Raw genomic sequence first — 107,317 nt, forward strand, 5'->3', positions numbered from 1 at the left:
CGGCGGCGCCGCCGTCACCGTGCACCGGCTGGAGTGTCCCGCGGTGGCGCGCATGGAGGCCGTCGGCCGGGCGCCCGTCGCGGTGAGCTGGGGCGACGAGCAGGCGTGCCGGGTGACTCTGGTCGCTGAATCGTTCGGCCGGCCCCGACTGCTCGCCGACCTCACCGAGGCGATCGCCGGCGCGGACGCCGCCGTCGTCTCCGCCACCGTGGAGCCCCCGAGCGAACAGCGCGTACGGCACACCTACACACTGCGGCTCCCGGACGCGGCCGGGCTGCCCGCCCTGATGCGCGCCATGCGCGAGGTACCCGGCGTCTACGACGTGAGCCGCGTCTGAGGGGCCGCCCGTACCGCGCTCCGCCCCGGACCCCGCGCCGTTCGGAAGCGATGACGGACGCTGCGGCCCTCGGAAGCGGCCGGGCGCCGCCTGCGGCGGTCTCACCCGGGGCCGTATACCGCGTTCTCGTTCGGGTGGCGCGGCGCGCGCCGCGTCCTTCGGGCGGGGCGGCGCTGATAGCCGTAGTCCATGCCGTTCCTCTTCCGCCGCTCCCGGGCCGCCCTGCTGGCCGCCGCGTCGGCCGCGCTCGTCGCAGCCACCCTGCCCGCCGCCCCGGTGCCTCTCGGCATCGGCGACCCGCTCTTCCCGCACCTCGGCAACCCCGGGTACGACGTACTGGCCTACGACATCGGCCTCACCTACCAGGGGCGCAACGACGAGCCGCTGGACGCCGTCACCACCATCGAGGCACGGACGACCGAGCCGCTGGACCGGATCAACCTGGACTTCACCCGCGGCACCGTCCGCTCCGTCGCCGTGAACGGGCTGCGCGCCGGATTCGAGACCGCGGGCGAGGATCTCGTCGTCCGGCCGGCGGGCCGCATCCCGGCAGGAATCCCCCTGCGCATCACCGTCCGGCACACCAGCGATCCCACCGGTGAGCAGGACAGCGGCGGCTGGGTACGCACCTCCGACGGGCTCGCCATGGCCAATCAGGCCGATGCCGGTCACCGGGTGTTCCCGAGCAACGACCACCCCGCCGACAAGGCGTACTTCACCTTCCGCGTCACCGCGCCGAACGACCTGACGGTGGTGGCCAACGGGCTGCCCGCCGGCCGCAGCCGGCACGGCGGCAGCACCACCTGGACCTACCGCACCGAGCACCCCATGGCCACCGAACTGGCCCAGGTCAGCATCGGCGGCTCGACCGTGGTGCGGCGCACCGGACCGCACGGACTTCCGGTGCGCGACGTCGTACCGACGGCCGACCGCGACCGGGTGGAGACCTGGCTGAAGAGGACCCCCGCCCAGCTGGAGTGGATGGAGCGGCAGGTCGGCCCGTACCCGTTCGAGAACTACGGAATCCTCGTCGCCGACACCGAGACCGGCTTCGAGCTGGAGACGCAGACCCTCTCCCTCTTCGAGCGGCGCCTGTTCACCGACACGCGCTTCCCCGCGTGGTACGTCGAGTCGGTCATGGTCCACGAGCTGGCCCACCAGTGGTTCGGCGACAGCGTCTCCCCGCGGACCTGGTCCGACCTCTGGCTGAACGAGGGGCACGCCAGCTGGTACGAGGCGCGGTACACCGAGGACCACATGGACGCACCGCTGGAGGCACGTATGCGGAACGCCTACATCCGGTCGGACACCTGGCGCGCCGCCGGAGGGCCGCCCGCCCGGCCCGCGGCACCGAAGCCCGGCCAGAAGATCAGCCTGTTCCGGCCCGTCGTCTACGACGGCAGCGCCCTCGTCCTGTACGCGCTGCGCCAGGAGATCGGACACGACGCCTTCGGCCGGCTGGAACGGCGCTGGGTCCACAAGCACCGCGACTCCAACGCGGGCACGGCCGACTTCGTCCGGCTCGCCTCGCAGGTGTCGGGCCGCGACCTGACCGCGTTCTTCGACGGCTGGCTGTACGGGGCGAAGACGCCGCCCATGCCGGGGCACCCCGACTGGCGCAGCACCGCGCCGACAGGCGCGTAAACCCGCGTGACGCCCCGCACGGACCGTGCCACTATCGACGGGTCGCCGCGGCGGCCGAGGCGGAGGGATTCCCGGACGGGAATCATCCGGACAGGTCACGCGTTGTGACTGTCAGAACGACTCCCATCGACGTAAGGATCCAATGACCTCCTCTTCTTCCCTTCCCCAGGACGCGCACGACGCGCGGAGTGCCACGGAGAACGCGACCGAGAGCCTCACCGAGGGCCTGCGGGCCGACGCCCTGATGGAAGAGGACGTCGCCTGGAGCCACGAGATCGACGGGGAGCGGGACGGCGAACAGCTGGACCGCTCGGACCGCGCCGCGCTGCGACGCGTGGCCGGACTCTCCACCGAGCTCGAGGACGTCACCGAGGTCGAGTACCGGCAGCTGCGCCTGGAGCGCGTGGTGCTCGTCGGTGTCTGGACCTCGGGCACCGTGCAGGACGCGGAGAATTCGCTCGCCGAGCTGGCGGCGCTCGCCGAGACGGCGGGCGCCGAGGTGCTCGACGCCGTCTTCCAGCGCCGCGACAAGCCCGACCCGGCCACGTACATCGGTTCCGGCAAGGCGCTGGAGCTGCGTGACCTCGTCGTCGAGTCGGGGGCCGACACCGTCGTCTGCGACGGTGAGCTGAGTCCCGGCCAGCTGATCCACCTCGAAGACGTCGTCAAGGTCAAGGTGGTCGACCGGACCGCCCTGATCCTCGACATCTTCGCCCAGCACGCCAAGTCCCGAGAGGGCAAGGCCCAGGTCTCGCTGGCGCAGATGCAGTACATGCTGCCGAGGCTGCGCGGCTGGGGTCAGTCGCTGTCCCGTCAGATGGGCGGTGGCGGTACCAGCGGCGGTGGCGGCATGGCGACCCGTGGTCCCGGTGAGACCAAGATCGAGACCGACCGGCGCCGCATCCGCGAGAAGATGGCGAAGATGCGCCGGGAGATCGCGGAGATGAAGACCGGCCGCGACCTCAAGCGCCAGGAGCGCCGGCGCAACAAGGTGCCGTCGGTCGCCATCGCCGGCTACACCAACGCCGGCAAGTCCTCGCTGCTCAACCGCCTCACCGGGGCGGGCGTGCTGGTGGAGAACGCCCTGTTCGCCACCCTCGACCCGACCGTGCGCCGGGCCGAGACGCCGAGCGGCCGGGTCTACACCCTCGCCGACACCGTCGGGTTCGTCCGGCACCTGCCGCACCACCTGGTCGAGGCGTTCCGCTCCACCATGGAGGAGGTCGGCGAGTCCGACCTCATCCTGCACGTGGTGGACGGCGCGCACCCGGTGCCGGAGGAGCAGCTCGCAGCGGTGCGCGAGGTGATCCGCGAGGTCGGGGCGACGGACGTCCCCGAGATCGTCGTGATCAACAAGGCGGACGCGGCGGACCCGCTTGTCCTCCAGCGCCTCCTGCGCAACGAGAAGCACGCCATCGCGGTCTCCGCGCGCACCGGCGCCGGTATCGACGAGCTGCTCGCGCTGATCGACAACGAGCTGCCCCGCCCGTCGGTCTCGATCGAGGCGCTCGTGCCGTACACCCAGGGCGGTCTCGTCTCCCGGGTGCACGCCGAGGGCGAGGTGGTCTCCGAGGAGCACACGTCGGAGGGCACCCTGATCAAGGCGCGGGTGAACGAGGAGCTGGCCTCGGAGCTGGCCGCGTTCGTCCCCGCGGTGCACTGAGCCGTACCGCACGGAAACAACCGGAGGCCCGTTCCCCCACCAGGGAACGGGCCTCCGGCCGTCGTGCCGACGGCGCCGTTACTGGGCGCCGTACTTCTCGCTCATCATGGTGAAGATCTGCTCCGCGCCCTCGCCGAGGTGCGGTCCGGCGAGCCAGCCCGACGTGACCGGGCCGATCGACGTGTTGGAGACCAGTGCCAGCTTGCCGTCACTGCCCTCGCTGAACCAGCCGCCGCCGGACGAACCGCCGGTCATCGAGCAGCCGATGCGGTACATCGTGGGCGTGGCGGGGCTGATCGAGAGCCGGCCGGGGCGGTCGATGCACTTGTGCATGATCAGACCGTCGTACGGCGGGGCCGCCGGGTAGCCCCATGCGCCCATCGCGCTGATCTGCGCGATCTCGGGAGCATCGAAGTTCACCGTCAGGGCGTTGCCGACGGTCTCCTCAAGGGACTTGGTGCCCTGCTCAGGCTTCACGTGCAGGACCGCGTAGTCGTACGGGGCGCCCTCGCCACCGGTCGGGCCGCCGTCCTTGATCCACTCGCCGGAGGTGCTGGCCCAGTCCGCCCAGTAGGCGCCGTACGGGGTGATCTCCTGCTGCTGCGCGTTCCCCAGCTGCGCGGCGCTCTTGCCCTTGTCGTTGTACGCGGGCACGAAGACGATGTTGCGGTACCAGCCGCCGGCGGCTCCGGCGTGGACGCAGTGTCCGGCGGTCCACACCAGGTTGGACTTGCCGGGGTTCTTCGGGTCCTTCACGACCGTGCCCGAGCAGACCATGTGGCCCTTGGGGGAGTCGAAGAAGACCTTCCCGACCGGGGCCGCGTAGTTGTGGTACGGAGTCTTCTCGCGCTCGGCGGTGACCGGCTTGGGCTCCGGGTCCGAGACGCCCTGGTCGCCGGAGAGGTCTCCTGCGGACATGGTCTTGGCCGGGTCCTTCGCCGACTTCATCCGGTCGGGCTTCCACAGCCCCTCGATGACCGGGTTGACGAAGTCCTTGGCCTCACGCAGCCACTTGTCCTTGTCCCAGTTCTTCCACTCGCCGTTCTTCCACTTGTCGGGGTCGACCCCGTGCTTCTTGAGCGTGTCGGCGAGGTCGGCGGGGATGCCGCCGTTCTTGCCGGTTCCCTCGGAAGCGGACGCCGAGGCGGACGGCTTGGCGGCGCCCTCGTCCTCGGTGGGGCCGCAGGCCGTGGCCGTCAGCGCGAGCGCGGCGACCAGACCGGTCGCGGCGAACAGCGGACGTATGGATCGCATGAAAAGAATTCCCCCTGAAATCTGCACATTCGATGTCTGTGCGCCAGGGGCCCCCGGAGCGGACCGCGCCGCTCCGAAGGCCCCTGGCCTCCGCACATCCGCGCCCGAACGGGCGCGGGTCCTGCCGTTACTTGTCCGCGTACTTCTTGCTGACCGCGTCGTAGACGCCCTTGGCCTCCTTGCCGAGCCGCGGTCCGGCGAGCCAGCCCGCCGTCACCGGGCCGATGGAGGTGTTCGAGACCAGCGCGGGCTTGCCGTCCTGGCCGGTGGCGACCCAGCCGCCGCCGGAGGAACCGCCGGTCATCGAGCAGCCGATGCGGTACATCGTCGGGTCGCCCTGGGCGAGCGAGAGACGGCCCGGCTTGTCCTGGCACTGGAACATCTTCTGGCCGTCGTACGGGGCCGCCGCCGGGAAGCCGGTGGCCGTCATACCGGAGATCTTGGGCACGGCCGGGGCGTTGAACTCGACCGGCAGAGCCGAACCGACCGTCTCCTCCAGGGACTTGCCGCCGGCGCCCTCCTCGGGCGTGACGTGCAGCACGGCGAAGTCGTACGGGGCGCCCAGGCCGCCGACCGACGCGCCCTGGTCGATCCACTGCTGCGAGGTCTGCGCCCAGGTGCCCCACCAGATGCCGTAGGGGGCGACCTTCTCCTTCGGCGGCTTGTTGCGCAGCTCGGCCGTCGACATCCCGCTGTTGTTGTACGAGGGGACGAAGGCGATGTTGCGGTACCAGCCGCCCTTCTTGCCCGCGTGCACACAGTGGCCGGCGGTCCACACCATGTTGGACTTGCCCGGGTGGGCCGGGTCCTTCACCACGGTTGCCGAGCAGACCATCGAGCCCTCGGGGCCGTCGAAGAACAGCTTGCCCGACTCCGCGGCGTTGTCGTGGTACTGCGTCTTCACGCCCACGGCCCGGACCGGCGCGGGCGTCGGGTCCGTCACACCCTCGTCGCCCGAGATGTCGTTCTCGACCGGCTTCTCGGGTGCCTTGTCGGCGTCCCGCATGCGGTCGGGGTCCCAGAGGCCCGCGATGATCGGGTTGATGTAGTCCTTGGCCTCACGCAGCCACTTGTCCTTGTCCCAGTTCTTCCACTCGCCGTTCTTCCACTTGTCGACGTCGATCCCGTGCTCCTTGAGCCGGTCCTTCAGATCGTCCGGGACGGCGATCTTGTCGTCCGACGAGGCACTGGCCGAGCTGCTGCTGCTCGGCTCGGTGCTCGCGTCGTCCTCGGTCGGCCCGCAGGCGGTTGCCGTGAGCGCGAGGACGGCGGCGAACGCGGCGGTGGCGAGCACGGGGGAGGAGGCGCGGCGCGCACTTCCCCCTCGGCGTGCGGATATTCCTGGTCGAACGAGACGCATCTGCTGATCCCCCTGGGACTTCGTAACTCAAAGCTTCTGTACTGCACTTGCGCGCGGCGCGCCGCGTGGTGCCCCGAACGGGCAGGGAGCGACGCGGGCTTCGGGTGTGCCCGAGCCCGGCGCGGTCCCCCACTATGCCGGTGCCGTCGTCGACGGTGTGCGGCAGGGTTGCGCTCCGCAAGGATCTTCGGATTTACCCGTGATCCTTTGCCCCCTCCGTCGTTGGTACGTGCGGGGGCACGGAGACAGCGTTCACCCTCGCAGACCGTCCTTACGGAATCGTACTGACGTGCAACGCAACTGTTACAGCGGGAGGATCAAGAGCCGTGGCCGTGACCGAACCAGCTCCGGCGCCACCCCTCGCCCCCCACGAGGGCATCCTGCGCCGCCAGTCCCTGCGTGAATCGGCCGCCCGCACCTACGCCAGGTCGCTGCCGATCGTGCCGGTGCGGGCCCGGGGTCTGACCATCGAGGGCGCGGACGGGCGGCGCTACCTCGACTGCCTTTCCGGGGCGGGGACGCTGGCGCTCGGCCACAACCACCCGGTCGTGCTGGAGGCGATCAAGAAGGTCATCGATTCGGGCGCCCCGCTGCACGTGCTGGACCTGGCCACACCGGTCAAGGACGCCTTCACCACGGAGCTGTTCGCCACGCTGCCGAGGCAGTTCGCCGACAACGCCCGCATCCAGTTCTGCGGACCCGCCGGCACGGACGCGGTCGAGGCGGCGTTCAAACTCGTCCGCGCCGCCACCGGCCGCAGCGGCCTGCTGGCCTTCACCGGTGCCTATCACGGGATGACGGCGGGCGCCCTCGCCGCTTCCGGCGGCGCCGAGGACGTACGGGTGACGAGGCTGCCCTTCCCGCAGAACTACCGCTGCCCCTTCGGCATCGGCGGCGAGGCCGGTGCGCGGACCGCCGCCCGCTGGACCGAGAACCTGCTGGACGACCCCAAGAGCGGCACACCCGCACCCGCCGGAATGATCCTCGAACCGGTCCAGGGCGAGGGCGGCGTCAACCCCGCGCCGGACGGCTGGATGCGCCGGATGCGGGAGATCACCGAGGACCGTTCCATCCCGCTGATCGCCGACGAGGTGCAGACCGGCGTCGGCCGCACCGGCGCCTTCTGGGCCGTCGAGCACAGCGGCGTCGTGCCCGACGTGATGGTGATGTCCAAGGCCATCGGCGGTTCGCTCCCGCTCGCCGTGATCGTCTACCGCTCCGAGCTCGACACCTGGCAGCCCGGCGCCCACGCCGGCACGTTCCGCGGTAACCAGCTCGCCATGGCCGCCGGAACGGCTACCCTCGCGTACGTCCGGGAGAACGGCCTCGCCGAACGCGCCGGGGTCCTCGGCGACCGCATGCTCGCCGCCCTGAGATCGCTCGCCGCCGACCACCCGTGCATCGGCGACGTCCGGGGGAGGGGGCTGATGATCGGCGTCGAGGTCGTCGACCCCGAAGCCCGCCCTCCGGGCACCGGCACGGAGCCGCCGCCCGACCCGGTCCTCGCCGCCGCCGTCCAGCAGGAGTGCCTGCGCCGCGGGCTCATCGTCGAACTCGGCGGCCGCCACTCCACCGTCGTACGCCTGCTCCCTCCCCTCACACTCACCGACGAACAGGCAACGGCGGTCGTCGACCGCCTCGCCGATGCCCTGGCAGCCGCGGAACGTTCACCGCACCGCCGCCTGCCGACCGGATCGATCCGCTGACCCCGGACACCCATACAGGAAGACCGCCGTGAACCCCACCCCCGCGCCCGAGGCCGACGGCCCTCCCCCCAGCCACCTCCCCGAGGCCGCCGCCCCCGGGCAACTCGCCGTCGAAACGACGACCGTGCCGCGCCAGAAGGAGACGCCGCACGAACGGTGGCGCGCATCGGGGCCCGCTTCCCCTGCCCCGGTGGCCCCGGACGCGGACACTCCGGCCCATGGCGCCGACCCGCTCGACCACCCCGACCCGCTCCGCGCGGCCGACGCGGCGGGCGTCGAGAACCTGCTGCGCTGCTGGGTCCGCGAGAGCGACCTGCCCCGGCCGGCGGGGGAGACCCTGCGCATCCCGCTCCCGGCGAGCGGTACCGCTCTGCTCGTCCCCGTCCTCCACTGGTCGGACACGGGCTGGCACCGCTTCGGGCCGCCCGCCGTGGAACAGGCGCCCGCCGCCGCGCCCGCCGCCGACGCCGTCACCGTGGCCGCCCTGCTCGGCCGCGAGTCCGGCCTCCACGACGGCACCGACATGGCGGGCCGGGTCGCCGACTCCGTACGGCGCACCGCCGCGTTCATCGAGGAGCGGCGCCGCCGGCCGCACGCCCCCGACGAGGCGGACCTCTTCCTGACGGCGGAGCAGTCCCTTCTGCTGGGGCACCCGCTGCATCCCTCGCCCAAGAGCAGGGAAGGGCTCACCGACGCCGAATCACGGCTCTACTCACCCGAGTTGCACGGCTCCTTCCCCCTCCACTGGATGGCGGCCGACCGCTCCGTCCTGGCGACCGACTCCGCGTGGACCGACCAGGGCCGCCCCGTCCCCGCCGCCGACCTCGTCGCCCGGCATGCTCCGGGCCTGCCCTTCCCCGCACACACCGCGCTCATCCCCCTCCACCCCTGGCAGGCCCGCGAGTTGCGGAGCAGGCCCGAAGTCGCCGCCCTCCTCGGCTCCGGCCTCCTGCACGACCTCGGCCCGTACGGCGCCCCCTGGCACCCCACCTCCTCGGTGCGCACCGTGCACCGGCCGGGCAGCGACCTGATGCTGAAGCTCTCCCTCGGCGTCCGCATCACCAACTCCCGCCGGGAGAACCTCCGCAAGGAGCTCCACCGGGGCGTGGAGGTCCACCGGCTGCTCCGCACCGGGCTCGCCCGCCAGTGGCACGCGGCGCACCCCGGCTTCGACATCGTGCGCGACCCCGCCTGGCTCGCCGTCGACACCCCGGACGGCGCCCCCGTGCACGGCCTCGACGTCATGCTGCGGCACAACCCCTTCGAGCGGTACGACGACGCGGTCTGCATCGCCGGACTCACCGCCCCGCGCCCCTGGCCGGGCCGGCCGGGCCTGCACTCCCGCCTCGCCGACATCGTCCAGCGCCTCGCCGCCGCCACCGGCCGGACCACGACGGCGGTCGCCGCCGAGTGGTTCCTGCGCTACCTCGAACGCGTCGTCCACCCGGTGCTCTGGCTGGACGCCCACGCGGGTGTCGCGCTCGAAGCCCACCAGCAGAACACCCTGGTCCTGCTCGACGCCGACGGCTGGCCCACCGGCGGCCGTTACCGTGACAATCAGGGCTACTACTTCCGCGAATCCCACCGCGCGGCGCTCGACCACAGGCTCCCCGGCATCGGAAAGGTCAGCGACACCTTCGTCACCGACGCCGTCACCGACGAGCGCTTCGCCTACTACCTCGGCATCAACAACGTATTCGGACTGATCGGGGCGTTCGGCGCCCAGCGGCTCGCCGACGAACAGATGCTCATCGACGCCTTCCGGCGCTTCCTGAAGTCGGCGAGCGAACTGGGTTCGCCCTTCCCCGCCCACCTGCTGGAGAACCCACGTCTGCGCTGCAAGGCCAACATGCTGACCCGCCTGCACGGACTCGACGAACTCGTCGGCCCGGTGGACACCCAGTCCGTCTACGTGACCATCACCAACCCCCTGCACGGCTGAGCAGCGGGGGCCCCGTCCGGCAGCAAGTCGCCCCAGTCCGCCGGTCGTCGAGAGCCGAGAGAGGAGCGCCACCCGTGTCCCTCCCCGACGCGCACGCCGGTCCCGGCCGCAGGGCGGACTGGGCCCCCGTCGCCACAACGGCCGGTGTGTTCCAGCTCGTTCCGGTCGAGCCGGAGCGCGATCTGGCGACGATCAGCCGCTGGATGAACGACCCCGCCGTCGCCGCCTTCTGGGAGCTGGCCGGCGACGCCGACGTCACGGCCGCGCACCTCGCGCCCCAGCTCGCGGCCGACAGCCACAGCACCCCGTGGATCGGGGTGCTGTCGGGCACCCCCATGAGCTACTGGGAGCTCTACCGCGCCGACCTCGACCCGCTCGCCCGCCACTACCCGGCCCGTCCGCACGACATGGGCGTCCACCTCCTGATCGGCGAGGGACAACACCGGGGCCGTGGCACCGGCACGACGCTCCTGCGAGCCGTGACCGACCTTGTGCTCGACCACGTCCCCCTCTGCACCCGGGTCGTGGCCGAGCCCGACATCAGCAACATCCCGTCCGTCTCCGCGTTCCTGAGCGCCGGCTTCCGCTTCTCCGCCGAGATCGAACTCCCTGAGAAGCGGGCCGCGCTGATGATCCGCGACCGAGCCCACCGCACCCGCCCATGAACGCTTCCCTCATCCATCCGCACCGCTCGAACCCCATCGGTTCCCTCCCGAGGAGTCCCCGTGCCGACATACCCTGCGCACCACCACGACGCAACGGAGCCGCCCGCACTGCTCAGCACCCCCGAACTGAACCGGGCTGCCTGGGACCGGGCCGCCTCCCGGATGCTCGCGAAGATGCTCGGTGAATTCGCCTACGAGGAAGTCATCGAGCCGGCTCCGCGAACCGCCGGCGGCGGCACGTACACCCTTCCTCTGGATGACGGCGGCAATCTGAGCTTCACCGCCCGGCGCGGCGTCTACGGGAGCTGGCGGGTGGACCCCGCATCGATCCGGGCGGAGGGGTCGGATCCCGCCGGTGGCAGTGCCCCCTTCCGCGATCCGCTGCGCTTCCTCACCCGGGCCCGCCGCCTCCTCGATCTCGACGGCGCCACCCTCGGCCACCTCGTCCGCGAGCTGACCACGACGCTCACCGCGGACGCCCGCCTCGACCACACCGCCCTCACCGCCGAGGAGCTGGCGGACCTCGGCTATGCGGAGCTGGAGGGCCACCAGACCGGCCATCCCTGGATCGTCGCCAACAAGGGCCGCCTGGGCTTCTCCGCCACCGACGCCTCGCGCTACGCCCCCGAGGCCCGCGAGCCGGTCCGGCTGCCGTGGCTCGCCGTCTCCCACCGGATCGCCGAGTACCGGGGCGTGCCCGCCCTGGCCGACCCCGGCCGGCTCTACGCACAGGAGCTCGACGCCGGCGTCCGCGCGTCGTTCGCCGACACGCTGCGCGGCCGCGGGCTCGACCCGGACGGCTACTACTTCCTGCCCGTCCACCCCTGGCAGTGGGACGAGTGGATCGTGCCGCTGTTCGCGCCCGCCATCGCCGCCGGTGACATCGTGCCCCTGCCCGCCGACCCGGACGTACGGCTGCCGCAGCAGTCCATCCGTACCTTCGCCAACATCGCGCGGCCCGAGCGGCACACGGTCAAGCTCCCGCTGTCGATTCTCAACACCCTGGTCTGGCGCGGACTGCCGACCGAACGCACCATCGCCGCGCCCGCCGTCACCGGCTGGGTGCAGGGGCTGTGCGACAGCGATCCGTTCCTGCGCGACACCTGTGGCGTGATCCTGCTCGGCGAGGTCGCCTCGGTCACTGTCGAGCACCCGCTGTACGACCACCTCCCCGAGGCGCCGTACCAGTTCAAGGAGATCCTGGGCGCGATCTGGCGCGAGCCCCTGCCTCCGCGCCTGGCACCGGGGGAGCGCGCCCGTACCCTCGCGTCCCTGCTGCACACCGACCCGCGGGGACGCGCGTTCACCGCCGAACTGGTCGCCCGCTCCGGGCTGGCGCCCACCGTCTGGCTGTCCCGGCTCTTCGCCGCCCTGCTGCCGCCGCTGCTGCACTTCCTCTACCGCTACGGCACCGTCTTCTCCCCGCACGGCGAGAACGCGATCGTGGTCTTCGACGAGCAGGACGTCCCGGTCCGTCTGGCGATCAAGGACTTCGTCGACGACGTCAACGTCAGCGCGCAGCCGCTCCCCGAGCACGACACGATGCCGGACGACGTGCGCCGCGTCCTGCTGACCGAGGAGCCGGCCTTCCTCACCCAGTTCATCCACTCCGGCCTCTTCACCGGGGTCTTCCGCTTCCTCTCCCCGCTCTGCGAGGAACAGCTGGGCGTCCCCGAGGGCGAATTCTGGTCACTCGTCCGGGCCGAGATCCTGCGCCACCACGCCCGGTTCCCCGAGCTGAAGGAGCGGTTCGAGATGTTCGACATGCTGACCCCGCGCATCGAGCGCCTCTGTCTCAACCGCAATCGGCTGCACCTGGACGGCTACCGCGACCGGCCCGTACGCCCGCATGCGGCGGTCCACGGCACCGTGGCCAACCCGCTGCACCTCTCCGCGTGAGGCCGGGAGTGACCGCCGATGTCAGCGGCGCCCCGTAGGCTGGCCGGGCTATGACGAAGCCATCCCTCCCCGAGCTCCTGCACGCCGCCGTGACCGCCGTCGGCGGTACGGAGAGGCCCGGCCAGGCCGCCATGGCCACCGCCGTCGCCGAGGCCGTGGACGACCAATCCCACCTGCTCGTCCAGGCCGGCACCGGGACGGGCAAGTCGCTCGGCTACCTGGTGCCGGCCCTGGCCCACGGCGAGCGCGTCGTCGTGGCCACGGCGACGCTGGCCCTCCAGCGCCAGCTCGTCGAGCGCGACCTGCCGCGCACGGTGGACGCGCTGCATCCGCTGCTGCGCCGCCGCCCCCAGTTCGCGATGCTCAAGGGCCGGTCGAACTACCTCTGCCTGCACCGGCTCCACGAGGGCGTGCCGCAGGACGAGGAGGAGGGACTGTTCGACCAGTTCGAGGCGGCGGCTCCGTCCAGCAAGCTCGGCCAGGACCTCCTGCGCATGCGCGACTGGGCCGACGAGACCGAGACGGGCGACCGGGACGACCTCACGCCCGGCGTCTCGGACCGGGCCTGGGCGCAGATCTCCGTCTCCTCGCGGGAGTGCCTGGGCGCGAGCAAGTGCGCGTACGGGGCGGAGTGCTTCGCCGAGCAGGCCCGGGAGCGGGCGAAGCTCGCCGATGTGGTGGTCACCAACCACGCGCTCCTGGCGATCGACGCCATCGAGGGCGCCCCGGTGCTCCCGCAGCACGAGGTGCTGATCGTCGACGAGGCCCATGAGCTGGTCTCCCGGGTCACCGGTGTGGCCACCGGCGAGCTCACCCCGGGCCAGGTGAACCGCGCGGTGCGCCGCGCCGCGAAGCTGGTCAACGAGAAGGCGGCGGACGCGCTGCAGACCGCGTCCGAGGGCTTCGAGCGGGTGATGGAGCTGGCGCTCCCCGGCCGCCTGGAGGAGGTGCCGGAGGACCTGGGGTACGCGCTGATGGCCCTGCGGGACGCCGCGCGCACGGTGATCAGTGCCATCGGCGCCACGCGGGACAAGTCCGTCCAGGACGAGGACGCCGTCCGTAAGCAGGCGCTGGCCTCGGTCGAGTCCATCCACGCCGTCGCCGAACGCATCACGCAGGGGTCCGAGTACGACGTCGTCTGGTACGAGCGCCACGACCGGTTCGGCGCCTCGGTCCGGGTCGCGCCGCTCTCCGTGTCCGGACTGCTGCGCGAGAAGCTGTTCTCCGAGCGCTCCGTCGTCCTGACCTCGGCCACGCTCAAGCTCGGCGGCGACTTCAACGGCGTGGGCGCCTCCCTGGGGCTCGCCCCGGAGGGCACCGCCGGGGAGGACGTCCCGCAGTGGAAGGGCCTGGACGTCGGCTCGCCGTTCGACTACCCGAAGCAGGGCATCCTGTACGTCGCCCGGCATCTGGCGACCCCCGGCCGGGAGGGCTCCCGTACGGACATGCTGGACGAGCTGTCCGAGCTGGTGGAGGCGGCGGGCGGGCGCACGCTGGGGCTGTTCTCCTCGATGCGGGCGGCCAAGGCGGCGGCCGAGGAGCTGCGCGGCCGGCTGGAGAAGCCGATCCTGCTCCAGGGCGAGGAGACCCTGGGCGAGCTGATCAAGAACTTCGCCGCCGACCCGGAGACCTGCCTGTTCGGCACGCTGTCGCTCTGGCAGGGCGTCGACGTTCCCGGTCCGAGCTGTCAGCTCGTGGTCATGGACCGCATCCCGTTCCCCCGCCCCGACGACCCGCTGATGAGCGCCCGCCAGAAGGCGGTCGAGGAGGCCGGGGGCAACGGCTTCATGGCGGTGGCGGCCACGCATGCCGCGCTGCTGATGGCCCAGGGCGCCGGCCGTCTCGTACGGGCGACGGGGGACAAGGGCGTCGTCGCGGTGCTCGACCCGCGCCTGGCCAACGCGCGGTACGGCAGCTATCTGAGGGCCTCGCTCCCCGACTTCTGGTACACCACCGACCGCAACCAGGCCCGGCGCTCGCTCGCCGCGATCGACGCGGCGGCCAAGGCCGACGGACGGTAGCCCTCCGGGACGTACACGAACCGCTCAGGGGCGTACGGACACGCACAGGGGCCCCGGGGACGGCACGAAGCCGGACCCGGGGCCCCTGATTGCCAGAGAGTGCGGGGCTCAGACGCGGCGCAGCACCGCGACGACCTTGCCGAGGATCGTCGCCTCGTCGCCGGGGATCGGCTGGTACGCGGCGTTGTGCGGGAGCAGCCAGACGTGGCCGTCCTCGCGTTTGAAGCGCTTGACCGTGGCCTCACCGTCCAGCATGGCGGCCACGATGTCGCCGTTCTCCGCGACGGGCTGGCGTCGCACGGTGACCCAGTCGCCGTCACAGATCGCCGCCTCGATCATCGAGTCACCGACGACCTTCAGCACGAAGAGCTCGCCGTCACCGACCAGCTGGCGGGGGAGCGGGAAGACGTCCTCGACGGACTCCTCGGCGAGGATCGGGCCACCGGCGGCGATCCGGCCCACCAGCGGCACGTACGAGGCGGCGGGCTTGCCCGTGGTGTCCGTCGGCTGCGTGCTCGGCTGGTCGGAGCCGCGTACCTCGTACGCCCGGGGGCGGTGCGGGTCGCGGCGCAGGAAGCCCTTGCGCTCCAGGGCCATCAGCTGATGGGCGACGGACGAGGTGCTGGAGAGGCCCACCGCCTGACCGATCTCCCGCATCGACGGCGGATAGCCGCGCCGCTGCACGGAGTCCCGGATGACCTCGATCACCCGCCGCTGGCGGTCCGTGAGCCCCGAGCTGTCCGCCCGGATTCCGGGAGGTCGTCCGGGGAGCGAGCGCGCTGGGCGTCCGGGCTCCGGTCCCTCCGTGTTCGTGACTGAGTCATTCATGGCATGCACCGGCTCGAGTCGGCTCTGGGAGCGGTCCTGGGCAGTGATGATGGCACTGTCTGCGGTGGTGGTCACGTCGGCGGCCCCTCTCGAATGGTCTCCCTGGCTGGACAACGGTAGTAGCTTTCGAAAGGTTGCGCCAAACACACGTTCGAGTGAAAAACGAATAAAAGACTGCCGGGCTTCGCTGCGAGGTGTATGAGGCTGCGTACAGTGCGCGATGCCGCGAGGCCGGGCGCCCTTCGGAAGCGCGCGGCGGCGGCTCCCCGACGCTATCGCCGAACGCCTCGCCGAGCGCGGGCGGGGTGGCCGCCCGGTCGTCCGCCGTCCGGGCGCTTCCCGTACCCTCTTGGTCGGTCGTACGCTGCCTTCCGGCGCGACACGCGACAGGGCCGAATGTGCGCCCGGACCCTAGATCTAGTGGTTGGATAGTTCCGACCGCCCCGAATGTAGTGGTCCCCCGTCCGTCGGGGGTGCGGTCATCGCCTATGCTTGAGACCGCTTCGAGGGCCCCCTACGGGGCCTGAAGAGGCTATTCAGTCGTGCTGTGAAGGAGGGTTGGGAGCCATGCACTGCCCCTTCTGCAGGCACCCCGACAGCCGGGTCGTCGACAGTCGCACCACCGACGACGGGACCTCGATCCGCCGCCGCCGCCAGTGCCCCGACTGCTCCCGCCGTTTCACCACGGTGGAGACCTGTTCGCTCATGGTGGTCAAGCGCAGCGGAGTGACCGAGCCCTTCAGCCGCACCAAGGTCATCTCCGGTGTGCGCAAGGCATGCCAGGGGCGGCCCGTCACCGAGGACGCCCTCGCCAAGCTCGGCCAGCGGGTCGAGGAGGCGGTGCGCGCCACCGGCAGCGCCGAGCTGACCACGCACGACGTGGGCCTGGCCATCCTCGGCCCCCTGCAGGAACTCGACCTCGTCGCCTACCTGCGGTTCGCGTCCGTGTACCGGGCGTTCGACAGCCTCGAAGACTTCGAGGCCGCCATCACGGAACTCCGTGAGCGGCGGCCCCCCGTGGAAGGAAGCGGGAGCGGCGAGACCCTGGAGGTCCCCGCTCCCGCCGTCGCCGCCGACTGAGCGGCAGCCGCCGGCGGCCCGATCGGGGGATCGGGCGAGGGCCGGCACCTGGACCTTGCTCCGGGCGACGTATGAGGAATACGGCGGCCGAAGCATCAGACACACACTGTGCCCGGGGAAGTTCTCGGCACTTCAGGGCGTTTTTGCCCACATATGGGAGGCGGCATGACAGAGACGGCGAGCGGCCCGGCACGAGGTTCCCGCACCAAGGGGACCAAGTCGACTGCGTCCAAGCAGGGCCTGCGTATCGAGCGCATCCACACCACCCCCGGCGTGCATCCGTACGACGAGGTGACCTGGGAGCGCCGTGACGTCGTCATGACCAACTGGCGCGACGGCTCGATCAACTTCGAGCAGCGTGGCGTCGAGTTCCCCGACTTCTGGTCGGTGAACGCGGTCAACATCGTCACCAGCAAGTACTTCCGGGGCGCCGTGGGCACCCCGCAGCGCGAGACCGGTCTCAAGCAGCTGATCGACCGGATCGTCAAGACGTACCGGAAGGCCGGCGAGGACTACCAGTACTTCTCTTCCCCCGCCGACGCGGAGATCTTCGAGCACGAGCTGGCGTACGCCCTCCTGCACCAGATCTTCAGCTTCAACTCCCCGGTGTGGTTCAACGTCGGTACGCCCCAGCCGCAGCAGGTCTCCGCCTGCTTCATCCTGGCCGTCGACGACTCCATGGAGTCGATCCTCGACTGGTACAAGGAAGAGGGCATGATCTTCAAGGGCGGCTCCGGGGCCGGCCTGAACCTCTCCCGTATCCGTTCCTCCAAGGAACTCCTCTCCTCCGGCGGCAACGCCTCCGGTCCCGTCTCCTTCATGCGGGGCGCCGACGCCTCCGCCGGAACGATCAAGTCCGGTGGCGCCACCCGCCGTGCGGCCAAGATGGTCATCCTCGACGTCGACCACCCCGACATCGAGAACTTCATCGAGACCAAGGTGAAGGAGGAGGAGAAGATCCGCGCCCTGCGCGACGCGGGCTTCGACATGGACCTGGGCGGCGACGACATCACGTCCGTCCAGTACCAGAACGCCAACAACTCGGTCCGCGTGAACGACGAGTTCATGAAGGCCGTCGAGTCGGGCGGCAAGTTCGGGCTGCGCGCCCGGATGACCGGTGACGTCATCGAAGAGGTCGAGGCCAAGTCCCTCTTCCGCAAGATGGCCGAGGCCGCCTGGGCCTGTGCCGACCCGGGCATCCAGTACGACGACACGATCAACCACTGGCACACCTGCCCCGAGTCCGGCCGGATCAACGGCTCGAACCCGTGCAGCGAGTACATGCACCTGGACAACACCTCGTGCAACCTCGCCTCGCTGAACCTGATGAAGTTCCTCAAGGACGACGGCAAGGGCAACCAGTCCTTCGAGTCCGAGCGCTTCGCCAAGGTCGTCGAGCTGGTCATCACCGCGATGGACATCTCCATCTGCTTCGCCGACTTCCCGACCGAGAAGATCGGCGAGAACACCCGCGCCTTCCGCCAGCTCGGCATCGGCTACGCCAACCTCGGCGCCCTGCTGATGGCGACCGGCCACGCGTACGACAGCGACGGCGGCCGCGCGCTCGCCGGCGCCATCACCTCGCTGATGACCGGCACCTCGTACAAGCGCTCCGCCGAGCTGGCCGCCGTCGTCGGCCCGTACGACGGCTACGCCCGCAACGCCGAGCCGCACCAGCGCGTCATGAAGCAGCACGCCGACGCCAACGCCGTGGCCGTCCACGCCGACGACCTGGACAACCCGATCTGGGCCGCCGCGACGGAGGCCTGGCAGGACGTGATCCGGCTCGGCGCGAAGAACGGTTTCCGTAACGCGCAGGCCTCGGTCATCGCGCCCACCGGCACCATCGGTCTCGCCATGTCCTGCGACACCACCGGCCTCGAGCCCGACCTCGCCCTGGTCAAGTTCAAGAAGCTGGTCGGCGGCGGCTCGATGCAGATCGTCAACGGCACCGTCCCGCAGGCCCTGCGCCGCCTGGGCTACCAGGAGGAGCAGATCGAGGCGATCGTCGCCCACATCGCCGAGAACGGCAATGTGATCGACGCCCCCGGCCTGAAGACCGAGCACTACGAGGTCTTCGACTGCGCGATGGGCGAGCGTTCCATCTCCGCGATGGGTCACGTGCGCATGATGGCGGCCATCCAGCCGTGGATCTCCGGCGCGCTCTCCAAGACGGTGAACCTGCCGGAGACGGCCACCGTCGAGGACGTCGAAGAGGTCTACTTCGAGGCGTGGAAGATGGGCGTCAAGGCGCTCGCGATCTACCGCGACAACTGCAAGGTCGGCCAGCCCCTCTCCGCCAAGACCAAGGAGAAGGAGAAGGAGGCCGTCACGGCCAAGGCCGAGGACACCATCCGTACCGCGGTCGAGAAGGTCGTCGAGTACCGCCCGGTCCGCAAGCGTCTGCCCAAGGGCCGTCCCGGCATCACCACCTCGTTCACGGTGGGCGGCGCCGAGGGCTACATGACCGCCAACTCCTACCCGGACGACGGCCTGGGCGAGGTCTTCCTGAAGATGTCCAAGCAGGGCTCGACCCTCGCGGGCATGATGGACGCCTTCTCCATCGCCGTCTCGGTCGGCCTGCAGTACGGCGTTCCGCTGGAGACCTACGTCTCGAAGTTCACCAACATGCGCTTCGAGCCGGCCGGCATGACGGACGACCCGGACGTGCGGATGGCGCAGTCGATCGTCGACTACATCTTCCGCCGCCTGGCGCTCGACTTCCTGCCCTTCGAGACCCGCTCCGCCCTCGGCATCCACTCCGCCGAGGAGCGTCAGCGCCACCTCGACACCGGCTCCTACGAGCCGACGTTCGAGGAGGAGCAGCTGGAGGCCGAGACCCTGGCCCAGACCGCCCCGGTGCGGACGGAGCCGCTGAAGGCGGTCGCCCCGGTCCAGGAGACCGAGAAGTCCGAGCCGAGGACCGCGCACACCTCGGCGGAGCTCGTCGAGATGCAGCTCGGCATCAGCGCGGACGCGCCGCTCTGCTTCTCCTGCGGCACGAAGATGCAGCGCGCGGGCTCCTGCTACATCTGCGAGGGCTGCGGTTCCACCAGCGGCTGCAGCTGACAGACGCGTGTGAGTGCGGGCAGATCCTCTCCGGAGGGCCTGCCCGCACTCGCTCGTACGCGGCTCCTACGCGCCGAACGCGCGGCCACCCATCGCGGCGGCGAACTCGTCGGGTTCGCCGTCGAAGCCCCGGACGGTGCCGTGGAAGTGCCAGCCGCCGGATTCGTCCCGTACGAATTCGGCCACGACGGCCGCTGTGGCGGCGCCCACCGAGGAGAAGTCGTCCTCGGCCAGCGTCGTATAGCCCTCGCGGATCTGGACACCGGTGTGCTCTATGGCGCCGAACGTCTTGCGGCCGTCGCGCTGCTGGATGGCGACGCCGACGACGACCCGGGCGTAGGCGTCGGACAGCCGGTCCAGTTCCAGCGTCATCACCTCGTCGTAGCCGAGCCCCTGACCGGTCCTGCTGTCACGGTTGAGCGTGATCGTGCCGTCGGGCGCCCGGCTGTCGAAGTGCACGAGGTACGCCGGACTGCCGTACGGCTCGTCCGCCGGGTAGGTCGCCGCGATGATGTCGAGGTCGTTGGGCGCCTCGCCCTGGTCGCTTGGATCCCACTTGATCCGCACCTCGACCTTTTCGAAATCCTTGTTGGGGGTGCTCATCGGACTTCCCTCCTGCGCGTGGGGACGGCGCCCCGGTTCCGTCCCCCCGATCATGTCGGCAACTTCCCGCCGAACCAACCGGCTTGGGGACGAGCGGCTGAAACGGGCCAGGATCGGGCGGGAGACGGCCGGTTCCCGCGGACTCCGTGGGAGCGTGACCCACGCCACGCCCGGCGGCCGTACGATGGCGCCGTGCTGGTCAAGTGGATTCGCTGCAGTGTGTCGGACCGTCGGGGTTTCGAACGGGGGCAGCGGAAATGGGCGGGGCTGCTGGGTGAGCCGGGGTTCAGGGGACAGGGCGGCGGCTGGAGCCGCGGCCGGCCGGAGGTGGCGCACGTCTTCGCCTTCTGGGAGAACCGGGTCTTCTACGACTCCTTCATGGCGCGGGGCCACGATGCCCTGGCCGCGGCGCAGGCCGGCACCTGTCAGGACATCCAGGTCAAGCTGTTCGAGTACCGCTTCGACGTGAAGACCGGATTCGAACCCCGCTTCACGGACGCGGACGTGCTCAGGGTGGCCCACAGCCGGGTCCACGAGGGCCGCGTCGAACACTTCGCGCTGATGCAGCAGCGGGTGTGGAACCCCGCGATGGCGGGATCGCCCGGGATGCTGCGGGGGATCTTCGGCGAGGCCCCCGGCCACGAGTTCCTGGTCCTGTCGATGTGGCAGTCCAGCGCGGAACGCGGAAAGTACCGGCCGGGGAGCGTCGACCGGCTCTCGCAGCGCGCCGGGACCGAGGAGGACGTGGCCGCGCTGGAGGGCGACGTCGTGCAGCTCGAGCCGTCCTGGACGGTGTGACATTCCGGGAGCCGGGCGGACCGGCGACATACACGGGCGAATTCCGGACAGGCGCTCGAACGTCGGCGACTCGATCTAGGGTCGTTGTATGGCACGACCGCAACGCATCGTTCTTGTCCGGCACGGCGAGTCCGAGGGCAACGCCGACGACACCGTGTACGAGCGCGAGCCCGACCACGCATTGAAGCTCACCCCCACGGGGCAGCGGCAGGCCCGCGAGACGGGGGTGCGGCTGCGCGAACTGTTCGGCGAGGAGCGGGTGAGCGTGTACGTCTCCCCCTACCGGCGCACCCACGAGACGTTCGCCTCCCTCGGCCTGGACGCCGGGCAGGTGCGGGTCCGCGAGGAGCCGAGGCTGCGCGAACAGGACTGGGGGAACTGGCAGGACCACGACGACGTGCGGCTGCAGAAGGCCTACCGGGACGCCTACGGCCACTTCTTCTACCGCTTCGCCCAGGGCGAGTCCGGAGCGGACGTCTACGACAGGGTCGGCGCCTTCCTGGAGAGCCTGCACCGGAGCTTCGAGGCCCCCGACCACCCGCCGAACGTTCTCCTGGTGACCCACGGTCTGACCATGCGGCTCTTCTGCATGCGCTGGTTCCACTGGTCCGTGGCCGAATTCGAATCGCTTTCCAACCCCGGGAACGGGGAATCACGGACGCTGCTCCTCGGCAGGAACGGGCGGTACACGCTCGACCGTCCCTTCGAGCGCTGGCGTACTCCTGAGCCGTACGGCATCACCGGATAGAGTGGTAGCGATGACCGAATCCGCTTCCGACCAGCGCCTCGAACGCGCCCTTGCCAGCCTGCGGGGCCTGTCCCTGGGAGACGCCCTGGGCTCCCAGTTCTTCGTGCCCGCCAACTACCCGCTCCTCAAGGACCGCGCCCTCCCGCCCGGACCGTGGCAGTGGACCGACGACACGGAGATGGCCTGTTCCGTCGTCGCCGTGCTCCGCGAGCACGGCCGGATCGACCAGGACGCCCTCGCCCACTCGTTCGCACACCGTCACGACTTCGACCGGGGATACGGCCCCGCCGTGAACCGCATGCTCCGCCTGGTCCGCGAGGGCGGCGACTGGCGTGAGCTCGCCTCCTCCCTGTTCAACGGACAGGGCAGCTGGGGCAACGGCTCGTCGATGCGCATCGCGCCGCTGGGCGCCTGGTACGCGGACGACCCCGAGCAGGCCACCCACCAGGCCGAGATCTCCTCGTACACCACGCACCAGCACCGGGAGGCCGTCGTCGGCGCGATGGCAGTCGCGGCTGCCGCGGCGCTCGTCGCCGCACCGTCCGGGCCGCCCGCCCCCGCGGACCTGCTGGACGGGGTCGTCGCGCTCATTCCGCGCAGCGCCGTCGGTGCCGGACTGCGCCGGGCCCGCGACATGCTGGACTACGAGGACGCGGGCACCGTCGCGGCGGTCCTCGGCAACGGGCGCCGGACCAGTGCGCACGACACCGTCCCGTTCGCCCTGTGGTCGGCGGCGCGGAGCCTCGGCGACTTCGAGCAGGCCTTCTGGGTGACCGCCCAGGCCGGCGGCGACGTGGACACCACCTGCGCGATCGTCGGCGGCGTGGTCGCGGCGGGTAGGGCGGGCGGGCCCCCTGAGCACTGGACGGCCCAGACGGAAGCCCTGCCGGAGTGGACGTCCGGGGCGGACGCACTGCCGGACGGGCCGAAGCGCTAGCCGGTACGGGTGAAGCGGCAGGCGGTACGGGTGAAGCAGCAGCCGGGCCCGGTGAGGCGGTAGCCGGGCCGCTGCCTCAACTGTCACGGTCCTGCCACAGCGCGGCCTCTCGCGGCTGACGGCCGTCACGCGGGGTTACTCTTTCGGCCACGCCGCCCTCGGTGATCATGACGACGGGTGCGCACCGAATGAGACGCCGGGGGGCCGCGCGCTGCCCAGGGCACGCGTGAGCGGACCCCGGTGGGGAGGGGTCCCGTGTCCGAAATACCGTCAGATTCATCCCGGCCCGAACCTGCGCCTGAGGAGCGCGCCTCGTCCCGGCCCACGCCGGACACCTCGGGGCCGCAGACTCCGGAGGATCGTTTGCCGGAGGGCGCGGGGGAGCCGGGCCGGCCCGCGCCGGGGGCCGGGGCCCCGGAGACCCCGTCGCAGGGGGCGACGGGCGCGCCGGGTGACCCGGCGACCGGGCCGGCCACTCTGACCGGCGCCGCACAGGCCGACGGGCGCATACCCGCGCCGGCCGTGACACCTGAAGCCGTACCCGCGCCTGCGCCCGCGACCGCAGGTGCACCCCTGGGTCAGGCCACGGGCGGCACGCCCGAGCCGCCGAAGATCCCGGCCTACGCGGCGCAGCAGCCGGGCGGGCCGAGGCAGCCCAACCCCTGGGGCAAGCAGCCTCCCTCGGCAACGCCGCGGCTCCGCGCCGTGAAGCCGGGTCCCGTCCGCCCCGGCACGCTCTGGGCCGTCCTCGTGACGGCGTTGCTCAGCATGACTCTGCTCGGCGACGGCCTCGGGCTGAACCTGCTCATCGTGGCGCTGCCCGCCTCGGCCGGGGCGTACATCGCCGCACGGGCGGCCGGCCGCCGGCTCCACCCCTGGACCGCCGTGTGGGGGATCGGCGGACTGGCGCTGCTGGCCGTCCCGGCGCTCAGGGACGCCGGCTGGCCCACGTTCCTCGCTCTGGTGTCCGCTCTGGCGCTCGGCTCGCTGGCGCTCCACGGCACCAGGAGCTGGCTCGGCGTGTTCCTCGGTTCCCTGGGCCTGTTCACCTCCGTGTTCGAATCGCCGGGCTGGGGTCTCCGGGGAGTCCGCGAGCGGATGTCCGGCTCCCGGGGCCGGTTCGGCGTCGTGTTCCGGTCCGCCGCCGTGGCCGTCGTCCTGCTCATCGTGTTCGGTGCGCTCTTCGCGAGCGCGGACGCCGCCTTCGCGGACCTGCTGGGCAGCCTGACCCCCGATGTGTCCGTCGGAGACAGCCCGTGGCGGTTCTTCCTGGGCCTCCTCGGCCTCATCGGCGCGCTCGCCGCTGCCTACACGGCTGCCGCACCGGTCCGCTGGGACGAGCTGACCGTACGTCCTGGCAGGGCACGCGGGCGGTTGGAGTGGGCCCTCCCGCTGATCGTGCTGAACCTCCTCTTCGCCGCCTTCCTCGCCATTCAGCTCACGGTGTTGCTCGGCGGATACGACAAGGTGATGGCCGAGACGGATCTCAGCTACTCCGAGTACGCCCGCCAGGGCTTCTGGCAGTTGCTCTGGGCCACCGTGCTCACACTCGGCGTCATCGCGCTCGCCCTCCGCTGGGCCCCGCGCGGAGGTGCCCGGGACCGCACGCTCGTCCGCGGCGTGCTCGGCACCCTGTGCCTGCTCACACTCGTCGTGGTCGCCTCGGCCCTCCGGCGTATGGACCTCTATGTCGACGCGTACGGCCTGACTCGGTTGCGGATCTCCGTGGCCGCGGTGGAGCTCTGGCTCGGTGTGGTCCTCGTGCTGATCATGGCGGCCGGAGTGTTCGGTCCCCGGCTGCTGCCGCGCGCGGTCGCCGCGAGCGCCGCCGTCGGCGTGCTGGCCTTCGGCCTCGTCTCGCCCGACGGCCTGATCGCCGAGCAGAACGTCCAGCGCTACCGCAACGATCACTCCATCGACATCGAGTACCTCAAGGGCCTGTCGGCCGACGCGGCACCGGCCCTCGACACCCTGCCCGAACCCTTGCGTTCCTGTGCGCTGCAGGACATCCAGCGAGCGCTCCGGGATTCCGGCGAGCCCTGGTACGCGATGAGCTGGGGCGAGAAGCGGGCCCGGGACATCCTCGGCGACTGGGACCCCGGCTTCCGCGCGCTCGACTGCCGCGGGCTGAGTTCGGGCGACAACGGAGACGAGCGCGGCGGCGGGACGGGCGACGCCTACGACCCGTACGACCCGTACTGATCAACTCCGCACACGAGTTCGGTGATGCTGCGGGCCGTCCCCTTGGGGGCGGCCCGCAGCCGTGCTTCGCGTCCGCGCGCCGGCCGTACGCTAGGCCGCCGGTCCTCCGGCAGCCGCCTTGCCGCTCAGCGCGTCCAGATCGCTCTTGCGCACGCGGATGACCAGCAGCGCGGTCAGCAGGGCGAGAGCGGCCATGGCCACCGCCGCGAGGAATGCGGTGGATATGCCCTCGGTGAGCACTGCGTGGCCCCAGTTCCCGGGCAGTTCACGGCTCTTGGCGAACTGCGCCTTCTGCTCCGGGGACGCTTCTGCCAGGAACTTTGGCACCTGCTTCTCGGCCTCGTTGCGACTGGCGGTGCCGAAGACCGTGACCAGGATGGACAGCCCCAGCGAGCCGCCCACCTGCTGGCTCGCGTTCAGCAGACTGGAGGCCGCACCCGCCTCGTGCTGAGCGACTCCGGAGACCGCGGTCAGGGTGAGCGTCACGAAGTTCAGCCCCATGCCGAAGCTGAACACGAGCATCGGGCCGAGAACCCCGGCCAGGTAGGAGCTGTCCGGGGAGATGAACGTGAGCCAGAACAGGCCCGCACCGGCGAGTGCGGAACCCGTGATCATGAACGGCTTCGGCCCCAGGACCGGGAGGAACCGCTGCGAGAGCCCCGCTCCGATGATGATCGAGACGGTCACGGGCAGGAAGGCCAGGCCGGATTCGATGGGGCTGTAGGCCAGGACGTTCTGCACGAACAGCACGATGAAGAAGAACATGCCGAACATGGCCGCAGCCAGGCTGAGCATGATCACATACGTGCCCGAGCGGTTGCGGTCGGCGAACATCCGCAGGGGAGTGATCGGCTCCTTGGCCCTCATCTCCACCAGCACGAATGCGGCGAGCAGAAGCACCGCGGCGCCGAACGAGGCGAGGGTGAGAGAGTCCCGCCAGCCCTCCTCGGAGGCCCGGATGAACCCGTATACCAGCGAGGCCATGCCGAGGGTCGAGGTCAGGGCACCCGATATGTCGAAACGGCCCGAATGCCGGTCGGACTCGTTGATGTACATCGGAGCCAGGACCGCGATCAGCACGCCGATCGGCACGTTGACGAAGAAAACCCAGCGCCAGTCCAGCCACTCGGTGAGCATGCCGCCCGCCAGCAGTCCGATCGCACCACCGCCGGCGGAGACGGCGGCGAAGACACCGAACGCACGGTTGCGCTCGGGGCCTTCGGGAAACGTCGTGGTGATCAACGCGAGCGAGGTCGGTGAGGCGATGGCGCCGCCGATGCCCTGGAGCGCGCGGGCTGTGAGCAACTGCCAGGGCTCCTGGGCGAATCCGCCCAGGAGCGAGGCGAGGGTGAAAACGAGGATGCCGGCCATGAACACCCGGCGGCGGCCGAGGATGTCCCCGGCCCGGCCGCCGAGCAGCAGCAGACCGCCGAAGGTGAGCGTGTAGGCGCTGAGGACCCACGAGAGATCCGTGGTCGAGAAACTCAGGGCTTCCTGGATATGCGGGAGCGCGATGTTGACGATCGTGGAGTCGAGCACAACCATCAACTGACAAGCGGCGATGACGGCCAGGGCGATCCCCGGGCGGCCTTGCCGGCGTGCCGCGCCCGGGGCACTCCCTGCTTCTAACTGAGAGGTTGTCACTGAAGGTCCCCCACAAGAGAATTAGTGAACGGCTCCGTTCACTGTCCGGTCAACGGTACTGAGTCCCCTCCAGTGAACGCAAGCGTTCACTGGATCTTCGTTGCCGATATATCCGGAGCCCTCGACTCCGGCCGGGACTGCTCGATCCCGCGCCGACCCCGTCGCCTTTGCGTCCGCCGGGTTCCGACTTCCGGAAGGTTCGCGGAGGCGAACCGCACCTGTTCGATGGAGAGAAGCTCATGGTCACTTCGCGATCGGCCGCCGCCGCTCGGCAGCCGGTGGTGTCCCTGCGCCGCCGGGGGTCCGTGCTGGAACGCGCGATCCTCGACGCGGCGCTGGAAGCGCTGAGTACGGTCGGCTGGAACGGCCTGACGATGGAAGGGGTCGCCGCCGGCGCCCAGACGGGCAAGGCCGCGATCTACCGGCGCTGGTCCTCGAAGGAGGAGCTGGTCGCCGAGGCTCTGCGCAGCGGCATGCCGGCAATGGGCCGGGCCCCGGACTCGGGCAACGTCCGCGACGACCTCTACCAGCTGTGCCGGGGTATGCGCGACGCGATGCTGTCCACCTCCGGCTCGGCCCTGCGTTCCGTCATTCACGAATGCGATGCCGGAACGGCTGAACGCTTCCAGTCGGTGATTCTCGACGGTGTGATCCGGCCGTCGACCGAGCTCATCAGGGAAGTGGTGAGCAGGGGGGTCGAGCGAGGTGAGGTCCGCCCCGGTGCCCTGCGGGAACTGGCCTTCGACGTGATCCCCGCGATGATGATGTACCGCACCAAGGTGTGCGGGAGCGAGTGGGACGACGCCGAGATCGAGGCGCTGATCGACCAGGTCGCGGTGCCTGTCTTCCGCTCCGCCCCCCGCTGAGAACCCGCCCGGGGTGCCAGGCCGCGAGCCCCGCGACGACCAGCCCGGTTGGCCGCACGCCGGCATGGCGGGCCGAGGGGGCGACCCGGGGTGTTCCTGGCGCCCCCTTCGGCGTACGCTGACAGACGCCATGCCGTACGAACCACCCACGCACACCGTCGAGCGCTCACTGCGCGCCACCACCGGTGCCAAGATCGTCGCAGGTGTCGACGAGGTCGGACGCGGAGCGTGGGCGGGACCCGTCACCGTGTGCGCCGCGGTCACCGGTCTTCGCAGACCCCCCGCCGGGCTCACCGACTCCAAACTGATCAGCCCCAAGCGCCGTGCGGAACTCGCCCCGGTGCTGGAGCACTGGGTCACCGCGTACGGCGTCGGCGACTCCTCGCCCCAGGAGATCGACGAGCTGGGCATGACCGCCGCGCTACGGCTCGCCGCCGTGCGGGCCCTGGAGGCGCTGCCGGTCCGCCCGGACGCGGTGATCCTGGACGGCAAGCACGACTACCTGGGCAGCCCCTGGCAGGTCCGTACCGTCATCAAGGGCGACCAGTCCTGCATCGCGGTGGCCGCGGCATCCGTGATCGCGAAGGTCCGCAGGGACGCGATGATGGCCGAACTCGGCGCGCAGAGCGGCGAGTACGCGGACTTCGCGTTCGACGCGAATGCCGGCTACCCGTCCCCTGTGCACAGGGCCGCACTCGAGGAGCGTGGGCCGACCGCTCACCACCGCCTCTCGTGGTCCTACCTCGACGCGCTGCCCCGGTGGCAGCACCTGAAGAAGGTCCGCATCTCCGCGGAGGCGGCCGCACTGGAAAGCGGGGGCCAGCTCGGCTTCGACTTCTGATTGCGCACATGTACCCACCCGCTGATGCCCGAGGCATCGGCGTTTGATAGACAACCACCCATGCCTCTCATCCCCGAGGAGCCTCAGATTCACGAGAGCGCCCAGGGTCCCCGCGCCACCTCGGCCACCGGCCGCGCCGCGTCGACCCCTCATCCCGTACCCGGTCCGCGTACAGCGGCCATGCCGCGCCCCGGTCGTCCGGTGCCCGGCCCGCGGCCTGCGCCCCCGGCGCAGCGCCAGCACTCCACCTCCGCCCGGCCCCAGGCGGCACGGCCGGAGAATCGTTCCGCGCCGCAGCTCCAGATCATCCCTGCATCGGCCGACGGCGCGCTCGACGCCGCCGACGAGGCCGTGGACCTGCTGCTCGACTCGGGCCGCGCGCCCGGCGACATCCTCGTGCTGACCACCGGCGGACAGCACCCGTGGGCGACCCACGAGCTCTCCTTCGGTGAGGCCGCTTACTGGGCCCAGCACGAAGCGGGCGACGACGTCTTCTTCGCCGCTGCCGCCGCGGCGGGCCGGGTCAAGCCCCGGCCCGTGGTGATCGTCGCGGTCAACGGTCCGGCCGACGAGGTGGCCGCGCGGGCGCTGACCAAGGCCCGGGAGTCCGCCGGTGCGCTGCTGATCGTCTGCGGCGACCCGCAGCGCGTCAACGCCGCGCTGGGTGCCGGAGTCTGAGCCGCGACGCACGTCGTTCCACGGTGATCACGCCTCGCGGCCCGTGGTGACCAGGCGTTTTCGTGACCCGGCCACCCCGAGGGCGGTCGGGTCACGAACGTGTTCAGCGAGCGGCGGAGCGGTGCAGTGCCTGGGCCGCTCCGCCACCCGTGCGCGACGGCACCTGGTCCAGGTCCAGCACGGTGTCGGCGAGGAGGGACGGCTGTGACGTGGAGTTCGGGCGACGACCGCCCCGCCCCTCGCCCAGCACCTGCCAGCCACCGCTGGTCAGCGTGATGTAGGCGCCGCACCGCAGTCCATGCAGGGTGCAGGCGTCCCGCAGTCCCCACATCCATGCCCCGTCCTCCTCCGTCCAACGCTCGTCCCCCTCACGGCAGTAGAGCAGCACCGCGGTGCGGACGGGCGTGCGGCGGCGCAGATCGTGCGGGATGACGCGACGCAGGTGCGCCAGCAGCGAGTTCCGGAATTCCCAGCCGTCCGCCGACACCGAGCGGCGGGCGAACGAGGCGCTCGCCGTGAGGCGCTCCTCGTGGTCCAGGACGGCTACCACGGCGGTGGCAGGGGTCGGCCGATGCCTGGCGTGCAGGCCGCTGACCACCTCACGCGGGCTGCGCAGCAGAGGTATGCCGGCCGCTGCCCACTCGGCCGGTTCGAGCATCCGGGCAAGGCGGTTGGCGGAGTCGGCGGCTGTCGACATCGAAGTGGCTGCGGACGGAGCGAATCCGAAGGTCACGGTCCTCCCTTCGCATACGCGCCCACGATGCGGGCAGGGTCGGGTGAGGGCGCGCCGCGGCACAGCCCTTTCGGGCCCGCGAAAGGACCGTGCGGGGAGCGAGTCCAATTCTTCCTGGCGTATCGGCAGGCGGCAACGAGCAATTGGCGCGGCTGACGGTAATCAGCCGGAATGACACGGATATCCCTGCCCCGTCCGACCCCGGCTGACGCTTCCTGTCACGCCTGAACAGCGAGGACCAGCGGAAACACCGCATCCGCTCCCGCTCGCCGCAGCAACCGCGCCGCCACGGCGAGGGTCCAGCCGGTGTCCGAGAGATCGTCCACGAGCAGCACGGGTCCGCCCGAGGCCGTCAGGGCCTCCGACAGCTCAGGCCCGACGACCAGCCTCTCGTGGAGGGCCCGGACCCGCTGGGCGCTGTTGGTCTGCGACATCCGGATGTCATCGGCGCCCGGACCGAGGTCCACACGCCCGAGCAGCGGCATCCGCCCGACTTCGGAGATGCGCCTGCCGAGGGACTCGATGAGCTGGGGCCTGCGAGCCGATGCGACAGTGACGACGCCGACTGGGCGGGGAACCGCGTCTGTCGCCCCCGACGTCCAGCCGCCGGGACCCCTCGCCCAGTCGGCCAGCACCGACACCACGGCGTCGGCTACATCGTCCGGCACCGGTCCGTCGGGTGCCTGTGCGGCCAGCATCGGGCGCAGCCTGTTGCCCCACCCGATATCGGAGAGCCGGCCCAGCGCGCGGCCCGTACCGGAGAGTTCGGCCGCCGGGATACGGCCCTTGAGGTCGACACCGACCGACGCGAGCCCGGTCGGCCACATCTTGCGCGGCTCCACCTCCACACCGGGCCTGCCGAGCTCACCCTTCGCCGTGTCCAGCGCGGCGGCGGAGACACCCTCGTCGAACCGGGCGCCGGCACAGTTGTCGCACCGCCCGCACGCGACCGCCTCCTCGTCGTCCAGCTGGCGGCGCAGGAACTCCATCCGGCAGCCGTCCGTCGTGGCGTAGTCGCGCATCGCCTGCTGCTCGGCCGCCCGCTGACGGGCCACCCAGGCGTAGCGCTCGGAGTCGTAGACCCAGGGCTCTCCCGTCGCGGTCCAGCCACCCTTCACCCGGCGGACCGCCCCGTCGACATCGAGCACCTTGAGCATGGTCTCCAGCCGCGTGCGCCGCAGGTCGACCAGGGGCTCCAGAGCGGGCAGCGAGAGCGGCCGCCCCGCCTGCGCCAGCGCGTCGATGGTGCGCCGGACCTGTTCCTCCGGAGGGAACGCTACCGACGCGAAGTACTGCCAGATGGCTTCGTCCTCCTTGCCCGGCAGCAGCAGCACCTCGGCATGCTCGACACCGCGTCCGGCACGGCCCACCTGCTGGTAGTAGGCAATGGGGGAGGAGGGAGATCCGAGGTGTACGACGAAGCCGAGGTCGGGCTTGTCGAACCCCATGCCGAGCGCCGACGTCGCCACCAGCGCCTTGACCCGGTTGGCCAGCAGGTCGTCCTCCGCCTGCTGGCGCTCGGCGTTCTCCGTGCGGCCGGTGTAGGAGGCGACGGTGTGCCCGCACTGGCGGAGGTAGGCGGTGACCTCCTCCGCGGCAGCGACCGTCAGCGTGTAGATGATCCCCGAGCCCGGAAGCTCCTTGAGGTGGTCCCCGAGCCATGCCAGCCGGTGCGCCGCGTTGGGCAGCCGCAGCACACCGAGGCTCAGGCTCTCGCGGTCGAGCGGCCCACGCAGGACGAGCGCGTCGGTGCCGGCGCCGGTGCCCAGCTGCTCCGCCACGTCGGCGGTGACCCGGGCGTTCGCCGTGGCGGTGGTGGCGAGTACCGGGACCCCGGCGGGGAGATCGGCGAGCATCGTCCGCAGTCGTCGGTAGTCGGGCCGGAAGTCGTGGCCCCAGTCGGAGATGCAGTGCGCCTCGTCGACGACGAGCAGCCCGGTGGCCGCGGAGAGCTGGGGCAGCACATGGTCGCGGAAATCGGGATTGTTGAGCCGCTCGGGACTGACCAGCAGGACATCGACCTCACCTGCGGCCACTTCGGCCTGCACGGAGTCCCACTCCTCCGTGTTGGACGAGTTGATGGTGCGGGCGCTGATGCCGGCCCGCGCGGCTGCCGCTACCTGGTTGCGCATCAGCGCCAGCAGCGGCGAGACGATGACAGTCGGCCCGCTGCCCCGGGCGCGCAGGAGGGAGGTCGCGACGAAATACACCGCGGACTTCCCCCAGCCGGTGCGCTGGACGACCAGCGCTCTGCGCTTGTCCGCGACGAGCGCCTCGATGGCCCGCCACTGGTCCTCGCGCAGCCGGGCGGTGCCGGAGGCGTCGCCGACGAGTCGGGCCAGTACGGAATCGGCCGAAGCCCTGAGCTCTGCGCGGTCTGCGTTGGTCATGCACCCATGCAACCCGATGGATCCGACAACCGCGAACACCCGATCACTCTCTGTGGATGAGTTATCCACAGGGGGTAGCGAAAATCGGTTGCCCGCGAGACGGTCGTGCCATGAACAAGCACCCGGAATCCACCGGCCCCTCCGAAGAGCAGCAGATCACCCTGCGAGGTCCGGCCGAGCTGGCGGACGCTCTCCCGTATCTCATGGGCTTCCATCCGAACGACAGCGTGGTCATGGTCGCCCTGCACGGCGGCCGCGGCCGGTTCGGAGGGCGGCTCAGGCTCGGGATCCCGCAGTCCGCGGGAGAATGGCCCGCAGTCGCCGAGCAACTCGCCGAGTGCCTGATCAGGGGCAGTGAGCGGCGCGGCTCGCGGCCCGACGCGATCGTCGTCTTCCTCTGCCAGGACCCGGTGGACGGCGAGACGGGCAACCAGGCCATGGAGCGCCTTCGGCCGCTCGCCCAGCTGTTGCGGACAGCCTGCGGAGCGCTGGACGTGCCCGTCCTCGAAGCGCTGTGCATCTCGGGCAACCGCTTCTGGTCCTACGTGTGCCCCGATGCCCGCTGCTGCCCGGCGGAGGGCAACGCCCTGGCCATGCCCGGTACTTCGGTGATGGCGGCGGCGGCCACCTACGCGGGCGTCCAGGTTCGGGGATCGCTGCGGGAGATGGAGGCGAGGCTCATGCCGGTCACCCACACACCGAACGACGCCCAGCAGCGTGCCCTCGACTCGGCGGGCAGCGCGATGGTGCCCCTGTTGTTCGACCGGGAGCGCCGCAGGGAGGTGGGCGTAGCCACGCTCGAACTGGCCCGCCGGCTCATGGGCCGCCTCGGAAAGGCGCCCGCGGCGGCGCCCTCGCTGGCCGACATCAACGACGACCGGTTGATCACCGATGAGGAGGCCGCGTCGGTGATCCTCGGTCTCCAGGACCGGGAGACGCGCGACAGGGCGGCCGAGTGGATGGAAGGGCCGGAAGCCTATGCGGCGTTGAGGCTCTGGCGCGCGCTGGCCCGTCGCTGTGTCGCCCCGTACGAGGAACACGCCGCGGCCCCTCTCACCCTGGCGGGCTGGGTCTCCTGGTCGACGGGCGACGAACCGGCGGCGCGTGTCGCGCTGGGACTCGCCCTGCGCCTCGATCCGCACTACACCTTCGCCCAGTTGCTGCACGAGGCCTGCAACCAGGGCCTGGACCCGGAGACGCTGCGGCGCTGCCTGCGTGGTGAGCGCGGCACGCGGTCGGCCCGGCGCGGTCGGCGTACGGAACGGGTCGCGGGGGCCCGTCCCGTACGTATGCGGCCGGCCGGGCGTGCCAGGGTGCGTTCCGGTTCCAGTCGGCCCGGCCCCGCTGCGGCGGGCAGGCGACGGACCTCCCGCACCGGGGTGCAGGGGCGCCGAGGGACCAGGACCGGCCGCTGAGCCGGGTGCGGCGCCGGGCATCGGCGCCGCACCCGGGACCGGGCGGCGCCTCCTCTCCGGGTGACCGGCGGCCGGTTCCGGAAGCTTGCGAAGAGTAGAGGGGAAGGGAGTGTTTATCGTCAGGAAGACGACTATGATCACGGCATGCCGCCCTACGACCCGTCGACCTTTCCGCCGTTCGCCGTCACGGTCGACCTGGTCGTGCTCACGGTCCGCCGACACGCTTTGTGCGCACTGGTGGTGCGCCGGGGTGAAACGCCGTTCCAGGGCAGGTGGGCGCTGCCGGGAGGCTTCGTCAAGGCCGACGAGGACCTCGGGGCCGCGGCGGCGCGAGAACTCGTCGAGGAGACCGGCCTATGCGCCCAGGACCCGGCAGCCCCGGCCGTGGGCAACGGCGCACATCTGGAACAGCTCGCCACGTACGGGGATCCGGCGCGCGATCCGAGGATGAGGGTCGTCAGCGTCGCCCATCTCGCGCTGGCGCCCGATCTGCCCGCCCCGAGGGCCGGCGGCGACGCGAACAGCGCGCGATGGGCGCCTGTCGAGGATCTGCTCGGCCCCGAAGGCGGCTACGCCCCGGACGGTGAGCACCAGGCGCCCCTGGCCTTCGACCACGCGAAGATCCTCGCCGACGGGGTCGAGCGGGCGCGCTCCAAGATCGAGTACTCCTCACTGGCCACCGCTTTCTGCCCGCCCGCCTTCACGGTCGGTGAGCTGCGCCGGGTGTACGAGGCGGTGTGGGGTGTGGTGCTCGATCCCAGGAACTTCCATCGCAAGGTGACGGGCACGCCCGGTTTCCTGGTGCCCACCGGCGGGACGACCACCCGCCAGGGGGGCCGCCCCGCGCAACTGTTCCGGTCGGGAACGGCCACGGTGCTCAACCCGCCGATGCTGAGGCCCGAGGTCTAGCCGGGGCGGATCGTCACCCGACGCCTTGCCACCCCGCGGAGGACCGTCGAAGTCGGCGGGCGGCTGCGGCCTCCGGCGCCGGCCGATGGGCCTGGGCGCAGCCTCCGAAGCGCCGCGTGCACCACCCTGCGCTAAAAGTCGGATATGTCGGGTTATCGTGCTGCGGTACTCACTCGCCGCCGGGCGGCTCCGCCTTCGCCGTCCCATTTCCTGCGAGAGAAGCGATGCTCCAGGCCATCGGACTCACCAGCAACCGCTCCCGTGGACAAGCGCCCGCCGTGGACGACCTCACCTTCGACGCGGAGCAGGGCTGTGTCACCGCCCTGCTCGGGGCGCCTGGTTCCGGCAAGACCGAGGCGCTGCGGTTGATGCTCGAACTGGAGCCGGGCCGGGGCATCACCTACTTCCGGGGCAGGCCCCTGCACCGTGTGCCGCGCCCGGCCTGCGAGGTGGGAGTGGTGCTGGGTGACGTGCCGGGGCATCCCGCGCGAACGGTGCGCGGGCAACTGCGCATGCTCTGCGCCGCGGCGGGCGTCCCCGCGGTCAAGGCGGACGAACTGCTTGAGGCGGTGGGCCTCGCCGGCCTGGGGGACCAGCGCATCGGCACGCTCTCCCTCGGCATGGACCGGAGGCTGGCGCTGGCCTGTGCGTTGCTCGGTGACCCGCACACGCTGCTCCTGGACGACCCGGCGGAGGGGCTGGCGCCGAGGGAGGCGGACTGGCTGCACGGCATGCTGCGTTCCCACGCCGATCGGGGCGGAACGGTCCTGTTCGCCACCAGCGACCCCAAGGAGGCCGCGCGTTCGGCCGGGCGTGTGGTGACCATCGACGGTGGGCGCCTGATCGCCGACCAGGACGGCGCGGCCTTCTCCCGTACCCGCCTACGGCCCCGCGTCGCCGTCCGCTCCCCGCAAGCAGCTCGCCTCGCCGCGATCGTCAGCAGGGAAGCGCGAGTTGCCCGGCGCTCCGTCGAGGTCGTCGCCGAGCCCGTCGGCAACCGGCTCTCCGTGTACGGCAGCAGCTGCGCGGAAGTCGGTGACGCCGCGTTCAGGCACGGGCTCCCCGTCCACCAACTCGCTGACGAGGTGGGCGACGTGGGCCCCGTCGGCACGGTCGGAGCGCGGGCCGAGGCCGAGGGCTCCTCCACGCACACGGCCGGAACCGCCGGCCCCGGAGCCCCAGCGCGCGAAGTCTCGGCCCACACCGCCGATGCCGCCCGCCGGCCGCTCCGGCCCCACGTGCGCGGGGAGGTTCCGCCGTCCATCAGACGGCGTCCGGCGCGGGGGCCACTGTGGCCGGTCCGCTACGAACTGCGCCGCTTGTTCGGGGTGCGGACCACCACCGTGATCATGGCCGTGGTGCTGACCGCTTCCGTCGGCCTGTCCGTACTTCTGGCCCGGGGCGGTGGTACGCCGCCGGTGCATGTGATCGCCGCCTGGCCCTCGCTGTTGCCGCTTCCGCCCGCCGCGCTCGGGGCCGGACTGCTGGGAGCACTGTCCTTCGGCGACGAGTTCCGCTACCCGGCGCTGGCCGCCGGCCGGGGAACGGTGCCCCGCAGATTCGGGCTGCTCCTCGCCAAGCTGGCGGTGTCCGCGGGCGTGGCGCTCCTGCTTGCGGTCCTGGTCGTGCTGGCGTCGGCCGAGACCCTTCGCATCGTGTACGGCGGTGGCTCGCTCCACGTCCCCGCGAATGCGGCTTCGCTGGCCGTGAGCTGGTTCGGGCTGACCGTCGGCTGTGCCTGGGCCGGACTGCTGGCGGCCGGAGTCTTCCGGGTGACGGCTGCGGGCATCGCCGCCGTGCTCGCCGTACCCGTAGTGATGGTGCCGCTCGTCGAGCGGATGCCGAAGGCGTCGACCGCCCGTTCGATGGCCGGGCTTCCCGGCCGGCTGCGGGAGCTGGCCTGGTTCCAGTGGCCAGGAGCGGTGGACCGGTGGCTGCTGGCCGCGATGCGGGTCGTGGCGCATCCCGTGGGAGCGGCCCTGAGTCTGTCGTTGGCGGCTCTCGTCTGCGCGTTTCTCTTCACCAGCCTTCGCGGCAGGGTCCGTTGGTGATCGCGCGGCGTGATCGGAGGGGCGAGTTTCCATAGCCCTCTTCGAGGCGTCCGGTTTATACCAGTAAGGCGTCAATTGAGGGGCTGGTGCCGATCACCCTTTCGTGTGCTTTTCAGCAAAGACCTCAAGGGGTGGCTGGGACCCGCCGACAAAGGATGCGTGAGTACCCTTGCGCACACCATGATGACCACCGCCCGCTCCGCCGACTCCGGCCTCGCCGGTCCGGGCGAACTCGACCGATACCCGTACGCGGAGGCGCCGGCCGGCGAGCGCGCCGCCGCGCGCTCCTGGAGTGGTCCCGATGCCGAGCTCGGCCGGGTGGGCCGACGGGGATCGGCCAGCCGTGGCCGCGGACTGCACGGCCAACTTGTTCAGCAGCTGGGGCAGATGATCGTCTCCGGTGACCTCGGCGCGGACCGCCCCCTGGTGCCGGAAGAGATCGGCCAGCGTTTCGAGGTTTCCAGGACCGTCGTGCGGGAATCGCTGCGCGTGCTGGAAGCGAAGGGGCTGGTCAGCGCCCGCCCCAATGTAGGTACCCGGGTGCGGCCGGTCAGTGACTGGAATCTGCTCGATCCCGACATCATCGAATGGCGCGCCTTCGGCCCGCAGCGTGATGACCAGCGCCGCGAGCTGGGTGATCTCCGCTGGACGATCGAGCCCTTGGCGGCTCGCCTCGCCGCGGGGCATGGGCGTGAGGATATTCAGCAGCGCCTTGCCGACATGGTCGAGATCATGGGACACGCGCTCGGGCAGGGCGACATGATCACGTGTGCCCGTGCCGATGCGGAGTTCCACTCCCTGCTCATCCAGGCCGCGGGCAACCGGATGCTGGAGCACCTTTCCGGAATCGTCTCCGCCGCCCTGCAGGTCTCCGGGGGTCCGGCCACCTCGTGCGACCGGCCCAGTGAGGCATCTCTGGCCCTGCACGCACGCATTGTCGATGCGCTCGCGTCCGGTGACTCCGCGGGCGCCGAGACCGCCATGCGCCAGTTGCTGGTGGGCCACCACGAGGCGGAGCGAGTGGTGCCGGCGCCGCGCGAGCACTGACCGCGGCGCGGGCGAGGTGTACGCGCCATGTGCCGTCGGACCTGGGCGGTCCGGCGGCACAAGGGCGGGGAGATGTCACGTTAGTCGTGTTCATACCAAAATCAGGTGTGACTCGGGCCACGCGGATCGGACGTAACACTCCTCGAAACAGCGCGATGACTTAAGAGGTGACCGTCACAGAAGGAATACAGCAGCCGTTCCGGGCGCTGTGCAGTTCTGAGGCCTAGCCCGCGCCGTCGGTGCATTCCCCGCCCGGCGGTCGTCGGTTCCAGCCCTCTCCGGGCCGGGCCGGAAGCCGTTTCCATCGTTCCGAGAGGTTGTTCGTGTCGGCCAGCACATCCCGTACGCTCCCGCCGGAGATCGCCGAGTCCGAATCCGTGATGGCGCTCATTGAGCGGGGAAAGGCTGATGGGCAGATCGCCGGCGACGACGTGCGTCGGGCCTTCGAGGCTGACCAGATTCCGCCAACCCAGTGGAAGAACGTTCTGCGCAGCCTCAACCAGATCCTCGAGGAAGAGGGTGTGACGCTGATGGTCAGTGCCGCGGAGCCGTCGAAGCGCGCCCGCAAGAGCAGCGTTGCAGCGAAGAGCCCGGCCAAGCGCACCGCCACCAAGACCGTCGCGGCCAAGACCGCGGTGACACGGACTGTCGCGGCGCCCGCCGCACCGTCCGCCGAGCCCGTGGACCCGGCGGCCGAGGACGCCCCGGCGGCCGCGCCCGCGAAGAAGGCCGCAGCCAAGAAGACGGCTGCCAAGAAGACCGCCGCGAAGAAGACGGCTGCCAAGAAGACCGCCTCCAAGAAGGCCGGCAAGCAGGACGACGAGATCCTCGACGGCGACGACGTCGCCGAAGAGGTCAAGGCGGGCAAGGGCGAGGAAGAGGAGGGCGAGGGCGAGAACAAGGGCTTCGTCCTCTCCGACGACGACGAGGACGACGCGCCCGCGCAGCAGGTCGCCGTCGCCGGTGCCACGGCCGACCCGGTCAAGGACTACCTGAAGCAGATCGGCAAGGTCCCGCTCCTCAACGCCGAGCAGGAGGTCGAGCTCGCCAAGCGCATCGAGGCGGGTCTGTTCGCCGAGGACAAGCTGGCGAACGCCGACAAGCTCGCCCCCAAGCTCAAGCGCGAGCTGGAGATCATCGCCGAGGACGGCCGTCGCGCCAAGAACCACCTGCTGGAGGCCAACCTCCGTCTCGTGGTCTCGCTGGCCAAGCGCTACACCGGCCGCGGCATGCTCTTCCTGGACCTGATCCAGGAGGGCAACCTCGGTCTGATCCGCGCGGTGGAGAAGTTCGACTACACCAAGGGCTACAAGTTCTCCACGTATGCCACCTGGTGGATCCGTCAGGCGATCACCCGCGCCATGGCCGACCAGGCCCGCACCATCCGAATCCCGGTGCACATGGTCGAGGTCATCAACAAGCTCGCGCGCGTCCAGCGCCAGATGCTCCAGGACCTGGGCCGTGAGCCCACCCCGGAGGAGCTGGCCAAGGAACTCGACATGACCCCCGAGAAGGTCATCGAGGTCCAGAAGTACGGCCGTGAGCCGATCTCCCTCCACACCCCGCTGGGCGAGGACGGGGACAGCGAGTTCGGTGACCTGATCGAGGACTCCGAGGCGGTCGTGCCGGCCGACGCGGTGAGCTTCACGCTGCTCCAGGAGCAGCTGCACTCGGTGCTGGACACGCTGTCCGAGCGTGAGGCCGGTGTGGTCTCCATGCGCTTCGGGCTCACCGACGGGCAGCCGAAGACGCTGGACGAAATCGGCAAGGTCTACGGCGTGACGCGCGAGCGCATCCGACAGATCGAGTCCAAGACCATGTCGAAGCTGCGTCACCCGTCGCGGTCGCAGGTCCTGCGGGACTACCTCGACTAGGTCGACGGCGGCATTACGCGCAACGAGGGCCCGGATCCCATGGGGAACCGGGCCCTCGTACTGTGCGCCCTGATCCATGCGGGAATCACCGACGTCTCCGCACGGAGCGGAGGTGCGCATCGGCGTCGCCGGAATGACTCTGGGTAGGCATGGTCCATCACAGAGTCAGGAGTACGCATGTCCCGCACCATCGTCCGCACCATGACCGGGGCGCTCGCCCTCGCCGCCGCCACGGCCGTGATACCGCTCGCGTCCCCCGTCCCGGCGGTCGCGGACAGCATCGTCATCGGAGGTCAGCCCGCCCACGTCGCGGACAGCCCGTGGGTGGTGGCCCTGTCCAGCCGTGACCGGTTCGGGGGTACCAGGGCCGGCCAGTTCTGCGGCGGCGTCGTGGTGGAGCCGAAGAAGGTGCTCACCGCCGCGCACTGCCTGAGCCGGGAAGCCCTGGGTACCGATGTCGACCAGGTCGACGATCTTCGGATCATCTCCGGCCGGGACGAGCTGAACGGCGCGGGTGGCAAGGAGATCCCGGTGAGCGGGACGTGGGTCAATCCCGGGTTCGACGCCACCACCAACAGCGGGGACGTGGCCGTACTGACGCTCTCCGAGGCGCTGCCCGAAGGGGACACGATCCCGATGGCGAAGGCCGGTGACTCCGCGTACGAGGCGGGCACCCCGGCGGTCGTCTACGGCTGGGGTGACACCACGGGCTACGGCGACTACGCGTCGTCGCTCAGGTCGGCCCAGGTGAGCATCCTGCCCGACAGTTCGTGCGAGCAGGCCTACCCGGGCGGCAGAAACGGCGCGTACGACGCCGCATCGATGCTCTGCGCGGGCGAACCCGCGGGTGGGTACGACGCCTGCCAGGGAGACAGTGGAGGGCCTCTGGTGGCCCAGGGGCGGCTCGTGGGGCTGGTGTCGTGGGGGAACGGCTGCGGGCAGGCCGGGAGCCCCGGCGTCTACACGCGGATCTCCGCAGCCATCGGGTGGATGGCCGACGCCGGCTGACCGGCGCAGGCTCCGCGAGTACGAGAACGGGCGGCTTCCCCTCAGCGGGGAGGCCGCCCGTCGGCCGGTCCGGGACCGACCCCTGGCTCGTCGTGGATGCGAGGTGTCAGTGTTCCTCTTCGGCGGCTTGGGTCTGCACGGCCGTCAGCCGGTCCGTCTCATCCTGTATTTCCGCGGCGATCTTCTTGAGTTCCGGCTCGAACTTGCGACCGTGGTGGGCGCAGAAGAGCAGTTCACCGCCACTGATGAGCACGACGCGCAGGTAGGCCTGGGCGCCGCAACGGTCACAGCGGTCTGCTGCGGTCAGCGGGCTCGCGGGGGTCAGAACAGTAGTCACGTCGCCTCTTCTCTAGCTCGACGAGCTGTCGTACCAGGGTCAACATCCAACCAGGCCGAAAACGTTCCCGCTCGTGGCTTTTCTTCGAAACTTCTTCTCGGTATGGCTGTCTGTTGCCGGTTCGCGGCGAATGTGCCGTATTGCGTGGCGCTACGGTTTCGCGTTGCTTGGCTTGGTCAGTCCGGGCCGGCTGGCTTGCCGGTTGTTCATGAGGACGTGCCCGGAGCCTAAATGGTTCATGCCTGGAAGGGAACGTGATGTGCACGTCACTCCAAGGAGGGATCGAACAGATAAGCGAATCTGGTTTAGTCTGAGGGTTCTTCGAGGGTGGCGTTTCACCCGCTCTACCAGGCCTCGGTACCCTCACAGCGGCAACCGAAGCCGAGCCCGTGACCCACTGGGCCCCAAATGAAATTCAGCGAGGAGCGAACCGCGTGACCGCCGATACGTCCGTGCCGTCCACTGCGCTGCTGACCGGAGCAGACCGAGACGGTTCCAACTACACCGCGCGGCACCTGCTCGTACTCGAGGGGCTCGAAGCGGTTCGTAAGCGCCCTGGCATGTACATCGGGTCCACCGACAGCCGCGGTCTGATGCACTGCCTCTGGGAGATCATCGACAACTCCGTCGATGAGGCCCTCGGCGGCTACTGCGACCACATCGAGGTCGTCCTCCACGACGACAACTCCGTAGAGGTCCGCGACAACGGCCGGGGCATCCCCATCGACGTCGAGCCCAAGACCGGCTTGTCCGGTGTCGAGGTCGTGATGACCAAGCTGCACGCCGGAGGCAAGTTCGGTGGCGGCTCCTACGCCGCGTCCGGCGGGCTGCACGGCGTGGGCGCTTCCGTGGTCAACGCGCTCTCCGCCCGGCTCGACGTCGAGGTCGACCGCAACAGCGCGACCCATTCGATCAGCTTCCGGCGCGGTGTTCCGGGGATCTTTACCGAGCAGGGCCCGGACAGCCCGTTCGACCCGGCCAACGGACTGCGCAAGGGCAAGCGAGTCCCGAAGGCGCGTACCGGTACGAGGGTGCGGTACTGGGCCGACCGGCAGATCTTCCTCAAGGACGCCAAGCTCGCTCTGGAGACGCTGTACCAGCGGGCCCGCCAGACGGCCTTCCTCGTCCCCGGCCTGACCATCGTCGTGCGCGACGAGCGGGGTGTGGACGGTGCGGGCAAGACGGAGGAAACCTTCCGCTTCGACGGAGGCATCAGCGAGTTCTGCGAGTACCTCGCGCAGGACAAGGCAGTCTGCGACGTTCTGCGCCTGACCGGGCAGGGCACGTTCAAGGAGACCGTTCCGGTCCTGGACGACCGCGGCCACATGACGCCCACCGAGGTCACGCGCGAGCTGGGCGTCGACATCGCGCTGCGCTGGGGCACCGGATACGAGACGAACGTGAAGTCCTTCGTCAACATCATCGCCACCCCCAAGGGCGGCACCCACGTCACCGGCTTCGAGCGTTCCGTGACCAGGACGGTCAACGAGGTGCTGCGCTCCGCGAAGCTGCTGCGCGTGGCGGAGGACGACATCGTCAAGGACGACGCCCTGGAGGGCCTCACCGCGGTCGTGACCGTACGCCTGGCAGAGCCGCAGTTCGAAGGGCAGACGAAGGAGGTCCTCGGCACTTCGGCGGCCAACCGGATCGTCGCCAATGTCGTGGCCAAGGAGCTCAAGGCGTTCCTGACCTCCACGAAGCGGGACGCGAAGGCCCAGGCCAGGGCCGTACTCGACAAGGCGGTGGCCGCAGCCCGCACCAGGATCGCAGCCCGCCAGCACAAGGACGCCCAGCGGCGCAAGACGGCGCTGGAGTCGTCCTCGCTGCCGGCGAAGCTCGCCGACTGCCGCAGCGACGACGTGGAGCGCAGCGAGCTGTTCATCGTGGAGGGCGACTCCGCGCTGGGTACGGCGAAGCTCGCCCGGAACAGCGAGTTCCAGGCGCTGCTGCCGATCCGCGGCAAGATTCTCAACGTTCAGAAGGCGTCGGTTTCCGACATGCTGAAGAACGCCGAGTGCGGTGCGATCATCCAGGTCATAGGAGCCGGCTCCGGGCGGACCTTCGACATCGACGCCGCCCGGTACGGCAAGATCGTTCTGCTGGTCGACGCGGACGTCGACGGCGCGCACATCCGCATCCTGCTGCTGACGCTCTTCCAGCGGTACATGCGGCCGATGGTCGAGGCGGGCCGGGTCTTCGCCGCCGTGCCCCCGCTCCACCGGATCGAACTGGTCCAGCCGAAGAAGGGCCAGGACAAGTACATCTACACCTACTCGGACAACGAACTGCGCCAGCGACTGCTGGAGCTCCAGCGCAAGAACATCCGCTACAAGGACTCGATCCAGCGCTACAAGGGCCTGGGCGAGATGGACGCGGACCAGCTGGCGGAGACGACGATGGACCCGCGCCACCGCACGCTGCGGCGGATCAACATCGGTGACCTGGAATCGTCCGAGAAGGTCTTCGACCTGCTGATGGGCAACGAGGTGGCACCTCGCAAGGAGTTCATCACCAGTTCGGCGGCCACGCTGGACCGCTCGCGCATCGACGTCTGAGCGTCCGGCCCTGGGCCGGGGCGATGTCCGGTGCCGTCCGGCATCGGACATCGCCGTCTCCACCCGTGGGTGGAGACGGCCTCTCCACCCATGATCCACCCTGGAGCCGATCTGCTGAGCCGGACTCTTCCGTAGCTTCGGAGGTGCAGAACTTCTCGCACCTCGGAGGCGCCCATGTCCGGGCTCGTCAATGCTCTGGTGATCGTCGCGGTCATCGCTCTCGTCGTGGTCCGTCAGTGCTCGGCGCAGCGGATCTCCGGCGACCGGCGCTGGTGGGTCCTGCCCGCCGTGCTGATCGTCATGGCCCTGCGCGAGCCCGGCCTCGTCGACCCGCACCACCGGATAGTTTCAGCCGTCGTGCTGGGCGCCGAGCTGGTGGTCGGGCTGGTTACGGGCGCCGGATGGGCGTGGACATCTCGCGTATGGCGGGCCGAAGACGGCTCCCTGTGGAGCAAGGGCACCAAGGCCACCGCCCTGGTCTGGGCCGGCGGACTGGGCCTGCGGGCGGCCCTGTACGGGATCGCGGTCGCGCTGGGCGTGCACCAGGGCAGCCCCGCCCTGATGGCGGCTCTCGCGGTGACTCTGCTGGCGCGGGCGGGGCTGCTGGCGCGTCGGGGCGGGGCGATACCCGCGCCGTACGGTGGACCTGCTGCCGGCGTTCCGGTCCGGCAGGAGTGGAAGGACCGCGTGTGACACCCGCCGCCTGGACGAGCTGGCCGTCGAGAGAGGCTCTCGCCCGGGACACCCGCCGCCGCTCGCGGACTGTGATCGCCTGGTCCGTGCGGGCCGGCCTGCTCACTCTGATGCTGTGGGGGACCTTCACCGGTGGGCGCTTCGGGCCCTGGGAGATCGTCATCGGACTGCTGGGAGTGCTTGTCTGCGCACTGCTCGCGATCGCCTTCTTCCGGACCACTCTCGACAACCGTCTGTGGCCGTCGCTCGGTCTGCTCGCCCTGCTGATGCTGGCGGCGTTCGGGGCGGGGGAGGCAAGGGCGACCACGGCCGCGACGGTGCTCTGGTGCGGCTGTGCGGTCACTGCCCTCGAACGGCTTCCCCTCGCGGCGGGGACTCCGGCCACAGCGGTGGCTCTCGGCGCCTACGCGATGGTCAACACCGACGACTGGACGACCACTGCGATCACCGCGGCAGGGCTCTGCCTCGCCGGGTACGTGCTCCGCCTGGACGCCGAGGCCCGCGGCAGCGCGCAGCGGCTGCTGGACCAGGAGCGGGCGGCCCGGGTGGCGGAGGCGGAGACAGCCGCACTGGACGAGCGGTCCAGGATCGCCCGGGAGATCCACGACGTGCTGGCGCACAGCCTCTCCGCGCAGCTGGTGCACCTGGAGGCCGCGCGACTGCTCATCGAGAGAGAGCCCGCCGGGGAGTTCCGGGACGAGGTCCTGCAGCGGGTGGTCGCGGCCCGCTCCATGGCCCGTGAGGGCCTCTCCGAGACCCGCCAGGCGCTCTCCGCGCTGCGGGGCGAGGTGTCACCGGTGGAGGACTTCCTCCGGCAGCTGGTGACGGCCGAGCCGGCCGAGGTCCGGGTCGAGGGGGAGCAGCGGGCGTTGACCGCCCAGGCGTCGCAGACGGTCCGGCGGGTGGCTCAGGAGGCGCTGACCAACGTCCGCAAACACGCGCCCGGGGCCCGGGTGGTCATGAGACTGGAGTATCAGTCCGACGGAATCGTGCTGGAAGTCAGGGACTCGGGTGGGCGGGGTCCGGCAGGGGATCTGGCTGTCAGCGGTTCCGGATACGGTCTGCTCGGGATGCGGGAGCGCGCCGAACTGCTGGGAGGCACGCTGGAGGCCGGTCCCGGCGAGGAGGGGTTCGTGGTGAGTCTGCGGGTGCCCGCGTGACGGCGCGGGTGGTGGTGGCCGATGACCAGGCGGTGGTACGGGAAGGCATCGTCATGCTGCTCGGCCTGCTTCCGGGAATCGAGGTGGTCGGATCGGCGAAGGACGGTGAGGAAGCGGTCGCGCAGGTGGCCGAGCACGCGCCGGACGTGGTGCTGATGGATCTGCGGATGCCTCGCTGCGACGGGGTGGAGGCGACCCGGCGCATCCGTGCGGAGTTCCCCGGTACGCAGGTGGTGGTCCTCACGACCTTCGCGGACGACGAGTCACTGTTTCCCGCGCTCAGGGCGGGTGCGCGGGGGTACCTCACCAAGGATGCCGGGGGCGACGAGATCGTGCGGGCCGTCCAGGCCGTGCTCTCGGGGGAGGTCGGCCTGTCGCCGACTGTGCAGCGCCGTCTGCTGGAGCAGGTGACCGCAGGGCCTCTCGTGGCCGGTGGAGACGGTGGTGGCGAGCCGGAGCCGCCGGACGGGATGACTCCGCGTGAGGCCGAGGTGCTGGTCCTGATCGCCGAGGGGATGTCCAATGCCGACATCGCCCGCGCCCTCCACATCTCGCAGGCCACGGTGAAGAGCCATATCAACAACCTCTTCGCCAAGGCGGGGCTCCGCGACCGGGCGCAGGCGGTGCGCTATGCCTACATGCGGGGGTTGGCGCGCCCTCCAGGGAGATCCTTCACCTGAAGAGGTGAAGTCTGACGAATGAAGTGCCCGGGATCTTCCCGATCTGCCCATTCTTGGATACGCGGCCGAAGTGGTCCGTGGACAAGGGGAGTTGTTCGGTGGAGAAGGAAGCAGGGCGCGAGTCCGCAGCGGTGCGGCTCGACGACCCGTGGGACGACGCGCCGGCCTCCGGCTGGGAGGAGCCGGACGGCGCCGAGGGTTCCACGCCTGCCGCGGTGCCCGAGCAGGCCGCGCCCCGGGGTGGCCACAGCGCGGCGGCCATCTATCTGGATGTGCAGCGCAGCGAGGCATTCCAGGAGGTGCGCCGTCGCTACCGGCGCTTCGTCGTACCCGCCACCGTCGCCTTCCTCGTCTGGTACCTCGCCTATGTGGTCACGGCGGTGACCGCACCCGGGCTGATGGCGCGGCCCGTGGCCGGGGCGGTCAATGTGGCCATGGTCGTGGGGCTCGGCCAGTTCCTGACGACGTTCCTGATCACCGGGGCGTACGCGCGGCACGCGCGGCTGCGCCGGGACCGGGCCGCGCTCGATCTGCGCTGGGAGACCCAGGAGATGACACGGGGGGCCGGGCGTTGAGCGGCGAACACCAGACCCTGGCGCTGCTCCTGTTCAGCGCCTTCATCGCGGTCACCCTGGGCATCACCACCTGGGTGAGTCGGAACAGGCATGGTTCGGCGGAGGAGTTCTACGCCGGAGGCCGTCTCTTCTCCCCGATGGAGAACGGTTTTGCCATCGCGGGCGACTACATGTCCGCGGCATCCTTCCTGGGCATCTCCGGCCTGATCGCCCTCTTCGGCTACGACGGCATGCTCTACTCGGTCGGCTTCCTGGTCGCGTGGCTCGTCGTTCTGCTGCTCGTCGCGGAACTCGTGCGCAACTGCGGCCGGTTCACGCTCGCCGACGTGGTCGCGGCCCGGATGGCGGAGCGCCCGGTCCGCATCGCGGCGGGGACGTCCTCCGTTACCGTGTCCGTGCTCTACCTGGTGGCGCAGATGGTCGGGGCGGGCAGCTTGGTCGCCCTGCTCCTCGGCGGGACGAGCGGCGCCGCCCGGTCCTGGACCGTCATCGGTGTCGGGGCCCTCATGGTCGTGTACGTGTCGCTCGGCGGGATGCGGGCCACCACCTGGATCCAGATCGTCAAGGCCGTCCTGCTGATGGCCGGCACCGTCGTTCTCACCGTGCTGGTCCTGGTCCACTTCCACGGCAATGTCAACGAGTTGCTCAACTCCGCCGCCGATCGCAGCGGGCACGGGAAGGAGTTCCTCGCGCCGGGCCTCCGGTACGGCGGGAGCTGGACGGCGCGCGTCGACTTCATCAGCCTCGGCCTCGCCCTGGTGCTGGGCACGGCGGGGCTGCCGCACATCCTGTCCCGCTTCTACACCGTCCCCACCGCCCGCGCGGCCCGCCGGTCCGTCGTCTGGTCCATCGGCCTCATCGGGAGCTTCTACCTGATGACGATCGTGCTCGGGTTCGGGGCAGCCGCGCTGGTCGGCTCCGCGGACGTACGGGAGTCGAATCCCGCGGGGAACACCGCGGTACCGCTGCTGGCCATGGTGCTCGGCGGGGGTGAAGGCTCCACCGGGGGAACGATCCTGTTCGCCGTGGTCGCCGCCGTAGCATTTGCGACCATTCTGGCCGTCGTCGCGGGGATCACCCTCGCCTCGTCCGCGTCCGTCGCCCACGACCTCTACGCCTCGCTCAAACGGCCCGGCGCCAAGCAGCGCAGTGAGGTGGCCGTGGCCCGGATGGCGGCGGCAGGCATCGGAGTCGTCGCCATCGGGCTGGGCCTGCTGGCCCAGGATCTCAACGTGGCGTTCCTGGTGGGCCTCGCGTTCGCCGTCGCCGCGTCGGCCAACCTTCCGGTCCTGCTCTACTCGCTGTTCTGGCGGAACTTCACCACGCGCGGGGCGGTCTGCTCGGTCTACGGGGGACTGATTCCGGCCGTACTGCTCGTCGCGCTCTCCCCGGTCGTTTCCGGCAGCCCCAGCTCGCTCTTCCCCGGTGCGGACTTCCAGGTCTTCCCGCTGGAGAACCCCGGCCTGGTCTCCATTCCGCTGGGCTTCCTCGCCGGCTGGATCGGGACCGTCACCGCGAGCGAACCACCCGACGCGGCCAAGCATGCGGAGATCGAGGTGCGCGCCATGACGGGGGCCGGCGCGGTGTGAGCAGCTGCAGGGGCGGTCAGAGGCCATCCGTGCAGAACACGCACTCCTCCCAGAACGGCAGCCCGTTCAGGACGCGGTGGCGTACGCAGAAGGCCCTCGCGGCCTCCTGCGGTCCGGGCAGCACGTCCTCGCCGGCCTTCGCGGTGGCGGGGTCGAAGTCCGCGACCATCGCCCGGTAGGTGCGCAAGTACCCTTCGGCCCGGGGTGGTTCGTAGGTCAGTTCGTCCCACCGGTGGCGGGTCAGGGCGAGATCGAGGACCCGCAGCAGGAAGTCCTTGGCCGCAGCGGCCTCCTGCGGCGAGTCGCCCCAGTCGAGCTCCTTCAGAGCGAAGCCGACCACGCCACGGCCCATCACGTTCTGGTTCTGGAGTGACAGGAGGGCGGCGAAGCGGAAATCCCAGGGTTCCCGGGCCAGCTCCGAGACGGCGAACGTCAGTACGTCCACGAACACCGCTGTACCGCCGTTGGTCATGGACAGATACCGGCCGTCGCCGCCGTTGAACTGGTTCATGTCTCCGAGGATATGGGCGGGCCCGACTCGCACCCCGAGGGGTGCCCGCGCGGGGTGGTGGCGGGTACGGTGGCGCCGACGGGGGAGTGGCACCGGGGCCGGGGCAGGGCTCCGGGGAGGCTGCGGAGAAGCCTTGTGCCGCTGCTTGCTGAAATTCGTCTTCGGTTCCTACCCCACGCAATCTGCTTGCGTTTCTTGCGCTAATCTTGCGCGTATGACGCGACGACTTGCTCAGGTGGCACAGAAGGTTGGAGTCAGCGAGGCCACGGTCAGCCGGGTGCTCAACGGCAAGCCGGGCGTTTCCGACGCCACGCGGCAGGCCGTCCTGTCCGCGCTGGACGTCCTCGGCTACGAGCGCCCGACCCAGCTGCGCGGCGAACGGGCCCGGCTGGTCGGCCTCGTCCTGCCCGAGCTGCAGAACCCGATCTTCCCCGCCTTCGCCGAGGTGGTCGGCGGTGCGCTCGCCCAGCAGGGCCTCACCCCGGTCCTGTGCACCCAGACCAAGGGGGGTGTCTCCGAGGCGGACTACGTGGAGCTGCTACTGCAGCAGCAGGTCTCGGGTGTGGTCTTCGCCGGTGGCCTCTATGCCCAGGCCGACGCCCCGCACGACCACTACAAGGTGCTGGCCGACCGCAAGATCCCCGTGGTCCTCATCAACGCGGCCATCGCCCATCTCGGCTTCCCCTGCGTCTCCTGCGACGACTCCGTGGCCGTGGAACAGGCGTGGCGCCACCTGGTCTCGCTGGGCCACGAGCGCATCGGACTGGTGCTCGGCCCCTCGGACCACATGCCCTCGCAGCGCAAGCTGGCCGCTGCCCGCGCGCTCGCCGAGGAGTCGGGTGCGACCATCCCGGACAAGTGGGTGACGCGGGCGATGTTCTCGCTGGAGGGCGGTCAGGCCGCCGCCGCGCGGCTGCTGGACGAGGGGGTCACCGGGTTCATCTGCGCCAGCGACCCGCTCGCCCTCGGGGCTGTGCGCGCGGCCCGGCGGCGGGGCCTGTCGGTACCGGATGACGTGTCCGTCGTCGGGTACGACGACTCGGCCTTCATGAACTGCACCGAGCCGCCGCTCACCACTGTCCGCCAGCCGATCGAGGCCATGGGGCGCGCCGCCGTCGAACTGCTCTCCGTCCAGATCGGCGGTCGGGCGGTACCGTCGGACGAGTTGCTCTTCGAACCCGAACTGGTGGTCCGGGGTTCGACGGCTCAGCCTCCCCGTGCCGCAGCTTCCCGCTGACCGTCACGATTTTGCGCCCTCGGTTCTCTCAATTGCGTGTCTATTCCCTCAATCGCAGGGCGCGAGGGACGGGGAGGGGCTGGGGCGGCCGAGGGCCCGTGTAGTGCCCGCTGGGACGCATGCGCAGCGGGCGTTCCCCGTACTCCTCCAGCGCGTGCGCGATCCAGCCCGCCGTACGGGCGATGGCGAAGACCGTCTCTCCCGCCTCCGCCGGCATGTCCGAGGCGACCGAGAGCACGGCCAGTGCCAGGTCGACGTTGGCATGCAGGGTCCTGTCGCGCGCCGTGGTGGCGACCACGTCACGGGCGGCGGCCAGGGCCGGCCCGGCCTGCGGGATGCGCGCGAGCAAGTCGAACAGGGTGCGCGCGCGGGGGTCCTCGCCGGTGTACAGCCGGTGCCCGAGGCCCGGTACCCGGCGGCCGGCCCGTAGGTGGTCGGCCACCACCGGTGCGGCGCCGCCACGTTCCAGGACCTCGGCCAGCATGCGGTGGGCGAGCCCGCTCGCCGCGCCGTGCAGAGGGCCTTCCAGTACCCCCAGGCCCGCCGACACCACGGCGTACGGATGCGCCCGCGCCGAGGCGGCGACCCTGGCGGCCAGCGTGGAGGCGGCCAGGTCATGGTCGATCAACAGCGCAAGTGCCGTGTCCAGCGCGGCGAGTGAGGGCTCGTCCGGTTTTCGAGCAGTGAGTTTCGGCCACAGTTGACGGGCCAGACCGACGGCCGTGGCCGGCCCGCCTGGAGCCGCCGCGCCCGCGCCGTAGCCCGGGTCCGGGCTCAGGTCCAGGTCGCGCGCCCCCGTCCGGTCGTCCCCGCCCGCCGTCGGCAGCGCCGCCACCAGCGCCGGAATCAGGCTCCGCGCGCCGCCGAGCACCGCCTCGCGCGACAGGTCGAAGCGCAGCGGGTCGGCGGCAGCGGCGGCGACCACCGCCACCCGCAGCCGGTCCGTGGAGCCGCAGTGCACCGGCAGGGCGCCGACCGCCCGCCGGGCCGCCGCCACCGTCTGCGCCGGGGCCGTGAAGCGGACGCCCGGCCTCAGTTCACCGGTCCACAGCCACTCGGCGACCTCCTCGTACGTATGGCGGGTGGCCAGTTCCGTCGCGTCCACGCCCCGGAAGTAGTACCGGTCGTCGGCGATGAGGGTGATGCCGGTGCGCACGGCCGGCTCGCCCGTGGCCGAGGGCGGCTCCCTGCGTCCTGTGCGCCGGGCCAGCGCCTCGACCTCCGCCGCGTCGAACGTACTGCCACGCCCGCCCGGCGCGCGGCTGCTGCTCAACTGGCCCCGGCTGACGTAGGCGTACACCGTCTCGGGCTTCACTCCCAGACGCTCGGCCGTCTCCCGCGTGGTGAGCCGCTGCCCGCCCGCGTCCGGCCGCTGCTCGTCCGCCTCTGATCGTTCCGTCATGCCGCCACCGTATCCATATGCCGTCCTCGGCATCCATGCATGCATATTGATTCAATCAATATTGACAGAGATAACGTCATGCATGGACAGTCGAATCAATACCAAGGAGTTCTCGGACTGTCCACGGAGGAAGCAATGACGACCATGACCGGCGGAACACCGCTCGACGTCCCCCGAGGTCTCGCGGGTGTCGTCGTGACCGATACGGCTCTGGGAGACGTCCGGGGCCGCGAGGGCTTCTACCACTACCGCCAGTACTCGGCGGTGGAGCTGGCCCGGTCCCGCAGCTTCGAGGACGTCTGGTACCTCATGACCGAGGGCGAGCTGCCCGGTCCGGCGGCCCGCGCCGACTTCGCCGCCCGCACGGCGGCCCTGCGCGTACTGCCCGCACCGGTACGTGACGCCCTGCCCGCCATAGCGCGTGCGAGCGAGGTGTCGGGTCCCCTGTCCGGGCTGCGTACGGCGCTCTCCCTGCTCGGGGCGTCGGCCGGTTTCCGGCCGGTGTACGACATCGACGCGGACCGGCGCCGTGCCGACGCGCTGGCCGTCTGCGCCGCCGTCCCCACCGTGCTGACCGCCCTGCACCGCCTCGGCCAGGGGCTCGAACCCGTCGAGCCGCGTGCCGATCTGCCGCACGCCGCCAACTACCTGTACATGCTCACGGGGTCGGTCCCGGACGACGCCCGGGTCAGGGCCGTCGAGCAGTATCTGATCTCCACCGTGGACCACGGTTTCAACGCCTCGACGTTTACCGGACGGGTCGTCGCCTCGACCGGGGCGGACGTCGCCGCCTGTCTGGTGGCCGCGGTCGGAGCGCTCTCCGGCCCCCTGCACGGCGGAGCCCCCAGCCGTGCCCTCGACACGCTCGACGCGATCGGCACCCCCGACCGCATCGACGGCTGGATCCGTGAACGGGTCCTCGCCGGCGACCGGATCATGGGCTTCGGCCACCCGGTCTACCGCACCGAGGACCCCCGCTCGCGCATGCTGCGGTCCATCGCCCAGGGCTTCGGCGGCCCGCTCGTGGACTTCGCCGTCGAGGTGGAACGGCAGGTCGAGGCGATCCTCGCCGAGCTGAAGCCGGGGCGCGAACTGCACACCAATGTGGAGTTCTACGCCGGGGTGGTCATGGAGCTGTGCGGGCTGCCGCGCGAGATGTTCACGCCCACCTTCTGTGCGGCGCGGGTCGTGGGCTGGAGCGCCAATATCCTGGAGCAGGCGGAGGACTCGAAGATCATCCGCCCGGCGGCCCGCTACGTCGGTCCGCCCCCGCCGCAGCCGGTCCCGGCAGTCTGACCCCGCAGGAAGGCCCCCGTTGAGCCCGTCGTCGCCCCGCAGCCCCCGGATTCCGGTCGTCGTCCTCGCGGGATTCCTGGGGTCCGGCAAGACGACGCTGCTCAACCACCTCCTGCTCCACCGCGCGGGCAACCGCATCGGCGTGATCGTCAACGACTTCGGGTCCATCGAGATCGACGCCATGACCGTCTCCGGGCAGGTCGGGTCCACCGTGTCCCTGGGCGGCGGCTGCCTGTGCTGCGCGGTCGACGCGAGCGAACTGGACACCTATCTGGAGACCCTGACCAGGCCCTCCGCCCGGCTCGACGTGATCGTCATCGAGGCGAGCGGCCTCGCGGAGCCGCAGGAACTCGTCCGGATGATCCTCGCCAGCGACAACCCGCACATCCTGTACGGGGGACTGGTCGAGGTGGTCGACGCGGCCGAGTTCGAGGCGACCAGGGAACGCCATCCGGAGATCGGCCGCCATCTCGCGGTGGCCGATCTGGTCGTGCTCAACAAGACGGACCGGGTCGGGGACGAGCAGTGCGCATGCCTCCGGCAGGCCGTCGCGGAGACCGGCAGCACGGCGGCTGTCGTCCCCGCCACCTACGGCCGCATCGATCCGGAACTGCTCTTCGACCCGGCGCTGCGACCGGACGGCGAGGAGAAGGCGCGTCAGCTCACCTTCGAGGACCTGTACCTGGAGGAGCGTGCGCGGGAGGGCGGCGACGGGCACGGGGGCCATCTGCACACCGCGTACGAGAGTGTCGACTTCGAGTCCGAGGTGCCGATGGACCCACGGCGGCTGATGCGGTTCCTCGACTCACGGCCCGAAGGGCTGTACCGCATCAAGGGGTACGTCGATTTCGGCGCGGGCGACCCCGGCAACGCCTACGGGGTGCACGCCGTGGGCGGATTCCTGCGGTTCACCCCCACGCCGTGGACGCGCGGCGAACCGAAGCGGACCCAGCTCGTCCTGATCGGCTCCGGCATCGACGCACCCGCCCTGCGCAAGGAGCTCGAGAACTGCCGGGCCGAGGAAGCACAGACCGGGGAAACACCGCAGGACGCCGCACACGAGCGAGCCATGTGGGGCGTCCTGCGCTTCGTACAACAGCCCGGCGACGAGGACGCGTAGCGCGCCCCGTCGCCGGCCGAAGACCTACACCGGGCCTGCGATCACCGCGACCGGGTTCGCCAGCGGTGTCCCCGAACCGTCGCGCCGCGGGTCGGGCTCGGGCAGCGCGGCCGGGGCACCGTTCTTCTGCGCGGCCCTGGCCGGCGTCGCACCCGCCCAGGCGAACACCAGCACGTCCTCGCTCTTCAGGAACCGCTGACAGCGCACCCCACCGGTCGCCCGGCCCTTGCGCGGATACTGGTCGAACGGCGTGAGCTTGCAGGTCAGGACCGAATCGTCCAGCGTGCCGTGCGAACCGGCGACCGTGAACACCGCGGCGTCCGCCGCCGGGTCCACCGCGGCGAACGAGAGCACCCCGGCTCCCGCCGCCAGCTTGACGCCCGCCATACCGCCGGCCGCCCGTCCCTGCGGGCGTACCTGCGCGGCCGGGTAGCGCAGCAGCTGCGCGTCCGAGGTGATGAAGACCAGGTCCTCCTCGCCCGTCCGCAGCTCCACCGCGCCCACGATCCGGTCGCCGTTCTTGAGCGTGATGACCTCCAGCTCGTCCTTGTTCGCCGGATAGTCCGGCACCACGCGCTTGACGACGCCCTGCGCCGTACCGATGGCGAGACCGGGTGACGACTCGTCGAGCGTGGTGAGGCAGACGACCTCCTCGTCCGCCTCCAGCGTGAGGAACTCCCCGGTCATCGCCCCGCCCGACAGATTGGGCGCTGCGTGCGTGTCCGGCAGCTGGGGCAGATCGATCACCGGCAGCCGCAGCAGCCGCCCGTGGGACGTCACCACCCCGACATCACCACGCGCCGTCGCCGGCACCGACGAGACGATCACATCGTGCTTGGACCGCTTGGCGCCCTCGCCGAATTCGATCGGCTCGTCGTTGGCCGTACGCGCCAGCAGGCCCGTCGAGGAGAGCAGCACCCGGCACGGGTCGTCCGCCACCTCCAGCGGAACCGACGCGATCTGCGAACCGGCCGACTCCAGCAGCACCGTACGCCGGGCGGTACCGAACTTCTTCGCGACCGCGGCCAGTTCCGAGGAGACGAGCTTGCGCAGCTCGGCGTCCGAGTCCAGGATCGCCGTCAGCTCGGCGATCTCGGCGTTCAGCCGGTCCCGCTCGCTCTCCAGCTCGATCCGGTCGAACCGGGTCAGCCGGCGCAGCGGCGTGTCCAGGATGTACTGCGTCTGGATCTCGCTCAGCGAGAAGCGCTCCATGAGCCGCTCCTTCGCCTGCGCGGAGTTGTCGCTCGACCGGATGAGGCGGATGACCTCGTCGATGTCGACCAGCGCGACGAGCAGGCCCTCGACCAGATGCAGCCGGTTGCGGCGCTTGGTCCGGCGGAACTCGCTGCGCCGGCGCACCACGTCGAAGCGGTGGTCGAGGTAGACCTCCAGCAGCTCCTTGAGCCCCAGGGTGAGCGGCTGGCCGTCGACCAGTGCCACGTTGTTGATGCCGAAGGACTCCTCCATCGGCGTCAGCTTGTAGAGCTGCTCCAGCACCGCCTCGGGCACGAAGCCGTTCTTGATCTCGATGACCAGGCGCAGCCCGTGCGAGCGGTCGGTGAGGTCCTTGACGTCGGCGATGCCCTGGAGCTTCTTCGCCGAGACCAGGTCCTTGATCTTGGAGATGACCTTCTCGGGGCCGACGGTGAAGGGCAGTTCGGTGACGACGAGGCCCTTGCGGCGCGGCGTGACGTTCTCCACAGCGGCCGTGGCACGGATCTTGAACGTGCCACGGCCCTTGGCGTACGCGTCCTTGATGCCGCCGAGGCCCACGATCCGCCCGCCGGTCGGCAGGTCGGGACCGGGGACGAACCGCATCAGCGTCTCCAGGTCCGCGCCCGGATGCTTGATCAGATGCCGGGCGGCGGCGATGACCTCGCCCAGGTTGTGCGGCGGCATGTTGGTCGCCATGCCGACCGCGATCCCGGTCGTGCCGTTGACCAGGAGGTTGGGGTAGGCCGCCGGGAGGACGACCGGCTCCTGCTCCTGGCCGTCGTAGTTCGACTGGAAGGCGACCGTCTCCTCGTCGATCGACTCCGTCATCAGCGAGGTCGCGTCGGCCATCCGGCACTCGGTGTACCGCATGGCGGCCGGCGGGTCGTCGTTGCCCAGGGAGCCGAAGTTCCCGTGTCCGTCGACGAGGGGGAGGCGCATGGAGAACGGCTGGGCCATGCGCACCAGCGCGTCGTAGATCGACGCGTCGCCGTGCGGGTGCAGCTTGCCCATGACCTCGCCGACGACCCGGGCGCACTTCACGAAGCCGCGGTCCGGGCGCAGGCCCATCTCGTTCATCTGGTAGACGATGCGGCGGTGCACCGGCTTCATGCCGTCCCGGGCGTCCGGCAGGGCGCGGGAGTAGATCACCGAGTACGCGTACTCGAGGAAGGAGCCCTGCATTTCGTCGACGACGTCGATGTCGAGGATCTTCTCCTCGAAGTCGACCGGCGGCGGGGTCTTCGTGCTGCGGCGGGCCATCGCTGCTGCGACTCCTTCACGGATTTCGATCGGGCAACCTCAGGTTCCCTCAGGTTCTGACGCGCACCATTGTGGACCGCCTGACTGACAACCCCGACCTCGACCCGTCCCAAAGCGCCCTCGCCGTCCGTCCCGAGGCGGCGGAAGACCCCCTTCCGGCGAATTTCGCGCAAAGCGTCGCCGCACGGGAACTTCGGCAGGTGCCGGTTCGCTTGCATACAGTGGCTGTGTCTCGAAGCAACCTTTCGAAGCAGCTTCCCGCAGCGGCTTCTTCATACGGACATCCAGTAGCGCGATCGAAGGGACGTACATGCCCATGGGTCACACGGCCACAGCCCAGGCCGGTTCCGGCGGCTTGACAGCGACCGAGCACCGTCTGGCCAATGGCCTGCGCGTGGTGCTCTCCGAGGACCATCTGACCCCGGTCGCGGCGGTGTGCCTCTGGTACGACGTCGGCTCACGCCACGAGGTCAAGGGCCGCACCGGCCTCGCCCACCTCTTCGAGCACCTGATGTTCCAGGGTTCCGGCCAGGTCAAGGGGAACGGACACTTCGAGCTGGTGCAGGGCGCCGGCGGCTCGCTCAACGGGACCACCAGTTTCGAGCGGACCAACTACTTCGAGACGATGCCCACGCACCAGCTGGAGCTGGCCCTGTGGCTCGAGGCCGACCGGATGGGCTCGCTGCTCGCCGCGCTCGACGAGGAGTCCATGGAGAACCAGCGCGACGTCGTCAAGAACGAGCGCCGCCAGCGCTACGACAACGTCCCGTACGGCACCGCGTTCGAGCGGCTGACCGCCCTCTCCTACCCCGAGGGCCACCCGTACCACCACACCCCGATCGGCTCCATGGCGGACCTGGACGCGGCGACGCTGGACGACGCCCGCGCCTTCTTCCGTACGTACTACGCGCCGAACAACGCGGTGCTGTCGGTCGTCGGCGACATCGACCCCGAGCAGACCCTCGCCTGGATCGAGAAGTACTTCGGCTCCATCCCCTCCCACGACGGCAAGCAGCCGCCGCGCGACGGCTCGCTGCCCGCGATCATGGGCGGGCAGCTGCGCGAGGAGGTCCGCGAGGAGGTGCCGGCGCGCGCCCTGATGGCCGCCTACCGGCTGCCCCACGACGGCACCCGCGAGTGCGACGCCGCGGACCTCGCCCTGACCGTGCTGGGCGGCGGCGAGTCCTCCCGGCTGCACAACCGTCTGGTCCGCCGCGACCGTACGGCCGTGGCCGCCGGGTTCGGACTGCTCCGGCTCGCCGGGGCGCCCTCCCTGGGCTGGCTGGACGTCAAGACGTCCGGCGGCGTGGAGGTGGCGGAGATCGAGGCCGCGGTCGACGAGGAGCTGGCCCGGTTCGCCGAGGAGGGCCCCACGCCCGAGGAGATGGAGCGCGCCCAGGCCCAGTTGGAGCGCGAGTGGCTGGACCGGCTCGGCACGGTCGCCGGCCGCGCCGACGAACTGTGCCGGTACGCCGTGCTGTTCGGTGACCCGCAGCTCGCGCTGACCGCCGTGAACCGGGTCCTCGACGTCACGGCCGAGGAGGTCAAGGCCGCCGCGCAGGCCCAGCTGCGGCCCGACAACCGGGCGGTCCTCGTCTATGAACCGGTCGTACCCGCCGAAGAGGCCGGCGCCGCCACCGACACCGACGCGCACGAAGGGGCGGACCAGTGACCGACGCTGCCGCGACTGAAGTTTCGATGCAGTACCACCCCCAGCCCGCCCCGGGCGTGGCCCGGCCCTGGGCCTTTCCCGCGCCCGAGCGCGGCTCCCTGCCCAACGGCCTGACCGTGCTGCGCTGTCACCGCCCAGGCCAGCAGGTCGTCGCCGTCGAGATCTTCATCGATGCCCCGCTGGACGCCGAGCCCGAGGGCCTTGACGGCGTGGCCACGGTCATGTCGCGCGCTCTGTCCGAGGGCACCGACAAGCAGAGCGCCGAGGAGTTCGCCGCCGAGCTGGAGCGGTGCGGCGCCACCTTCGACGCCCACGCCGACCACCCCGGCATCCGGGTCTCCCTGGAGGTCCCCGCCTCCCGGCTGGCCAAGGCGCTCGGCCTGGCCGCCGAGGCGCTGCGGGCGCCGGCCTTCTCGGACAGCGAGATCGAGCGGCTGGTGCGCAACCGGCTGGACGAGATCCCGCACGAGCAGGCCAACCCGGCCCGCCGCGCGGCCAAGCAGCTCTCCAAGGAGCTGTTCCCGGCCTCGGCCCGCATGTCGCGCCCGCGCCTGGGCACCGAGGAGACCATCGAGCGGATCGACGCCGCGGCCGTGCGCGCCTTCTACGACGCGCACATCCGCCCGTCCGCCGCGACCGCCGTGGTCGTCGGCGACCTCACCGGCATCGACCTGGACGCGCTGCTCGCCGAGACCCTGGGCGACTGGTCCGGGGACACCGTCGAGCCCCGCCCCGCCCCGCCGATCACGGCCGACGACACCGGCCGGGTGATCATCGTGGACCGTCCGGGCGCGGTGCAGACGCAGCTGCTGATCGGCCGCATCGGCGCCGACCGTCACGACAGCGTCTGGCCGGCCCAGGTCCTCGGCACCTACTGCCTGGGCGGCACGCTCACCTCCCGGCTCGACCGGGTGCTGCGCGAGGAGAAGGGCTACACCTACGGCGTGCGGGCCTTCGCCCAGGTGCTCCGCTCCACCGCTCCGGACTCCGCCGCGGGCGCCACGGGGGCGGCGATGCTGGCCATCAGCGGTTCCGTGGACACCGAGTCCACCGGGCCGGCCCTGGACGACCTGTGGAAGGTCCTGCGGACGCTGGCCGCCGAGGGCCTGACGGACGCCGAGCGCGAGACGGCCGTGCAGAACCTCGTCGGGGTGGCCCCGCTCAAGTTCGAGACGGCCGCCTCCGTCGCGAGCACCCTGGCCGACCAGGTCGAACAGCACCTCCCGGACGACTACCAGGCGACGCTGTACGCCCGCCTCGCCGAGACCGGCACCGTCGAGGCCACCGCGGCCGCGGTCAGTGCCTTCCCGGTGGACCGGCTGGTCACGGTCCTGGTCGGCGACGCCTCGCGCATCGAGGAGCCGGTCCGGGCCCTCGGCATCGGCGAGGTGTCGGTCGTCACCGGCTGACCTGTTGCTTCGCCAGCCGTACGGGCAACGGGGAGGCTCCGGCGCGCTCTTGCGCCGGAGCCTCCCCGTATTTCGGGTCACTTTTGCGCGCTATGCGCCCTATTTGGCAGAGAAAGCGCGCATTCACCCTGTGGGATGCGCTACAAATCCCGGTGCCCGTTTGGTGACGGGAAGTCCGTCCGCTTAGCGTCGGGTCCGCTGTCCGCCACTAGTACGCCGCATCCCGGCGCACCGGGCAGCCATCGCCGAGTCCCCGTCCGGCGCGAGCCCGGGGAGCCGGGGACCCACGAAGTCCCTGGGGTGAATCGGACGCCCATGCCCCGTTCCGGGGCGAGGTGTCCGTAGGAGACCTTCCTGCTCCGAACCCGTCAGCTAACCCGGTAGGCGAGAAGGAAGGAAAGGACCCGCCACCCATGGCGTTCACCCGTGCCACCGGGAAGCACCGTGCCCCGAGCCGTCTGAAGCGCACCGGCGCCAAGGCCGTCGGCGTCGCGACGCTCGCCACCACCGGCGTCATCGGCTCCCTGGCCTCTCCGGCCCTCGCCGACTCCGGTACGGCCCCCTCCGCCACCGAGACCGGGCTCTCCCAGGTCCTCACCATCGAGACCACCCTCGCCGACCGGATCGACGCCCAGGCCACCGCCCAGCAGCATCAGGCCGACGTCGCCGAGAAGAAGGCGGCGGCCAAGGCGAAGGCCAGGAAGAAGGCCGAGGCCGCGAGGAAGAAGGCCGCCGCGAAGGCGGCCGAGGTCAAGGCAGCCGCCAAGGCCAAGGCCAGGAAGAAGGCCGAGGCCGCCCGCGAGGCCTCCGCGCGCGCCGGGCGCTCCACCACCCGCACCGCCCTGGGCTCGTCCTACCGGCTCCCCGTCGCCGGCTCCTACGTGACCACCGGCTACAAGTCCAGCGGCTCGCTCTGGTCCTCCGGCAGCCACTCCGGCATCGACTTCCACGCCGCGTCCGGCAGCTCCGTCGTCGCCGTCGGCGCCGGCACGGTCGTCGAGGCCGGCTGGGGCGGGGCGTACGGCAACAACATCGTGCTCCGGATGACGGACGGCACGTACACCCAGTACGGCCACCTCTCGTCGATCGGTGTCTCCGTCGGCCAGAGCGTCGCCGCCGGGCAGCAGATCGGGCTCTCCGGCTCCACCGGGAACTCCACCGGCCCGCACCTCCACTTCGAGGCCCGCACCACCCCCTCCTACGGCTCCGACATGGACCCGGTCGCCTATCTGCGCGCCCACGGCGTCAGCGTCTGACCGCACAGGCTCCCCGCGAAGGCCCCGGCATCCTGCCGGGGCCTTCGCCGTACCCGTTCCGCGCTGTCCGTCCCCGCTCGTCCGTGGCCAAAAGATATTCATGAATTCCGGCCCGGCATCGGAAATGTGAGTGCATTGCAATAGAGTCACGGCATGAGGTGTCGATCGGCCGCTGTTCGCGGGGATTGAGGCGGAGGTTCGGACATGCGTGTTCCGGCGCATTCGGTATGCACGGCAATCCGTGACGACATCGTTTCCGGTGTCTTCGAGCGCGGCAGCCGGCTCACCGAGGAGGTGCTCGCACGGCGTTACGGGGTGTCCCGCGTCCCCGTACGGGAAGCGCTGCGCACCCTGGAGTCCGAGGGCTTCGTCGTCACCCGCAGACACGCCGGAGCCTGTGTCGCCGAGCCCTCGGAGCAGGAGGCCGCCGACCTCCTGGAGGTCCGCAAGCTGCTGGAGCCGCTGAGCGCTGCCCGCGCGGCCCAGCGCCGGACGGAGGCCCACCTCAAGGTGTTGCGCGGCCTGGTGAGGCTCGGTCAGGAGCGGGCCCGCCGGGGCGAGGGCGAGGACCTGCGGTCCCTGGCCGCCTGGTTCCACGAGACGTTGGCCCAGGCCTCCGGCAGCCCCGGCCTCATCGCCCTGCTCACCCAGCTCCGCCACAAGATCGCCTGGATGTACGCGGTCGACCAGCCGGCCAGGCCGGCCGAGGCCTGGGCCGAGCACGGGGCCCTCGTGGACGCCGTGGCGCGCGGCGACGCGGAACGGGCGCGGGCGCTGGCCGCACAACTCGCCGAACGTCAGAGCGCCGCGCACCGGCTGCGCCGCGCCGCCCGGCCCGTCCCCGCCACCGTGCCCCCGGCCGGCGGCGTGAGGACTTCGCAACGTGCCGTAAACACCGCGAGCGGCCGGAATTAACAAAGGCCGCGTACAAATGAATAAAGGCCCGCGCGAAATCCGTAAAGAGCATCGCGCGCTATTCGTTCCGGGCCGTCGAGTCGGTGAGCATACGCAAAAGCCGCGGCGCCCCGTGCGGGGGCCGCGGCTTTTGCGTGAGAATTCCGGCGGTCGTGACCGCTCGGGATCAGACGGTCTCCGGCAGCTCTTCGAGGCCCTCGGCGACCAGCTTGGCCAGGCGGTCCAGAGCGGCCTCGGCGTTGTCCGCCTCGGACGCCAGCACGATCTCCTCGCCACCCTGGGCACCGAGGCCGAGCACCGCGAGCATGGAGGCCGCGTTCACCGGGTTGCCGTCCGCCTTGGCGATGGTGACGGGAACGCCGGAAGCCGTAGCGGCACGGACGAAGATGGAAGCGGGGCGGGCGTGCAGGCCCTCGGCCCAACCGACGTTTACGCGGCGCTCAGCCATGGTTCTGCCCTTCACGAATCAACGGTTGTCTAGACCAGTGTCTCACGCGGTGCGCGATGCTCCGGGCCGACCCGCGGGCCCTCGCGAGGTCCGTCTCCACGGTCGTCCGGACAGCCCAGCCTGCCCCGGCCCCAGCACCCCCGCGACCCGTGCGACCGCCGTAGGCTTGGCCCATGCAGCCCTCTCCGGAGCAGAGTCCGCATCACGTCTACCCCGATCACTGGGAGGCGGACGTGGTGCTCCGCGACGGCGGCACCGCGCGGATCAGGCCGATCACCACGGACGACGCCGAGCGCCTCGTCAGCTTCTACGAGCAGGTTTCCGACGAGTCGAAGTACTACCGCTTCTTCGCGCCCTACCCCCGGCTCTCCGCCAAGGACGTCCACCGCTTCACCCATCACGACTACGTCGACCGAGTGGGCCTCGCCGTCACGGTGGGCGGGGAGTTCATCGCCACCGTCCGCTACGACCGGATCGACGCGACCGGCCGCCCCGCCTCCGCGCCCGCCGACGAGGCCGAGGTCGCCTTCCTCGTCCAGGACGCCCACCAGGGCCGCGGCGTCGCCTCGACGCTGCTCGAACACATCGCGGCCGTCGCCCGTGAGCGCGGCATCCGCCGGTTCGCCGCCGAGGTGCTGCCCGCCAACACCAAGATGATCAAGGTGTTCCGGGATGCCGGCTACACCCAGCAGCGCAGCTTCGAGGACGGCTCCGTCCACCTCACCCTGGACCTCGAACCCACCGCCGAGTCCCTGGCCGTCCAGCGAGCCCGTGAACAGCGCGCCGAGGCCAAGTCCGTGCAACGGCTGCTCGCCCCCGGCTCCGTCGCCGTCATCGGTGCCGGCCGGACCCCCGGCGGCGTCGGCCGCACGGTCCTGCGCAACCTGCTCGGCGCGGGCTTCACCGGCCGCGTCCACGCGGTGAACAGCGCTCTCGACGCGGGCCAGGACACCATTGACGGCGTCCCCGCCCACCGCTCCCTGGGCGAGATCGGCGAGCCGGTCGACCTCGCGGTCGTCGCCGTGCCTGCGGACCGGGTCCCGGAGGCCGTCGCGGACTGCGGCGAACACGGCGTCCAGGGCCTGGTGGTCCTCTCCGCCGGTTACGCCGAGTGGGGCGCCGAGGGCCGCGAGCGCCAGCGTGAACTGGTGCGCCAGGCCCGCTCGTACGGTATGCGGATCATCGGGCCCAACGCCTTCGGCATCATCAACAACTCAGAGGAGGTCCGGCTCAACGCCTCGCTCGCCCCGGAGCGGCCCGCCTCCGGGCGCATCGGCCTGTTCACCCAGTCCGGCGCCATCGGCATCGCCCTGCTCTCCGGCCTCTACCGGCGCGGGGCCGGACTCTCCACCTTCATCTCGGCCGGCAACCGTGCCGACATCTCCGGCAACGACTTCCTCCAGTACTGGTACGACGACCCGGACACCGACGTCGCCCTGCTCTACCTGGAGTCGCTGGGCAACCCCCGCAAGTTCACCCGGCTCGCCCGCCGCACCGCCGCCGTGAAGCCCGTCGTCGTGGTCAAGGGCGCCCGGCACAGCGGCTCCACCCCGCCCGGCCACGCGGTCCCCGTCAGCCGCATCCCCGACTCGACGGTCTCCGCGCTGATGCGGCAGGCGGGCGTCATCCGCGTCGACACGGTCACCGAGATGGTCGACGCCGGACTGCTCCTCGCCGACCAGCCGCTCCCGGCGGGCGGCCGGGTCGCCATCCTCGGCAACTCCGAGTCCCTCGGGCTCCTCACGTACGACGTCTGCCTGGCCGAGGGCCTGCGCCCGCGCCCGCCCATCGACCTCACCACCTCCGCCACCCCGCAGGACTTCCGGGACGCGCTCTCGGCCGCGCTGGCCGACGGGGGCTGTGACGCCGTGATCGTGACGGCCATCCCCTGGGTGGGCGAGAACGGTGAGGCGGAGCCGGGCGACGGCGAGGTCCTGGCCACCGCCCTGCACACGGCCGCCGCGACCGGACCGGCCAAGCCGGTCGCCGTGGTGCACGTGGAGATCGGCGGTCTGGCGGAGGCGCTGTCCGCCGCCACCAGCACCGTGTCCCAGCAGCGCCCGGCCGCGCAGCCCTTCACCGCGGCGCAGGGCGCCCCCGCCGAGCCCCCCGCACCGGCGCCCGGCACCGACACCCCCGAGGAAGCGCGCCGTATCGGCCGCATCCCCGCCTACCCCGCCGCCGAGCGCGCCGTCCGCGCCCTCGCCGAGGCAGTGCGGTACGCCCGCTGGCGCCGCCAGGCCGCGGTGCCCGGGAAGGTGCCCGACTTCCTCGACGACACCATCGACGCCCCGGGCGCCGCCGCCCGCATCGACGCCCTGCTCGGCGAGGCCCTCGACCCGCGCGGCCGGCCGCTCGGCCACGACGAGGCCCGCGAACTGCTCGCCTGCTACGGCATCGCCGTACGCCCCACGCTGCCCGCGCCCGGCCCGGAGGAGGCGGTGGCCGCGGCCGCCCGGCTCGGCTACCCGGTGGCGCTGAAGACGACCGCCCCCCATCTGCGCCACCGGGCCGACCTCGGCGGCGTACGCCTGGACCTCGACAGCGAGGCCGCGCTGCGCCGTGCGTACGGCGACCTGACCGAGCTGCTCGGCAAGCCCGCGGAGCTGCGGCCCGTGGTCCAGGCCATGGCGCCGCGCGGCGTCGACACCGTCGTCCGGGCCACCATCGACCCGGCCGCGGGCGCCGTGCTCTCCTTCGGCCTGGCCGGGGCACCCTCCGAACTGCTCGGCGACACCGCCCACCGCCTGGTTCCGGCCACCGACCGCGATGTCGCCGAACTGATCCGGTCCATCCGCGCGGCCCCGGTCCTGTTCGGCTGGCGCGGTGCGGCGCCGGTCGACACGGCCGCGCTGGAGGAACTGCTGCTGCGGATCTCCCGGCTGGTCGACGACCACCCCGAAGTGGTTTCCATCGCCCTGGAACCGGTCGTGGTAGCGCCGCAGGGGATCTCCGTGCTCGGGGCGAGCGTCCGCCTCTCGCCGCCCCCGGCCCGGACCGACCTCGGCCCCCGCCGCCTGTCCAACTACTGACCGGGCCCCCGCTCGCGTGCCCCTGGACCCGGCGGAGCGGGCGCGCAGCGGCGTCCCCGGCAGCCATCCGGCCCCCGTAGGATGGGTCCCATGGCTAAGACCGGTACGACCACCCAGGGGCTGCGCGCGGCGATCGAGCGCAGCGGCTACTACCCGGCCCTCGTGGCCGAGGCGGTGGAGGCCGCCGTGGGCGGCGAGCCGGTCGCTTCGTACCTGGTGCACCAGGAGACGACGTTCGACTCCAACGAGGTGCGCCGGCACGTCACGGTGCTGGTGCTGACGGACACCCGTTTCATCGTCAGCCACACCGACGAGCAGAACGCCGACACCAGCTCCCCGTCGCCGTACGCCACCACCTCCACCGAGTCGGTCAAGCTCGACCGGATCTCGTCGGTCGTGGTCAGCCGTGTCGTGGCCAACCCGGAGAAGTACGTCCCGGGCACGCTGCCGCGCGAGGTCGTCCTGACCATCGGCTGGGGCGCGGTCTCCCGGATCGACCTGGAGCCCGCCGCCTGCGGCGACCCCAACTGCGAGGCCGACCACGGCTACACCGGCAGCACGACCGCCGACGACCTGTCCCTGCGGGTCAGCGAGGCCGGCGACGGCCCGGACACCGTGCGCCAGACCCTCGCCTTCGCCCAAGCGCTCTCCGAGGCCACGGCAGCGACCCCCGCGGCCGGCCGCTGATGGCCCAGCCGGCCTGGCAGGACGACTTCGTCCCGCTGTCCGTCGACTCCGCGCCCGTCCCGGAGTACGGCAGCGGCTCCCTCGCCGATCTGCTGCCGACCCTGCTCGCGGGCCAGGAAGTGCCCGGCTTCGCCGCGGCCATCGGCGAACTCGCCCCCGCCGACCGCAACTGCGTCTTCCTGATCGACGGCCTCGGCTGGGAGCAGATAAAGGCGCACCCCGACGAGGCCCCCTTCCTGCACTCGCTGCTGCCCACCTCGCGCGGCGGCACCGGCCGTCCGATCACGGCGGGCTTCCCGGCCACGACGGCGACCTCGCTCGCTTCCGTCGGCACCGGCCTGCCTCCCGGCGAGCACGGTCTTCCCGGCTACACGGTCCGCAACCCCGAGACCGGCGAGCTGATGAACCAGCTCCGCTGGAACCCCTGGACCCCGCCGAAGGCCTGGCAACCCCACCCCACCCTCTTCCAGCTCGCCGACGCCGCCGGTGTGCGGACCGCCCAGGTCTCCGCCCCCGCCTTCGAGCAGACCCCGCTGACCAAGGTCGCGCTCAGCGGCGGCTCCTTCCTCGGCCGGCTCAGCGGCGAGGACCGGATGGACACCGCCGCCGAGCGGCTGGCCGCCGGCGACCGCTCGCTCGTCTACACGTACTACAGCGAGGTCGACGGCAAGGGCCACCGCTTCGGCACCGACTCCGACGCCTGGCGCGGACAGCTCATGTACGTCGACGGGCTGGCGCGCCGCCTGGCCGAGCAGCTTCCGCCGCGCTCGGCGCTCTACATCACCGCCGACCACGGCATGATCGACATCCCGTTCGACGAGCAGTCCCGGATCGACTTCGACGAGGACTGGGAGCTGAGCGCCGGCGTCGCGCTGCTCGGCGGCGAGGGCCGTGCCCGGCACGTGTACGCCGTCCCGGGTGCCGCCTCCGACGTGCTGGCCGTCTGGCGCGAGGTGCTGGGCGAGCAGTTCTGGGTGGCGAGCCGGGACGAGGCGGTCGCGGCCGGCTGGTTCGGTCCCACCATCGACGAGCGGGTGTACGGCAGGATCGGGGACGTGGTCGCGGCGGCCCACGACGACGTGGTGATCACCGCGTCGCGCAACGAGCCGCACGAGTCGGCCATGGTCGGCATGCACGGTTCCATGACCCCCGTCGAGCAGTTCGTCCCGCTCCTCGAAGTACGCTCCTAGCCGTTCGCTCCGTTCCAGCCGCTCTCTTTTCCCGTCCGAAAGGTGCTCAACCCCTCATGCCCGAGCTTGTGTTCTTCTCCGGGACGATGGACTGCGGCAAGAGCACCCTGGCCCTCCAGATCGGTCACAACCGCTCGGCGAGGGGCCTGCAGGGCGTCATCTTCACCCGGGACGACCGGGCGGGGGAGGGGAAGCTGTCCTCCCGGCTCGGCCTCGTCACGGAGGCGGTCGAGGCGGACGAGGGCATGGACCTCTACGCGTATCTCGTCGCCCAGCTCTCCAAGGGGGGCCGGGTCGACTACGTGATCGTGGACGAGGCGCAGTTCCTGGCCCCGGACCAGATCGACCAGCTGGCCCGGGTCGTGGACGACCTGGAGATGGACGTCTTCGCCTTCGGCATCACGACGGACTTCCGCACCCGCCTGTTCCCCGGCTCCCAGCGGCTGGTCGAGCTGGCGGACCGGATCGAACAGCTCCAGGTCGAGGCCCTCTGCTGGTGCGGCGCCCGCGCCACGCACAACGCCCGGACCATAGACGGCGAGATGGTCGTCGAGGGCGCGCAGGTCGTCGTCGGCGATGTGAACCGCCCCGCGGGCGAGGTGGGTTACGAGGTGCTCTGCCGCCGTCACCACCGCCGCCGCGCGACCGCGGCGTCCGCGCAGGCGGGCGCGCTCTCGCCGGACGTCCTGCCGGTCTCCTCCGCCTGACGTTCAGCCCGCCGCCCGCAGGGGGCAGCCCGAGCCGACGCGGGCCGTGAGGTCGGCCCGCAGCGCGGCGAGTTGGGCGGTGCGCGCGTCGATCGCCGCGATCTTCTCCTCGAACAGTGCGGACAGGGCCGCGGCACTGTCGGGTGCGTGGCGCAGTTCCTCACCGGTGCGCGCGATCTCCGCCAGCGAGAAGCCGAGCGCCTGCGCGGTACGGACGTACGCGAGCCACGGCACCGTCTCGGGCGGGAAGTCGCGGTAGCCGTTGGCCAGCCGCTGCCCGGTGATCAGCCCGGTCCGCTCGTAGAAGCGGAGGGCGTCCCTGGTCAGCCCCGTCTGCGCGGCCAGCTCCCCGATACGCACGGCTCCCACCCCTTGGGCTCGCGGACTTGACCTTGGACAGTACTCCACTGTTTACGGTCGGGGGCGTCCGTCCAGGAAGCAGGCAGGAGCCCCGCCGTGATCCGTACCGTCGCCCCCTCACACCCCGCCTATCCGCGTTTCGTGCGCGCGAGCGCGTGGTACGACCTCGTCGTCACCGTGGGTTTCGCCACCCCGTGGACGTACAGGCTGGTGCACAGCGCGCTGTCCCGGCTCGGCGAAGAGATCGGGGCGGGCGCGCTGCCCGCCCTCGACCCGATACAAACCCTGTACGCGAACCTGATGGGTTCGGTGGTGGTCGTCTGGGCGCTCCTGCGGCTCCTGCGGCCGCTGCCGGTGCACGGCCTGTACGACGGCTTCGCGCGCACGCTGTTCGCCGTATGGCAGGCGTACGCGCTGGCCCACGGAGCCCCGTACTGGCTCTGGCTGTTCCTGGTGGCCGAAGTGGCGTTCGGCGTCGTCCAGCTCGGGCCCTGGCGGTGGGAGCGGAGCGTGGTCAGCCCTTCGCCGACCGCTGGATCGTGAACACCGCGCCCTCCGGGTCCGCGACCGTCGCGACTCTGCCGCTCGGGCCCTCTCTCGGCGGGCTGAGGACGTGACCGCCCAGCTCCGCCACCCGCTGCGCGGCCTCGTCGGTGTCGGCCACCTCGAAGTACGTCATCCAGTGCGGCCCCCGGTCGCGCAGCAGGGCATGGCCGACGCCGTGCAGGGAGGCCACCGGACGGCCCTGGAGATGCAGGGTCTGGTAGTCGAAGTCCGCCGAGACGACGGCCTTGGGCTCGTAGCCGAAGACCGCCTGGTAGAACTTGGCGACCGTCGACGTCTCCCGGGTGACCAGCTCGTTCCAGACCGGGGTGCCGGGCTGCCCGGCCAGCGTGGTGCCGATGTGCGCGGCGGCCTGCCAGATGCCGAAGACGGCCCCGCCCGGGTCGGACGCGATGGCCATGCGGCCCGCCTCGCCCGCGTCGAGCGGCCCGACGCCGACCGTGCCGCCGCAGGCCCGGATCGCCTCCGCCGTCTGGTCCGCGTCGTCGGTGGCCAGGTAGGTCGTCCAGGCGATCGGGAGATGCCGGTCCGGCGGCAGCTGACCGATGCCCGCCACCTCCTTCCCGTCGATCAGCGCCCGTACATACGGGCCGAGCTGCTCGGGGCCGGGGCCGAACTCCCAGCCGAACAGCTCGGCGTAGAAGTTCTGGGTCGTGCGCAGGCCGTGCACGATCAGGCTCACCCAGCAAGGTGTTCCGGGTGTACGCCGAGCGGCAGCCTCGGTCATCGTCACTCTCCTCGGACCATCGTGGTGGCCGTACGGGAAATCGGGGCCGACGCGCCGTGGTGCGGTGCGAGTGGTGTGCGCCCCGTGCAGATGCTTGCACCACCGGGCGCGGTATGCGCTCCGGCCGCGCCGTCCATTCCGGGATCTCGCCACAGGCGGCCCGGTTTGTCGTGGTATGGCGGCTTCACTGTTGTTACGGAGGGCCGGGCGTCTGCGCGAGGATGGCACGCATGAAGCCCATCATCTCCGTTTCCGAATGTGTGAGCGAACTGGCGGGGCCGCGTCCGCCGGTGCTCCTGGACGTACGTTGGCAGCTGGGCGGCCCGAACGGGCGGCCCGACTACGAGGCGGGGCACATCCCCGGCGCGGTCTACGTGGACCTCGACACGGAGCTCGCCGGTCCGGCGGGTGCCGGCGGCCGTCACCCGCTGCCGGACCCGGCGGAGTTCGGGGCCGCGATGCGCCGCGCGGGGGTCCGCGGGGACGCACCGGTCGTGGTCTACGACGGCGGCCAGGGCTGGGCGGCTGCGCGCGCCTGGTGGCTGCTGCGCTGGGCGGGGCACCGGGACGTCCGGGTGCTGGACGGCGGGCTCGCGGCCTGGACGGGGGAGCTGTCGAAGGAGACCCCCGACCCTGCCGAGGGTGACTTCGTGCCCGCGCCGGGCGCGCTGCCGCTGCTCGACGCGGACGGAGCCGCGGCCCTGGCCCGTTCGGGCGTCCTGCTCGACGCGCGGGCGGCCGAGCGCTACCGGGGCGATGTGGAGCCCATCGACCGGGTCGGCGGCCACATCCCGGGCGCCCTCTCCGCCCCGACCGGCGAGAACATGGACGCGGACGGACGCTTCCTGAGCCCCGACCGCCTGGCCGCCCGGTTCGCCGGCCTCGGCGTCGGCGGCGACACGGCGGAGGTCGGCGTCTACTGCGGTTCGGGCGTCTCCGGGGCCCAGCAGGTGCTGGCACTGGAACTCGCCGGGCACCGGGCGGCCCTCTACGCGGGCTCCTGGTCCGAGTGGTCCGCCGACGAGTCGCGCCCGGTCGCCACCGGACCCGACCCCCGGTAACGGAACGCCGTCGCACGACGCGCAGGGGCCCGTACGCGTTCGCGTACGGGCCCCTGCCATGCCGGCGGGTCCTTCTAATCCTGCTTCTTGCGGCGCGTGCCGAAGACGATCTCGTCCCAGCTGGGCACCGCCGCACGGCGTCCCGGCCGGACCCCGTCCGCCTCGGCCTGCCGGTCCGTCGTCCCGGTCAGCCGGTCGCGATGGCCCGCGACCGCGCGCGGCATCAGGACGTCCGCGTACGCGGAGCCCGCGCCCGCCGACGCGGCCGGCGGCTCCTCGGCCTCCGGTTCCCGCTCCGCCGGCTCGATCGCCGGCGGCTCGGGCGGCGAAGGCCGCTCCGGTACGACCATGTCACCGCGGAAGCTCGGGACCGCCTCCAGCAGACTGGTGAGCGAATCGCGCTCGCTCGCCGTCACCCCGCTGATCCGCTCCTCCGGCTCCGGGGGCGGCGGCGGGGCCGGGCGCTCGATCTGCCGGTCCAGCGCGCGGTCCAGCGGCCGGTCGCGCGGCAGCCGGGCGATCCGGGGGACGAACGGGAAGCTGGGCTCGGGCGCGGCGACCTCGTCCGTCTCGCCGATCAGCGAACGCGCCTCGTCGTCGACGGCCTGGACCAGCCGACGCGGCGGGTCGTACGTCCAGCTCGCCGAGTGCGGCTCACCGGCGACCCGGTACACCAGGAGGACCTCCCAGGTGCCGTCGTCGCGGCGCCACGAGTCCCACTGGACGGTCTCCTTGTCGGCGCCGCGCAGCAGCAGCCGCTCCTGCACCGCCTCGCCGAGCTGGGGGCCGGTGTTCTCGCCGGGACGGCGCACGGGAGTCTTCCGGGCCCGCTCGGCCATGAAGGCGCGCTCCGCGAGCACGGGGCCCTCGAAGCGGCGGACACGGTCGACGGGGATCCCGGCGAACTGGGCGACCTCCTCCGCGGAGGCGCCGGCTCGTATCCGGGCCTGGATGTCGCGGGGGCGGAGGTGGCTCTCCACCTCGATCTCGATCTGGCCGAGCCGGGCGCGGTCGTTGCGCACGGCGGCTCGCAGCCGCTCGTCGATCGGAAGCGTGTACTCCGTGCTGTCCGCAGCCTTGAGCACCAGTCGTGTGCCGTCGTTGGAGACGGCCACGACACGCAGTTCGGGCATGGGGACCTCCCGGGTGGTGCCTGCCGACGTCACGTGCGTCGCTGCTTCCGCTAGTCGAGTGTGGCCTGCCCGGGTGCAGCCTGCCACAACATTGCCGTGTTGCCCGGCGTGTCGGGCGTGAGCCCTTGATCGCCGGTATGCCACGGTAGCCTTTACGCAACGCAAAGTGACGGATGGTCACTCCGTGTAGCAGGCCGCCGTGCGATGCCGTGCGCCGCCGGATCGAGTGCCTCCTTCGGCCCCCTCCCGAGGGTTCCGGACGCCGCGTGGGTGTCCGGCCCCAGGGCTCGCCACAGTACTCCATTCGGGCCATGTGGGTGGACCGCCGCGCCGTCGAAGTTCTCGTCGGTTGCGGGAGTTGACCTACCCCTCCAGACGCCGCCCGCTCATGATCCGTGTCGTGCTTCACACAATCCGCGCAACCGGAACTTTCGGCTTCGCTCACGTGTCCCTAGTTGGTGCAGGGTGGGAGAGATGTCAATCAAGGGCTGGAAATGGTGCAGAAGCCGGAAAGCGACACAGAACCCAAGGAGAGGCGGATCGATCTGAGCCTGCCCCAGGTGGCGGGCAGTGCTGTCGCGGCGGTGGCGGCGGCCGTGGCGGCTTCCCAACTCGGTGTGTACGGGACGATCGCCGGCGCGGGTGTCATGAGTGTCGTGGCCACCTGCGGCGGCTCGGTGTTCCAGCACTTCTTCCGCCGTACGGGGGAGCAGATCCGCGAGGTCACCGTCCAGGTGAAGCACCCGGACCGCGAGGTGACCGTCCATACCCGCGAGACCGGTCCCCGGCAGCCGGCCCGGACCTCCCGGGAGAGGACCGCGCTGCTGGGAGCGGCGGACGACGCCACCACGGTGCTGCGACGCGCGGACGCGGGTGCGGACGAGACGACGGTGCTGCGCCGCGTGGACGCGGGTGCGGACCGGCCGACGGTGCCGCGCCGCGTGGATGAGACGACGGTCCTGCGCCGCGTCGACGCGGGAGGGGACGAGACGGCCCCCCTGCGCCGTGCGGACGCCGGCGGGACGGTGTTCCTGCCGCGCCAGGACGGCCGGGACGCCACGACCGTCCTGCGGCAGGTGCCGGACGAGGAGTTCTCCGACGCGACCACGCACGGCACCCGGGTACGGGGCTGGAAGCGGTCGGCCATCGGCGCGGCGGTGGTCTTCGCGGTCTCGATGGCCGGCATCACCACGTACGAACTGATCTCGGGCGGTGATCTGAGCGGCGGCCACGGGACGACCGTGGGCTCCGTCGTACGCGGTGAGCGCGATGCCGGGCCTTCCGCGCCCGAGCCCGCCGAAACCACCGGCCCCGGCCGGGACGCCACGGACCCCGCCCAGCGGGACGACGGCACGGCGACGCCCGGCACGGACGGTCGGGACGACAACGGCACCGCCCCGCAGCCGGACCGGAGCGGCGCTCCCACCGAGGGGACGACACCCCCGCCCCCCTCGGACCCGGCGGGCGGCGCGGTCGAGCCGTCGCCCACGCCCACCCCGAGCACCACGGACGGCGGCGAGAGCACGGCGCCCGACCCGACGGCCAGCGACGGCGCCCCGGCGCCGGCCGGAACCGGCACGGGAGAGTGAGGCCGGGTCAGTCGCCCAGCACCCGGCGCAGGTAGTCGTTGCCGAACAGACGGTCCGGGTCGAGCCGGTCCCGTACGGCCGTGAACTCGCCGAAGCGCGGATACACCCCGGAGAGGTACGCGGCGTCCCGTGTGTTGATCTTTCCCCAATGGGGACGGCCGCCGTGCGCGGTCATGATCCGCTCCACCGCCGTGAAGTACGCCTGGTACGGCGTGCCCCGGTACATGTGGACGGCGATGTACGCGCTCTCCCGGCCCGAGGCCGTGGAGAGCGCGATGTCGTCGGCGGGTGCGGTGCGCACCTCCACCGGGAAGCTGACGCGCAGCGGCGAGCGGTCGACCATCGCCCGCACCTCGCGCAGCGCCTCCACGGCCGCTTCGCGCGGCAGCGCGTACTCCATCTCCACGAACCGGACCCGGCGCGGGCTGGTGAACACCTTGTACGGGATGTCGGTGTACGTACGCGCCGACAGGGCGCGGCTGGAGATCCTGGCGATCGAGGGGATCGTGGCGGGGACGGCCCGGCCCAGCGAGCAGGCGACCTGGAAGACGCCGTTGGACAGCAGTTCGTCGTCGATCCAGCCGCTGACCTTGCCGGGAGGGGCGGCGGGGCCGGCGCTGCGGTTGTTGCGCTTGGTGTTGCAGTTCCCGGTGTGCGGGAACCAGTAGAACTCGAAGTGCTCGTTCTCGGCCACGAGCTGATCGAAGTCGGCCGTCACCTGGTCGAAGCCCATCGGCTCCTCGCGGGCGGTCAGCAGGAAGACCGGCTCCACGGCGAAGGTGATCGCGGTGATGACGCCCAGGGCGCCGAGCCCGATCCGCGCCACCGCGAACACGTCGGCGTTCTCGGTCTCCGAGCAGGTCAGGACCGTGCCGTCCGCGGTGACCAGCTCCAGGGCGCGTATCTGCGCGGATATGGACGCCGAGTCACGGCCGGTGCCGTGCGTCCCGGTGGAGGTGGCCCCGGCGACCGTCTGTTCCATGATGTCGCCCATGTTGGTGAGCGAGAGGCCCTCGCGGGCGAGCGCGGTGTTGAGCCGCTTCAGCGGGGTGCCCGCCTCGACCGTCACCGTCATCGCCTTGCGGTCGATCTCGCGGATGCCCGTCAGCAGATCGGGCCGGATCAGCACCCCGTCGGTGGCCGCGGTCGCCGTGAACGAGTGACCGGTACCGGCCGGCTTCACCCGCAGCCCGTCCTCGGACGCCCTGCGCAGCACCTCCGCCAGCTCGTCCACCGAGGCGGGGGACACGGTCCTGGCCGGCCGGGCCGTGACGTTCCCCGCCCAGTTGCGCCACGGGCTCGTCGCCGTCCGTGCGTAGGTCTCGGTCATCTTCCCCGCGCCCTTCCCTAGGAACCGGCCCACCCAGCCGGTGCTTCCCCCGCACGGAAACCACGGGTTACCGGCCGGTTGGAGGGGGATCATACTCACGGTTCTCGCATATGCATCCCCCTCCCGCCGCCCGTGGGGGCCCGGCCGCGCGCTCCGGTACGGATGTCGGTGGGACCGGCCCCGGGCGCGGGTGGCAGGATCGAGGGCATGTCCGATCTGCGCGATCCCGCTCCCTACGACGCCCTGCTCCTGCTCTCCTTCGGCGGCCCCGAAGGCCCCGACGACGTGGTTCCGTTCCTCGCGAACGTGACCCGCGGCCGGGGCATCCCCGAGGAACGGCTCAAGGAGGTCGGCAAGCACTACTTCCTGTTCGGGGGCGTCAGCCCGATCAACGCCCAGAACAGGGCCCTGCTCGACGCGCTGCGCAAGGACTTCGCCGGACACGGACTGGACCTGCCCGTCTACTGGGGCAACCGCAACTGGGCTCCCTACCTCACCGACACGCTCCGCGAGATGGTCACCGACGGGCACCGCCGCATCGCCGTCCTGGCCACCAGCGCCTACGCCTCGTACTCCGGCTGCCGGCAGTACCGCGAGAACCTCGCGGAGTCCCTGGCAGCCCTGGAGGCCGAGGGTCTTCCCGTTCCGCGCGTGGACAAACTGCGGCACTACTTCAACCACCCCGGCTTCGTGGAGCCCATGGTGGAGGGCGTCCTCGCCTCCCTGGCGGACCTGCCCGACGACGTGCGTCCCGGCGCGCACCTGGCCTTCACCACGCACTCCATCCCGACGACGGCTGCCGACACCTCAGGGCCCGTGGAGACGCACGGGGACGGCGGCGCGTACGTCGCCGAGCACCTGGACACCGCCCGGCTGATCGTCGACGCGGTGCGCGAGCGGACCGGTACGGCGTACCCCTGGCGTCTCGTCTACCAGTCGCGCAGCGGCGCCCCGCACATCCCGTGGCTGGAGCCCGACATCTGCGACCACCTCGAAGCCCTCCACGGCGACGGTGTCCCCGCCGTCGTGATGGCGCCCATCGGGTTCGTCTCGGACCACATGGAGGTCCTCTACGACCTCGACACCGAGGCGACGGCCAAGGCCGCCGAGCTGGGCCTGCCGGTGCGGCGCTCCGCGACGGTCGGTGCCGATCCCCGGTTCGCCGCCGCCGTGCGCGACCTGGTCCTGGAGCGGGCCGCCGCCGAACAGGGCCGCCATCCGCAGCGCTGCGCCCTCGGAGCTCTCGGTCCGAGCCACGACCTCTGCCCGGTGGGCTGCTGCCCGGCCCGTGCCCCCAAGCCCGCCGCCGCGGGAGCCGACAGCCCCTACGCGTAAGCCCTCGCCCTTCCCCGTCCGACCCCCTCTCAACCTCTAGGGAGCGCCGTGACCGAAACCGACCACTCAGTGGAGACCCTGCTCGACCTCGCCAGGGAGGCCGCGCGACGCGCCGGCCGCCTGCTGCGCGACGGGCGTCCGGCGGGACTGGGCGTGGCCGCGACCAAGTCCAGCCCGGTCGATGTCGTCACCGAGATGGACATCGCCGCAGAGAAGCTGATCACCGAGTACCTGATCGAGCGCCGTCCCCTCGACGGCTACCTGGGCGAGGAGAGCGGTACGACCGCCGAGGGCAGCACGGGCGTGCGCTGGGTCATCGACCCGCTCGACGGCACGGTGAACTATCTCTACGGGCTGCCGTCCTGGTCCGTCTCCATCGGCGTCGAGCTGCACGGCGAGCGGGTCGCCGGTGTGGTGGAGGCCCCGATGCGCGGCGAGACGTACTTCGCACGCCGCGGCCACGGCGCCTTCGTCACCGGCGGGCCCTACGGGGACGAGCACGTCCGGCTGCGGTGCAGGCCCACCGCCCCGCTCGCCGAGGCGCTGGTGGCCACGGGCTTCAACTACGTCGCCGACGTCCGGACGCACCAGGCCGAGGTGGCCCGCGAGCTGATCCCGCAGGTACGGGACATCCGGCGGGGCGGCTCCGCGGCCATCGACCTCTGCGATGTGGCCGCGGGCCGGCTCGACGGTTACTTCGAGCGCGGACTGCACCCGTGGGACCTCACCGCGGGCGACCTCATCGCCCGGGAGGCGGGCGCCCTCACCGGCGGGCGCCCCGGCCGGCCGGCCGACGGGGACCTGACGGTGGCCGCGTCCCCGGGCGTCTTCGAACCGCTCCAGGCCCTGCTGGAGGAGCTGGGGGCCTGGCACGACTGACGTCGGCCCCGGGACCGCCCTGACCGAGCAGAAGGGCCCCGCAGCCGCCGTACGGCGGCTGCGGGGCCCTTCTGCTCGGTCAGGCGTTCGTCGTCGTGCCGATGCGTACACCGTGCTCGGCGGCGAGGCGATGAAGGTCGTCGAGCTCGCTCTGCTCGACGTCCGCGAGGAAGTCGTCGCCCGTCTCTCGGGCCTTCGTGAGGTCGTCCTCGGTGGTCTTGATGCGTTGCAGCAGACCTGCGGTGAAAGCGTCCATGAAGCGCCCCCTCATCGTGGGTCGGTGGCACGGGGGTGTGCCCGGGTTTCCCTCCGCCGAAGCGGTAGGGCGGGTGATCACGCACTCTCCGGGGGACGGAGGGGCCTGTGACAACGCCACATGGGAAGACGTGATCTCGGGTGTGAATGCGTCCTCCCCCGCCCGAAGCTCAGAGAAACCTCAACTGGCCCGGAAATCCCGTTGTTTCCCTGAAGCCGCAGGTCGGACCGCACCGTCTTACCGCCGGTTTATACGTGATACGGGCAGGATGGAGCCGCACGAGGTGTGCCGGGGCATGCCCGCGGCACGGGCGGCCGGGCCGTTCCGGACGCTCTGGGGCCCCGTGGTGAAGATCGCTTGCGAAGTTCTAAGGAAGGAAGCGCCGTGCGCGTACTCGTCGTGGAGGACGAGCAGCTGCTCGCCGATGCGGTGGCCACCGGATTGCGCCGCGAGGCCATGGCCGTCGATGTCGTGTACGACGGAGCCGCGGCCGTGGAGCGCATCGAGGTCAACGACTACGACGTCGTGGTGCTCGACCGCGACCTCCCCCTGGTCCACGGTGACGACGTGTGCCGCCGGATCGTCGAGCTGGGCATGCCGACCCGGGTCCTCATGCTCACCGCGTCCGGAGACGTCAGCGACCGGGTGGAGGGCCTGGAGCTGGGCGCCGACGACTATCTGCCCAAGCCCTTCGCGTTCAGCGAGCTGACCGCCCGGGTGCGGGCCCTCGGCCGGCGTACGACCGTCGCCCTGCCGCCCGTCCTGGAGCGGGCCGGGATCAAGCTCGACCCCAACCGCCGCGAGGTGTTCCGTGGCGAGCAGGAGGTCCAGCTCGCCCCCAAGGAGTTCGCCGTCCTGGAGGTCCTGATGCGCAGCGAGGGCGCCGTCGTCTCGGCCGAGCAGCTGCTGGAGAAGGCCTGGGACGAGAACACCGACCCGTTCACCAACGTCGTCCGGGTGACCGTGATGACCCTGCGCCGCAAACTCGGCGAGCCCCCGGTGATCGTCACCGTGCCCGGCTCCGGTTACCGGATCTGAGGCCGGTGCCCGCCACCCCGCCGCCCATGGCGGCGCCCCCCAAACCCACCTGGGAGCCCAAACAGCAGGAGCCCCCCTACCCCTGGCTGCGCCCGACCATCCGGATACGGCTCACGCTGCTGTACGGCGGCATGTTCCTGATCGCGGGCATCCTGCTGCTGTCGATCATCTACATGCTGGCCGCCCAGGCCATGCATGTGGGCAGTGAGCTGCCGTTCAAGGTCGTCAGCGGCAAGGTGACCAGCGAGGTCTGCACCCTGCCGGAGAACGCGTCGGCCGAGACCTTCAACGCCGCGATGAACTCCTGCGTCAACCACCAGCGCCAGCAGGCACTGGACACGCTGCTCAACCGGTCACTGCTCGCACTGGTGGGCCTCAGCGTCATCGCCTTCGCCTTCGGCTACGCCATGGCGGGACGGGTGCTCTCGCCGCTGGGCAGGATCACCCGCATCGCCCGTACGGTCGCCGGTACGGACCTGGCCCGCCGCATCGAGCTGGACGGGCCCGACGACGAGCTGAAGGAGCTCGCCGACACCTTCGACGACATGCTGGACCGGCTGGAGCGGGCCTTCACCGCACAGCAGCGGTTCGTCGGGAACGCGTCGCACGAGCTGCGCACCCCCCTGGCGATCAACCGCACGCTGCTGGAGGTGCATCTCTCCGACCCCGAGGCGCCCCCCGAGCTCCAGCAGCTGGGCAAGACGCTGCTGGCCACCAACGAGCGCAGCGAGCAGCTCGTGGAGGGCCTGCTGCTGCTCGCCCGCAGTGACAACCAGATCGTGGAGCGCAAACCCGTCGATCTGGCCGAGGTGGCCTCCCGGGCGCTGGACCAGGCCCGGGGCGAGGCCGAGGCCAAGCACGTGGAGATGCGCGCCTCGCTGGCCCCGGCGGTCGTCCAGGGCAACGGAGTCCTGCTGGAGCGGATCGCGCTGAACCTCGTCCAGAACGCGGTGCGCTACAACGTCCCGGCGGACGGCTGGGTCGAGGTCACCACGGAGCTCATGCCGGGGCAGGCCCTGATGGTCGTCACGAACACCGGACCCGTGGTCCCCGCCTACGAGATCGACAACCTCTTCGAGCCGTTCAGACGGCTGCGTACGGAGCGGACGGGCAGCGACAAGGGGGTCGGGCTCGGCCTGTCGATCGCGCGGTCCGTCGCCCGCGCCCACGGCGGCCGTATCATCGCCGAGCCCCGTGAGGGCGGTGGTCTTGTGATGCGTGTCTCACTGCCCGTCTGAACGGCGGGAGAAGAGGTTCGCGCACTGATTATTTTTTGTTCGCTTTGAGCGGAATTTTCGGGACCTGATCCGGAAGAGACCGTGTGTGATCGATCACAAGAGCGAATATCTCCCTGTCCACGCTCCGTGACCAGGGAACTCACCGGAATCCCGGCGAAACGCCGGGTTTTCGGGGGTAGACATCACGGGAAGTACACGGGGTGGTGCCTGTAAAGGGCGCCGCCGGGACCGTGTACGGTCCCCATCGCCACCCAAGCCGATCACTCCCGAGCGGTCCTTTTGGGTGTCGATTGAGTAACAGACCTTGATGTGAGGCAAAATCTCCGCCTCAGGTCGGGCACAAGTCCGGCCTCTCACGCGTTACGAGCGCTGAGACACCGCAGACACCCAGAGGGGGAGAGCGCGACATGGCAACGGATTACGACACCCCACGCAAGACCGACGACGACGTCGATCAGGACAGCCTTGAAGAGCTGAAGGCGCGCCGGAGCGACAAGACGGCGTCCGCCGTCGACGTCGACGAGTTCGACGCGGCCGAGGGACTGGAGCTGCCCGGCGCAGACCTGTCCAACGAGGAGCTGGCCGTACGGGTCCTGCCCAAGCAGGCCGATGAGTTCACCTGCATGAGCTGCTTCCTCGTGCACCACCGCAGCCAGCTGGCCCGCGAGAAGAACGGCCAGCCGATCTGCCGCGACTGCGACTGAGACCGGTCGGCCGTGGCAGGGGACACACCGTTCCACAAGCGGCGCCCCTGGGGCAGGAAGTCGTCCGGGGAGCACCAGGGCGGTACAGGCCCGGCAGAAGGCGCTCAGGCGCCTGCCGAGCGGTCCGCCCTGCCACTCTCGCCGGACGGACAGGACGACGAGCGAGGCCTGCAGGCCTCGCTCGAAGCGGCCGAAGCAGCAGTGGAGGCAGCCCGTGAGGCTGCCGGAGCCGGCGCGGCCTATGGGGCCGGAGAAGCCGGCAGGACGGAGCCCGTGACCGGGGCAGGCCGTCTGGATTCAGTGAAACGGGGCGTACGCAAGGGCGGGGAGAGCGCCAAGGCAGCGATCGGTCATATCGCCGACCTGATCATCCACATCGCTCCCCGCGTCCCTGTGCGCGACCTCGCCACCCTGCGCAAGCACTTTCCCGGCCTCGGGCCGGAGGAGATCGCCGACCGGCTCGTCGCGGGCGCGAGCCGCGCGACCGCCACGGTCGGCGCCGGAATCGGCGCGGCGGCCATGATGCCCGTGCCGCCCGCCATGTTCGCGGAGCTGGCGGCCGAGATCACCGGCGTCGCCGCGATCGAGATGAAGCTCGTCGCCGAACTGCACGAGCTCTACGGGCGCCGCCCTCCGGGCAACATCGGCCGGCGCTCCACCGCCTACCTCACCGCCTGGACCGAGGAACGCGGCATCGAGGTCACCCGCCCGGCCTCGGTCGACGCGGCACTGAGCGGCCGGATGAAGCGCGAACTGCGCCGGCAGATCATGAAACGGACCGTGCGCGACCTGCCGAGCCTGATCCCGTTCATGATCGGCGCCGCGGTCGGCGCCTCCATGAACCGTCGCGACACCAGAAAGCTCGCCGAACGGGTCAGGAAGGACCTCCGCGAGAAGCAGATCCCCTGGGACCGCCTGCCCGAGCTGCCCCCGCTGGAACAGCCCGAGCTGCCCTCCCGCGAGAGCCCGGCATGATCCGAACGAAAGGCCCTAGGCCCGGACCGCCGCCTTCAGCGCCGCCACCAGCGCCTGCGGGTCGCGGGTCGACAGATAGACGTACGGGGTCGGGTCCTCGGGGTCGGTGACCTCCACCCGCACCGCCGTCGGGATGTAGCTGCGCAGCAGCATGAAGGCCCGTGTGTCCGCCTTGTACGTGCGCCAGGCGCGCGCCTCCTCGGCGTCCAGCACCTCGGCCTCGCCGAGCGCCGATACCGGAATCCGCGCGTCGCCCGCGACGAGCGCACCCGCCACCACACGGATGCGCGCGGAGCCGTACGCACTCACCGCCACCGCCGACAGGACCGTGCCGCCGGCGAGGCCGGCGAGCAGCGGCAGGGTTCCCAGCGGCAGCAGCATCAGCGCGCACGCGATGCCGATGAGGACGGCGATCAGCCACCACGAACGGGGAGCGGTGAGGCGTTCGTCGAACGGCGGGGTGGAAGGCTGCATGGTTCCAAGCTTGGCACGGCGCGACCGGCGGGTACCCGCGCGGGTAAGGTCTGCGCCTGTGAGTGGAACATCTGCGGCTCTGACGCCCCCGGCCGACGCGGTGAAACCGGTCCGGCACCCCGACGCCCCGGCCCCCGGCGAACTCCTCGGCGCGCACTACGAACACTGCTTCGGCTGCGGCTCCGGACAGCCCCACGGGCTGCACCTCCAGGCGCGGGCCGAGGAAGGTGTCCGGGTGACCGCGGAGTTCACCGTGAAGGCCGCCCACCAGGGCGCCCCGGGCCTGGCGCACGGCGGGGTGCTGGCCACCGCGCTGGACGAGACGCTCGGCTCGCTGAACTGGCTGCTGCGGGTCATCGCGGTGACCGGACGGCTGGAGACCGACTTCGTGCGGCCCGTCCCCGTCGACACCGTGCTGTTCCTCGACGCCGAGATCACCGCCGTGCACGGGCGCAAGCTCTACTCCCGGGCGACCGGCCGGATCGGCGGGCCGGACGGGCCCGTGGCGGTGCGGGCCGAGGCCCTGTTCATCGAGGTCAAGGTCGACCACTTCATCGACAACGGCCGCCCGGCCGAGATCCAGGCCGCGATGGCCGATCCGGACCAGATCAAGCGCGCCCGCGCCTTCGAGGTGAACCCCTGATGCGCCACCCCGTCGACGTCCTGATCCGCCGGGTCGACCCGGACGTTCCGCTCCCGGCCTACGGGCACCCCGGTGACGCCGGCGCCGACCTCGTGACGACCGAGGCCGCCGAGCTGGCTCCGGGGGAGCGGGCCGTCCTGCCCACCGGGGTTTCGATCGCGCTGCCCGACGGGTACGCCGCGTTCGTGCACCCACGATCCGGTCTCGCCGCCCGCTGCGGAGTCGCCCTGGTGAATGCCCCGGGGACGGTCGATGCCGGGTACCGTGGAGAGATCAAGGTGATCGTCATCAATCTCGACCCGCGCGAGTCCGTGCGGTTCGAGCGGTTCGACCGGATTGCCCAACTGGTCGTGCAGCAGGTCGAGAAGGTGCGCTTCCACGAGGTGTCGGAGCTTCCCGGCTCGGCGCGGGCCGAAGGGGGCTTCGGGTCGACCGGCGGTCATGCCGCCGTTGATGTTGATGGCGTCCGGGGCGGGGTTCCCCAGGGCGGGAACAGCTACGCTTCGGTCGAATCCGACCGGGAAGGACAGTGACGTGTTCGGACGTCGCAAGAACAGTGGTTCCGCCGATGACACGGCGGACGAGGCGCGCGAGGCCGAGCAGGTCGTCGACGAGCAGGGTGACACCGAGGGCACCGCACGCCGGACGAACCTTCCGCCGGCACCGCGCCCGGACGGCCCGTGGGACATCAGCGAGGTGTCCCAGCCCGGCGACGGCCGGGTGGACCTGGGAGGCGTCTTCGTGCCCGGTGTCGAGGGCATGGAGCTGCGCGTGGAGGTCGCCGGTGACGCGATCGTCGCGGCCACCGTCGTGCTGCGCGACAGCGCGATCCAGCTGCAGGCCTTCGCCGCCCCCAAGAAGGAGGGCATCTGGGGCGAGGTCCGCGAGGAGATCGCCTCCGGCATCACCCAGCAGGGCGGCATCATCGACGAGGTCGAGGGCCCGCTGGGCTGGGAGCTGCGCGCGCAGGTCCCCGTACAGCTCCCCGACGGGACGAACGGCGTGCAGCTGGTGCGCTTCGTCGGTGTCGACGGCCCGCGCTGGTTCCTGCGCGGAGTGATCTCCGGCCAGGGCGCCGTGCAGCCGGAGGCCGCCGGGCTGCTGGAGACGGTCTTCCGGGACACCGTGGTCGTCCGCGGCGAGGGCCCGATGGCCCCCCGCGACCCGATCGTCCTCAAGCTCCCCAACGACGCCCAGATGGTCCCCGAGGGCGTGCAGCAGGAGGAGCAGGAGGGCTCGAAGTTCTCCGGCGGCATGGCCGGGCTGCAGCGCGGTCCCGAGATCACCGAGGTGCGCTGACCCGCACCCCGTAGGCACCGGCCGGTGGCCCGTACCCCCTTCGAGGGGTACGGGCCACCGGCTTCTGTGCGTCCGGGGGCGGGCACGGGGCAGAGCCCGTAAGGGGCGCGTATCGGGCACGTACAGGCGCCGTCAAGGCTGTGTCCCTCCCCGTATGGAAGCCATCAATGCAGGTCACGGCGGTGCGGGAGCGGGGTTTGCTCAAGAGGTCCGAGAAAATCCGCACCTCATCCAGGAGCACCCGATGGCCGACCTGGCCTTCGTCGTCACCACGATCGCGGTCTTCGCGCTGGTGGCTCTCATCGCCAAGGGGGTGACGAAGCTGTGACTGCCGAAAACGTGGCCGGCCTCGTCGTGGCCGTAGCCCTGCTGGGCTATCTCGTCCTCGCCCTTCTGTACCCGGAGAGGTTCTGAGCCCGATATGAGCCCCGTCCTCGCCGGCGTGCTCCAGGTACTCGCGCTCGTCGTGGCGCTGGGTCTGGCGTACCGCCCGCTCGGTGACTACATGGCCGGCGTCTATTCCTCTCCGAAGCATCTGCGGGTGGAGAAGTGGATATACAAGGCCATAGGCGCCAACCCGGACACGCAGATGCGCTGGCCCGCCTATCTGCGCGGTGTTCTCGCCTTCTCCGCCGTGAGCGTCCTCTTCCTGTATCTGCTGCAGCGGCTCCAGGGCTCGCTGCCCGGTTCGCTCGGCTTCGCCTCGATCGATCCGGACCAGGCGTTCAACACGGCGGCCTCGTTCGTCGCCAACACCAACTGGCAGTCGTACTACGGCGAGCAGGCCATGGGCCACGTCGTGCAGACCGGCGGCCTCGCGGTGCAGAACTTCGTGTCGGCCTCCGTCGGCATCGCCGTCGCGGTGGCACTCGTCCGGGGGTTCTCCGCCGTCCGCAGCGGTGAACTCGGCAACTTCTGGTCCGACCTGGTGCGCGGCACCGTGCGGATCCTGGTGCCGATCGCGGTGATCGGCGCGCTCGTGCTGGTCGCCTGCGGAGCGATCCAGAACTTCTCCGGCATCCACGAGGTCGGCCGGTTCACGGGCGGCTCGCAGCAGTGGAACGGCGGTGCGGTCGCCTCGCAGGAGGCCATCAAGGAGCTGGGCACGAACGGTGGCGGCTACTTCAACGCCAACTCGGCCCATCCCTTCGAGAACCCCAACGGGCTCTCCAACCTCTTCGAGATCTTCCTGATCCTCGTCATTCCCTTCGCCCTGACGCGCACCTTCGGCCGCATGGCCGGCTCGCTCAAGCAGGGGTACGCGATCCTCGCGACGATGGGCGTCATCTGGCTCGGATTCACCGCGCTGATGATGTGGACCGAATTCGCCCACCACGGCCCCGCGTTCGACATCGCGGGCGGGGCGATGGAGGGCAAGGAGAACCGTTTCGGAGTCGGCGGCTCCTCCATCTTCGCGGTGGCCACCACCCTCACGTCGACCGGTGCGGTGAACTCGTTCCACTCCTCGTTCACCGGCCTCGGCGGCGGCATCACGATGCTCGGCATGCAGCTCGGGGAGATCGCACCGGGCGGCACCGGCTCCGGTCTCTACGGGATGCTGATCATGGCGGTCATCGCGGTGTTCATCGCCGGTCTGATGGTCGGCCGTACGCCCGAGTACCTGGGGCAGAAGATCGGCACCCGCGAGATCAAGCTCGCCGCCTGCTACATCCTCATCACACCGGCCCTGGTGCTCTGCTTCACCGCCGTCGCGATGGCCCTGCCCACCCCGGGCAACTCGATGACCAACTCGGGCGCACACGGCTTCTCGGAGATCCTCTACGCCTACACCTCCGGCGCCAACAACAACGGCTCGGCGTTCGCCGGGCTCAACGCGGACACCCAGTGGTTCAACACCACGATCGGGCTCGCGATGCTGCTGGGCCGGTTCCTGCCCATGGTGTTCGTCCTGGCGCTGGCCGGCTCGCTCGCCGAGCAGCGGCCCGTACCCGCCACCGCCGGCACCCTCGGCACGCACAAACCGCTCTTCAGCGGACTGCTGGTCGCCACCATCATGATCATCGCCGGTCTCACCTACTTCCCGGCCCTCGCGCTGGGGCCGCTGGCCGAGGGGCTGGCGTCATGACCCTCCGTACGAAGCAAGAGGACGCGATGTCCACAGTCACTCCGGCCCGCGCACCGCACGAGGACGCACCGGCCGGGTCCGCTCCCGAAGGGCGCGTCGGCGCCGGACTGTTCGACCCCCGGATGCTGATCGCCTCTTTCCCCGACGCGATACGCAAGCTCGACCCACGGATCATGGTCAAGTCGCCGGTGATGTTCGTGGTGCTGGTGGGTTCGGTGCTCACCACCGTGCTCGCCGTGCTGGACCCGACCGACTGGTTCGGCTGGGCCATCACGGTCTGGCTGTGGCTCACGACGATCTTCGCCAACCTGGCGGAGGCGGTCGCCGAGGGCCGCGGCAAGGCCCAGGCCGACACCCTGCGCAAGGCCAAGACCAACACCGTCGCCCGCCGGATCACCGGCACGAACGAGGAACGGATTCCCGGCACCGAACTGCGCATCGGCGATCTGGTCGTCTGCGAGGCCGGCGACATCATCCCCGGCGACGGAGATGTCGTCGAGGGCGTCGCCAGCGTGGACGAGTCCGCGATCACCGGCGAATCGGCCCCGGTCATCCGGGAGTCCGGCGGCGACCGCAGCGCCGTCACCGGTGGTACGAAGGTGCTCTCCGACCGCATCGTCATCAAGATCACCACCAAGCCCGGCGAGACGTTCATCGACCGGATGATCGCCCTGGTCGAGGGCGCGGCCCGGCAGAAGACACCCAACGAGATCGCCCTGAACATCCTCCTGGCGTCCCTCACCATCGTGTTCCTGCTGGCCGTCGTCACCCTGCAGCCCTTCGCGATCTACGCGGGCAGCGAGCAGTCCATGATCGTGCTGGCGGCGCTCCTGGTCTGCCTGATCCCGACCACCATCGGCGCGCTCCTCTCCGCCATCGGCATCGCCGGCATGGACCGGCTCGTGCAGCGCAACGTCCTCGCCATGTCCGGGCGCGCAGTCGAGGCGGCGGGCGATGTCTCGACGCTGCTGCTGGACAAGACCGGCACCATCACCCTCGGCAACCGCCAGGCCGCCGAGTTCCTCCCCGTGGCGGGTGTGACAGCGGCCGAACTGGCGGACGCCGCCCAGCTGTCCTCGCTGGCCGACGAAACCCCCGAGGGCCGGTCCGTGGTGATTCTCGCCAAGGAGAAGTACGGCCTGCGCGAGCGTCACCAGGGCGAACTCGCCCACGCCGAGTGGGTGGCGTTCACCGCCCAGACCCGCATGTCCGGTGTGGACGTCGGTGGACGCAAGGTCCGCAAGGGCGCGAGCGGATCGGTCGTCGCCTGGGTGAAGGAGCAGGGCGGCAGCGTCTCAGCCGATGCGCAGGCGCTCACCGACCGCATCGCCGAGGCCGGCGGCACCCCGCTGCTGGTCGCCCGCCGGGACGCGGACGGTGCCCGGGTCCTGGGTGTCATCCACCTCAAGGACGTCGTCAAGGAGGGCATGCGGGAGCGGTTCGACGAACTGCGCCGGATGGGCATCCGTACGGTGATGATCACCGGCGACAACCCGCTCACCGCGAAGGCCATCGCCCAGGAGGCGGGCGTCGACGACTTCCTGGCCGAGGCCACCCCCGAGGACAAGATGGCCCTCATCAGGCGGGAGCAGGCCGGCGGCAAGCTCGTCGCGATGACCGGCGACGGCACGAACGACGCGCCGGCGCTCGCCCAGGCCGATGTCGGCGTGGCCATGAACACCGGAACCTCGGCCGCCAAGGAGGCCGGGAACATGGTGGACCTGGACTCCAACCCGACCAAGCTCATCGAGATCGTGGAGATCGGCAAACAGCTCCTGATCACCCGCGGCGCCCTCACCACGTTCTCCATCGCCAACGATGTCGCGAAGTACTTCGCGATCATTCCCGCGATGTTCGCCGTGGTCCACCCGGGCCTGGACAAGCTCAACATCATGGACCTGTCCTCACCGCGGTCCGCGATCCTGTCCGCCGTGATCTTCAACGCGCTGATCATCGTCGCGCTGGTCCCGCTCGCCCTCAAGGGCGTCCGCTACCGGCCCAGCGGCGCCGACTCGATGCTCCGGCGCAACCTCGGCGTCTACGGACTCGGCGGCCTGATCGCCCCGTTCATCGGCATCAAGATCATCGACCTGATCATCTCCCTCATCCCCGGAATCGGCTGACCTGCCATGAACAACTCCGTAGGAAACTCCGCCCGGCTGCTCTGGGCCGGACTGCGCGCCCTGCTCGTCCTCACCCTGGTCTGCGGCGTCATCTACCCGCTCGCCGTCACCGGGATCGCCCAGGGACTGATGCCCGGCCACGCCAACGGCTCCGAGATCACCTCCCGCGGCAAGGTCGTCGGCTCCGAACTCATCGGCCAGCGCTACGACCTCCCCCTCAAGAAGGGCCAGGACACCCCGGCCCCCGACCTCAAGTGGTTCCAGCCCCGCCCCTCCAACGGCCTCGGCACCAACAGCGTCAACACCCAGTACTCCCTGATCCTCTCCGGCGCGACCAACCGCTCCGGCGACAACAAGGAACTCATCGACTGGGTCACCGCCGCCAAGGCCGACGTCGTCAAGGACAACTCCGTCCCCGGCCACCCCGTCAGCCCCTCCCAGGTCCCCGCCGACGCCGTCACCTCCTCCGGGTCCGGCCTCGACCCCGACATCTCCCCGGCCTACGCCGACCTCCAGGTCAACCGCGTCGCGGCACGCAACCACCTCGACGCCGCCCAGGTCCAGAAGCTCGTCGACCGGCACACCGACGGCCGCATCCTCGGCTTCGTCGGCGAACCCCGCGTCAACGTCCTCCAGCTCAACATCGCGCTCAAGGACCTCGTCCACAAGGCCGGAACGCGCTGAACACCCCGAATGCCCGGGTCCGGCCGCTACGGCCCGACCCGGGCATTGCCCGACCCCGTGCCGCATGCACATACTGGCGGCCGACAGGACCGACATACGGGGAGCGACATGACCGAGAGCACTGCCGCCACGGGCACCGGCAGAGAGGGCGGCACGACCGTCGCCGAACGGCCGATGGTCCGGATCGAGGACCTGCACCGCTCCTACGGCTCCGGGGCAGGCGCCGTGCACGCGCTGCGCGGCGTCTCCTTCGAGGTGCCGCGCGGTGAGCTCGTCGCGCTCAAGGGGCGCTCCGGCTCCGGCAAGACGACCCTCCTCAACCTGGTCGGCGGCCTCGACACCCCCGACAGCGGCCGGATCATCGTGGACGGCACCGACCTCTCCTCGCTCGGCGAGAACGGGCTCCTGGAACTGCGCAGGGACCGCGTCGGCTTCATCTTCCAGTCGTTCGGCCTGCTCCCCATCCTGACGGCCGCGGAGAACGTCGGCGTCCCCCTGCGGCTGCGCAAGGCCGACCCGCACGAGCGCGAGGAGCGCGTGTCGCTGATGCTCTCCCTCGTCGGCCTCGCCGACCACGCCGCGCAGCGCCCCGGCGAGCTCTCCGGCGGCCAGCAGCAGCGCGTCGCCATCGCCCGCGCGCTCGCCAACCGGCCCGCCCTGCTGATCGCCGACGAGCCGACCGGACAGCTGGACGCGGAGACCGGCCTCGCGGTGATGGAGCTGCTGCGCGCCGTCGTCCACAGCGAGGGTGTCACCGCGCTCGTCGCCACCCACGACGCCCAGCTGCTCGGCCTCGCCGACCGCGTCCTGGAGCTCAGCGACGGGCACATCATCGAGCACTGACAGGGGAGTTGGCGGTGCTGCGCCGGGTTCCCTAGAATCGTCGCGTCGTGACTGGCGAAGGTGGATCACCACCGGGGAGCGACCCTCCACGGAGGAGCCGCCGACCGCCTGGGCGCTCCGTCGGCCCGCCCGACCAGGAGTGCCCTGTGCGCATGCGTTACGGAATGAATCCCCAGCAGGCCGCTGCCGAAGCCGCTCCCGTACATCCGGGGCGTCCGCCGCTGAAGGTGCTGGCCGGCACCCCGTCCTACATCAACTGGCTGGACGCCCTGAACGCCTGGCAGCTCGTCCGCGAGGCGGCCGCCGTACTCGGTGTGCCGGCCGCGACCTCGTTCAAGCACGTCTCGCCCGCCGGGGCGGCACTCGCCGGTCCGGTGGACGAGGCCGTCGCACGCCTCCACGGCGTCGATCCCGCCACCGTCGGACCGCTGACCAGCGCCTACCTGCGGGCCCGGGACGGCGACCCCAAGTCGTCGTACGGGGACTTCGCCGCGGTCTCGCACGAGGTCGACGCCGAACTGGCCGAGCTGCTCGGCCGGGTCGTCTGCGACGGGATCGTCGCGCCCGGGTACGCGCCGGGCGTGGCCGGCACACTGAGCCGGAAGAAGAACGGCACCTTCCTCGTCATGGAGGCCGACCCGGACTTCACCGCCCCTGCCGCCGAGTCCCGTGAGGTCTTCGGACTCCGGCTGTCCCAGGAGCGCGACCCCGTACCCGTGTCGGACAAGGTGATCGCGGACGTCGTGTCCGGCGAGGTGCCGGCAGCCTCCCGCCGGGACCTGCTGCTCGGGCTCGTGGTGCTGCGCCGCACCCAGTCCAACGCGGTGTGCTACCTCAAGGACGGCATGGCCCTCGGAATCGGCGCGGGTCAGCAGTCCCGGGTGGACTGCACCCGGCTGGCCGGAGCCAAGACGGACACCTGGTGGCTCCGCAGGCATCCGCTGGTGCGCGATCTCGCCTTTCGCACGGGCATCCGCCGCCAGGAACGGATCAACTGGCAGATCCGGCTCGTCGAGGGAGACCTGACGGCCGGCGAGCTGGACCGCTGCCGGGAGGCACTCGGCGGTGAACCGCCCGAGCTGGATGCGGCGCTGCGCACCGAATGGCTCGGCCGGCTCACGGGGGTCTCCTTCGTGTCGGACGGTTCGCTGCCGTTCCGGGACAACGTCGACCACGCCCGGCGCCACGGAGTGACGTGCATCGCGGAGCCCGGCGGCTCCATCCGGTCCGACGAGGTCGCAGAGGCCTGCCGCGCCCACGGGATCGCCCTGGCGCGCACCGGCCTGCGGCTCTTCCACCACTGACGACGGCCCCGCCCGCCCCGGCCGGAGCACCCCGGCCGGGCTTCTCCCCGGAGGCATCAGAGTTACGTCAATACGGACCGCAGCCGCACCCCCCGCCCGATATGCCGGAAATTCACGAGGTAGTTTCGACAGTGGCTGCCGCATCGGCCGCCACCGGTTTCCGTGAGAAGATCCGGTTTCAGGAAGACAATGGGGCCATGGCGCGCGGCAAACTTCGGATCTACCTCGGTGCGGCACCCGGCGTCGGCAAGACGTACGCGATGCTCTCCGAGGCGCACCGGCGCGTCGAACGGGGCACCGACTGCGTCATCGGCTTCGTCGAGCACCACGACCGCCCGCGCACCGAGACCATGCTGCATGGCCTCGAAGTGGTCCCGCGCCGCGAGATCGAGCACCGCGGGGCCGTCTTCACCGAGATGGACATCGACGCCGTCCTGGAGCGGGCCCCGGCCGTCGCCCTGGTCGACGAGCTGGCCCACACCAACGTGCCCGGCTCCCGCAACGCCAAGCGCTGGCAGGACGTCGAGGAACTCCTCCAGGCCGGCATCGACGTCGTCTCCACCGTCAACATCCAGCACCTGGAGTCCCTCGGCGACGTCGTCGAGTCCATAACCGGCGTACGCCAGCGCGAGACCGTGCCCGACGAGGTCGTCCGCCGGGCCGACCAGCTCGAACTGGTCGACATGTCGCCCCAGGCCCTGCGCCGCCGCATGGCCCACGGCAATATCTACAAGCCGGACCGGATCGACGCCTCGCTCTCCAACTACTTCCGCCCCGGCAACCTCACCGCCCTGCGCGAGCTGGCCCTCCTCTGGGTCGCCGACCGGGTCGACGAATACCTCCAGCAGTACCGGGGCGAGCACAACATCCGCACCACCTGGCAGGCCCGTGAGCGCATCGTCGTCGGCCTCACCGGGGGCCCCGAGGGCCGCACGCTCATCCGCCGCGCCGCCCGGATGGCGGCCAAGGGCTCGGGCAGTGAGATCCTCGCCGTCTACATCGCCCGCAGCGACGGACTGACCTCGGCCTCGCCCAAGGAGCTGGCCGTCCAGCGCACCCTCGTCGAGGACCTGGGCGGCACCTTCCACCACGTCATCGGCGACGACATACCCTCGGCGCTGCTGGAGTTCGCCCGGGGCGTCAACGCCACGCAGATCGTCCTCGGCTCCAGCCGCCGCAAGACCTGGCAGTACATCTACGGACCCGGCGTCGGCGCCACCGTCGCCCGCGAGTCCGGCACCGACCTCGACGTCCACATCGTCACCCACGACGAGGTCGCCAAGGGCCGGGGGCTGCCCATAGCCCGGGGTGCCCGCCTCGGCCGGGCCCGCATCATCTGGGGCTGGGCGGTCGGCGTCGGCGGGCCCGTCCTCCTCGCCGTGCTCCTCAAGTCCCTGGAGTCCGGCCCCGGGCTCGCCAACGACGTCCTGCTCTTCCTCTTCATGACCGTCGCCGCCGCCCTGGTCGGCGGACTGCTGCCCGCCCTCGCCGCGGCAGCCGCCGGCTCCCTGCTCCTGAACTACTGGTTCACCCCGCCCACCCACACCCTGACCGTCCAGGACCCGGAGAACCTGGTCGCCATCGTGATCTTCTTCGCGGTGGCGGTCGCGGTGGCCTCCGTGGTCGACCTCGCCGCCCGCCGCACCCACCAGGCCGCCCGGCTGCGCGCGGAGTCCGAGATCCTCTCGTTCCTGGCCGGCAGCGTGCTGCGCGGCGAGACCACCCTGGCCGCGCTCCTGGACCGGGTCCGCGAGACCTTCGGCATGGGTTCCGTCGCCCTGCTGGAGCGGCGCAGCGACGTCGACCCCTGGACGTGCGCCGGCAGCGTCGGCCCGGCCCCGGCCGCCCGGCCCGAGGACGCCGACGTGGACATGCCCGTCGGCGACCACATGGCCCTGGCCCTGTCCGGCCGGGTGCTGCCCGCCGAGGACCGCCGGGTGCTCGGCGCGTTCGCCGCCCAGGCCGCCGTCGTCCTGGACCGCCAGCGCCTGGTCGACGAGGCCGAGGAGGCCCGCAGACTCGCCGAGGGCAACCGCATCAGGACCGCGCTCCTGGCCGCCGTCAGCCACGACCTGCGCACCCCGCTGGCCGCGATCAAGGCCGCCGTCTCCTCCCTGCGCTCCGACGACGTCGCCTGGTCCGACGACGACGAGGCGGAACTCCTCGAAGGCATCGAGGCCGGCGCCGACCGCCTCGACCACCTCGTCGGCAACCTCCTGGACATGTCCCGCCTCCAGACCGGCACCGTGACCCCGCTGATCCGGGAGATCGACCTCGACGAGGTGGTGCCCATGGCGCTCGGCGGCGTCCCCGAGGACAGCGTCGACCTGGACATCCCCGAGACGCTGCCCATGGTCGCCGTCGACCCCGGACTCCTGGAGCGGGCCGTCGCCAACATCGTGGAGAACGCCGTCAAGTACAGCCCCGACGGCGACCGCGTCACCGTCGCGGCCAGCGCGCTCGGCGCCCGCGTCGAACTCCGGGTCACCGACCGCGGCCGGGGCGTCCCCGACGAGGGCAAGGAGCGCATCTTCGAGCCGTTCCAGCGCTACGGCGACGCCCCGCGCGGCGCCGGAGTCGGCCTCGGCCTCGCGGTGGCCCGCGGATTCGCCGAGTCCATGGGCGGCACGCTCGACGCCGAGGACACCCCCGGCGGCGGCCTCACGATGGTCCTCACCCTCAAGGCGGCACCGGGCCACGCCCCGGCCGCCCCCGGCCTGCCCGCACGGGTCACCTCATGACACGCGAAGACCTCCCCGTGACGACGTACACCCAGCAGAAAGGCAGGACCGCGATGACCCGGGTGCTAGTGGTCGAGGACGAGCCGCAGATCGTACGCGCCCTCGTGATCAACCTGAAGGCGCGCAAGTACGAGGTGGACGCCGCGCCCGACGGGGCCACCGCCCTCCAGCTCGCCGCCGCCCGCCACCCCGACGTCGTCGTCCTCGACCTCGGGCTGCCCGACATGGACGGCGTCGACGTGATCAGGGGCCTGCGCGGCTGGACGCGGGTGCCGATCCTGGTGCTCTCGGCCCGCCACACCTCCGACGAGAAGGTCGAGGCGCTGGACGCGGGGGCCGACGACTACGTGACCAAGCCGTTCGGCATGGACGAGCTGCTGGCCAGGCTGCGGGCCGCCGTCCGACGCGCCGAGCCGGTCGGCCAGGACGGGGGCGACCAGGTCGTCATCGTGGAGACCGAGGGCTTCACCGTCGACCTCGCCGCCAAGAAGGTCCACCGCGAGGGCAAGGACGTACGGCTCACGCCCACCGAGTGGCACCTGCTGGAGGTCCTCGTCCGCAACGGCGGCCGCCTCGTCAGCCAGCGCCAGCTGCTCCAGGAGGTCTGGGGGCCCTCGTACGGCACCGAGACGAACTACCTGCGCGTCTACATGGCACAGCTGAGGCGCAAGCTGGAGGCCGACCCCTCCCACCCCCGCCACTTCGTCACCGAACCCGGCATGGGTTACCGCTTCGAGCGCGCCTGAAACCGGCTCGCCCGGCGTGTCCGGGTCCCCCGTACGGGTGAGACGGCGGCCACCCGCGACGACCTCGCGGGACCGGTACCCTTCGGGTATGAGTGCTGTTCCCCGATTCGAGAAGCCCCGCAAGGGCGAGCGGCCGTCCGGGCGCTTCCGGCGGATGCTCGACCGGCTTTCCAGCTCCCAGGAGGACCTGGAGTGCGAGGAGCTGGAGGAGGACTCGCAGGCTTCGGGGTGCACCCGGATCTCCGAATGCACCGACCGCCAGATCGTGAAGGTCACTGGTACCTTGCGGACGGTCACCCTGCGACCGCGCGCCGGAGTGCCCGCCCTGGAGGCGGAGCTCTTCGACGGCACCGCACCGCTCGACGTGGTCTGGCTCGGCCGCCGCTCCATCGTGGGCATAGAGCCCGGCCGCAAGCTCATCGCCTCCGGCCGGATCGCCATGAGCCACGGCCGCCGGGTGCTGTTCAACCCCAAATACGAACTCCGACCGCTCGGCAAGGAGTAGCCGGTGACGTCTCTCGACAAGCCGACGTCCGAAACGGACCGCACCACCGACCAGCAGGAGGCCGACAGCAGGGCGGTCACCGAGGCCGCGCTCTTCGAGGCCTTCGGCGGCGTGAGGGGCATGGTGGAGACGGTCCTGCCGGGCCTGCTCTTCGTCACGATCTTCACCATCGACAAGAACCTCACCCACTCGGCCGTCGCCGCTCTCGCGGTGTCGCTGGCCCTCGTGGCCGTCCGGCTGATCCGCAAGGACACCGTCAAGCACGCCTTCAGCGGCGTCTTCGGTGTGGCCTTCGGCGTGGTCTTCGCCAAGATGACCGGCAACGCCAAGGACTTCTACCTCCCGGGCATGCTCTACACCCTCGGGCTCGCCCTGGCGTACCTGGTCAGCACAGTCGCCGGCCTGCCTCTGATCGGCCTCATCCTGGGCCCGGTGTTCAAGGAGAACCTCTCCTGGCGCACCCGTAACCCCGGCCGCAAGAAGGCGTACGCCAAGGCCAGCTACGCCTGGGGACTGATCCTGCTCGCCAAGTGCGCGATCCTCTTCCCGCTGTACTGGTGGGCCGACACCACCCAGCTCGGCTGGGTGCTGGTCGCCCTGAAGATCCCGCCCTTCCTGCTGGCGGTCTACCTGACCTGGGTCTTCCTCGCCAAGGCACCGCCGCCCATCGACGTCTTCGCCGAGATGGAGGCCGAGGAAGAGGCCGAGAAGGCCCGCAAGGCGGCCGCCGCCGAAGCGGCCAGGGGCCAGGAGTTCTGAGACGTACGAGAGGGGCCTGTCACCGCCACCGGCGGCAACAGGCCCCTCTCGCATGTCCCGGCTACTTCTCCGGATCGCCCTGCCGCACCGACAGCAGGTCCTCCAGCTGCTCCTCGCGCGCCTGCGCGGCCACGAACAGCAGCTCGTCACCGGCCTCCAGGCTCTCCTCCGGGCTCGGCGTCAGCACCCGCTGGCCCCGGATGATCGTCACCAGCGAGGTGTCCTCCGGCCAGGCGACCTCCCCGACCTGCGTACCCGCCAGCGCCGACTCCGGCGGCAGCGTCAGCTCGACCAGGTTCGCGTCGCCGTGGCTGAAGCGCAGCAGCCGGACCAGATCGCCGACGCTCACCGCCTCCTCCACCAGCGCCGACATCAGACGCGGCGTGGAGACCGCGACATCGACGCCCCACGACTCGTTGAACAGCCACTCGTTCTTCGGGTTGTTCACCCGGGCGACGACCCGCGGCACGCCGTACTCGGTCTTCGCCAGCAGCGAGACGACCAGGTTCACCTTGTCGTCACCGGTCGCCGCGATCACGACGTTGCAGCGCTGCAGCGCCGCCTCGTCCAGCGACGTGATCTCACAGGCATCCGCCAGCAGCCACTCGGCCATCGGCACCCGCTCCACCGAAATGGCGGTCGGCGCCTTGTCGACGAGCAGCACCTCGTGCCCGTTCTCCAGCAGCTCGCCCGCGATGGAACGTCCCACCGCACCGGCCCCGGCAATCGCGACACGCATCAGTGACCGCCCTCCTCGGGGCCCTCGGCGAAGGCCGCCTCGACCTTCGCGATCTCGTCCGTCCGCATCATCACGTGGACGAGGTCGCCCTCCTGCAGCACCGTCTGCGACGACGGCAGAATCGCTTCGCCCAAGCGGGTGAGGAAGGCGACGCGCACGCCCGTCTCCTCCTGGAGCGTGCTGATCTTGTGGCCGATCCAGGACGGCGTGGTGTGCACCTCCGCGAGCTGCACCCCGCCGCTCGGGTCCCGCCACAGCGGCTCAGCGCCCGAGGGCAGCAGCCGGCGCAGCATCTGGTCCGCGGTCCAGCGGACGGTGGCGACCGTCGGAATGCCCAGCCGCTGATACACCTCGGCGCGCCGGGGGTCGTAGATCCGGGCCGCGACGTTCTCGATGCCGAACATCTCGCGCGCCACCCGGGCCGCGATGATGTTGGAGTTGTCGCCGCTGCTCACCGCCGCGAACGCGCCGGCCTCCTCGATCCCCGCCTCACGCAGGGTGTCCTGGTCGAAACCGACCCCGGTCACGCGACGCCCGCCGAACCCGGAGCCGAGGCGCCGGAACGCCGTGGGGTCCTGGTCGATGACGGCGACCGTGTGCCCCTGCTGCTCCAGGGTCTGCGCGAGAGCGGCTCCCACTCGCCCGCAGCCCATGATGACGATGTGCACCTTGCGCCTACCTCGCAGTCCTGGTCGTCCGGCTGACCTGCGAAAACACCCTGCTCACACTCTTTCCTCGGCTGGCCGGGCAAACAACGGGGCAACGGTGTGTCCCGTCGCCCGGTTACGAGCTTATGCGGCGGCGGTTGCGTTGCCTCATCCGAGTGTGCGCATCGCGGGGCCGCCGGGGCAAAGACGACGTGGCGCGGGCCACTTCGCACCCCTTCCCCGGCGGGCGCGGCGCAAGGATTGCGTTAAGGATTCCGCGGCGTTTCGGTCCGAGTGCAGGAGATTGGCGGGCCACGCCGCCCGTGCGGGGGCGGGGCCCATACGGAACCCTTACGATCCTCAGCGTGTCCAAACTGACCGACGTGCCCAAACGGATCCTGATCGGACGGGCCCTGCGCAGCGACAAGCTGGGGGAGACGCTCCTCCCCAAGCGCATCGCACTCCCCGTCTTCGCATCCGACCCGCTGTCCTCGGTGGCGTACGCACCCGGAGAAGTCCTCCTCGTGCTCTCCATCGCGGGTGTGTCGGCCTACCACTTCAGCCCCTGGATCGCGGTCGCGGTCGTGGTCCTGATGTTCACGGTCGTCGCCTCCTACCGGCAGAACGTGCACGCCTACCCGAGCGGCGGCGGCGACTACGAGGTCGCCACCACCAACCTCGGCCCCAAGGCCGGCCTGACCGTGGCCAGCGCACTGCTGGTCGACTACGTCCTGACCGTCGCCGTGTCGATCGCCTCCGGCGTCGAGAACCTGGGCTCGGCGGTCCCCTTCGTCGTCGAGCACAAGACGGGGTGCGCGGTCGCGGCCATCGTGCTGCTGACCCTGATGAACCTGCGCGGGGTGAAGGAGTCCGGCAAGCTCTTCGCCATCCCCACCTACCTCTTCGTGGCCGGCGTCTTCATCATGATCATCTGGGGCGCCTTCCGCGGACTCGTCCTCGGCGACACCATGCACGCCCCGACCTCCGGATACACGATCAAGCCCGAGCACCAGGGGCTGGCCGGTTTCGCCCTCGTCTTCCTGCTGCTGCGCGCCTTCTCCTCCGGCTGTGCGGCGCTCACCGGCGTCGAGGCGATCAGCAACGGCGTGCCCGCGTTCCGCAAGCCGAAGAGCAAGAACGCCGCGACCACGCTGGCGATGATGGGCCTGCTCGCCGTCACCATGTTCTGCGGCATCATCGGGCTGGCCATGGCCACCGACGTCAAGATGGCCGAGAACCCGGCGAAGGACCTGATCAGCAACGGCCGGCCGGTCGGCGCGGGCTTCGTCCAGGACCCGGTCATCTCGCAGGTCGCGGCCGCGGTCTTCGGCGACGGCACGTTCTTCTTCGTGATCCTCGCCGCCGCCACCGCCCTCGTCCTCTTCCTGGCCGCGAACACCGCGTACAACGGCTTCCCGCTGCTCGGCTCGATCCTGGCCCAGGACCGCTACCTGCCCCGCCAGCTGCACACCCGCGGCGACCGGCTCGCCTTCTCCAACGGCATCGTCCTGCTGGCCGGCGCGGCGATCCTGCTGGTCGTGATCTACGGTGCCGACTCGACCCGGCTCATCCAGCTGTACATCGTCGGCGTGTTCGTCTCCTTCACGCTCAGCCAGACCGGCATGGTCCGGCACTGGAACCGGCACCTCGCCGTGGAGAAGGACCAGGCCAAGCGCCGCCACATGATCCGCTCCCGGGCGATCAACACCTTCGGCGCCTTCTTCACCGGCCTCGTGCTCGTCGTCGTCCTCGCCACGAAGTTCACCCACGGCGCCTGGGTCGCGCTGCTCGGCATGGTGATCTTCTTCGGCACGATGACCGCGATCCGCAGGCACTACGACCGGGTCGCCGAGGAGATCTCCGCCGACGAGACCGCCCCGGACGAGTCGATCCGCCCCTCCCGGGTCCACTCGATCGTCCTGGTCTCCAAGCTCCACCGCCCCACCCTGCGCGCGCTCGCCTACGCCAAGCTGATCCGCACGGACCACCTGGAGGCGCTCTCCATCAGCGTCGACCCGGCCGAGACGAAGGCCCTCAGGGAGGACTGGGAGCGGCGCGGCATCAACGTACCGCTGAAGATCCTCGACTCCCCGTACCGCGAGGTGACCCGCCCGGTCATCGAGTACGTCAAGGGCCTGCGCCGGGAGAGCCCGCGCGACGTCGTGAGCGTCTACATCCCCGAGTACGTCGTCGGCCACTGGTACGAGCACCTGCTGCACAACCAGAGCGCCCTCAGGCTCAAGGGCCGGCTGCTCTTCACCCCCGGGGTGATGGTCACCTCGGTCCCGTACCAGCTGGAATCCTCCGAGGCCGCCAAGAAGCGCGCCCGCAGGCGCGCCGACTGGAGTGCCCCTGGCTCCGTGCGCCGCGGCCCGGTGGAGCGCAGGCAGAAGGAACCGACGCCGAAGGGCTGAGACCGGGGGCCGCCGCGTGTGGTCGGCGGGCGGGCGACACCCACGTAGACTCGTAGGTTGTTGTCCGGCCGCCGGCCGTCCCCTTCCCTCCCTGGAGCCATCCCCTCATGCAGAACGAATCCACGTCGCCGCAGACCGGGGAGACCGAGCCGGAGTCGCTGGTCGGGCGGGAGTACGAGGTCGAGGTCGGCCCGGTCGCACACGGCGGCCACTGCATCGCGCGGACGGACGAGGGCCGCGTGCTGTTCGTACGCCACACCCTGCCCGGCGAGAAGGTCGTCGCCCGGATCACCGACGGCTCCGAGGACTCGCGCTTCCTGCGCGCCGACGCGGTGGAAATCATCGACGCGTCCAAGGACCGGGTGCCGGCCCCCTGCCCGTTCGCCGGCCCCGGCAAGTGCGGCGGCTGCGACTGGCAGCACGCCAAGCCCGGCGCCCAGCGCCGCCTCAAGGGCGAGGTCATCGCCGAACAGCTCCAGCGCCTCGCGGGCCTCACCCCCGAGGAGGCGGGCTGGGACGGCACGGTCATGCCGGCCGAGGGCGACAAGCTCCCCGCGGGCGAGGTGCCCGCCTGGCGCACGCGAGTCCAGTACGCCATCGACGAGGACGGCCGCGTCGGCCTGCGCAAGCACCGCTCGCACGACATCGAGATCATCGACCACTGCATGATCGCCGCGCCGGGCGTCTCCGAGCTGGGCGTCGAGCAGCAGGACTGGCCCCGGATGGCCACGGTCGAGGCCATCGCCGCCACCGGCTCCCACGACCGTCAGGTCATCCTGACCCCCCGCCCGGGTGGCCGCCTTCCCCTGGTCGAGCTGGACAAGCCGGTCTCCGTCCTGCGCGTCGACGAACGCGACGGCGGCGTCCACCGCGTCCACGGCCGCGGCTTCGTCCGCGAACGCGCCGACGACCGCACGTACCGCGTCGGCTCCGGCGGCTTCTGGCAGGTCCACCCCCAGGCCGCGAACACCCTGGTCCGCGCGGTCATGCAGGGCCTCCTGCCCCGCAAGAACGACACCGCCCTCGACCTCTACTGCGGCGTCGGCCTCTTCGCCGGCGCCATCGGCCAGCGCATCGGCGAGAAGGGCGCGGTCCTCGGTATCGAGTCCGGCAAGCGCGCGGTCGAGGACGCCCGCCACAACCTGGCGGACCTGGACCGCGTCCGCATCGAACACGGCAAGGTCGACCAGGTCCTGCCCCGCACCGGCATCACCGAATGCGACCTCATCGTCCTGGACCCGCCCCGCGCGGGCGCCGGCAAGTCCACGGTGAAGCAGCTGGTGAGCCTCGGCGCGCGCCGTATCGCCTATGTGGCGTGCGACCCGGCGGCGCTGGCCCGGGACATCTCGTACTTCGCGGAGGGCGGCTACCGGGTGCGGACGCTGCGGGCGTTCGATCTGTTTCCGATGACGCACCATGTGGAGTGCGTGGCGATTCTCGAACCTGTCGCAAAGGGCGCCTGACCTGCAGGTTTGGGTAGTGTGTGCTATCTGCATTGTGGGCGTTACGGGCGATATGCTGACGCTGAAATGACGCCCTTCGAGGCATCTTGACGCTCATTTGACGCCTGTTCTGATGGGGTGTCAGGCGAGCCATCGGGCAGGTCAGGCCCTCTCAGGGGGGCGTATATCGAGGGGGTGCGACGCTCTGCGCGGAGCTGCTGGCTCCCGATGGTCAGTTGTGGGTCTGCCGCACCTTTAGGTGACAGGTTCAGTCACGCGGCATGGAGGGCCGGTGTGGTCATGACGGATTCGTATTCGACGGGTGTGAGCCGGTTGGGGGCGGCTTGTCGGCGGCGTTGGCGGTAGGTCCGCTCGATCCAGGTCACGATGGCGATGCGGAGTTCCTCGCGGGTGGCCCCGGTGCGTCGGTCGAGGACGTTCTTCTGCAGCAGGCTGAAGAAGGACCCCATGGCCGCGTTGTCGCCGGCCGCCCCGACTCTCCCTGTTGAGCCGACCTTCTGGTGGCGGCCGGGCACTTGGACGAGTTTCCTTGATCGAAATTGTGATCCTCTGTCGCTGTGCAGGATGCATCCGGCGACGTCCTGGCGCCGGGCGACGGCGTTGTCCAGGGCGGTCACGGCCAGCCGGGACTTCATCCGTGCGTCGATGGAGTAGCCCACGATCCGGTTACTGAAGACGTCCTTGACCGCGCAGAGATAGAGCTTGCCCTCGCCGGTGGGGTGTTCAGTGATCTCCGTGAGCCAGAGCAGGTTCGGGCCGGTCGCGGTGAAGGCCCGGTTGACCAGGTCGTCGTGGACCGGCGGGCCCGCCTTCTTCGTCCGGCCGCGTTTTTTTTGCCGAACACGCTCCACCACTGGTTGTTTCGGCAGATCCGCCACGCGGTGCGGCCGGCCATGACCGCTCCGGCGTCGCGGGCCTCGTCGGCCAGGAAGCGGTAGCCGAACTCCGGGTCGTCGCGGTGGGCGGAGAACAGCGCGTGCGCGCGATGCGCCTCGGCGAGCCTTGGCTGGAGTCACCGGGTCGTCGAGCCAGCGGTAGTAGGGCTGTCTGGCGAGCTTCAGCCCCCGGCACGCGACCGCGACGGGCATCCCATCACCGGTAGACGTCGCAATCCACACCGAACCCGGCAGGCCCTCACTCGTTTAAGATCGCTCCACCGTGAACCCTGTCACCAACCTCCGTGGACAGAACACCTAGCCCATCTGCGGTGTGACGACACGTATACGCAGCTGGCGGCCGGATTCGGCATCGGGATCGCCACCGTGTGCCGCTTCGTACGTGAAGCGATCGACGTCCTGGCCGCACTCGCTTCCACGCTCAACGACGCTATGGTGACGACCTGTTCGAAGACATACGGGATCCTCGACGGCACCGTGCTGCCGATCGGTCCTACTATTCGGCATGAAGCGGCACCACGGCGCGAACGTCCAGGTGCTGACCGATCCGTTCGGCCAACTGCTGCCAACTGCTGTGGGCTTCGCCCGCACTGCCCGACGCAACACATGACCCAGCGGCACGCGGTCACGGCATCATCGACGCCCCGACCGACGCCGACCTCAAGTGCTTGGCCGGTAAGGCGTATCAGGGCGCGGCCCGCAACGTTCGCGTTACGTTCAAGGGGCGCCGCCTCAAGCGGTGGCAACGACGCTACTACAACACCCATGCCAAGATCCGCTACGTCAGCGAGCAGGCCATGGCCACGCTCAAGAACTGGCGCCTCCTGCGCAATCGGGTCTACTTCCGGTCAATCGGCCAGATGCGCGTTGTGGCCAACTTGCGCCACTGCGTGCCCGCCATCGGCTCCGTGCGCTGCGACGTCTCTGCTAGGACTGCCCTTTCCGGCGCCATTTTGTCACGCGGAGTGACCGATTCCTCACCTGAAGAAATTTCTCATTCCGGTATGTGGCAAATCCTTTCGATTGCGGACCTTGCTGCCCGCGCGGACTCTGATGTGTCAAATATGCCGTGGAAGCCTGCAGTCGAGGTATGCGGGCGCAGCGATCTTGGGGGAACGGGTTGGACATCATGCAGGTCGCGGGGGTTGGGGCTGCAGCGCTGGTCACCGACATGGCCAAGAGCACATGGGATTCGGTGAGGGCGGGGGTGCGACGGCTGTTGCGCCGGGACGGGGAGCAAGGCTCTGCGCAGGTGCTGCAGCTCGTCGATGCTGCCCGGCAGCAGCTGATCGATTCCCCGGCTGGCGAGAGGGAGGCAGTAGAGGAGCGCCTGCGCGGTGAGCTCATGATCCAGCTGGCAGCCTTCCTGCAGCGCCATCCTGACGCGGCATCTGAGTTACAGGAATTGGCGGAGCAGTCCCAAGGCGCGGACGACAATGCCGGCGCCCGGACAAACGTGCACCACAACACCAACAGTCAGGTGGTCATCTCGGGTGGCGCGATCAATGCCTCAGGTGGTTTCCACTACCGTGCGCCGGAGGCGGGCCAGTGAGCGAGACGAACGCCTTCGGCCCCGTCCCGCCAGTTCCGCCCCCTCCTGGCCCCCCTGCGCCACCCGCCACCGCGCCGGAGCCCGGATTCCGGGTGGACGTGGGCAACAACCAGAACTCGAAGATCATCGTGGCGGCCGGTTCCGTGACGATGAACAACAAGCCCCAGCTACCAGTGGCGGACATCCCCCAGGCCGAGCTGGACGTGGTGGAACTGGCCTGGGTGGACTTGAGCGCCCGCGACGAGAAGGTCCGCACCGCGGACGAGGCGATCGAGCGCCTGACCCGCGAGGGGCCACGGATCGCTGTCGTGGCCGGCCAGGTGGGCTACGGCAAGCGCACGGCAGGAATCAAAGCCTTGGCCAGCATCTCCCTGCGGGAGCAGGACCTTCGAGGCAAGCCCCTCACCCTGCAGGAGATCCGCCCCGACTGGGAGCGGCCCGCTTCCCCTGATATCTCAGTACTGCCCGACGAGCCGGGACGCGGCTACCTGCTGGACGTCGCGGCGGAGATCGCGGCATGGAGCAACCCCGGCAATGTGGCCGAACAGCTGCTCAGCTACGCGGAGAAACTCCTCTACGTGGGCTCGTACCTGGTGGTGATCGCCGACGACCACGGGTGGCCGGACGACTCGGGCACGATGGCCCGCGCGGTCGTCCGTGCAACGACCCGGCCGTCCGCACACCGTGTGGCGAAAGCGCATCTGGAGACTGTTTTCCGCAAGCCGGACCGGGTGCGATGGCTGAGCAGCGTCGCCGGGGGCACCGAACAGACAGGCTCGGCCACCCACCTCCTCAACGACAGCAGTCGGCCCGCCGACGGCGTCCGACTGGCCGCCGTACTCGCCGAAGCCGACGAGACGACAGAGGGACTCAGAACAGCTCTGGGCACGTTTCAGGAATGGCACAAGGACGTCCAACGCGTCTTCAAGGACACCAACGAGGACCCGGAAGATCGGGCGCTGCTCGTCTCCTCCCTCTTCCTTGACCGCAAGGACGCCCTGACCATTCAAAGCGGCGCGCGGATCCTGCTGAAGGAACCCCAGAACACTAACGTGCGCGCCATTTTGACCGGCCCGGATCTGACCACCCGACTGCAAAAGATGGGAGCGCAGGTCACTGGCCGGACGGTCACCCTCGAACACAGGCCCGGCTATGCGCGCGCGGTCCTGCTCCACTTGTGGCAGCAGCGCGCCGACATTCACCCGCCCCTGCTGGAGTGGCTCGACACCGTCACCGCACCCAAGGGTCTCGCAGCCGACCGGCTGCGCGAGATCGGCGACCTTCTTGTCGAACTGGCCATCGCCGAGAACGACATCCGTGTCATCAACCAGATCCACGCCTGGATCGACAACGGAGACAACAGCACCGAGCACCGCAAGCTGATCGCTCGAGTCCTCACCATCGCGGCCGAGTCCGACACCCTCGGCGCCGCAGTCCGCTCCCTACTGCTGGACTCCGCGCAAGAGCCGTCACCAGCGGTAGCCACCGTCGTTGCTCTGGTCTGCCAGGGCGAGTTCGCCGAGCACTACCCACGCCAGTCCCTCGTACGGCTGCGGCACATCCTGGATCGCACCGTGACAGACGAGGCCGTTCTCGCAGCCCAGGACGCGCTACGGGACATCGCCGCCCGCGAGAACCAGTTGCCGCGCGTGTGGAGCACGGTCATCAAGTGGGCCACCGAGAAGAAACATCTGGGCGGGCACCGCGCCTTCCTGTCCCTGCTGGACCCCAGCATCGACCCCTACGTCCTGCAAGTCATGCTCGCGGCCGCCCAGCAGGACCCCGACGTCAAGGACGCCCTGGTGGAGGGCTGGAACGTCGCCTTGGCCGACTCTCGGGTAGATACGGAATGCCGCGCACTCCTCGTCGCATGGGCCCGCGCACGAGAGGCAGCGCAGGTACCAGAAGAGACCGTCACCGACATCCTCAATGACGTCGTGGTGCAGCACCTGTACTCCACCCCCATCTCCGCACTCATCTTCGGAGAACCGGGCGTGGCCAACGATGCGGCCGTCATCGAACTGCGCAAGGATCTCAGGCTGCCGCCTCAGCTGGCAGCGGCCCTGTCCGACGAGCCCTCACCCGCGAGGTCCTGACGGTGCCCTTCACCCGATGGGCCCGGCGTCGCACCCGCATACGGGTGAGACGCGGGCTGACCCGCTTCGACGCCCGGCTGAGCTCTACCTGCCCTGGCATCGGCTTCACCTGTCGGATCACCGCCCATGTCCTGACCGAACCTCCGTTCCCAGACACAGATGCGGCGATCGTCAGCGCGATCCGGACGGCCCTGCGCACGACGGCTGCCGAAGTATCTGCCACCTGCGACCCGGCAGACACTGCAATGGCACACGACAAGATCGAAGAACACCTGCGCCAGGAGCGCAGACTGCCAACCGAACCACCCGTTATCTACCGCGCCGAACTCACCCTCGGCCTCCTGCCCGACGACCAGTCGGCAGTGGGAGCCCTCCTTTCCGCGCAGCGCAAGCAGGCAACGGCTGACATCCTGCGCCAACAGAAGACGAGGGCCATCGCGATAGAACTCTCAGAACCAGCCGCTCTGCTGGTCCGCTGGCTCGAACGCGAAGACGCCGACTGGTCGAAGATCCCCTCGCTCGTCGGGGAGGTAACGAAGGCCGCGGAAGTATTCGCGCAATACCGCCCGGAGCACGAGCGAACGGTCGAGCACCAGGCCCTCGAGGTCCTGCGCGAATTCCTCACCAGCTTCCCTGACTACGCCCAGAAGCACATGCTCTACACCCTCCTGGCAGCTGGCATGGATAGCGCCCAGCGCCCCCACCACGCGGCGAAAGCCAAGGCCCTCCTCAACGGTTATGCACCGCCCGACGTACCGAGCGGCACATGAACTTCACCATGCGCACGCCCAGACGCGGTCGACACGGGCGTCGTGGATGAGTACTTCCTTATGGCGGTGTCTGCTCGCACCGCGCACCAGCTGGTGCGCATGGCATCTGACCCGCGCATCCAACGGCACCCTCACGTTCGACACAGCCTGGAGGCGCGCCCGCATCGATCGCCACCCCGACGAGATGCCCTACCGTCACCACGGCCATCAGCCGGAGACCACTTGTACACAGCAACCCCGCCTTCCTGATGGGTAGAGTTCACGCCACACCTGGGTGCGGGCGTCGGCCCGCCGGGTGGGCGGGGCGACCGGGCCGGTTCCGAGAAGTACTGCTCGCGTGGCACGGATCAGTGCATGGGAGAGCCCCATGAATGTCCCGCTCGACCATTTGGCGAGCCCTCCGCCGTCGACCGGTTCGACGAAAGCCCGCTTGCGTTCCCAGTCGATGAAGGTCACCTGCCAGCTCGGCCGGCGCGCTTCGGTGGCCCGCTCGGCACGGAGAAGGCAGATCGTGTGAGGATGCGATCACTGCGGCAGTTGCGTTTCACGCCGGGCGGCAAGCGGGGTGTCCGCGGACGCTTTCCGACCACGCACGACTCCGCCGGCGCATCCTGCTCGGCTGAAGCCCGGGCAGTTTCGACCAACGCCTACGAAGATCTTGGAGACCCAAGATCAAGAAACTTCCCGTACTGCTGGTAGTCGTCGTCTGCTTCAGCAGTTTGGTTGCGACCGGACTTCTGGTCCTGACGGAAAGCTGGGCGGTTCCCGTCAGATCTTGATCACCGTGACTCGTGTCCCGCAGAGGGTGGTGAGGTCCTCCGGGTCAGCGGTGAGCACGGTGGTGGGGCCGGGGGCGGCGAGTGCGGTCGCGGCGAGCATGGCGTCGATGGCGTATTTGTGGCCGTGGAGCCCGGCGTCGGCGAGGAGCGTGGCGGCGTGCCGGGCGAGCGGGTCGGTGACCGGTTCCACGACCAGCCGGGAGAGGGTCCACTCCAGGGCAGGGCGGTTGATCCGGGGGTGAATGACCTCGACCAGGGTGGCCGCGGAGGTAACGACCCGGAGATCATCGGCGCGGGCGAGGGCGAGCCAGGCCGTGACCGTGCGGTCGCGCAAGACAGCCTTCGCCAGCCCTTCGCTGTCCAGGACGAGGGTGCCGCCCGGTACCGCGGGGGAGGTGCGGGTCACGCGGCGTCCGCCCGGCCCGAGCCCTGCTGCTGCCGGGCTTGGTGGAGCTCGTCGCGCAGGGCCTGGATCTCCTCGTCGGTGACGGGGCCGTGCTCCGCCTCGGCGACGGCGATGAGCTCGTTGAGATTGTCGCGCTCGACCTGACGGGCGACCGCTGCGGCGACGTAGGCGGAGAGGCCGGAAGGTCCGCTGCGGTCGCGGGCGGCCTCGGCGATGTCCCGCGGCATGGTGATGGAGTACTTGCTGGTAGCTTCACTCATGCCACCTATCCTACCGCTGGCGCTCCTTGTGGCTTCGGAGCCGTTCGGGCTGCGTGATCAGGCAAGTCCTTCCGAGCTCTGGGCGCCCGCGTCGTCCGTGTAGCTGACACGTCACTGCCTGCCGCCGTGGTGATCCGTGACGCTCGTTTGACGCTAAGGGCGCGTACCGGGTGTGATTTTGAAACGCGTACCGGCTCTGACCTGCATGTCTTTCCGAGTAGTCGAAATTCGATCTCTTCTCGATGACGCATCATGTGGAGTGCGTGGCGATTCTGGAGCCGGTCGCTAAGGGCGCCTGACCTGCCTTTTGGCTCGGGCGCGGGCCGTCGGGTGTGCGCTGCGGGGTCCGGCGCCTCCTTGGGTGGTTGCCCGAGGAGGTCGCCGGCTCGCAGTGACGGGACGACGCTTCCGCCCCTGGTCGGCGCCGAACCGCGGTGATTCATTGCGCCACGGCTCAGATCGCGCGGTCCTCGATGCCGGCTCCGGCGGCGATTGCGGCGGCGGTTGCCACGGTGTCGCCGCTGATCAGGATGTCGGCCACCAGGTCGTCGTCGTAGTCCAGCCCGAATCTGTCGGCGATGAGGAACGAGATCTCGACGGCTGCCATGGAGTCGCCGCCCAGCTCGTGGAAGTTGTCGTCCCTGCCGACCTCGTCCAGATCGAGGACGCGGGCCCAGATCTCGGCGATGTGGGCCTCCAGCCTCGTCGCGGGGGGCAGGAACGGGCGGCCGGACTCGGGGC

Annotated in this window: 92 protein-coding genes, 1 pseudogene and 2 riboswitches (1 of these 95 running past the window's edge); of the genes and pseudogenes, 69 read left to right on the forward strand and 24 right to left on the reverse strand. The window is 70.8% G+C overall.

Going from position 1 to position 107,317, the window contains the following annotated elements:
• The 3 genes from EAO73_RS11650 to hflX form a co-directional block, all read left to right on the forward strand.
• On the forward strand, positions 1-337 hold the end of the coding sequence (locus EAO73_RS11650) for a RelA/SpoT family protein (RefSeq protein WP_147971289.1). It extends 1,772 nt beyond the left edge of the window; the window shows 337 of its 2,109 coding nt (coding positions 1,773-2,109); the start codon falls outside the window, past its left edge; the stop codon is at positions 335-337.
• 189 nt (positions 338-526) lie between these two features.
• Positions 527-1,981 carry a M1 family metallopeptidase gene (locus EAO73_RS11655; protein ID WP_147971290.1) on the forward strand — a complete coding sequence of 485 codons (1,455 nt, stop codon included), beginning with the start codon at positions 527-529 and terminating at the stop codon, positions 1,979-1,981.
• Positions 1,982-2,123: 142 nt separating this feature from the next.
• The gene (gene hflX / locus EAO73_RS11660) at positions 2,124-3,644 is read left to right on the forward strand and encodes a GTPase HflX (protein WP_147971291.1); all 1,521 of its coding nucleotides are present in this window, start codon (positions 2,124-2,126) and stop codon (positions 3,642-3,644) included.
• A 78-nt stretch (positions 3,645-3,722) separates the two neighbouring features.
• Here the strand turns inward: hflX and EAO73_RS11665 are convergent, their stop codons facing one another.
• Together EAO73_RS11665 and EAO73_RS11670 are read right to left on the reverse strand one after the other, a co-directional pair.
• A complete protein-coding gene (locus EAO73_RS11665; protein ID WP_147971292.1) occupies positions 3,723-4,898 on the reverse strand; it encodes a trypsin-like serine peptidase in 1,176 nt (391 codons plus the stop codon).
• Between the two features lie 127 nt (positions 4,899-5,025).
• Positions 5,026-6,258, reverse strand: coding sequence for a trypsin-like serine peptidase (locus tag EAO73_RS11670; RefSeq protein ID WP_224756237.1), 1,233 nt, complete (start codon positions 6,256-6,258; stop codon positions 5,026-5,028).
• Positions 6,259-6,584: 326 nt separating this feature from the next.
• Here EAO73_RS11670 and EAO73_RS11675 point away from each other — a divergent pair, with 326 nt between their 5' ends.
• Genes EAO73_RS11675 through EAO73_RS11695 form a run of 5 tightly spaced genes read left to right on the forward strand, consistent with a single transcriptional unit; the run spans position 6,585 to position 14,491 of the window.
• The gene (locus tag EAO73_RS11675) at positions 6,585-7,964 is read left to right on the forward strand and encodes a diaminobutyrate--2-oxoglutarate transaminase family protein (protein ID WP_147971294.1); all 1,380 of its coding nucleotides are present in this window, start codon (positions 6,585-6,587) and stop codon (positions 7,962-7,964) included.
• 28 nt (positions 7,965-7,992) lie between these two features.
• A complete protein-coding gene (locus EAO73_RS11680) occupies positions 7,993-9,906 on the forward strand; it encodes an IucA/IucC family protein (protein ID WP_147971295.1) in 1,914 nt (637 codons plus the stop codon).
• Entirely contained in the window at positions 9,801-10,571 is a 771-nt protein-coding gene (locus EAO73_RS11685) for a GNAT family N-acetyltransferase (protein WP_224756253.1), read from the forward strand. The genes EAO73_RS11680 and EAO73_RS11685 overlap by 106 nt, the downstream gene beginning before the upstream one ends.
• A 60-nt stretch (positions 10,572-10,631) precedes the next feature.
• A complete protein-coding gene (locus EAO73_RS11690; protein ID WP_147971297.1) occupies positions 10,632-12,470 on the forward strand; it encodes an IucA/IucC family protein in 1,839 nt (612 codons plus the stop codon).
• A 50-nt stretch (positions 12,471-12,520) separates the two neighbouring features.
• On the forward strand, positions 12,521-14,491 hold the full coding sequence (locus tag EAO73_RS11695) for an ATP-dependent DNA helicase (RefSeq protein WP_147971298.1): 1,971 nt from the start codon (positions 12,521-12,523) through the stop codon (positions 14,489-14,491).
• Positions 14,492-14,599: 108 nt separating this feature from the next.
• Here EAO73_RS11695 and lexA read toward each other — a convergent pair whose 3' ends face one another.
• Positions 14,600-15,394, reverse strand: coding sequence for a transcriptional repressor LexA (gene lexA / locus EAO73_RS11700; RefSeq protein WP_026171816.1), 795 nt, complete (start codon positions 15,392-15,394; stop codon positions 14,600-14,602).
• Between the two features lie 492 nt (positions 15,395-15,886).
• Between lexA and nrdR the strand changes: the two genes are divergently transcribed.
• Positions 15,887-16,399, forward strand: coding sequence for a transcriptional regulator NrdR (gene nrdR / locus EAO73_RS11705; RefSeq protein ID WP_147971299.1), 513 nt, complete (start codon positions 15,887-15,889; stop codon positions 16,397-16,399).
• 165 nt (positions 16,400-16,564) lie between these two features.
• Positions 16,565-19,468, forward strand: a complete 2,904-nt coding sequence (locus EAO73_RS11710; RefSeq protein ID WP_147971300.1) for a vitamin B12-dependent ribonucleotide reductase — start codon at positions 16,565-16,567, stop codon at positions 19,466-19,468.
• A 66-nt stretch (positions 19,469-19,534) separates the two neighbouring features.
• Here EAO73_RS11710 and EAO73_RS11715 read toward each other — a convergent pair whose 3' ends face one another.
• Complete coding sequence (locus tag EAO73_RS11715) at positions 19,535-20,071, reverse strand: TerD family protein (RefSeq protein ID WP_147971301.1); 537 nt, start codon at positions 20,069-20,071, stop codon at positions 19,535-19,537.
• 192 nt (positions 20,072-20,263) lie between these two features.
• Between EAO73_RS11715 and EAO73_RS11720 the strand changes: the two genes are divergently transcribed.
• From EAO73_RS11720 to EAO73_RS11735, 4 genes are all read left to right on the forward strand, one after another.
• Positions 20,264-20,869 (forward strand): YdbC family protein, encoded by a 606-nt coding sequence (locus EAO73_RS11720; protein ID WP_147971302.1) that lies wholly within the window; start codon positions 20,264-20,266, stop codon positions 20,867-20,869.
• 88 nt (positions 20,870-20,957) lie between these two features.
• Positions 20,958-21,617 carry a histidine phosphatase family protein gene (locus EAO73_RS11725; RefSeq protein WP_147971303.1) on the forward strand — a complete coding sequence of 220 codons (660 nt, stop codon included), beginning with the start codon at positions 20,958-20,960 and terminating at the stop codon, positions 21,615-21,617.
• A 10-nt stretch (positions 21,618-21,627) separates the two neighbouring features.
• The gene (locus tag EAO73_RS11730; RefSeq protein WP_147971304.1) at positions 21,628-22,554 is read left to right on the forward strand and encodes an ADP-ribosylglycohydrolase family protein; all 927 of its coding nucleotides are present in this window, start codon (positions 21,628-21,630) and stop codon (positions 22,552-22,554) included.
• Between the two features lie 363 nt (positions 22,555-22,917).
• Entirely contained in the window at positions 22,918-24,756 is a 1,839-nt protein-coding gene (locus tag EAO73_RS11735; RefSeq protein ID WP_412074576.1) for a DUF4153 domain-containing protein, read from the forward strand.
• A gap of 90 nt (positions 24,757-24,846) precedes the next feature.
• On the opposite strand, the gene EAO73_RS11740 is transcribed toward EAO73_RS11735, so the two are convergent.
• The gene (locus tag EAO73_RS11740; RefSeq protein ID WP_147971305.1) at positions 24,847-26,400 is read right to left on the reverse strand and encodes an MFS transporter; all 1,554 of its coding nucleotides are present in this window, start codon (positions 26,398-26,400) and stop codon (positions 24,847-24,849) included.
• Positions 26,401-26,639: 239 nt separating this feature from the next.
• On the opposite strand from EAO73_RS11740, the gene EAO73_RS11745 reads away from it, so the two are divergent.
• The 3 genes from EAO73_RS11745 to EAO73_RS11755 all read left to right on the forward strand — a co-directional run bounded on the left by EAO73_RS11745 (position 26,640) and on the right by EAO73_RS11755 (position 28,785).
• Complete coding sequence (locus EAO73_RS11745) at positions 26,640-27,266, forward strand: TetR/AcrR family transcriptional regulator (protein WP_147971306.1); 627 nt, start codon at positions 26,640-26,642, stop codon at positions 27,264-27,266.
• Positions 27,267-27,396: 130 nt separating this feature from the next.
• Entirely contained in the window at positions 27,397-28,107 is a 711-nt protein-coding gene (locus tag EAO73_RS11750; protein WP_147971307.1) for a ribonuclease HII, read from the forward strand.
• A 60-nt stretch (positions 28,108-28,167) separates the two neighbouring features.
• On the forward strand, positions 28,168-28,785 hold the full coding sequence (locus EAO73_RS11755; RefSeq protein WP_191133995.1) for a hypothetical protein: 618 nt from the start codon (positions 28,168-28,170) through the stop codon (positions 28,783-28,785).
• 103 nt (positions 28,786-28,888) lie between these two features.
• Here the strand turns inward: EAO73_RS11755 and EAO73_RS11760 are convergent, their stop codons facing one another.
• Positions 28,889-29,518: a hypothetical protein gene (locus EAO73_RS11760; RefSeq protein WP_147971308.1), complete on the reverse strand. Its 630-nt coding sequence runs from the start codon at positions 29,516-29,518 to the stop codon at positions 28,889-28,891.
• 218 nt (positions 29,519-29,736) lie between these two features.
• A complete protein-coding gene (locus EAO73_RS11765) occupies positions 29,737-31,908 on the reverse strand; it encodes a RecQ family ATP-dependent DNA helicase (RefSeq protein WP_147971309.1) in 2,172 nt (723 codons plus the stop codon).
• 110 nt (positions 31,909-32,018) lie between these two features.
• Here EAO73_RS11765 and EAO73_RS11770 point away from each other — a divergent pair, with 110 nt between their 5' ends.
• The 6 genes from EAO73_RS11770 to EAO73_RS11795 all read left to right on the forward strand — a co-directional run bounded on the left by EAO73_RS11770 (position 32,019) and on the right by EAO73_RS11795 (position 40,212).
• On the forward strand, positions 32,019-33,323 hold the full coding sequence (locus EAO73_RS11770) for a DUF4192 domain-containing protein (protein WP_147971310.1): 1,305 nt from the start codon (positions 32,019-32,021) through the stop codon (positions 33,321-33,323).
• Between the two features lie 144 nt (positions 33,324-33,467).
• Entirely contained in the window at positions 33,468-34,232 is a 765-nt protein-coding gene (locus EAO73_RS11775) for an NUDIX hydrolase (RefSeq protein ID WP_147971311.1), read from the forward strand.
• A gap of 224 nt (positions 34,233-34,456) precedes the next feature.
• Positions 34,457-36,283: an ATP-binding cassette domain-containing protein gene (locus tag EAO73_RS11780; RefSeq protein ID WP_147971312.1), complete on the forward strand. Its 1,827-nt coding sequence runs from the start codon at positions 34,457-34,459 to the stop codon at positions 36,281-36,283.
• A gap of 180 nt (positions 36,284-36,463) precedes the next feature.
• Positions 36,464-37,330, forward strand: coding sequence for a FadR/GntR family transcriptional regulator (locus tag EAO73_RS11785; RefSeq protein WP_318153256.1), 867 nt, complete (start codon positions 36,464-36,466; stop codon positions 37,328-37,330).
• Positions 37,331-37,653: 323 nt separating this feature from the next.
• Positions 37,654-39,204, forward strand: a complete 1,551-nt coding sequence (locus EAO73_RS11790) for an RNA polymerase sigma factor (protein WP_147971314.1) — start codon at positions 37,654-37,656, stop codon at positions 39,202-39,204.
• A gap of 177 nt (positions 39,205-39,381) precedes the next feature.
• Positions 39,382-40,212 carry a S1 family peptidase gene (locus EAO73_RS11795; RefSeq protein ID WP_147971315.1) on the forward strand — a complete coding sequence of 277 codons (831 nt, stop codon included), beginning with the start codon at positions 39,382-39,384 and terminating at the stop codon, positions 40,210-40,212.
• Between the two features lie 106 nt (positions 40,213-40,318).
• Here the strand turns inward: EAO73_RS11795 and EAO73_RS11800 are convergent, their stop codons facing one another.
• Positions 40,319-40,549, reverse strand: coding sequence for a hypothetical protein (locus EAO73_RS11800; protein ID WP_147971316.1), 231 nt, complete (start codon positions 40,547-40,549; stop codon positions 40,319-40,321).
• Positions 40,550-40,983: 434 nt separating this feature from the next.
• Between EAO73_RS11800 and EAO73_RS11805 the strand changes: the two genes are divergently transcribed.
• The 6 genes from EAO73_RS11805 to EAO73_RS11830 all read left to right on the forward strand — a co-directional run bounded on the left by EAO73_RS11805 (position 40,984) and on the right by EAO73_RS11830 (position 47,801).
• Complete coding sequence (locus EAO73_RS11805; RefSeq protein ID WP_147971317.1) at positions 40,984-43,104, forward strand: DNA gyrase/topoisomerase IV subunit B; 2,121 nt, start codon at positions 40,984-40,986, stop codon at positions 43,102-43,104.
• Between the two features lie 174 nt (positions 43,105-43,278).
• Positions 43,279-43,797, forward strand: coding sequence for a DUF1453 family protein (locus EAO73_RS11810; RefSeq protein ID WP_147971318.1), 519 nt, complete (start codon positions 43,279-43,281; stop codon positions 43,795-43,797).
• Complete coding sequence (locus EAO73_RS11815; protein ID WP_147971319.1) at positions 43,794-44,957, forward strand: sensor histidine kinase; 1,164 nt, start codon at positions 43,794-43,796, stop codon at positions 44,955-44,957. The genes EAO73_RS11810 and EAO73_RS11815 overlap by 4 nt, the downstream gene beginning before the upstream one ends.
• Positions 44,954-45,637, forward strand: a complete 684-nt coding sequence (locus EAO73_RS11820) for a response regulator transcription factor (protein WP_147971320.1) — start codon at positions 44,954-44,956, stop codon at positions 45,635-45,637. The genes EAO73_RS11815 and EAO73_RS11820 overlap by 4 nt, the downstream gene beginning before the upstream one ends.
• A gap of 131 nt (positions 45,638-45,768) precedes the next feature.
• Positions 45,769-46,212, forward strand: coding sequence for a DUF485 domain-containing protein (locus tag EAO73_RS11825; protein ID WP_147971527.1), 444 nt, complete (start codon positions 45,769-45,771; stop codon positions 46,210-46,212).
• Positions 46,209-47,801: a cation acetate symporter gene (locus tag EAO73_RS11830; protein ID WP_147971321.1), complete on the forward strand. Its 1,593-nt coding sequence runs from the start codon at positions 46,209-46,211 to the stop codon at positions 47,799-47,801. The genes EAO73_RS11825 and EAO73_RS11830 overlap by 4 nt, the downstream gene beginning before the upstream one ends.
• 16 nt (positions 47,802-47,817) lie before the next feature.
• Here EAO73_RS11830 and EAO73_RS11835 read toward each other — a convergent pair whose 3' ends face one another.
• Positions 47,818-48,312, reverse strand: a complete 495-nt coding sequence (locus EAO73_RS11835) for a hypothetical protein (protein WP_147971322.1) — start codon at positions 48,310-48,312, stop codon at positions 47,818-47,820.
• 214 nt (positions 48,313-48,526) lie between these two features.
• On the opposite strand from EAO73_RS11835, the gene EAO73_RS11840 reads away from it, so the two are divergent.
• Positions 48,527-49,549, forward strand: a complete 1,023-nt coding sequence (locus EAO73_RS11840; RefSeq protein WP_147971323.1) for a LacI family DNA-binding transcriptional regulator — start codon at positions 48,527-48,529, stop codon at positions 49,547-49,549.
• Positions 49,550-49,589: 40 nt separating this feature from the next.
• On the opposite strand, the gene EAO73_RS11845 is transcribed toward EAO73_RS11840, so the two are convergent.
• On the reverse strand, positions 49,590-50,951 hold the full coding sequence (locus tag EAO73_RS11845; RefSeq protein WP_147971324.1) for a citrate synthase: 1,362 nt from the start codon (positions 50,949-50,951) through the stop codon (positions 49,590-49,592).
• A 135-nt stretch (positions 50,952-51,086) separates the two neighbouring features.
• Between EAO73_RS11845 and EAO73_RS11850 the strand changes: the two genes are divergently transcribed.
• Together EAO73_RS11850 and EAO73_RS11855 are read left to right on the forward strand one after the other, a co-directional pair.
• Positions 51,087-52,247 carry a citrate synthase/methylcitrate synthase gene (locus EAO73_RS11850; RefSeq protein WP_147971325.1) on the forward strand — a complete coding sequence of 387 codons (1,161 nt, stop codon included), beginning with the start codon at positions 51,087-51,089 and terminating at the stop codon, positions 52,245-52,247.
• 19 nt (positions 52,248-52,266) lie between these two features.
• Entirely contained in the window at positions 52,267-53,367 is a 1,101-nt protein-coding gene (locus EAO73_RS11855; RefSeq protein WP_147971326.1) for a CobW family GTP-binding protein, read from the forward strand.
• A gap of 24 nt (positions 53,368-53,391) precedes the next feature.
• Here EAO73_RS11855 and EAO73_RS11860 read toward each other — a convergent pair whose 3' ends face one another.
• Entirely contained in the window at positions 53,392-55,842 is a 2,451-nt protein-coding gene (locus EAO73_RS11860; protein WP_147971327.1) for a DNA topoisomerase (ATP-hydrolyzing) subunit A, read from the reverse strand.
• A gap of 310 nt (positions 55,843-56,152) precedes the next feature.
• On the opposite strand from EAO73_RS11860, the gene EAO73_RS11865 reads away from it, so the two are divergent.
• From EAO73_RS11865 to EAO73_RS11880, 4 genes are all read left to right on the forward strand, one after another.
• The gene (locus tag EAO73_RS11865; RefSeq protein WP_191133997.1) at positions 56,153-57,514 is read left to right on the forward strand and encodes a M16 family metallopeptidase; all 1,362 of its coding nucleotides are present in this window, start codon (positions 56,153-56,155) and stop codon (positions 57,512-57,514) included.
• A 26-nt stretch (positions 57,515-57,540) separates the two neighbouring features.
• Positions 57,541-58,923 (forward strand): M16 family metallopeptidase, encoded by a 1,383-nt coding sequence (locus EAO73_RS11870; RefSeq protein ID WP_147971329.1) that lies wholly within the window; start codon positions 57,541-57,543, stop codon positions 58,921-58,923.
• Between the two features lie 233 nt (positions 58,924-59,156).
• Positions 59,157-59,324: riboswitch (cyclic di-AMP (ydaO/yuaA leader) on the forward strand.
• A 12-nt stretch (positions 59,325-59,336) separates the two neighbouring features.
• On the forward strand, positions 59,337-60,179 hold the full coding sequence (locus EAO73_RS11875; protein WP_147971330.1) for a M23 family metallopeptidase: 843 nt from the start codon (positions 59,337-59,339) through the stop codon (positions 60,177-60,179).
• Positions 60,180-60,383: 204 nt separating this feature from the next.
• Entirely contained in the window at positions 60,384-61,094 is a 711-nt protein-coding gene (locus EAO73_RS11880; RefSeq protein ID WP_147971331.1) for a GntR family transcriptional regulator, read from the forward strand.
• A 166-nt stretch (positions 61,095-61,260) separates the two neighbouring features.
• Here EAO73_RS11880 and EAO73_RS11885 read toward each other — a convergent pair whose 3' ends face one another.
• The gene (locus EAO73_RS11885) at positions 61,261-61,542 is read right to left on the reverse strand and encodes an HPr family phosphocarrier protein (RefSeq protein WP_018520603.1); all 282 of its coding nucleotides are present in this window, start codon (positions 61,540-61,542) and stop codon (positions 61,261-61,263) included.
• A 173-nt stretch (positions 61,543-61,715) separates the two neighbouring features.
• Between EAO73_RS11885 and EAO73_RS11890 the strand changes: the two genes are divergently transcribed.
• The 4 genes from EAO73_RS11890 to EAO73_RS11905 all read left to right on the forward strand — a co-directional run bounded on the left by EAO73_RS11890 (position 61,716) and on the right by EAO73_RS11905 (position 67,158).
• Positions 61,716-64,574 carry a bifunctional GNAT family N-acetyltransferase/acetate--CoA ligase family protein gene (locus EAO73_RS11890; RefSeq protein WP_147971332.1) on the forward strand — a complete coding sequence of 953 codons (2,859 nt, stop codon included), beginning with the start codon at positions 61,716-61,718 and terminating at the stop codon, positions 64,572-64,574.
• Positions 64,575-64,664: 90 nt separating this feature from the next.
• Complete coding sequence (locus EAO73_RS11895; RefSeq protein WP_018520601.1) at positions 64,665-65,261, forward strand: DUF5998 family protein; 597 nt, start codon at positions 64,665-64,667, stop codon at positions 65,259-65,261.
• Positions 65,261-66,451 carry an alkaline phosphatase family protein gene (locus EAO73_RS11900; protein WP_147971333.1) on the forward strand — a complete coding sequence of 397 codons (1,191 nt, stop codon included), beginning with the start codon at positions 65,261-65,263 and terminating at the stop codon, positions 66,449-66,451. Before EAO73_RS11895 ends, EAO73_RS11900 begins: the two co-directional genes overlap by 1 nt.
• 56 nt (positions 66,452-66,507) lie before the next feature.
• Positions 66,508-67,158 (forward strand): thymidine kinase, encoded by a 651-nt coding sequence (locus EAO73_RS11905; RefSeq protein ID WP_147971334.1) that lies wholly within the window; start codon positions 66,508-66,510, stop codon positions 67,156-67,158.
• Between the two features lie 3 nt (positions 67,159-67,161).
• Here the strand turns inward: EAO73_RS11905 and EAO73_RS11910 are convergent, their stop codons facing one another.
• Positions 67,162-67,518 (reverse strand): MerR family transcriptional regulator, encoded by a 357-nt coding sequence (locus tag EAO73_RS11910; RefSeq protein ID WP_147971335.1) that lies wholly within the window; start codon positions 67,516-67,518, stop codon positions 67,162-67,164.
• Positions 67,519-67,614: 96 nt separating this feature from the next.
• Here EAO73_RS11910 and EAO73_RS11915 point away from each other — a divergent pair, with 96 nt between their 5' ends.
• A complete protein-coding gene (locus EAO73_RS11915) occupies positions 67,615-68,061 on the forward strand; it encodes a hypothetical protein (protein WP_147971336.1) in 447 nt (148 codons plus the stop codon).
• On the opposite strand, the gene EAO73_RS11920 is transcribed toward EAO73_RS11915, so the two are convergent.
• Complete coding sequence (locus tag EAO73_RS11920) at positions 68,033-68,809, reverse strand: VOC family protein (protein WP_191133998.1); 777 nt, start codon at positions 68,807-68,809, stop codon at positions 68,033-68,035. The genes EAO73_RS11915 and EAO73_RS11920 overlap by 29 nt on opposite strands.
• 230 nt (positions 68,810-69,039) lie before the next feature.
• On the opposite strand from EAO73_RS11920, the gene EAO73_RS11925 reads away from it, so the two are divergent.
• The gene (locus EAO73_RS11925; protein ID WP_147971338.1) at positions 69,040-69,870 is read left to right on the forward strand and encodes a sulfurtransferase; all 831 of its coding nucleotides are present in this window, start codon (positions 69,040-69,042) and stop codon (positions 69,868-69,870) included.
• Positions 69,871-69,944: 74 nt separating this feature from the next.
• Here the strand turns inward: EAO73_RS11925 and sepH are convergent, their stop codons facing one another.
• A complete protein-coding gene (sepH, locus tag EAO73_RS11930; protein ID WP_147971339.1) occupies positions 69,945-71,003 on the reverse strand; it encodes a septation protein SepH in 1,059 nt (352 codons plus the stop codon).
• Positions 71,004-71,497: 494 nt separating this feature from the next.
• Between sepH and EAO73_RS11935 the strand changes: the two genes are divergently transcribed.
• A complete protein-coding gene (locus tag EAO73_RS11935; protein ID WP_147971340.1) occupies positions 71,498-72,592 on the forward strand; it encodes a hypothetical protein in 1,095 nt (364 codons plus the stop codon).
• 7 nt (positions 72,593-72,599) lie between these two features.
• On the opposite strand, the gene EAO73_RS11940 is transcribed toward EAO73_RS11935, so the two are convergent.
• Complete coding sequence (locus tag EAO73_RS11940; RefSeq protein ID WP_147971341.1) at positions 72,600-73,922, reverse strand: D-arabinono-1,4-lactone oxidase; 1,323 nt, start codon at positions 73,920-73,922, stop codon at positions 72,600-72,602.
• A 207-nt stretch (positions 73,923-74,129) separates the two neighbouring features.
• Between EAO73_RS11940 and EAO73_RS11945 the strand changes: the two genes are divergently transcribed.
• Positions 74,130-75,257 (forward strand): ferrochelatase, encoded by a 1,128-nt coding sequence (locus EAO73_RS11945; RefSeq protein ID WP_147971342.1) that lies wholly within the window; start codon positions 74,130-74,132, stop codon positions 75,255-75,257.
• A 69-nt stretch (positions 75,258-75,326) separates the two neighbouring features.
• Positions 75,327-76,136 carry an inositol monophosphatase family protein gene (locus EAO73_RS11950; RefSeq protein ID WP_147971528.1) on the forward strand — a complete coding sequence of 270 codons (810 nt, stop codon included), beginning with the start codon at positions 75,327-75,329 and terminating at the stop codon, positions 76,134-76,136.
• 79 nt (positions 76,137-76,215) lie between these two features.
• On the opposite strand, the gene EAO73_RS35875 is transcribed toward EAO73_RS11950, so the two are convergent.
• The gene (locus tag EAO73_RS35875; protein WP_191133999.1) at positions 76,216-76,392 is read right to left on the reverse strand and encodes a hypothetical protein; all 177 of its coding nucleotides are present in this window, start codon (positions 76,390-76,392) and stop codon (positions 76,216-76,218) included.
• A 384-nt stretch (positions 76,393-76,776) separates the two neighbouring features.
• Here EAO73_RS35875 and EAO73_RS11955 point away from each other — a divergent pair, with 384 nt between their 5' ends.
• The 4 genes from EAO73_RS11955 to EAO73_RS11970 all read left to right on the forward strand — a co-directional run bounded on the left by EAO73_RS11955 (position 76,777) and on the right by EAO73_RS11970 (position 80,347).
• Positions 76,777-77,430 (forward strand): response regulator transcription factor, encoded by a 654-nt coding sequence (locus tag EAO73_RS11955; protein ID WP_147971343.1) that lies wholly within the window; start codon positions 76,777-76,779, stop codon positions 77,428-77,430.
• Positions 77,431-77,435: 5 nt separating this feature from the next.
• The gene (locus EAO73_RS11960) at positions 77,436-78,668 is read left to right on the forward strand and encodes a sensor histidine kinase (RefSeq protein ID WP_147971344.1); all 1,233 of its coding nucleotides are present in this window, start codon (positions 77,436-77,438) and stop codon (positions 78,666-78,668) included.
• Between the two features lie 407 nt (positions 78,669-79,075).
• Positions 79,076-79,372, forward strand: a complete 297-nt coding sequence (locus tag EAO73_RS11965) for a DUF4193 domain-containing protein (protein ID WP_003965732.1) — start codon at positions 79,076-79,078, stop codon at positions 79,370-79,372.
• A 12-nt stretch (positions 79,373-79,384) separates the two neighbouring features.
• On the forward strand, positions 79,385-80,347 hold the full coding sequence (locus tag EAO73_RS11970; protein ID WP_191134000.1) for a hypothetical protein: 963 nt from the start codon (positions 79,385-79,387) through the stop codon (positions 80,345-80,347).
• A 15-nt stretch (positions 80,348-80,362) separates the two neighbouring features.
• On the opposite strand, the gene EAO73_RS11975 is transcribed toward EAO73_RS11970, so the two are convergent.
• Positions 80,363-80,821 (reverse strand): DUF3093 domain-containing protein, encoded by a 459-nt coding sequence (locus tag EAO73_RS11975; RefSeq protein WP_147971345.1) that lies wholly within the window; start codon positions 80,819-80,821, stop codon positions 80,363-80,365.
• 58 nt (positions 80,822-80,879) lie between these two features.
• Here EAO73_RS11975 and EAO73_RS11980 point away from each other — a divergent pair, with 58 nt between their 5' ends.
• The 14 genes from EAO73_RS11980 to EAO73_RS12040 all read left to right on the forward strand — a co-directional run bounded on the left by EAO73_RS11980 (position 80,880) and on the right by EAO73_RS12040 (position 94,554).
• Entirely contained in the window at positions 80,880-81,464 is a 585-nt protein-coding gene (locus tag EAO73_RS11980) for a PaaI family thioesterase (protein WP_147971346.1), read from the forward strand.
• Complete coding sequence (gene dut, locus EAO73_RS11985; protein WP_147971347.1) at positions 81,464-81,997, forward strand: dUTP diphosphatase; 534 nt, start codon at positions 81,464-81,466, stop codon at positions 81,995-81,997. Before EAO73_RS11980 ends, dut begins: the two co-directional genes overlap by 1 nt.
• Before the next feature lies 1 nt (position 81,998).
• A complete protein-coding gene (locus EAO73_RS11990) occupies positions 81,999-82,763 on the forward strand; it encodes a DUF3710 domain-containing protein (protein ID WP_147971348.1) in 765 nt (254 codons plus the stop codon).
• A gap of 154 nt (positions 82,764-82,917) precedes the next feature.
• The gene (locus EAO73_RS35880) at positions 82,918-83,091 is read left to right on the forward strand and encodes a hypothetical protein (protein ID WP_191134027.1); all 174 of its coding nucleotides are present in this window, start codon (positions 82,918-82,920) and stop codon (positions 83,089-83,091) included.
• Positions 83,088-83,177 carry a K(+)-transporting ATPase subunit F gene (gene kdpF, locus EAO73_RS11995; protein ID WP_147971349.1) on the forward strand — a complete coding sequence of 30 codons (90 nt, stop codon included), beginning with the start codon at positions 83,088-83,090 and terminating at the stop codon, positions 83,175-83,177. The genes EAO73_RS35880 and kdpF overlap by 4 nt, the downstream gene beginning before the upstream one ends.
• Before the next feature lie 7 nt (positions 83,178-83,184).
• A complete protein-coding gene (kdpA, locus tag EAO73_RS12000) occupies positions 83,185-84,849 on the forward strand; it encodes a potassium-transporting ATPase subunit KdpA (protein ID WP_147971350.1) in 1,665 nt (554 codons plus the stop codon).
• A gap of 26 nt (positions 84,850-84,875) precedes the next feature.
• Complete coding sequence (gene kdpB / locus EAO73_RS12005; protein WP_412074577.1) at positions 84,876-86,972, forward strand: potassium-transporting ATPase subunit KdpB; 2,097 nt, start codon at positions 84,876-84,878, stop codon at positions 86,970-86,972.
• Positions 86,973-86,978: 6 nt separating this feature from the next.
• Positions 86,979-87,656 carry a potassium-transporting ATPase subunit C gene (locus tag EAO73_RS12010; RefSeq protein ID WP_147971352.1) on the forward strand — a complete coding sequence of 226 codons (678 nt, stop codon included), beginning with the start codon at positions 86,979-86,981 and terminating at the stop codon, positions 87,654-87,656.
• Between the two features lie 108 nt (positions 87,657-87,764).
• Positions 87,765-88,499, forward strand: coding sequence for an ABC transporter ATP-binding protein (locus EAO73_RS12015; protein WP_147971353.1), 735 nt, complete (start codon positions 87,765-87,767; stop codon positions 88,497-88,499).
• Between the two features lie 37 nt (positions 88,500-88,536).
• Positions 88,537-88,620, forward strand: a riboswitch (ZMP/ZTP riboswitch).
• Positions 88,621-88,651: 31 nt separating this feature from the next.
• A complete protein-coding gene (locus tag EAO73_RS12020) occupies positions 88,652-89,803 on the forward strand; it encodes a phosphoribosylaminoimidazolecarboxamide formyltransferase (RefSeq protein WP_263576298.1) in 1,152 nt (383 codons plus the stop codon).
• 197 nt (positions 89,804-90,000) lie between these two features.
• Positions 90,001-92,544, forward strand: coding sequence for a sensor histidine kinase (locus tag EAO73_RS12025; protein ID WP_147971355.1), 2,544 nt, complete (start codon positions 90,001-90,003; stop codon positions 92,542-92,544).
• A 53-nt stretch (positions 92,545-92,597) separates the two neighbouring features.
• The gene (locus tag EAO73_RS12030; protein ID WP_147971530.1) at positions 92,598-93,290 is read left to right on the forward strand and encodes a response regulator; all 693 of its coding nucleotides are present in this window, start codon (positions 92,598-92,600) and stop codon (positions 93,288-93,290) included.
• A gap of 88 nt (positions 93,291-93,378) precedes the next feature.
• The gene (locus tag EAO73_RS12035; RefSeq protein ID WP_191134001.1) at positions 93,379-93,795 is read left to right on the forward strand and encodes an OB-fold nucleic acid binding domain-containing protein; all 417 of its coding nucleotides are present in this window, start codon (positions 93,379-93,381) and stop codon (positions 93,793-93,795) included.
• A gap of 3 nt (positions 93,796-93,798) precedes the next feature.
• A complete protein-coding gene (locus EAO73_RS12040; protein WP_147971357.1) occupies positions 93,799-94,554 on the forward strand; it encodes a DUF3159 domain-containing protein in 756 nt (251 codons plus the stop codon).
• Positions 94,555-94,615: 61 nt separating this feature from the next.
• Here the strand turns inward: EAO73_RS12040 and EAO73_RS12045 are convergent, their stop codons facing one another.
• Both EAO73_RS12045 and EAO73_RS12050 read right to left on the reverse strand, forming a co-directional pair.
• Positions 94,616-95,293: a potassium channel family protein gene (locus EAO73_RS12045; RefSeq protein ID WP_147971358.1), complete on the reverse strand. Its 678-nt coding sequence runs from the start codon at positions 95,291-95,293 to the stop codon at positions 94,616-94,618.
• Complete coding sequence (locus EAO73_RS12050) at positions 95,293-95,961, reverse strand: potassium channel family protein (RefSeq protein ID WP_026242838.1); 669 nt, start codon at positions 95,959-95,961, stop codon at positions 95,293-95,295. The genes EAO73_RS12045 and EAO73_RS12050 overlap by 1 nt, the downstream gene beginning before the upstream one ends.
• Positions 95,962-96,305: 344 nt before the next feature.
• Here EAO73_RS12050 and EAO73_RS12055 point away from each other — a divergent pair, with 344 nt between their 5' ends.
• Together EAO73_RS12055 and EAO73_RS12060 are read left to right on the forward strand one after the other, a co-directional pair.
• Complete coding sequence (locus EAO73_RS12055; RefSeq protein ID WP_147971359.1) at positions 96,306-98,354, forward strand: APC family permease; 2,049 nt, start codon at positions 96,306-96,308, stop codon at positions 98,352-98,354.
• A 107-nt stretch (positions 98,355-98,461) separates the two neighbouring features.
• On the forward strand, positions 98,462-99,817 hold the full coding sequence (locus EAO73_RS12060; RefSeq protein WP_147971360.1) for a class I SAM-dependent RNA methyltransferase: 1,356 nt from the start codon (positions 98,462-98,464) through the stop codon (positions 99,815-99,817).
• A gap of 251 nt (positions 99,818-100,068) precedes the next feature.
• Here EAO73_RS12060 and EAO73_RS12065 read toward each other — a convergent pair whose 3' ends face one another.
• Entirely contained in the window at positions 100,069-100,905 is an 837-nt protein-coding gene (locus EAO73_RS12065) for an IS3 family transposase (RefSeq protein ID WP_147971361.1), read from the reverse strand.
• Positions 100,906-101,010: 105 nt separating this feature from the next.
• On the opposite strand from EAO73_RS12065, the pseudogene EAO73_RS36445 reads away from it, so the two are divergent.
• The 4 genes and pseudogenes from EAO73_RS36445 to EAO73_RS12085 all read left to right on the forward strand — a co-directional run.
• A pseudogene (locus tag EAO73_RS36445) lies at positions 101,011-101,543 on the forward strand (transposase family protein); the annotation flags it as partial.
• A 290-nt stretch (positions 101,544-101,833) separates the two neighbouring features.
• A complete protein-coding gene (locus EAO73_RS12075; RefSeq protein WP_147971362.1) occupies positions 101,834-102,265 on the forward strand; it encodes a hypothetical protein in 432 nt (143 codons plus the stop codon).
• A 98-nt stretch (positions 102,266-102,363) separates the two neighbouring features.
• Complete coding sequence (locus tag EAO73_RS12080; RefSeq protein ID WP_147971363.1) at positions 102,364-104,361, forward strand: hypothetical protein; 1,998 nt, start codon at positions 102,364-102,366, stop codon at positions 104,359-104,361.
• A gap of 44 nt (positions 104,362-104,405) precedes the next feature.
• Positions 104,406-105,131, forward strand: a complete 726-nt coding sequence (locus EAO73_RS12085; RefSeq protein WP_147971364.1) for a hypothetical protein — start codon at positions 104,406-104,408, stop codon at positions 105,129-105,131.
• Between the two features lie 768 nt (positions 105,132-105,899).
• Here EAO73_RS12085 and EAO73_RS12095 read toward each other — a convergent pair.
• The 3 genes from EAO73_RS12095 to EAO73_RS12105 all read right to left on the reverse strand — a co-directional run.
• Entirely contained in the window at positions 105,900-106,316 is a 417-nt protein-coding gene (locus EAO73_RS12095; protein ID WP_147971366.1) for a PIN domain-containing protein, read from the reverse strand.
• Positions 106,313-106,576 carry a CopG family transcriptional regulator gene (locus tag EAO73_RS12100; RefSeq protein WP_147971367.1) on the reverse strand — a complete coding sequence of 88 codons (264 nt, stop codon included), beginning with the start codon at positions 106,574-106,576 and terminating at the stop codon, positions 106,313-106,315. The genes EAO73_RS12095 and EAO73_RS12100 overlap by 4 nt, the downstream gene beginning before the upstream one ends.
• A 454-nt stretch (positions 106,577-107,030) precedes the next feature.
• On the reverse strand, positions 107,031-107,317 hold a 287-nt coding region (locus tag EAO73_RS12105; RefSeq protein WP_147971368.1), incomplete at its 5' end, for a phosphopantetheine-binding protein.

It is taken from the genome of Streptomyces sp. col6 (assembly GCF_008042035.1).
Lineage (GTDB): Bacteria > Actinomycetota > Actinomycetes > Streptomycetales > Streptomycetaceae > Streptomyces.

Excerpts from the sequence above, each read along its gene's own strand:
- EAO73_RS11655 (WP_147971290.1), top strand. The coding sequence starts at position 527 with ATGCCGTTCCTCTTCCGCCGCTCCCGGGCCGCCCTGCTGGCCGCCGCG.
- hflX (WP_147971291.1), top strand. The coding sequence starts at position 2,124 with ATGACCTCCTCTTCTTCCCTTCCCCAGGACGCGCACGACGCGCGGAGT.
- EAO73_RS11665 (WP_147971292.1), bottom strand. The coding sequence starts at position 4,898 with ATGCGATCCATACGTCCGCTGTTCGCCGCGACCGGTCTGGTCGCCGCG.
- EAO73_RS11670 (WP_224756237.1), bottom strand. The coding sequence starts at position 6,258 with ATGCGTCTCGTTCGACCAGGAATATCCGCACGCCGAGGGGGAAGTGCG.
- EAO73_RS11695 (WP_147971298.1), top strand. The coding sequence starts at position 12,521 with ATGACGAAGCCATCCCTCCCCGAGCTCCTGCACGCCGCCGTGACCGCC.
- nrdR (WP_147971299.1), top strand. The coding sequence starts at position 15,887 with ATGCACTGCCCCTTCTGCAGGCACCCCGACAGCCGGGTCGTCGACAGT.
- EAO73_RS11710 (WP_147971300.1), top strand. The coding sequence starts at position 16,565 with ATGACAGAGACGGCGAGCGGCCCGGCACGAGGTTCCCGCACCAAGGGG.
- EAO73_RS11715 (WP_147971301.1), bottom strand. The coding sequence starts at position 20,071 with ATGAGCACCCCCAACAAGGATTTCGAAAAGGTCGAGGTGCGGATCAAG.
- EAO73_RS11725 (WP_147971303.1), top strand. The coding sequence starts at position 20,958 with ATGGCACGACCGCAACGCATCGTTCTTGTCCGGCACGGCGAGTCCGAG.
- EAO73_RS11730 (WP_147971304.1), top strand. The coding sequence starts at position 21,628 with ATGACCGAATCCGCTTCCGACCAGCGCCTCGAACGCGCCCTTGCCAGC.
- EAO73_RS11745 (WP_147971306.1), top strand. The coding sequence starts at position 26,640 with ATGGTCACTTCGCGATCGGCCGCCGCCGCTCGGCAGCCGGTGGTGTCC.
- EAO73_RS11750 (WP_147971307.1), top strand. The coding sequence starts at position 27,397 with ATGCCGTACGAACCACCCACGCACACCGTCGAGCGCTCACTGCGCGCC.
- EAO73_RS11755 (WP_191133995.1), top strand. The coding sequence starts at position 28,168 with ATGCCTCTCATCCCCGAGGAGCCTCAGATTCACGAGAGCGCCCAGGGT.
- EAO73_RS11765 (WP_147971309.1), bottom strand. The coding sequence starts at position 31,908 with ATGACCAACGCAGACCGCGCAGAGCTCAGGGCTTCGGCCGATTCCGTA.
- EAO73_RS11770 (WP_147971310.1), top strand. The coding sequence starts at position 32,019 with ATGAACAAGCACCCGGAATCCACCGGCCCCTCCGAAGAGCAGCAGATC.
- EAO73_RS11775 (WP_147971311.1), top strand. The coding sequence starts at position 33,468 with ATGCCGCCCTACGACCCGTCGACCTTTCCGCCGTTCGCCGTCACGGTC.
- EAO73_RS11780 (WP_147971312.1), top strand. The coding sequence starts at position 34,457 with ATGCTCCAGGCCATCGGACTCACCAGCAACCGCTCCCGTGGACAAGCG.
- EAO73_RS11785 (WP_318153256.1), top strand. The coding sequence starts at position 36,464 with ATGATGACCACCGCCCGCTCCGCCGACTCCGGCCTCGCCGGTCCGGGC.
- EAO73_RS11795 (WP_147971315.1), top strand. The coding sequence starts at position 39,382 with ATGTCCCGCACCATCGTCCGCACCATGACCGGGGCGCTCGCCCTCGCC.
- EAO73_RS11810 (WP_147971318.1), top strand. The coding sequence starts at position 43,279 with ATGTCCGGGCTCGTCAATGCTCTGGTGATCGTCGCGGTCATCGCTCTC.
- EAO73_RS11835 (WP_147971322.1), bottom strand. The coding sequence starts at position 48,312 with ATGAACCAGTTCAACGGCGGCGACGGCCGGTATCTGTCCATGACCAAC.
- EAO73_RS11840 (WP_147971323.1), top strand. The coding sequence starts at position 48,527 with ATGACGCGACGACTTGCTCAGGTGGCACAGAAGGTTGGAGTCAGCGAG.
- EAO73_RS11845 (WP_147971324.1), bottom strand. The coding sequence starts at position 50,951 with ATGACGGAACGATCAGAGGCGGACGAGCAGCGGCCGGACGCGGGCGGG.
- EAO73_RS11850 (WP_147971325.1), top strand. The coding sequence starts at position 51,087 with ATGACGACCATGACCGGCGGAACACCGCTCGACGTCCCCCGAGGTCTC.
- EAO73_RS11860 (WP_147971327.1), bottom strand. The coding sequence starts at position 55,842 with ATGGCCCGCCGCAGCACGAAGACCCCGCCGCCGGTCGACTTCGAGGAG.
- EAO73_RS11865 (WP_191133997.1), top strand. The coding sequence starts at position 56,153 with ATGCCCATGGGTCACACGGCCACAGCCCAGGCCGGTTCCGGCGGCTTG.
- EAO73_RS11870 (WP_147971329.1), top strand. The coding sequence starts at position 57,541 with ATGCAGTACCACCCCCAGCCCGCCCCGGGCGTGGCCCGGCCCTGGGCC.
- EAO73_RS11875 (WP_147971330.1), top strand. The coding sequence starts at position 59,337 with ATGGCGTTCACCCGTGCCACCGGGAAGCACCGTGCCCCGAGCCGTCTG.
- EAO73_RS11880 (WP_147971331.1), top strand. The coding sequence starts at position 60,384 with ATGCGTGTTCCGGCGCATTCGGTATGCACGGCAATCCGTGACGACATC.
- EAO73_RS11885 (WP_018520603.1), bottom strand. The coding sequence starts at position 61,542 with ATGGCTGAGCGCCGCGTAAACGTCGGTTGGGCCGAGGGCCTGCACGCC.
- EAO73_RS11890 (WP_147971332.1), top strand. The coding sequence starts at position 61,716 with ATGCAGCCCTCTCCGGAGCAGAGTCCGCATCACGTCTACCCCGATCAC.
- EAO73_RS11895 (WP_018520601.1), top strand. The coding sequence starts at position 64,665 with ATGGCTAAGACCGGTACGACCACCCAGGGGCTGCGCGCGGCGATCGAG.
- EAO73_RS11900 (WP_147971333.1), top strand. The coding sequence starts at position 65,261 with ATGGCCCAGCCGGCCTGGCAGGACGACTTCGTCCCGCTGTCCGTCGAC.
- EAO73_RS11905 (WP_147971334.1), top strand. The coding sequence starts at position 66,508 with ATGCCCGAGCTTGTGTTCTTCTCCGGGACGATGGACTGCGGCAAGAGC.
- EAO73_RS11920 (WP_191133998.1), bottom strand. The coding sequence starts at position 68,809 with ATGACCGAGGCTGCCGCTCGGCGTACACCCGGAACACCTTGCTGGGTG.
- EAO73_RS11925 (WP_147971338.1), top strand. The coding sequence starts at position 69,040 with ATGAAGCCCATCATCTCCGTTTCCGAATGTGTGAGCGAACTGGCGGGG.
- sepH (WP_147971339.1), bottom strand. The coding sequence starts at position 71,003 with ATGCCCGAACTGCGTGTCGTGGCCGTCTCCAACGACGGCACACGACTG.
- EAO73_RS11935 (WP_147971340.1), top strand. The coding sequence starts at position 71,498 with ATGGTGCAGAAGCCGGAAAGCGACACAGAACCCAAGGAGAGGCGGATC.
- EAO73_RS11940 (WP_147971341.1), bottom strand. The coding sequence starts at position 73,922 with ATGACCGAGACCTACGCACGGACGGCGACGAGCCCGTGGCGCAACTGG.
- EAO73_RS11945 (WP_147971342.1), top strand. The coding sequence starts at position 74,130 with ATGTCCGATCTGCGCGATCCCGCTCCCTACGACGCCCTGCTCCTGCTC.
- EAO73_RS35875 (WP_191133999.1), bottom strand. The coding sequence starts at position 76,392 with ATGGACGCTTTCACCGCAGGTCTGCTGCAACGCATCAAGACCACCGAG.
- EAO73_RS11965 (WP_003965732.1), top strand. The coding sequence starts at position 79,076 with ATGGCAACGGATTACGACACCCCACGCAAGACCGACGACGACGTCGAT.
- EAO73_RS11975 (WP_147971345.1), bottom strand. The coding sequence starts at position 80,821 with ATGCAGCCTTCCACCCCGCCGTTCGACGAACGCCTCACCGCTCCCCGT.
- dut (WP_147971347.1), top strand. The coding sequence starts at position 81,464 with ATGCGCCACCCCGTCGACGTCCTGATCCGCCGGGTCGACCCGGACGTT.
- EAO73_RS35880 (WP_191134027.1), top strand. The coding sequence starts at position 82,918 with ATGGAAGCCATCAATGCAGGTCACGGCGGTGCGGGAGCGGGGTTTGCT.
- kdpA (WP_147971350.1), top strand. The coding sequence starts at position 83,185 with ATGAGCCCCGTCCTCGCCGGCGTGCTCCAGGTACTCGCGCTCGTCGTG.
- kdpB (WP_412074577.1), top strand. The coding sequence starts at position 84,876 with ATGTCCACAGTCACTCCGGCCCGCGCACCGCACGAGGACGCACCGGCC.
- EAO73_RS12010 (WP_147971352.1), top strand. The coding sequence starts at position 86,979 with ATGAACAACTCCGTAGGAAACTCCGCCCGGCTGCTCTGGGCCGGACTG.
- EAO73_RS12015 (WP_147971353.1), top strand. The coding sequence starts at position 87,765 with ATGACCGAGAGCACTGCCGCCACGGGCACCGGCAGAGAGGGCGGCACG.
- EAO73_RS12020 (WP_263576298.1), top strand. The coding sequence starts at position 88,652 with ATGCGTTACGGAATGAATCCCCAGCAGGCCGCTGCCGAAGCCGCTCCC.
- EAO73_RS12025 (WP_147971355.1), top strand. The coding sequence starts at position 90,001 with ATGGCGCGCGGCAAACTTCGGATCTACCTCGGTGCGGCACCCGGCGTC.
- EAO73_RS12030 (WP_147971530.1), top strand. The coding sequence starts at position 92,598 with ATGACCCGGGTGCTAGTGGTCGAGGACGAGCCGCAGATCGTACGCGCC.
- EAO73_RS12035 (WP_191134001.1), top strand. The coding sequence starts at position 93,379 with ATGAGTGCTGTTCCCCGATTCGAGAAGCCCCGCAAGGGCGAGCGGCCG.
- EAO73_RS12045 (WP_147971358.1), bottom strand. The coding sequence starts at position 95,293 with ATGCGTGTCGCGATTGCCGGGGCCGGTGCGGTGGGACGTTCCATCGCG.
- EAO73_RS12060 (WP_147971360.1), top strand. The coding sequence starts at position 98,462 with ATGCAGAACGAATCCACGTCGCCGCAGACCGGGGAGACCGAGCCGGAG.
- EAO73_RS12065 (WP_147971361.1), bottom strand. The coding sequence starts at position 100,905 with ATGCCCGTCGCGGTCGCGTGCCGGGGGCTGAAGCTCGCCAGACAGCCC.
- EAO73_RS12100 (WP_147971367.1), bottom strand. The coding sequence starts at position 106,576 with ATGAGTGAAGCTACCAGCAAGTACTCCATCACCATGCCGCGGGACATC.